This window comes from Fibrobacter sp., from assembly GCF_045131395.1.
GTDB lineage: Bacteria > Fibrobacterota > Fibrobacteria > Fibrobacterales > Fibrobacteraceae > Fibrobacter.
The window spans coordinates 403,700-519,042 of sequence record NZ_JBGUQY010000046.1 but is presented as its reverse complement, the minus strand read 5'-3'; the positions used below and the strand labels follow the sequence as shown (position 1 = coordinate 519,042).

At 51.6% G+C, this 115,343-nt stretch carries 103 protein-coding genes, 2 tRNA genes and 1 pseudogene (2 of these 106 running past the window's edge); 36 read left to right on the top strand and 70 right to left on the bottom strand.

The genetic code is table 11. The features are described from left to right. From ACJMNB_RS13430 to ACJMNB_RS13420, 3 genes are all read left to right on the top strand, one after another. Nucleotides 1-1,038, top strand: partial view of a hypothetical protein gene (locus tag ACJMNB_RS13430; RefSeq protein ID WP_405343331.1) — the 3' portion only. The gene continues 744 nt to the left of window position 1, outside the view; only the last 1,038 of its 1,782 coding nucleotides appear in the window; its start codon lies off the left edge, out of view; its stop codon occupies nt 1,036-1,038. Between the two features lie 86 nt (nt 1,039-1,124). After that, the gene (gene leuB / locus ACJMNB_RS13425; RefSeq protein ID WP_072797651.1) at nt 1,125-2,216 is read left to right on the top strand and encodes a 3-isopropylmalate dehydrogenase; all 1,092 of its coding nucleotides are present in this window, start codon (nt 1,125-1,127) and stop codon (nt 2,214-2,216) included. Nucleotides 2,217-2,384: 168 nt separating this feature from the next. Then, nucleotides 2,385-2,900, top strand: a complete 516-nt coding sequence (locus ACJMNB_RS13420; protein WP_405343329.1) for an NUDIX hydrolase — start codon at nt 2,385-2,387, stop codon at nt 2,898-2,900. Nucleotides 2,901-3,120: 220 nt separating this feature from the next. Here the strand turns inward: ACJMNB_RS13420 and lptE are convergent, their stop codons facing one another. Both lptE and ACJMNB_RS13410 read right to left on the bottom strand, forming a co-directional pair. Beyond that, a complete protein-coding gene (gene lptE / locus ACJMNB_RS13415) occupies nt 3,121-3,633 on the bottom strand; it encodes an LPS assembly lipoprotein LptE (RefSeq protein ID WP_405343327.1) in 513 nt (170 codons plus the stop codon). Between the two features lie 91 nt (nt 3,634-3,724). Next, a complete protein-coding gene (locus ACJMNB_RS13410) occupies nt 3,725-4,834 on the bottom strand; it encodes a DUF6383 domain-containing protein (protein WP_405343325.1) in 1,110 nt (369 codons plus the stop codon). 150 nt (nt 4,835-4,984) lie between these two features. Here ACJMNB_RS13410 and serS point away from each other — a divergent pair, with 150 nt between their 5' ends. The 5 genes from serS (at nt 4,985) to lexA (ending at nt 10,117) form a co-directional block, all read left to right on the top strand. Continuing rightward, on the top strand, nt 4,985-6,271 hold the full coding sequence (gene serS / locus ACJMNB_RS13405; RefSeq protein ID WP_405343323.1) for a serine--tRNA ligase: 1,287 nt from the start codon (nt 4,985-4,987) through the stop codon (nt 6,269-6,271). 164 nt (nt 6,272-6,435) lie between these two features. Beyond that, nucleotides 6,436-7,764: a hypothetical protein gene (locus ACJMNB_RS13400; RefSeq protein ID WP_405343321.1), complete on the top strand. Its 1,329-nt coding sequence runs from the start codon at nt 6,436-6,438 to the stop codon at nt 7,762-7,764. Between the two features lie 15 nt (nt 7,765-7,779). After that, nucleotides 7,780-7,971, top strand: a complete 192-nt coding sequence (locus ACJMNB_RS13395) for a hypothetical protein (RefSeq protein ID WP_405343319.1) — start codon at nt 7,780-7,782, stop codon at nt 7,969-7,971. A gap of 95 nt (nt 7,972-8,066) precedes the next feature. Then, the gene (locus ACJMNB_RS13390; protein WP_405343317.1) at nt 8,067-9,314 is read left to right on the top strand and encodes a nucleoside recognition domain-containing protein; all 1,248 of its coding nucleotides are present in this window, start codon (nt 8,067-8,069) and stop codon (nt 9,312-9,314) included. A 152-nt stretch (nt 9,315-9,466) separates the two neighbouring features. Continuing rightward, entirely contained in the window at nt 9,467-10,117 is a 651-nt protein-coding gene (gene lexA, locus ACJMNB_RS13385) for a transcriptional repressor LexA (protein ID WP_405343315.1), read from the top strand. Between the two features lie 129 nt (nt 10,118-10,246). Here lexA and ACJMNB_RS13380 read toward each other — a convergent pair whose 3' ends face one another. Together ACJMNB_RS13380 and ACJMNB_RS13375 are read right to left on the bottom strand one after the other, a co-directional pair. Next, nucleotides 10,247-11,341: a hypothetical protein gene (locus ACJMNB_RS13380; RefSeq protein ID WP_405343313.1), complete on the bottom strand. Its 1,095-nt coding sequence runs from the start codon at nt 11,339-11,341 to the stop codon at nt 10,247-10,249. 3 nt (nt 11,342-11,344) lie between these two features. Further along, the gene (locus tag ACJMNB_RS13375) at nt 11,345-11,884 is read right to left on the bottom strand and encodes a peptidylprolyl isomerase (RefSeq protein WP_405343311.1); all 540 of its coding nucleotides are present in this window, start codon (nt 11,882-11,884) and stop codon (nt 11,345-11,347) included. A 132-nt stretch (nt 11,885-12,016) separates the two neighbouring features. Here ACJMNB_RS13375 and lepA point away from each other — a divergent pair, with 132 nt between their 5' ends. Both lepA and ACJMNB_RS13365 read left to right on the top strand, forming a co-directional pair. Further along, complete coding sequence (lepA, locus tag ACJMNB_RS13370) at nt 12,017-13,837, top strand: translation elongation factor 4 (RefSeq protein WP_405343309.1); 1,821 nt, start codon at nt 12,017-12,019, stop codon at nt 13,835-13,837. Nucleotides 13,838-13,871: 34 nt separating this feature from the next. After that, nucleotides 13,872-14,990 (top strand): S26 family signal peptidase, encoded by a 1,119-nt coding sequence (locus tag ACJMNB_RS13365; RefSeq protein WP_405343307.1) that lies wholly within the window; start codon nt 13,872-13,874, stop codon nt 14,988-14,990. A gap of 96 nt (nt 14,991-15,086) precedes the next feature. Here the strand turns inward: ACJMNB_RS13365 and ACJMNB_RS13360 are convergent, their stop codons facing one another. Continuing rightward, complete coding sequence (locus ACJMNB_RS13360; protein ID WP_405343340.1) at nt 15,087-16,331, bottom strand: DUF1015 domain-containing protein; 1,245 nt, start codon at nt 16,329-16,331, stop codon at nt 15,087-15,089. Between the two features lie 99 nt (nt 16,332-16,430). Continuing rightward, nucleotides 16,431-16,928 (bottom strand): annotated as a pseudogene (locus ACJMNB_RS13355) (DUF2062 domain-containing protein); the annotation flags it as partial. Nucleotides 16,929-17,008: 80 nt separating this feature from the next. On the opposite strand from ACJMNB_RS13355, the gene greA reads away from it, so the two are divergent. Continuing rightward, nucleotides 17,009-17,476: a transcription elongation factor GreA gene (gene greA / locus ACJMNB_RS13350; protein WP_405343305.1), complete on the top strand. Its 468-nt coding sequence runs from the start codon at nt 17,009-17,011 to the stop codon at nt 17,474-17,476. Continuing rightward, nucleotides 17,476-18,279, top strand: coding sequence for a TatD family hydrolase (locus ACJMNB_RS13345; RefSeq protein WP_405343303.1), 804 nt, complete (start codon nt 17,476-17,478; stop codon nt 18,277-18,279). The genes greA and ACJMNB_RS13345 overlap by 1 nt, the downstream gene beginning before the upstream one ends. On the opposite strand, the gene ACJMNB_RS13340 is transcribed toward ACJMNB_RS13345, so the two are convergent. The 4 genes from ACJMNB_RS13340 to ACJMNB_RS13325 all read right to left on the bottom strand — a co-directional run bounded on the left by ACJMNB_RS13340 (nt 18,267) and on the right by ACJMNB_RS13325 (nt 23,654). Then, entirely contained in the window at nt 18,267-20,312 is a 2,046-nt protein-coding gene (locus ACJMNB_RS13340; protein WP_405343301.1) for a putative bifunctional diguanylate cyclase/phosphodiesterase, read from the bottom strand. The two genes, ACJMNB_RS13345 and ACJMNB_RS13340, sit on opposite strands and share 13 nt — an antisense overlap. A 130-nt stretch (nt 20,313-20,442) precedes the next feature. After that, nucleotides 20,443-20,515: transfer RNA gene (locus ACJMNB_RS13335), tRNA-Glu, on the bottom strand. A gap of 65 nt (nt 20,516-20,580) precedes the next feature. After that, complete coding sequence (locus ACJMNB_RS13330; protein WP_405343299.1) at nt 20,581-22,533, bottom strand: peptidylprolyl isomerase; 1,953 nt, start codon at nt 22,531-22,533, stop codon at nt 20,581-20,583. 128 nt (nt 22,534-22,661) lie between these two features. Beyond that, nucleotides 22,662-23,654: a histidine phosphatase family protein gene (locus tag ACJMNB_RS13325; RefSeq protein ID WP_405343297.1), complete on the bottom strand. Its 993-nt coding sequence runs from the start codon at nt 23,652-23,654 to the stop codon at nt 22,662-22,664. 205 nt (nt 23,655-23,859) lie between these two features. On the opposite strand from ACJMNB_RS13325, the gene nadB reads away from it, so the two are divergent. From nadB to ACJMNB_RS13310, 3 genes are read left to right on the top strand one after another with little or no spacing between them, the layout of a single operon-like run. Then, nucleotides 23,860-25,446, top strand: coding sequence for an L-aspartate oxidase (nadB, locus tag ACJMNB_RS13320; RefSeq protein ID WP_405343295.1), 1,587 nt, complete (start codon nt 23,860-23,862; stop codon nt 25,444-25,446). Nucleotides 25,447-25,448: 2 nt separating this feature from the next. Then, complete coding sequence (locus ACJMNB_RS13315; RefSeq protein ID WP_405343293.1) at nt 25,449-26,513, top strand: serine/threonine protein kinase; 1,065 nt, start codon at nt 25,449-25,451, stop codon at nt 26,511-26,513. Between the two features lie 21 nt (nt 26,514-26,534). Next, on the top strand, nt 26,535-27,200 hold the full coding sequence (locus ACJMNB_RS13310; protein ID WP_405343291.1) for a CvpA family protein: 666 nt from the start codon (nt 26,535-26,537) through the stop codon (nt 27,198-27,200). A gap of 23 nt (nt 27,201-27,223) precedes the next feature. On the opposite strand, the gene ACJMNB_RS13305 is transcribed toward ACJMNB_RS13310, so the two are convergent. Further along, nucleotides 27,224-28,477 carry an amidohydrolase gene (locus ACJMNB_RS13305; protein WP_405343289.1) on the bottom strand — a complete coding sequence of 418 codons (1,254 nt, stop codon included), beginning with the start codon at nt 28,475-28,477 and terminating at the stop codon, nt 27,224-27,226. A gap of 82 nt (nt 28,478-28,559) precedes the next feature. Between ACJMNB_RS13305 and ACJMNB_RS13300 the strand changes: the two genes are divergently transcribed. Further along, nucleotides 28,560-29,558, top strand: a complete 999-nt coding sequence (locus tag ACJMNB_RS13300; RefSeq protein WP_405343287.1) for a GGDEF domain-containing protein — start codon at nt 28,560-28,562, stop codon at nt 29,556-29,558. Nucleotides 29,559-29,628: 70 nt separating this feature from the next. On the opposite strand, the gene hisD is transcribed toward ACJMNB_RS13300, so the two are convergent. The 10 genes from hisD to ACJMNB_RS13250 all read right to left on the bottom strand — a co-directional run bounded on the left by hisD (nt 29,629) and on the right by ACJMNB_RS13250 (nt 43,255). After that, the gene (hisD, locus tag ACJMNB_RS13295) at nt 29,629-30,918 is read right to left on the bottom strand and encodes a histidinol dehydrogenase (RefSeq protein ID WP_405343285.1); all 1,290 of its coding nucleotides are present in this window, start codon (nt 30,916-30,918) and stop codon (nt 29,629-29,631) included. A 3-nt stretch (nt 30,919-30,921) separates the two neighbouring features. Then, a complete protein-coding gene (gene cimA / locus ACJMNB_RS13290; RefSeq protein ID WP_405343283.1) occupies nt 30,922-32,613 on the bottom strand; it encodes a citramalate synthase in 1,692 nt (563 codons plus the stop codon). Nucleotides 32,614-32,622: 9 nt separating this feature from the next. Further along, complete coding sequence (locus tag ACJMNB_RS13285; RefSeq protein WP_405343281.1) at nt 32,623-34,782, bottom strand: polysaccharide biosynthesis tyrosine autokinase; 2,160 nt, start codon at nt 34,780-34,782, stop codon at nt 32,623-32,625. Nucleotides 34,783-34,956: 174 nt separating this feature from the next. After that, the gene (locus ACJMNB_RS13280) at nt 34,957-35,601 is read right to left on the bottom strand and encodes an adenylate kinase family protein (protein ID WP_405343279.1); all 645 of its coding nucleotides are present in this window, start codon (nt 35,599-35,601) and stop codon (nt 34,957-34,959) included. A gap of 58 nt (nt 35,602-35,659) precedes the next feature. Then, complete coding sequence (locus tag ACJMNB_RS13275) at nt 35,660-38,197, bottom strand: ATP-dependent Clp protease ATP-binding subunit (protein WP_405343277.1); 2,538 nt, start codon at nt 38,195-38,197, stop codon at nt 35,660-35,662. A gap of 14 nt (nt 38,198-38,211) precedes the next feature. Beyond that, nucleotides 38,212-38,883 (bottom strand): ABC transporter ATP-binding protein, encoded by a 672-nt coding sequence (locus ACJMNB_RS13270; protein ID WP_405343275.1) that lies wholly within the window; start codon nt 38,881-38,883, stop codon nt 38,212-38,214. Further along, nucleotides 38,876-40,123 carry an FtsX-like permease family protein gene (locus tag ACJMNB_RS13265; protein WP_405343271.1) on the bottom strand — a complete coding sequence of 416 codons (1,248 nt, stop codon included), beginning with the start codon at nt 40,121-40,123 and terminating at the stop codon, nt 38,876-38,878. The genes ACJMNB_RS13270 and ACJMNB_RS13265 overlap by 8 nt, the downstream gene beginning before the upstream one ends. A 6-nt stretch (nt 40,124-40,129) precedes the next feature. Then, nucleotides 40,130-41,635, bottom strand: coding sequence for a lysine--tRNA ligase (gene lysS, locus ACJMNB_RS13260; RefSeq protein WP_405343269.1), 1,506 nt, complete (start codon nt 41,633-41,635; stop codon nt 40,130-40,132). Nucleotides 41,636-41,678: 43 nt separating this feature from the next. Continuing rightward, nucleotides 41,679-42,476 (bottom strand): SprT-like domain-containing protein, encoded by a 798-nt coding sequence (locus tag ACJMNB_RS13255; RefSeq protein WP_405343267.1) that lies wholly within the window; start codon nt 42,474-42,476, stop codon nt 41,679-41,681. A 2-nt stretch (nt 42,477-42,478) separates the two neighbouring features. Continuing rightward, nucleotides 42,479-43,255 carry a YkgJ family cysteine cluster protein gene (locus ACJMNB_RS13250; protein ID WP_405343265.1) on the bottom strand — a complete coding sequence of 259 codons (777 nt, stop codon included), beginning with the start codon at nt 43,253-43,255 and terminating at the stop codon, nt 42,479-42,481. 151 nt (nt 43,256-43,406) lie between these two features. On the opposite strand from ACJMNB_RS13250, the gene ACJMNB_RS13245 reads away from it, so the two are divergent. Both ACJMNB_RS13245 and ACJMNB_RS13240 read left to right on the top strand, forming a co-directional pair. Then, nucleotides 43,407-44,816: a tetratricopeptide repeat protein gene (locus ACJMNB_RS13245; RefSeq protein ID WP_405343263.1), complete on the top strand. Its 1,410-nt coding sequence runs from the start codon at nt 43,407-43,409 to the stop codon at nt 44,814-44,816. Then, nucleotides 44,816-46,063, top strand: a complete 1,248-nt coding sequence (locus ACJMNB_RS13240) for a hypothetical protein (RefSeq protein WP_405343261.1) — start codon at nt 44,816-44,818, stop codon at nt 46,061-46,063. Before ACJMNB_RS13245 ends, ACJMNB_RS13240 begins: the two co-directional genes overlap by 1 nt. Before the next feature lie 83 nt (nt 46,064-46,146). On the opposite strand, the gene ACJMNB_RS13235 is transcribed toward ACJMNB_RS13240, so the two are convergent. The 23 genes from ACJMNB_RS13235 to ACJMNB_RS13125 all read right to left on the bottom strand — a co-directional run bounded on the left by ACJMNB_RS13235 (nt 46,147) and on the right by ACJMNB_RS13125 (nt 67,805). Next, entirely contained in the window at nt 46,147-46,803 is a 657-nt protein-coding gene (locus tag ACJMNB_RS13235) for a hypothetical protein (protein ID WP_405343259.1), read from the bottom strand. Between the two features lie 53 nt (nt 46,804-46,856). After that, nucleotides 46,857-47,492, bottom strand: coding sequence for a flagellar motor protein MotB (locus ACJMNB_RS13230; RefSeq protein ID WP_405343257.1), 636 nt, complete (start codon nt 47,490-47,492; stop codon nt 46,857-46,859). A 2-nt stretch (nt 47,493-47,494) separates the two neighbouring features. Further along, nucleotides 47,495-49,237 carry a fimbrial protein gene (locus tag ACJMNB_RS13225; RefSeq protein WP_405343255.1) on the bottom strand — a complete coding sequence of 581 codons (1,743 nt, stop codon included), beginning with the start codon at nt 49,235-49,237 and terminating at the stop codon, nt 47,495-47,497. Continuing rightward, nucleotides 49,234-50,130: a hypothetical protein gene (locus ACJMNB_RS13220; protein ID WP_405343253.1), complete on the bottom strand. Its 897-nt coding sequence runs from the start codon at nt 50,128-50,130 to the stop codon at nt 49,234-49,236. Before ACJMNB_RS13220 ends, ACJMNB_RS13225 begins: the two co-directional genes overlap by 4 nt. Nucleotides 50,131-50,139: 9 nt before the next feature. Next, nucleotides 50,140-50,787 carry a hypothetical protein gene (locus ACJMNB_RS13215; RefSeq protein WP_405343251.1) on the bottom strand — a complete coding sequence of 216 codons (648 nt, stop codon included), beginning with the start codon at nt 50,785-50,787 and terminating at the stop codon, nt 50,140-50,142. A 74-nt stretch (nt 50,788-50,861) separates the two neighbouring features. Further along, nucleotides 50,862-51,692: a hypothetical protein gene (locus ACJMNB_RS13210; protein WP_405343249.1), complete on the bottom strand. Its 831-nt coding sequence runs from the start codon at nt 51,690-51,692 to the stop codon at nt 50,862-50,864. A 15-nt stretch (nt 51,693-51,707) separates the two neighbouring features. Continuing rightward, nucleotides 51,708-52,202 carry a tRNA adenosine(34) deaminase TadA gene (gene tadA, locus ACJMNB_RS13205; RefSeq protein ID WP_405343247.1) on the bottom strand — a complete coding sequence of 165 codons (495 nt, stop codon included), beginning with the start codon at nt 52,200-52,202 and terminating at the stop codon, nt 51,708-51,710. Beyond that, nucleotides 52,199-53,188 (bottom strand): putative heme d1 biosynthesis radical SAM protein NirJ2, encoded by a 990-nt coding sequence (gene nirJ2, locus ACJMNB_RS13200; RefSeq protein WP_405343245.1) that lies wholly within the window; start codon nt 53,186-53,188, stop codon nt 52,199-52,201. Before nirJ2 ends, tadA begins: the two co-directional genes overlap by 4 nt. Before the next feature lie 62 nt (nt 53,189-53,250). Continuing rightward, nucleotides 53,251-54,537 carry a glutamate-1-semialdehyde 2,1-aminomutase gene (gene hemL, locus ACJMNB_RS13195; protein ID WP_405343243.1) on the bottom strand — a complete coding sequence of 429 codons (1,287 nt, stop codon included), beginning with the start codon at nt 54,535-54,537 and terminating at the stop codon, nt 53,251-53,253. A 66-nt stretch (nt 54,538-54,603) separates the two neighbouring features. Beyond that, complete coding sequence (locus ACJMNB_RS13190) at nt 54,604-54,933, bottom strand: hypothetical protein (protein ID WP_405343241.1); 330 nt, start codon at nt 54,931-54,933, stop codon at nt 54,604-54,606. A 135-nt stretch (nt 54,934-55,068) separates the two neighbouring features. Beyond that, nucleotides 55,069-56,040, bottom strand: coding sequence for a porphobilinogen synthase (hemB, locus tag ACJMNB_RS13185; RefSeq protein ID WP_405343239.1), 972 nt, complete (start codon nt 56,038-56,040; stop codon nt 55,069-55,071). A 79-nt stretch (nt 56,041-56,119) separates the two neighbouring features. Then, nucleotides 56,120-56,953 carry a hypothetical protein gene (locus ACJMNB_RS13180; protein ID WP_405343237.1) on the bottom strand — a complete coding sequence of 278 codons (834 nt, stop codon included), beginning with the start codon at nt 56,951-56,953 and terminating at the stop codon, nt 56,120-56,122. Nucleotides 56,954-57,060: 107 nt separating this feature from the next. After that, nucleotides 57,061-57,945 (bottom strand): NAD(P)-dependent oxidoreductase, encoded by an 885-nt coding sequence (locus tag ACJMNB_RS13175; protein ID WP_405343235.1) that lies wholly within the window; start codon nt 57,943-57,945, stop codon nt 57,061-57,063. Next, on the bottom strand, nt 57,945-59,507 hold the full coding sequence (gene cobA / locus ACJMNB_RS13170; protein ID WP_405343233.1) for a uroporphyrinogen-III C-methyltransferase: 1,563 nt from the start codon (nt 59,505-59,507) through the stop codon (nt 57,945-57,947). The genes ACJMNB_RS13175 and cobA overlap by 1 nt, the downstream gene beginning before the upstream one ends. A 6-nt stretch (nt 59,508-59,513) precedes the next feature. Next, a complete protein-coding gene (locus ACJMNB_RS13165) occupies nt 59,514-60,632 on the bottom strand; it encodes a hypothetical protein (RefSeq protein ID WP_405343231.1) in 1,119 nt (372 codons plus the stop codon). 34 nt (nt 60,633-60,666) lie between these two features. After that, nucleotides 60,667-61,980, bottom strand: a complete 1,314-nt coding sequence (locus ACJMNB_RS13160; RefSeq protein WP_405343229.1) for an MFS transporter — start codon at nt 61,978-61,980, stop codon at nt 60,667-60,669. A 22-nt stretch (nt 61,981-62,002) separates the two neighbouring features. After that, nucleotides 62,003-62,977, bottom strand: coding sequence for a tetratricopeptide repeat protein (locus ACJMNB_RS13155; RefSeq protein ID WP_405343227.1), 975 nt, complete (start codon nt 62,975-62,977; stop codon nt 62,003-62,005). Then, the gene (locus ACJMNB_RS13150; protein ID WP_405343225.1) at nt 62,967-63,608 is read right to left on the bottom strand and encodes a TonB family protein; all 642 of its coding nucleotides are present in this window, start codon (nt 63,606-63,608) and stop codon (nt 62,967-62,969) included. The genes ACJMNB_RS13155 and ACJMNB_RS13150 overlap by 11 nt, the downstream gene beginning before the upstream one ends. 11 nt (nt 63,609-63,619) lie before the next feature. Next, nucleotides 63,620-64,024 (bottom strand): biopolymer transporter ExbD, encoded by a 405-nt coding sequence (locus tag ACJMNB_RS13145; protein ID WP_088657171.1) that lies wholly within the window; start codon nt 64,022-64,024, stop codon nt 63,620-63,622. Continuing rightward, nucleotides 64,024-64,647: a MotA/TolQ/ExbB proton channel family protein gene (locus ACJMNB_RS13140; protein WP_405343223.1), complete on the bottom strand. Its 624-nt coding sequence runs from the start codon at nt 64,645-64,647 to the stop codon at nt 64,024-64,026. The genes ACJMNB_RS13145 and ACJMNB_RS13140 overlap by 1 nt, the downstream gene beginning before the upstream one ends. A gap of 38 nt (nt 64,648-64,685) precedes the next feature. After that, a complete protein-coding gene (locus ACJMNB_RS13135; RefSeq protein ID WP_405343221.1) occupies nt 64,686-66,197 on the bottom strand; it encodes a MotA/TolQ/ExbB proton channel family protein in 1,512 nt (503 codons plus the stop codon). After that, nucleotides 66,198-66,992, bottom strand: a complete 795-nt coding sequence (locus ACJMNB_RS13130; RefSeq protein WP_405343219.1) for a DUF3450 family protein — start codon at nt 66,990-66,992, stop codon at nt 66,198-66,200. A 75-nt stretch (nt 66,993-67,067) separates the two neighbouring features. Next, on the bottom strand, nt 67,068-67,805 hold the full coding sequence (locus tag ACJMNB_RS13125) for an ankyrin repeat domain-containing protein (RefSeq protein WP_405343217.1): 738 nt from the start codon (nt 67,803-67,805) through the stop codon (nt 67,068-67,070). 169 nt (nt 67,806-67,974) lie between these two features. Here ACJMNB_RS13125 and ACJMNB_RS13120 point away from each other — a divergent pair, with 169 nt between their 5' ends. After that, complete coding sequence (locus ACJMNB_RS13120; protein WP_405343215.1) at nt 67,975-68,757, top strand: hypothetical protein; 783 nt, start codon at nt 67,975-67,977, stop codon at nt 68,755-68,757. On the opposite strand, the gene ACJMNB_RS13115 is transcribed toward ACJMNB_RS13120, so the two are convergent. Together ACJMNB_RS13115 and ACJMNB_RS13110 are read right to left on the bottom strand one after the other, a co-directional pair. After that, nucleotides 68,758-70,959, bottom strand: coding sequence for a LysM peptidoglycan-binding domain-containing protein (locus ACJMNB_RS13115; protein WP_405343213.1), 2,202 nt, complete (start codon nt 70,957-70,959; stop codon nt 68,758-68,760). It lies immediately after the preceding gene. A gap of 33 nt (nt 70,960-70,992) precedes the next feature. Continuing rightward, on the bottom strand, nt 70,993-71,151 hold the full coding sequence (locus ACJMNB_RS13110) for a hypothetical protein (RefSeq protein ID WP_405343211.1): 159 nt from the start codon (nt 71,149-71,151) through the stop codon (nt 70,993-70,995). A gap of 98 nt (nt 71,152-71,249) precedes the next feature. Here ACJMNB_RS13110 and ACJMNB_RS13105 point away from each other — a divergent pair, with 98 nt between their 5' ends. Both ACJMNB_RS13105 and ACJMNB_RS13100 read left to right on the top strand, forming a co-directional pair. Further along, nucleotides 71,250-73,388: an OmpA family protein gene (locus tag ACJMNB_RS13105; protein WP_405343209.1), complete on the top strand. Its 2,139-nt coding sequence runs from the start codon at nt 71,250-71,252 to the stop codon at nt 73,386-73,388. A 48-nt stretch (nt 73,389-73,436) separates the two neighbouring features. Then, nucleotides 73,437-74,039, top strand: coding sequence for a peptidylprolyl isomerase (locus tag ACJMNB_RS13100; RefSeq protein ID WP_405343207.1), 603 nt, complete (start codon nt 73,437-73,439; stop codon nt 74,037-74,039). A gap of 75 nt (nt 74,040-74,114) precedes the next feature. Here the strand turns inward: ACJMNB_RS13100 and ACJMNB_RS13095 are convergent, their stop codons facing one another. From ACJMNB_RS13095 to ACJMNB_RS13070, 6 genes are all read right to left on the bottom strand, one after another. Then, nucleotides 74,115-75,281, bottom strand: a complete 1,167-nt coding sequence (locus ACJMNB_RS13095; protein WP_405343205.1) for a hypothetical protein — start codon at nt 75,279-75,281, stop codon at nt 74,115-74,117. Between the two features lie 89 nt (nt 75,282-75,370). Next, the gene (locus ACJMNB_RS13090; protein ID WP_405343203.1) at nt 75,371-76,255 is read right to left on the bottom strand and encodes an NAD(P)H-binding protein; all 885 of its coding nucleotides are present in this window, start codon (nt 76,253-76,255) and stop codon (nt 75,371-75,373) included. Between the two features lie 2 nt (nt 76,256-76,257). Further along, complete coding sequence (locus tag ACJMNB_RS13085) at nt 76,258-77,727, bottom strand: DnaA ATPase domain-containing protein (RefSeq protein WP_405343201.1); 1,470 nt, start codon at nt 77,725-77,727, stop codon at nt 76,258-76,260. Nucleotides 77,728-78,096: 369 nt separating this feature from the next. Then, complete coding sequence (locus ACJMNB_RS13080; RefSeq protein WP_405343199.1) at nt 78,097-78,531, bottom strand: hypothetical protein; 435 nt, start codon at nt 78,529-78,531, stop codon at nt 78,097-78,099. Between the two features lie 38 nt (nt 78,532-78,569). Further along, nucleotides 78,570-79,883 carry a U32 family peptidase C-terminal domain-containing protein gene (locus ACJMNB_RS13075; protein WP_405343197.1) on the bottom strand — a complete coding sequence of 438 codons (1,314 nt, stop codon included), beginning with the start codon at nt 79,881-79,883 and terminating at the stop codon, nt 78,570-78,572. A 2-nt stretch (nt 79,884-79,885) separates the two neighbouring features. Continuing rightward, nucleotides 79,886-81,394, bottom strand: coding sequence for a hypothetical protein (locus ACJMNB_RS13070; RefSeq protein ID WP_405343195.1), 1,509 nt, complete (start codon nt 81,392-81,394; stop codon nt 79,886-79,888). A 292-nt stretch (nt 81,395-81,686) separates the two neighbouring features. On the opposite strand from ACJMNB_RS13070, the gene ACJMNB_RS13065 reads away from it, so the two are divergent. Next, nucleotides 81,687-83,918: a carbohydrate-binding domain-containing protein gene (locus ACJMNB_RS13065; RefSeq protein ID WP_405343193.1), complete on the top strand. Its 2,232-nt coding sequence runs from the start codon at nt 81,687-81,689 to the stop codon at nt 83,916-83,918. 88 nt (nt 83,919-84,006) lie between these two features. Here the strand turns inward: ACJMNB_RS13065 and ACJMNB_RS13060 are convergent, their stop codons facing one another. The 14 genes from ACJMNB_RS13060 to fabF all read right to left on the bottom strand — a co-directional run bounded on the left by ACJMNB_RS13060 (nt 84,007) and on the right by fabF (nt 100,316). Next, nucleotides 84,007-85,125 carry a type IV pilus twitching motility protein PilT gene (locus tag ACJMNB_RS13060; RefSeq protein ID WP_405343191.1) on the bottom strand — a complete coding sequence of 373 codons (1,119 nt, stop codon included), beginning with the start codon at nt 85,123-85,125 and terminating at the stop codon, nt 84,007-84,009. Then, the gene (locus tag ACJMNB_RS13055) at nt 85,125-87,836 is read right to left on the bottom strand and encodes a tetratricopeptide repeat protein (protein WP_405343189.1); all 2,712 of its coding nucleotides are present in this window, start codon (nt 87,834-87,836) and stop codon (nt 85,125-85,127) included. Before ACJMNB_RS13055 ends, ACJMNB_RS13060 begins: the two co-directional genes overlap by 1 nt. Nucleotides 87,837-87,845: 9 nt before the next feature. Next, nucleotides 87,846-88,091 carry a Trm112 family protein gene (locus tag ACJMNB_RS13050; protein ID WP_405343187.1) on the bottom strand — a complete coding sequence of 82 codons (246 nt, stop codon included), beginning with the start codon at nt 88,089-88,091 and terminating at the stop codon, nt 87,846-87,848. Nucleotides 88,092-88,172: 81 nt separating this feature from the next. Beyond that, the gene (locus ACJMNB_RS13045; protein WP_405343185.1) at nt 88,173-89,870 is read right to left on the bottom strand and encodes a glycosyltransferase family 2 protein; all 1,698 of its coding nucleotides are present in this window, start codon (nt 89,868-89,870) and stop codon (nt 88,173-88,175) included. A gap of 26 nt (nt 89,871-89,896) precedes the next feature. Beyond that, complete coding sequence (locus tag ACJMNB_RS13040; protein ID WP_405343183.1) at nt 89,897-90,610, bottom strand: polyprenol monophosphomannose synthase; 714 nt, start codon at nt 90,608-90,610, stop codon at nt 89,897-89,899. A gap of 8 nt (nt 90,611-90,618) precedes the next feature. Beyond that, a complete protein-coding gene (locus tag ACJMNB_RS13035; RefSeq protein WP_405343181.1) occupies nt 90,619-91,554 on the bottom strand; it encodes a glycosyltransferase family 2 protein in 936 nt (311 codons plus the stop codon). A 23-nt stretch (nt 91,555-91,577) separates the two neighbouring features. Then, a complete protein-coding gene (locus ACJMNB_RS13030) occupies nt 91,578-94,646 on the bottom strand; it encodes a DUF2723 domain-containing protein (RefSeq protein WP_405343179.1) in 3,069 nt (1,022 codons plus the stop codon). 19 nt (nt 94,647-94,665) lie between these two features. Next, nucleotides 94,666-95,100, bottom strand: a complete 435-nt coding sequence (gene nusB, locus ACJMNB_RS13025) for a transcription antitermination factor NusB (protein ID WP_405343177.1) — start codon at nt 95,098-95,100, stop codon at nt 94,666-94,668. A 17-nt stretch (nt 95,101-95,117) separates the two neighbouring features. Continuing rightward, nucleotides 95,118-95,582 carry a 6,7-dimethyl-8-ribityllumazine synthase gene (gene ribH / locus ACJMNB_RS13020; RefSeq protein ID WP_405343175.1) on the bottom strand — a complete coding sequence of 155 codons (465 nt, stop codon included), beginning with the start codon at nt 95,580-95,582 and terminating at the stop codon, nt 95,118-95,120. Beyond that, nucleotides 95,583-96,824 carry a bifunctional 3,4-dihydroxy-2-butanone-4-phosphate synthase/GTP cyclohydrolase II gene (locus ACJMNB_RS13015; protein WP_405343173.1) on the bottom strand — a complete coding sequence of 414 codons (1,242 nt, stop codon included), beginning with the start codon at nt 96,822-96,824 and terminating at the stop codon, nt 95,583-95,585. After that, nucleotides 96,811-97,410 (bottom strand): riboflavin synthase, encoded by a 600-nt coding sequence (locus tag ACJMNB_RS13010; RefSeq protein ID WP_072799199.1) that lies wholly within the window; start codon nt 97,408-97,410, stop codon nt 96,811-96,813. Before ACJMNB_RS13010 ends, ACJMNB_RS13015 begins: the two co-directional genes overlap by 14 nt. 111 nt (nt 97,411-97,521) lie before the next feature. Continuing rightward, nucleotides 97,522-98,454: a hypothetical protein gene (locus tag ACJMNB_RS13005; RefSeq protein ID WP_405343171.1), complete on the bottom strand. Its 933-nt coding sequence runs from the start codon at nt 98,452-98,454 to the stop codon at nt 97,522-97,524. A gap of 36 nt (nt 98,455-98,490) precedes the next feature. Continuing rightward, the gene (locus tag ACJMNB_RS13000) at nt 98,491-98,988 is read right to left on the bottom strand and encodes a hypothetical protein (RefSeq protein ID WP_405343169.1); all 498 of its coding nucleotides are present in this window, start codon (nt 98,986-98,988) and stop codon (nt 98,491-98,493) included. A 95-nt stretch (nt 98,989-99,083) separates the two neighbouring features. Continuing rightward, on the bottom strand, nt 99,084-100,316 hold the full coding sequence (fabF, locus tag ACJMNB_RS12995; RefSeq protein ID WP_405343167.1) for a beta-ketoacyl-ACP synthase II: 1,233 nt from the start codon (nt 100,314-100,316) through the stop codon (nt 99,084-99,086). 207 nt (nt 100,317-100,523) lie between these two features. Between fabF and orn the strand changes: the two genes are divergently transcribed. From orn to lgt, 3 genes are read left to right on the top strand one after another with little or no spacing between them, the layout of a single operon-like run. Continuing rightward, a complete protein-coding gene (gene orn / locus ACJMNB_RS12990) occupies nt 100,524-101,078 on the top strand; it encodes an oligoribonuclease (RefSeq protein ID WP_405343165.1) in 555 nt (184 codons plus the stop codon). An 11-nt stretch (nt 101,079-101,089) separates the two neighbouring features. Continuing rightward, nucleotides 101,090-102,451, top strand: coding sequence for a penicillin-binding transpeptidase domain-containing protein (locus ACJMNB_RS12985; protein WP_405343163.1), 1,362 nt, complete (start codon nt 101,090-101,092; stop codon nt 102,449-102,451). 1 nt (nt 102,452) lies between these two features. Further along, nucleotides 102,453-103,349: a prolipoprotein diacylglyceryl transferase gene (lgt, locus tag ACJMNB_RS12980; protein ID WP_405343161.1), complete on the top strand. Its 897-nt coding sequence runs from the start codon at nt 102,453-102,455 to the stop codon at nt 103,347-103,349. A 29-nt stretch (nt 103,350-103,378) separates the two neighbouring features. On the opposite strand, the gene ACJMNB_RS12975 is transcribed toward lgt, so the two are convergent. From ACJMNB_RS12975 to ACJMNB_RS12960, 4 genes are all read right to left on the bottom strand, one after another. After that, the gene (locus tag ACJMNB_RS12975) at nt 103,379-104,707 is read right to left on the bottom strand and encodes a TldD/PmbA family protein (RefSeq protein WP_405343159.1); all 1,329 of its coding nucleotides are present in this window, start codon (nt 104,705-104,707) and stop codon (nt 103,379-103,381) included. 93 nt (nt 104,708-104,800) lie between these two features. Then, nucleotides 104,801-105,034, bottom strand: a complete 234-nt coding sequence (locus tag ACJMNB_RS12970) for a transcriptional regulator (RefSeq protein WP_405343157.1) — start codon at nt 105,032-105,034, stop codon at nt 104,801-104,803. Between the two features lie 11 nt (nt 105,035-105,045). Then, nucleotides 105,046-106,611, bottom strand: a complete 1,566-nt coding sequence (locus ACJMNB_RS12965; RefSeq protein ID WP_405343155.1) for a hypothetical protein — start codon at nt 106,609-106,611, stop codon at nt 105,046-105,048. Between the two features lie 50 nt (nt 106,612-106,661). Then, nucleotides 106,662-106,734: transfer RNA gene (locus tag ACJMNB_RS12960), tRNA-Arg, on the bottom strand. Between the two features lie 553 nt (nt 106,735-107,287). Here ACJMNB_RS12960 and ACJMNB_RS12955 point away from each other — a divergent pair. The 11 genes in view from ACJMNB_RS12955 to ACJMNB_RS12905 are tightly spaced (at most 24 nt apart) and all read left to right on the top strand, a layout consistent with a single transcriptional unit that may run on beyond the window. Next, nucleotides 107,288-107,866 carry a DUF4255 domain-containing protein gene (locus ACJMNB_RS12955; RefSeq protein WP_405343153.1) on the top strand — a complete coding sequence of 193 codons (579 nt, stop codon included), beginning with the start codon at nt 107,288-107,290 and terminating at the stop codon, nt 107,864-107,866. Continuing rightward, complete coding sequence (locus ACJMNB_RS12950; RefSeq protein ID WP_405343151.1) at nt 107,866-108,600, top strand: hypothetical protein; 735 nt, start codon at nt 107,866-107,868, stop codon at nt 108,598-108,600. The genes ACJMNB_RS12955 and ACJMNB_RS12950 overlap by 1 nt, the downstream gene beginning before the upstream one ends. 24 nt (nt 108,601-108,624) lie before the next feature. Further along, entirely contained in the window at nt 108,625-110,067 is a 1,443-nt protein-coding gene (locus ACJMNB_RS12945; protein ID WP_405343149.1) for a phage tail sheath family protein, read from the top strand. 19 nt (nt 110,068-110,086) lie between these two features. Continuing rightward, complete coding sequence (locus ACJMNB_RS12940) at nt 110,087-110,548, top strand: phage tail protein (RefSeq protein ID WP_405343147.1); 462 nt, start codon at nt 110,087-110,089, stop codon at nt 110,546-110,548. Between the two features lie 15 nt (nt 110,549-110,563). After that, nucleotides 110,564-111,013 (top strand): phage tail protein, encoded by a 450-nt coding sequence (locus ACJMNB_RS12935; RefSeq protein WP_405343145.1) that lies wholly within the window; start codon nt 110,564-110,566, stop codon nt 111,011-111,013. A 2-nt stretch (nt 111,014-111,015) separates the two neighbouring features. Further along, nucleotides 111,016-111,165 carry a hypothetical protein gene (locus ACJMNB_RS12930; RefSeq protein WP_405343143.1) on the top strand — a complete coding sequence of 50 codons (150 nt, stop codon included), beginning with the start codon at nt 111,016-111,018 and terminating at the stop codon, nt 111,163-111,165. 2 nt (nt 111,166-111,167) lie between these two features. Further along, nucleotides 111,168-111,842, top strand: coding sequence for a LysM peptidoglycan-binding domain-containing protein (locus ACJMNB_RS12925; RefSeq protein ID WP_405343141.1), 675 nt, complete (start codon nt 111,168-111,170; stop codon nt 111,840-111,842). Between the two features lie 2 nt (nt 111,843-111,844). Next, nucleotides 111,845-113,626 carry a type VI secretion system tip protein VgrG gene (gene vgrG / locus ACJMNB_RS12920; protein WP_405343139.1) on the top strand — a complete coding sequence of 594 codons (1,782 nt, stop codon included), beginning with the start codon at nt 111,845-111,847 and terminating at the stop codon, nt 113,624-113,626. A 9-nt stretch (nt 113,627-113,635) separates the two neighbouring features. Further along, nucleotides 113,636-113,935: a PAAR domain-containing protein gene (locus ACJMNB_RS12915; protein ID WP_405343137.1), complete on the top strand. Its 300-nt coding sequence runs from the start codon at nt 113,636-113,638 to the stop codon at nt 113,933-113,935. After that, on the top strand, nt 113,936-114,340 hold the full coding sequence (locus tag ACJMNB_RS12910) for a GPW/gp25 family protein (protein ID WP_405343135.1): 405 nt from the start codon (nt 113,936-113,938) through the stop codon (nt 114,338-114,340). It begins immediately after the preceding gene. A 9-nt stretch (nt 114,341-114,349) separates the two neighbouring features. Continuing rightward, nucleotides 114,350-115,343 carry the 5' portion of a hypothetical protein gene (locus tag ACJMNB_RS12905; protein WP_405343133.1) on the top strand. The gene runs 2,081 nt beyond the window's last position, so 994 of the gene's 3,075 nt are visible here — the first part of the coding sequence; it begins with the start codon at nt 114,350-114,352; the stop codon falls past the right edge of the window.

Genomic DNA, 115,343 nt, shown 5'->3' with positions numbered 1-115,343 from the left:
AATGACGTACAGACCTGTGCCGAGGACAAGAACTTCAAGGCGACCGTCACCCGCTGCGAAAAGGGCAAGAAAGTAACCGAGAGCTGTAACGGGAAATCCTGCGACCCGCGCGACAACGGTTGCGGCGAGTGCACGAACTACGAACACACCTGCACCAACGATGAAACCGGAAAGGGAACCGTCTACGAATGTGTCGCCGGCGAAGCCAAGAAAGCCATTTCCATATGCGGCAACAAGTCGTGCCGTACCGACAAGGCCATCTGCGGCGAATGCCTGAACGGCGAACTGAGGTGCGACAACGACAACAACAACAATGCCGTCATGTACAGGTGCGTGGACGGGCAATGGGAACGGCTCCATAACAAGTTCGACCCGCTCGACAAGGACAATTACAAATGTCCCGTCGCTTGTAGAGAAGGCACCGATCCACAGATAATGGCGTACGAATGCGACATAAACCAATGTTCTGATTGTGATCCATGCTGGGGTGAGCCAATGGAGGGATCTCCCTCCAATCCAAACCCCTGCTACGATGAGAAACGTTGCAAACAAATTCTCAAGGATGAAGATCCCGACTACCCGCCGTTCAGGAGTTTCGAGACGAAACAGAAATGGAAGGCCCTGATTCCCGAAGAAAAAATGGCCGCAAAAAATGTTCACGGGTACAACTGGAATAATCACAAACCAGTCTCCAATCCTAAAGAACGCGTGGAAGATTTCGAATTTGACCTTACAAACGAGACGCGCCGCGTATCGTGCAACGCCTTGGGAACCTACTTCGGCAAATGCCACAACACCCTGCAGACCTGCATTAACAAGGCTTATCACACTGGGGGATTCATGGTTGTCTGCTCCAACGGAGACCTTGTTGACGCTGTTGATGGTGAAGAACCCAATGGAGACGGAATCGCTTGCAATTGCGAAATAACAACTAACAACGCCGAGGGATGTTGTTACACCAGAAGAACATGTTTCAAGCAAACCAACTGGGCAACGACCAATTGCAAAAAGCCCTCGGGCAACGAAAACGACGATTAATTTCATCGACATTTCAAGCGAAAGGAACCACAAGGTTCCTTTTTTTCTATCTTTGCCTTGGTCAAAATTTAAACCAAGGATTAACAATGAGCAAGAATTACAAGATTGCAGTGCTTCCGGGCGACGGTATCGGCCCCGAAGTGATGAAAGAAGCTGTCCGCGTGCTGGACGTCGTTTCCAAGAAGTTCGGCTTCGACGTGAACGCCGAATGGGCAAACGTCGGTGGTGCCGCCTATGACGAAAGCGGTTCTCCGCTTCCGGAAAGCACCCTCAAGCTCGGTGAAGCTTCTGACTGTATTCTTTTCGGTTCCGTGGGTGGCCCGAAGTGGGAACACCTCCCCCCGAACCTGCAGCCGGAACGCGGTGCCCTTCTGCCGCTCCGTAAGCACTTCAAGCTTTTCTGCAACCTCCGCCCGGCCCGCGTCTATAAGGAACTCGCAGGCGCTTGCCCGCTCCGCGCTGACATCGTTGGCGACGGTTTCAACATCCTCACTGTCCGCGAACTGACGGGTGACGTTTACTTTGGCCAGCCGAAGGGCCGCGAAGGCGTTCCGGGCTCCAAGGAAGAAATCGGCTTTGACACCATGAAGTACAGCCGCTACGAAGTCGAACGCATTGCCCGCTTCGCTTTCGACGCCGCTATGCTCCGCAACAAGAAGGTTGCCTCTATCGACAAGGCCAACGTGCTCACCACGAGCGTTCTCTGGCGCGAAGTCGTGAACGAAGTCATCAAGGACTATCCGGAACTCACTCTCGAACACCTCTACGTGGACAACGCTGCTATGCAGCTCCTCAAGCGCCCGCGTGAATTCGACGTGCTCCTCTGCCCGAACCTCTTCGGCGACATCCTCACCGACGAATGCGCAATGCTCACCGGTTCCATGGGTCTCCTCCCGTCCGCTTCTATCGCCGAAGGTTCCTTCGGTCTCTACGAACCGGCCGGTGGTTCTGCTCCGGACATCGCAGGCAAGGGTATTGCTAACCCGCTCGCCCAGATCCTCTCCGTGGCCCTCATGCTCCGCTACACCTTCAAGGAAGAAGAAGCAGCAAAGGCTATCGAAGCTGCCTGCGAAAAGGTCATTGCTCAGGGCTTCCGCACTGGCGATATCTACCAGGAAGGCTGCACCAAGGTCGGCACGACTGGCATGGGCGACGCTATTATAGCCGCACTTGCCTAAGTGCAACTAGAACCTACGATTGGCAAGTGCTCTCGCCACCACGGCTCGTTAAGACGAGCCGCTTGTGGCTCACGGATTGCCGCACTCGGCTAATCACAAATACGACCGGTTAATACCGGTCGCTTTTTGCTCACACTAATCACTGTCTACTTCCTACTGTCTACTAAAATGCTGAACACAACCCTCTGCTACATCGAACAAGACGGCAAGTACCTGCTGCTCCACCGCGTCAAGAAAAAGAACGATATCAACAAGGACAAGTGGATCGGCATTGGCGGCAAGTTCGAGGAATGGGAATCCCCCGAAGACTGCATCAAGCGCGAAGCGCTGGAAGAAACGGGTCTCACCCTGATTCGCCCCAGGTACCGCGGCATCGTCACTTTCATCAGCGACGGCATGGACCAGACGGAATTCATGCACCTGTTTACCGCCACCGAGTTCACTGGCGACATCAAGGAATGCGACGAAGGCACGCTGGAATGGGTCCCCAAGGAAGACGTGGCAAAGCTCCCCCACTGGGACGGGGACCTGATTTTCCTCGCCCTCTTGGAACGTGGAGAGCCCTTCTTTTCGCTAAAACTGACCTACAGGGGCTCTACCCTGACCGAAGCCCTGTTGAACGAAGAACCGGTCACTGTGAAGAGCGTCACAGAGGGAATTTTTCACCCTTTAAAAACCGGGTAAAAAAGTTACATTTAAGTCCGTAAGAAACACGTAAGTCGTTGTGAAAAAATATTTTACAAGATTTTAGGTGACTTTTTCGGATTAATAAGTTTAATTTATAAGTATCCAAACCAACCCCTAGCACCGCCCGAGATTCTATCGAAGGCGGTGTGTTTTTTTGAGGGGATTAAGCTACCATTTTGCGAGAGCAGCACTGACTATTATCGGCGCTGCGTAGCAGCTACCACTTTGCAAGGGCGTTTGTGATAATCAGGTCTTGGAGCTTTTCGATGGCTCGGGCCTGGCCATGGCGGTCTTCAGTCTCGTTTGCCTGCACATCGTAAGTGCCTTCGGCGCTTAGGGACTTGGATTCGTAAATGATCTTTTCTTTCACGTTATCGTAGAACTTCACGCTCACGCGAATGGTGACGCGGTAGGTTTCCACATCGCTGTTACTGTTATAGTTTTCAGGCTTGTTGGTGTAGCTCAAAAGGCTCATCTCGAAGTCCGCATTGGCTTCGCCAGTCACAAGACGCACGCCGCCCGCATTCTTGCGGAACATCTCGACCACGCCCTCGCGGATGTTGTTCGCCAGCACCGGGTCCAGGGTCTTGTCTTCAACTTCGTGTATCTTGACAGTCTTGATGTGGCTCGGCAAAGTAGACGCCGTAAAGCTATAGCAACCACTCAAGAGCCCCGCAAAAAGGGCAATCGCGACAAAACAAAGTAAACGAGACAAGATCCTAGAAAACATACTGCAAATATAGAACATTTAAAAAGTCCACGGCAATAACTCGCCGTGGACAATGCATCAAACACCTATTTAAGAATCTAACCAGTAACTCTTAAAGCGAGGTCTTGAAAGTCCTTGAACCGACCTTCACGATATACACGCCCTTGGCTCCGGTATAGACCTTCTGTACGTTTCCGGTACCGCGGGTAGTACGGACGATATGGCCGAGACTATTGAACACCATGATAGACTTGCCTTGGGCATTGGAGACCACGATGCTGTTATCAGAGGACTTGTAGACAGAAACCAAGGCCAGGCTAGGATCCATGTGCAAGGCTTCGGTACCCTGACTAGAAGAAGACAGTTCCTGATTTGCAATTTCGGAAGAACTCGAAGATTCTGGTTCAGGTTTTTCGCTAATAAGGCCATTCACGTCCCATTGCTTCAAGAAATTCCAGATGTCCGAAACTTCGTTCTTGGAAGGCATGTGACCACGTCCTTCAAGCTTCATGTGCTTGATATAGACACCGCCATCGCAGGGACCCCAAGTGTACATCGTAGCCTTTTCACCCTGGTGGGGGTAATTGTCCTGAACTTCAGCCTGCGACGGGCACTTGAACTGGTCGCGGTAATTCTTGATAAAGCCTTCGACATCGCTATAATGCAGAACGTCATCGGTCGTTCCATGGGGATGAATGATAGGAACAGGGCGCTGTGCCTTCGATGCACCCATCACATTTGTACCGGAAGTAGGCGCAAAAGCGGCAATCTTGTCGGCAATCTTGCTCATGGCATTATAAGTGAACATACCGCCCATAGAGAAGCCCGAAAGATACACACGTTTCTTATCGATCTTGTAGTCGTTGTACATCTGGTCAATAATTTCGACCATCCATTTGGTATCCTTGTCACCGCTGATATCCCAGGTGCTGTAACTCGTACCACCTCTCGGATAGACAACCACAAAGCCCGCCGTATCGGCTACAGCTTCCCAATGGGTATTGTCTTGCTGGTAAGTGGGGTCCTGGTCCATGCCGTGGCACGAAATGAGCAGCGGACTATTTTCCGGAAGGTTTGACGGAGCGTATACATGGATTTCTCGGCCCGAAACGGACTTTTTCTGGTAATCGCTCAAAGTTTTTTCATTTCCGCCTCCACCCCAACCACCCCACTGGGCAAAGGTAAAAGACGCTGCTGCCAGAATTGGTAACAAATATTTCATTTTTCACTCCCTAAAAGTTTATAATACTTATCCATAATATATACCCCAAAATAGGGAACGCTACAGGCCAAGAACCAATAACGTTGTTGTCACAAACAACAGATAAATTTCTATATTATCAGCCGAAAATTTTCTCAACCGAGGCATAAAATGCTTGACATCAAGAAAATCCGCGAAAATCCGGAATATTATATTGCTGAAACCGAAAAGAAGTATACGACCGTGAGCCTTCGTGACGTACTGGCCGTCGATAACGAACGCCGCCCGCTCCTCACCGAAGTGGAACGCCTCAAGAGCGAACGCAACGCCCAGTCCAAGAAGATTGGCGAACTCAAGAAGAAGGGCGAAAACGCTGACGAAGCCCAGGCCGCTACTCGCGAACTCGGCAACAAGATCGACGAACTCGACAAGAAGCTGAAGGAACTGGACTACAAGCAGACCGAAATGCTCATGCACGTGCCGAACATTGCCCCCCGCTCTCCGGAAGGCAAGGACAGCTCCGACAACGTGGTCGAAAAAGACGGCCCGATTCCCGCCGACTACTACACCAAGAACGACGATTTCGCCCGCGTGGACCACAAGACCTTGGGCGAACGCCTCGGCATTTTTGACTTTGAACGCGGCGCCAAGATTTCCGGTTCCGGCTTCCCGGTTTACCGCGGTCTCGGCTCTCGCCTGGAACGCGCCCTCATCCAGTTCTTCCTTGACGAACACCAGAAGGCCGGCTTCGAAGAATTCACTCCTCCGTACCTGGTGACCCGCAACACCATGCGCGGCACGGGCCAGCTCCCCAAGTTCGAAGAAGATATGTACCGCTGCGACAAGGATGACGACCTGTTCCTCATCCCGACTGCAGAAGTCCCGCTGACCAACCTCTACTCCGGCGAAGTGATTCCGGAATCTGAACTTCCGAAGCGCATTTGCGCCTACTCCGCTTGCTTCCGCCGCGAAGCCGGTTCTTACGGTAAGGACACCCGCGGTCTCCTCCGTCTGCACCAGTTCAACAAGGTAGAAATGGTCTACTTCGCCCACCCGGAAAAGAGCTACGAAGACCACGAAGAGCTCACCCGCTTCGGCGAAATGCTCCTCGAAAAGCTGGGCCTTCCCTACCACCGTCTCGCCCTCTGCAAGGGCGACCTCGGTTTCGGTGCCGCCAAGTGCTACGACCTTGAAGTCTATGCTCCGGTCGAAAAGAAGTGGCTCGAAGTCAGCTCCTGCTCCAACTTCGAAGACTACCAGGCACGTCGCGCCAACATCAAGACCAAGATCAGTGGCAAGAACGTTTACGTTCACACCTTGAACGGTTCTGGCCTCGCCACTCCGCGCGTGATGGTCGGCATCTGCGACAACTACCAGCAGAAAGACGGCTCGCTCAAGATCCCCGAAGTGCTGCGTCCGTACATGGGCGGGCTTGAGATTATTGAACCGAAAAAATAGTTTTACTAAAAAACAAGCTTTATTAAAGTAGTTTTACAAAGTAAAGTTTTTTCAATACAACATATTGAAAATAAAGTACAACATACAAGGTTACGGCTTGAAGTGCCGTAGCCTTTTTGTTATATTGCCCTAAAACCCCCAACCTATCTCGTAAGGAGATTTTAATGAACATTAAGCTTATTTCTGTAATCTCTGCACTTGCAGTATCTGCTGCAGTTGCACAAGATTACGATGACGAATACGAAGATGAATCCTCCCCTGCAGCCGAAAGCACCCAGGAAGAAGCTCCTGCCGCTCCGGCTCCCGCTGCTGAACCGGCTCCTGCCGCTCCGGTCTTTTCTGCTGAAACCGAAGAAGCCGCTGCACCTACTCCTGCAGTTCAGGCTACGGGTCTCAACGTTCTTCACGGCCGCGCTTACAACATCGTCGCCAATGAAGCCGCAGCTTCTACCGTCCGTGGCAACATCGCCGTGCCTTACAAGATGGCTGGCAGCAAGCTTTTCTATGTGGAACCCTCCGACAAGTACGGTGCTCTCTCCCTCACTTCGGGCAGCATGACCTACTTGCTCGCCTTCGACCGTAACGAAGGCGACCTGGGTCTGGTGACTGCAGGTATTGCAACCAAGGCCTTCGGCGTTACTCTCGATGTAGCCCTCGACAAGAAGTGGGGCTCCGCCGAAGTCAAGAGCGACAACGGCAAGGGCGAAGGTGACGTGTCCGTCACGCAGCCGAACGACTACATCGGAGCAACCTTCGCAGCTCCGCTCGGCACCGTCGACCTCACCATCAACGCCTACTGGAACACATACGCCCTTGAAACCGATACCGAAAGCGGCGACATTGAACACGACGAAGACTACTGGGATCTGGGCGGAAAGGTCGCCCTCTCCAACGCACCGTCTGGCAGCACGTTTGCATGGTCCGTAGGTGCAGATGTGGTCCGTCACAAGGACTTCACCAAGGACGTTAACTTCGGTGCCAACGGCGCCAAGGAAACGACCGAAGCCACCGGCCCCACGGCAAACACCCTCATCCAGCCCTTCTTCAACATCGGTTTCCCGGTGCTTTCCAATGCTGAATCCCGCGTTCTTCTCGGTTTGAACTCCAGACTCCCGCTCGTCTTCTTCGACGAACTGGACAACAAGGGTGCCAAGAAGAAGGATAGCTACAGCATCTTCGGTCTGTACACCAGCCCGAACATCTTTGCTGAAATGAACATCTCTGAAAGCTGGATTATCTTCGGTGGTGCAGCATTCAACTGGGAAGTGTTCTCCTATGCTAGCGACGAATACGTGACCAACTACGATACGCCGAACGCAAAGGTGACTACGGACATTTCCATCATGGGAATGAAGACCAACGCTACCATCGCAACAGCCGGCGCTCGTTTCCAGTACAAGAACCTCTCTGTTGAAGCATCTGTTGCTGAAAACCTGAATTCTGAAGCCTGGGCAGGCCTTATCGGTAACTTCAGCGGAACCCTTTCTTTCTAATCGGAGGATAAAAGAATGAATAAGATTATCAAAATTGCATTGATCGCAAGCGTAATCACGCTCATCGGTTGCTCCGCAGAAGGAAACCCGAACGGTCCCCGCATTGCTGACAAGAGCGTCCAGAATCCCGCTGGCAACAATCCCAGCGACGGCATGGAAGAAATGCTCGATGAAATTACCGGTGATCACGGCGATTTGGACTTCTAATCGAAGGCCCACATTCGGTTAATTCTGAAAATGGACTCCTGGAGAAATCCGGGAGCCATTTTTATATATCAAAAACATTTTACTATTTTTCTTACATGGTCTTAAACATCATTTGGCTTGTTTTCTTTTTTGGAGCGTTTGTCGCTTGCATGGTTCAGTGGCTGGCGTTCGGTGACTCGGGAATTTTCAACAAGGCAATCCTCGGTGCCTTTGACATGTCGAAAACCGCCTTCGAAATTGCCATCGGCCTTACGGGCATTCTCTCCCTTTGGCTCGGTATCATGAAGATTGGTGAAAAGGCCGGTGCCGTGCAGATTCTCGCCAAGATCGTTTCGCCCCTGTTCAGCCGCCTGTTCCCCGAGATTCCCAAGAACCACCCGGTCATCGGCACCATGCTCATGAACATAAGCGCCAACATGCTGGGCCTGGACAACGCAGCTACCCCCATGGGGCTACAGGCCATGAAGCAACTGCAGGAAATCAACCCCAACGAAGACAAGTCCGTTGCGAGCAATTCCCAGATTATGTTCCTGGTGCTGAACGCCAGCGGCCTTACGCTGATTCCCGTAAGCATCATGACTTACCGCGCCCAGCTGGGAGCCTCTAACCCCAGCGACGTTTTCTTGCCCCTTTTGCTTTCTACATTCTTCAGCACCCTGGCCGGCATTTTCGCCCTGAGTTTTTTCCAGAAGGTTAAGCTGAAGGACCCCGTCACCGTTGCCTGGCTTGCAGGACTTTCGGCCTGCGTCATTTCTATCATGGTGTACTTCAGCCGCCTTTCTGCCGAAGCAATCGGTACCACCAGCCTCCTGATTAGCGGAATCGCTCTGTTCGGCATTATCGTAGCCTTCATGGGCCTGGCAGTGTACAAGAAGGTTCAGGCCTACGAGGCCTTTGTAGAAGGCGCTAAAGACGGCTTCCATACTGCCGTCATGATTATCCCGAACCTGGTAGCAATCCTTGTAGGCGTGGCCGTATTCCGTGCCAGCGGAGCCATGGACCTGTTGCTGAACGGAGTCTCTTGGGTACTGGGCCTTTGCGGTGTCGGTAACGATATCGTGCCCGCCCTCCCCACCGCCATCATGAAACCCTTGAGCGGAAGCGGAGCCCGCGGCATGATGATCGATGCCATGAAGACCCTTGGCCCCGACAGTTTTGCAGGCCGCCTGAGCTGCATGTTCCAGGGGGCAGCAGATACCACATTCTACATTATCGCCGTTTACTTCGGTTCCGTAGGCGTCAAGAAGACCCGTCACGCCGTCACCTGCGCCCTGATTGCAGACGCCGCCGGTGTCATTGCCGCCATAGCCATCGCCTACCTGTTCTTCCCGCCGGTACACTAATCCGGCTTTACACATTCCTTTGCAAGCCCGCCTAAAGCGGGCTTTTTCATTGTTGTATGTAAAATAATGAAATTTTGTGCAGTGAACCTATTGACATTTGCCCAATTGTGCATTATATTTGTACATAGAATTTATAAAAAGCGAGGTTTACTATGGAAAACAACAGCAAGCGCAAGGAGCTAACCACTCGTCAAGAAGAAATCCTGGAATACATCAAGAAGTACGCCAAGGAAAACCGCATGCCACCTACCGTCCGCGAAATCGGCAACCATTTTGAAATTTCTTCGACGAACGGCGTCCGTTCCATCCTCGCCGCCCTCATCAAGAAGGGCTACATCAACCGCTCCCCCAGACTGAGCCGCGGCATCGAAGTTGTCGACAGCGGCAACAGCGAATCTTCGGAAGCACCGACCAATACCATTGAAATTCCTATCGTGGGCCGCGTAGCCGCCGGTACGCCGATTCTTGCCGTGCAGAACCTCGAAGGCACCGTCACCATCGACCGCGACTTCCTTGCTTGCCGTTCCGATGTCTTTGCTCTCCGTGTCAAGGGCGATTCCATGATCAACGCAGGCATTCTCGACGGCGACCTGATTTTCGCCCGCCAGCAAAAGACTGCCGACCGCGGCGAAATCATCGTGGCCCAGGTCGACAACGAAGCTACGGTCAAGTACTACCACCCCGCTGCAGACCATATCGAACTGCGCCCGGCAAACCCGCGCTACCGCCCGATCATCGTCAAGAAGGACAAGCACTTCTCCATCGCCGGCAAGCTCATCGGCGTCATGCGCAAGGTGAACTAAAGATTGACTGCGCCGCCTACGGCGCATCGTTCCCACAAACTCGCTTATAAAAGAAATCCGCCCTCGGTCGAACCGGGAGCGGATTTTTAAATGTCTTGGCGAACCAGATTCGCCACCTGTCCAAAAGGACTAATCTTCCATATCGGCGAGATCTTCTTCAGCTTCCTTCAGGTCGTCGGCGTCCGGTCCGATAATATCGTCATCTTCTTCATCCAGGGAATCGCCGTCCATGGCACCCAGCTGGTATTCCACCTTGCGGGCTTCCTTGGACTGACCGAGCTTAAGGATGGCGGCACATTCTTCGCAGAAGCCCAGGTGCTTGTCGACCCAGAATTCCGGAGAAACCAGATTGCGGTTGCAGCGCGTGCACATCTGCGTTGCAGCTTCGCGTTCGAACATCTTGTTCTGTTCTTCCAGTTCCTTGAGGATACGTTCCGTCAGTTCTTCCTGGGTTTCTTCAGCAAGGGAGGACTTGTGGCGGATTGCAGACGTCGGCTTCATGTCAAGATTCTTGACGTCGCTGGACATCTTCTTCTTGTTGGAGCGGTCTTCAGATTCGTCCACCTTGATGAACATGATGGTCTTCGAAAGACGCTTCACCCCCTGGAGGAGCACGGCATAGGCGTAGTCAGGAGCGTTCTTGGACTTCTTTTCTACAACCGGAGTTTCTTCTACGGCCGGTTCAACTTCTACGGGCTTTGCAACAGGCTTGGTTTCAACCTTTGCGGGAGCCTTTTCTACGGGCTTTTCCACAGGCTTTTTTGCAGGAGCGGCCTTCGGTTCAGGCTTTGCAACAACCTTGGGAGCAGCAACCTTGGCGGGAGCCTTTGCAACAGGCTTTGCAGCCGGAGCAGCCTTGGCAGGCTTAGCGGCAACAGGAGCAGCCTTCTTTGCAGGCTTGGCAGCAGCCTTAGGAGCAACGGCCTTGGCGGCCGGCTTAGCGGCAACCTTGGCAACAGCTTTCTTAGAGTCCTTAGCCTTCGGGGCAGCGGCGGGCTTGGCAGCTTTTGCCGGAGCCTTGACTGCGGGCTTTGCAGCAGGCTTTTTCGCAGGAGCAGCCTTGGCAGGCTTTGCAGGTGCGGCCTTCTTGGCGGGCTTGGCAACAGGTTTCTTTGCCGGAGCCTTGGCTGCAGGTTTAGCAGGAGCGGTCTTCTTTGCAGGCTTAGCTGCGGGTTTCTTTGCCGGAGCCTTGGCTGCCTTGGACGATGCTTTTTTAGAACTCATAGATTACTTCTTTTCCACGATAGAGATGTTAATAATTTTATCATCTTGTTCAATACGGCAAACCACATCTTCGCCTTCAAGAACCTTGCCGAAAACCGTATGCTTGCCATCTAGGTGGTGCTGCGGAGTCTGCGTGATGAAAAACTGCGAGCCGTTCGTATTCGGGCCACGATTAGCCATGGAAATAACCCCGGCTTCGTGCTTTAAAGAGCTGATTTCGTCGTCGATGGAATAACCGGGACCACCCCTGCCATTGCCCTCGGGATCACCACCCTGGATCATAAAGCCCGGAATGACGCGGTGAAAGGTTAAACCATTGTAAAAGCCCTTGTTCGCAAGGTCCACAAAATTGGCAACCGTATTCGGGGCGGCCTTGAAATCAAGCTCCAACAGGATCTTGCCTTCGTGGGTTTCGATGGTGGCTTCAATTGACTTAATACCGGAGTAATCCTTGTTGAACACTTTTCCTTCGGCAAATCCAAAACTGAAGAAGCCAAGAACAAGAGCGGAAACAAGGGCGACAAGAACTAAAGGTCTTTTCATATCAACCATGATTGATGGTGCACTTCTTTATTTTATATCGCAAATATAGCTTTTTTTGTCAAAGCCTACATGCGCATTTTCTATATTTAGCCCGAAAAAAAGCAGGATTCACCCGATAATCTTATCGCACTTATGCCGCAAAACGACAACATCAGAAATTTCAGCATTATCGCCCACATTGACCACGGCAAATCTACTCTTGCCGACCGCATGATCGAACTGACGAAGACCGTCTCTAAAAACGAGATGATGAACCAGCTCTTGGACGACATGGACCTGGAACGCGAAAGGGGCATCACCATCAAGGCCCACGCCATCCGCATGGTCTATGAAAAAGACGGCAAAGAATATATCTTGAACATGATCGACACTCCGGGGCACGTGGACTTTACCTACGAAGTCAGCCGTTCCCTGGCCGCTTGCGAAGGCGCAATCCTGGTGGTGGACGCCAGCCAGGGTATCGAAGCCCAGACACTTTCGAACCTCTACCTGGCCCTGGAAAACGATTTGGAAATCATCCCGGTACTGAACAAGGTAGACCTTCCGGGCGCGCAGCCCGATCACATCGCACAGCTGGTGGGTGACCTCCTGGGTTACGACCCCGACAAGATTCCCCGCATTTCTGCAAAGACGGGCCTGAATGTTGAACAGGTGCTGGACAAGATCGTGGACGAAATTCCCGCCCCCAAGGGTGACAGCGGTAAGCCCCTGAAGGCCCTCATCTTTGACTCCGTTTACGACTCCTACCGCGGCGTGATCAACTACATCCGCATTGTGGAAGGTACCCTCAAGGCCGGCATGAAGATCAAGATGATGAAGACCGGCGGCGAATACATGGTGACCGAAGTCGGAACCTTCAGCATGCGCCGTGACCCGCGCCCCGAACTTTCGGAAGGCATGGTAGGTTACGTGCTTGCAAACGTGAAGACCATCAGCGACGTGAAAATCGGCGACACATTGACCGATTCCGCCAACCCTGCCGCAGAACCGCTCCCGGGTTACAAGGATATCTTGCCGATGATCTATTCCGGCATCTACCCCATCAATCCGGAAGACTACAAGGACTTGCGCGAAGCATTGGAAAAGCTCCGCCTGAACGATTCCGCCTTGAGCTGGGAACCTGAAACTTCCGAAGCCCTGGGCTTCGGCTTCCGCACCGGCTTCCTCGGACTTCTTCACATGGAAATCGTACAGGAACGCCTGGACCGCGAATTCAACGTGGACATCATTACCACGGTACCCAACGTGGAATACCACGTGTACATGAGTGACGGCACCATGGTGAAAATCGAAAGCCCCTCCAAGCTTCCGGACGCCAGCCGCTACGACCACATTGAAGAACCTTACGTGAAGGCTCAGATCTTTACGCCCAAGGAATTCGTGGGTGCCCTCATGACGCTGTGCGAAGAAAAGCGCGGCGAATTCGAGACCATGGAATACCTGGACGAAGAAAAGGTGATTCTCAAGTACCACTTGCCGCTGGCCGAAATCATGTTCGACTTCTACGACCGACTGAAGTCCGTGAGCCGCGGCTACGCAGGCCTCGACTACGCCCCCAGCGAATACCGCCGCAACAACCTGGTGAAGCTGGACATTCTCTTAAACGGTGATCCGGTGGACGCCTTCTCGGTGATTATCCACAAGGACAAGGCACACACCTACGCCAACGCCATCTGCGTCAAGCTTAAAGACCTCATTCCGCGCCAGCAGTTCGACGTGGCCATCCAGGGTGCCATCGGCGGGAAGATTATCAGCCGCTCTACGGTGAAGGCCGTGCGTAAGGACGTGCTCGCCAAGTGCTACGGCGGCGACATTACCCGTAAGCGCAAGCTCCTCGAAAAGCAGAAGGAAGGTAAGAAGCGCATGAAGAGCATCGGCTCTGTGGAAGTGCCGCAGAAGGCCTTCCTCGCCGTGCTTTCCCTGAGTGATAATTCTACCAGCAACGGAGATTAATTTGTTCATGTCAGGACTTTCCAGAAAGGTTAAAATGCTTCAGCGAAAAAATTCGCGGAGCCATATCTTTCTGTTGTTCCTGTTTTTGCTGATTGTGCTCGGCGTCTCTTTTGTCGGACGTATCTACGCGTTTGCACCGGTAAAAATCATGGACGCCTCCATGACGCCCAAGTTCAAGGAGCAGTCCACCCACTGGATGTGCAAACTCCCCCAATGCCTGGCCCAGGTAAAAGACCAGGACGTCGTCTGGCTTACGCTGAAAAGCGGCGAGACCATGGTCCGCAGGGTTCTTGCCATGCCAGGCGATTCCATCGAAATCACCGACAAGGGACGAGTCCGTACCCCCCATCGCAATTTCACGTGGAAGGGTGAAGATGCGTTTATCCAAAGCAAGACCATCTACATTCCCAAGGCCGGAGATACCCTCTATTTTGACAAATTAAACGAAGTGGAGCAGGACTACATCCTCACCTACTTGCACACCCATGGTGAAAAAATCGCAGTCAAGTCTAGCCTCTGGCAAGGGGACCGCGAAATCAACATTGACCGCGTGGGTGCCACCAAAATTGCAAACCGCCAGGTGAGCCTCAAGGAAGTCGATTTCTTGCCCTGGCAAGACCGCTACCTGATCGAACTCCAGATCCGCCAGGCCGAACCGGGCAACGCCCCAATCAAGATCAAGCGAGAACTGTTCCGCCTAAAGCCGGCCAAATTGGAACTCTCTCCCCCGCCTTCCGCAATGGACACCACCGCCGAAGACAAGGATACAGTCAAAGTCGATTCTTCGAAAGCAGCAAAAGCCGATTCTACCCAAAAGGATTCCGTAGCCGCAAAGCCCGCCGAGCCCGAACCGGAACAATACCTGGACGAGCCCTTGAACATGATCGTCATCGAAGAGGACTGCTACTACATGACCTGCCTGAAGGGTTCCAGCTGTTCGGATTCTCGCGAAATGGGTTACTTCACTCATAAGGATATTATTGGGCTTTATATGGAATGGCCAGACCGATTCAAGGCAAAGGTCATCAACCCCATTCTCCACTACACCAACCTGGCAATCGATTACGCACTTGCGCTTTTAGCTCCGGAAGAGGAGCCCAACAAAGAAGAAAGCAAAGAAGTTCCAAACAACAACGCCACAAGCAACGAATAAAAATCTTCAATCAATTTCAAAGAAAAAAAGAAAGCGCCTCACACAAAGTGAAGCGCCTTTAATTTTTGTTGGCTAGAAACTAGCCCGTTCGGTCTCTTAATCCAGAGAGTGAACCAGCAGACCGTCGCGGAGCTTGGGTTCAAACCAGGTGCTCTTCGGCGGCATGATTTCGCCAGCATCGGCGATGTTCATGAGCTGATCAAGAGTCGTCGGATACATAGCGAAGGCGCAAGCGCATTCACCGCTATCCACACGCTTCACGAGTTCGCCGAGACCGCGGATGCCACCGACAAAGTCGATGCGCTTGGAAGTGCGCGGGTCGTCGATATCGAAGAGCGGCTTGAGGATAAGTTTCTGGAGGAGAGCCACGTCGAGGCTGTCCACCGGGCCGAGGTTCTTGAGGTATTCGGCCTTGAAGGTGCAAGCATACCACTTGCCGCCCATGTAGAAGTTCACCTGGTTCTGCTTGGCCGGGCTCTGCATCTTGTCGAGTTCGGCAATATCGAACACCTTCTTCATTTCGTCCATGAGCTGTTCCGGAGTACGGCCGTTCAAGTCCTTGAGAACGCGGTTGTAGTCAAGAATCTTGAGCTGGGTGCTCGGGAAGAGGATGGCGAGGTAACGATTGTATTCTTCGTCACCGGTGTTGTTCGGGTTCTGTTCAGCGCGGAAGCTAGCGGCGCGAGCACCGGCAGCACTGCGGTGGTGACCGTCGGCAATGTAGCTCACCGGAACGGCTTCGAAAGACTTGCGGATAGCTTCGATTTCGGCATCGTCGTCGATGACCCAAACCGTGTGGCCGAAACCGTCGCCCTTGCTCACGAAGTCGTAAACGGGCTTACGCTTGGTCACGGCACCGAACACGTCGAACTGGCCCTGATCGCGGTAAGTCAGGAACACCGGACCGGTGTTGGCGTTGGTGGCGAGCACGTGGCGCAGACGGTCTTCTTCCTTATCGGCGCGGGTCAGTTCGTGCTTCTTGATAATGCCGTTGAAGTAGTCAGCAGCGGGCACGCAGCAAACGAGGCCGTACTGTTCGCGACCGTTCATGGTCTGGCGGTAAACATAGAGGCAAGGCTTCTTGTCGTAAGCAATCACGCCGTCGGCAATCATCTTGTCCAGGTTTTCGCGGGCATGGGCGTAAACCTTGGGATCGTAAGCGTCGAGTTCATCCGGCAATTCCAATTCGGCGCGAGTCACGCGCAAGTAGGAATGCGGAAGCCCTTCGGCCATGGCCTTCGCTTCGGCGCGGTTCATCACGTCGTACGGGAGGGCAGAAATCGTTTCGGCTTCGGCCGGGTTCACCGGACGCAGCGCCTTGAACGGATAAATATGCATCATAGGGTGTTTTCCTTTGTGTGCTGCTTTAATTAAAGCTTCGTCTTCTGCAATCAAGCTCTGGATGTAGCTTGTCTTTGCATCCAGCCACTTTTTTTTGCGATAATTTACAATAAAATAGGCCAAGAAAAAGAATATGGCACCGCCAATAGCCGCCACAATGGTAATTCCCAGCATGAAGGCTGCCAAGTGGCCAGCGGCATCGTGCCACAAGTGCGAAATGACCGAAATACAGTTCTTGAAGGAGAGTCCTTCAAATTCCGAAAGGAAGTCAAAATTGATCTTTTCAGGGTTCAGGATCTTGCAACCGATGGCATAACCCGAGGGGTAAAAGAAACCGAACTGGGTCAGTGGGTTTGCAACGAAAGAAGAAACAATCCCAGGCACCTTCGGAAGCCTGAACAAGGCGCAAAAGGCAACCGTCAAAATAATCGCAACACCGATAGTGGGCCAAATACCGATAAAGACGCCTGCGGCAACCGACCATGCCACCTTGAGCGCATCCTGACGCTTGGGGAACATGCGGTTATAGTAAATACGACTCAGTCTCTTGTACTTGGACTCGGACTTGTCGATAGGCTTATGTTTAAAACGAATCATCGGGCGCAAATTTAGAAAAAGTTACAAGCACTCTGCAATCATAGGACCTAAAAGATGTGATAAATTCTAAATTTAGGGTGATGAAACACTTGATTTCGAAAGAAGGTTTTGAAAAATTCAAGGCGGAATGGGAACACCTGAAATACGTGGAACGCCCCGCCATGATTAACCAGGTCCAGGCCGCCGCTGCCGAAGGTGACCGCAGCGAAAATGCCGCCTATACCTACGGCCGCATGCGCGTACGCGAAATCGACCGCAGGCTCCGCGAACTGGACCGCATCCTAGATGGCGCACAGGTAGTCGAATCCCAAGCATCCGATGACGGGACCGTTCGATTTGGCGCTACAGTCAAGATGAAAGACATCAAGACCAAACGGGAACGCACCTACAGCATCGTAGGCGAAAAGGAAATTGACCCGCTGCAGGGCCGCATCAGCATGAAATCTCCCGTTGGCGAAGCCCTGATGGGTAAAAAGAAGGGCGACCAGGTGCAAGTGCAGGCCCCCAAGGGGTTGATCACTTATGAAATTGTGGAAGTAAGCTACTAGTGTTCATCGATACCCACTGCCATATTGATTCTTACGAGCGACATGCCGGCGAAAATTTCGATGCGCTTCTGGCAAGGCTCCCCCACGACCCCGACGAAAATGTAAAATTGCCCGAGGCCTTTATCCATGTAGCCTGCGACCCCGCAGACTTTGAACAGGCCAAGGAACTTTCCGAAAAATACCCGAACGTGTACGCCGCCTACGGCATCCACCCGGAATACGTGGAAACCGAAACCGCCGAAGACGAAGCAAGGCTCGTTGAATTTCTAAAGCACCCCAAGTGCGTGGCCTGCGGTGAATTCGGACTGGATTACCATTACGGTGCCGAAACAAAAGCACAACAAGTCAAGCTTTTCGAGCGCCACCTGGAGCTCGGCCTCGCCTCTAAAAAGCCGCTGGTCTTGCACCTGCGCGAAGCCGATGACGACGCACTCGCCGTACTTCGCAACGCCAACTTAAGCGGCACCAACATCCATGTCCACTGCTTTACAGGCTCGCCCGAATTCTGCGCCCAAATGCTCGATCTCGGCACCCAAGGTGCCAACATCTTCGTGGGCTTCACGGGAATCGTGACCTTCAAGAACGCCCAGAACGTCCGCGACGCGGCAGCCCTCGTGCCGCTGGACCAGATGCTCCTGGAGACCGATGCCCCTTACATGGCGCCCGTCCCCTACCGCGGAAAGCCCTGCCACTCCGGCTACATTCCCTACATCGCTAAGGCCCTGGCCCAAGTAAAGCTATGCCCCGTAGAGGAACTCTACAGGGCCTGTCGAGAAAATACCTGTCGTTGTTACATGATATAATTATTCGTTCCCATCGTGCTTCTTTCGATCACGGGAATGTCATTTGCGGATGAATCCGCAACGGGAAGGTCCTTCGTGGCAATATAGTGCTGCTGCAAGTATTCGCGAGCATTTTCAGCCGAAAGAGGCTTGCTGAAAAAGAAGCCTTGAATGAGCTTACAGCCTTCGGCCTTCAAGAATTCAAGCTGGCTTTCCGTTTCAACGCCTTCAGCAATCAAATCCAGATTCATGGACTTTGCAATGCCAATCACCATGCGGGCAAAGGAGGCATCTTCTTCGTCGTCTGTCACATGGTCAATAAAGGACTTGTCCATCTTGAGGGTATGAATGGGGAAACGCTTGAGGTACGAAAGGCTGCTATAACCGGTACCGAAGTCATCAATGGAAATCTGGATACCCATGCTCGAAAGGGCGTTCATGAGCTTCACCGTCTTTTCGGCTTCGCACACGGCGGTATATTCGGTGATTTCCAGCTTCAGGTTTTTCGGATTCAAGTGGGTTTCTAAAAGTACCTGCTTGATATCGTCAATCATGTTGTCCAGGGCGAACTGCTTGGCCGAGAAGTTCACCGCCACCTGAATGTCGGTAAATCCCTGATCCACCCAGGATTTCGCCTGCGTGCAGGCCATTTTCAAGATCTGGGCACCCAGCGGAATAATAAGGCCCGTTTCTTCGGCAATGGGGATAAATTCAGCCGGCGAAATAAACTTGCTCTTGGACTGGTTCCAGCGCACAAGGGCCTCGAATGCCACAATGCGGTTGCCGTTGGTAATATCCACGATCGGCTGGTAGAACAGCACGAATTCCTGGGCCTGAATAGCCTTGCGGATATCGAATTCCAGCTTATAGAGCCTCATGGCCTTTTCACGGATACCGCCGCTAAAGAACTGGATTCCACCGTGGTTCACGCTCTTCTTCATTTCACGAAGGCTGGAGGTCACGTTGGCCATAATGTCTTCAACGCAGTCCACTTCGCGGTTCAGGGCCACCGCCATGGATACGCCAATGTAAAGTTCACGGCCTTCCAGCTGAATAGGCTGTTTCACCGCACTGTGAATACGGCGCACAATGGACTTCACATCGCTATCGTCATTCTTCTGGATGTCGTGGAGTACAATGGCAAATACGTCGGGGCCAATACGGGCAATGGTATCGCCTACGCGGCACTGGGCCTTGATACGGTCTGCCACCACGCGCAAGACGTTGTCGCCCACGTTAATGGAATAAGAGGTATTGATCGCCCCAAAGCGGTCAATATCCAAAAGCGCCACAGCGAACAGGTAATCCGGTCGCTGAAGCGCCATGTCCACATCAACTTTGAGCTTTTCCAAGAAGAACTTGCGGTTATACACACCCGTAAGGGCATCCTGGTATACGTAGTAGTAATTCTGCTTTTCCTGGGCCTGCTTGTCGGAATTTTCGTCCAGGGCACCCACGATACGGATGGGGTGACCGTCCTCGTTCAGCTGCACGTGGCCCGAAACCTGAAGCTTGGAATCTACGGCACCGTCCAGCAAAGATACGGTCAAGTTGAACTTTTCGCCGGTTTCCAGGGCCAGCTTCAGTTCGTCCTTAAAACGGAGCCAGTCGCTTTCTACAATACGTTCCTTGAGCAGGTCAAAGGAATCCTGGATGGGGCTGGACTGGGCCTGCAAAAGCTTAATGGCGCGTTTTGACCAGTAAACCTTGCCCGTAATGACGTCAAAAGTCCAGAATCCGTTGGAAGACACGTCCACCATCATCTGGAATAGCTCATCGCGCTCCATCAGGTCTTTCTTGAAGTCCCGAATAGGGGTGGGTGCAGGAGTCGGCGACGTAATTTCTACATCATCCCGCATGCGCTTACGGTTTCCGATGACCGGGAATCGGTACAGCACCGCAACAGTCACCAAGAAGAAATCCGCTAGGATATAGGGAACTGCCCAGATTAAATGCTCCCTCGTCGACAGAATTTCTGGAATAAAGGCAGCAAAAAAGACGCTTGCCAACACTAGCAAGAGTCTTAAAAATACTTTCTCATCAAATAATCTCATTTACCCACCCGTATGCGCCATAATATATAAATAAATTTTAACACTGTAACTAAAATTTTTATGTTTTTTTTGATAGGTGATGACTACAAAACAACAAAAAACGGATCCATTGGATCCGTTTTGCTTTTTATAGTGCCAAAGGGACTCGAACCCTTGTTACCGGCGTGAGAGGCCAGTGTCCTGGACCACTAGACGATGGCACCGAATTTCGCCATATTCAGCGAGCTTTTAAAGCGTCGCCAAATATAGCAAAGCGTCCAATTTCTGTCTAGTCTCTGTAGTAGAGGTCCAGATTGCTTTCCACGGCGGTGGAATTTTCGAGGTTGTTCACGAAATCGTTGAACAAGCTCATGGCAACGTAGCTGGAAGCATTGGCAATTTCGGTCTTGACAGCTGCGTTCACGGCTTCTTCTTCCGGAGCCTTCTTGGAAACAACCTTCACCATCACGGCACCGTTATCGGTGGCGACAGCAGAGGTCCATTCGCCCACCTTGGCACCTTCGAGGGCCTTGGCGAGGTGAGAGCTACCGTAACCGAAGCCCGGCACATAGCCATCCACCGAGGCGGTAACGGTTTCGATGTTCACCTTTTCAATCTTGTTGGCGGCAACAGCGGCAGAATCGGCAGCGCTATCAGCCGGAGCCCAAGCCTTCACCTTTTCGGCAACGGAGTTCAGGTAAACTTCGGCAGCGGTGGCAGCCTTGCTACGGAGCAGGGCGCTCTTGATGCTGTTGAAGTAGAGATCCAGGCTACGTTCGCCGGCCTTGAGGTCCTTCACCTTTTCAGCAACCACGACCCACTTGTTGTTCTTCATGATGGGAGAAACCTTGCTGATTTCGTCCGGCAGGTTTTCGTTGGGCCAAGCGTAAGCGGCAAGCCCCTTGAGGTAGCCGACGCCTTCGATGTTTTCGCCACGAGAAATCCAGTTAGAAGTATGGGTATCCAGGTTCTGTTCCTTGGCTGCTTCGGCAAAGGTCTTGCCAGCGTCCACAGAAGCCTTGACCTTGTTGAGGATGCCTTCGAGGCTATCGATGGTTTCAGAAGAAGCGTTCACGATCAAGAGGATGTGACCCACCTTGACGAGGTCAGCACCGGTAGAATCCTTGGACTTGCCGTAGCTCTTGATGATGTGGTAGCCAAAGCGGGTACGAACCGGTTCAGAAACGGCACCGGAATCGAGGCCGAAGGCCACGTCTTCAAATTCCTTCACATATACACCGCGACCCACATAGTCGTCGCTCAAGACGCCACCCTTTTCGGCAGTGGACTGATCTTCAGAAGAAATGCGAGCCATGTCTTCGAACGTGGTGGTCGAAGAGGAGTCGGTCAGCTGGTAGTAAAGAGTCATGGCGTATTCGCGAATGCGAGCATCGTCACCGGCAGTAGCTTCAACCGGGAGGTAGGCAAATTCAAACTGGGCCATGTCCTTCTTGACAAAGAAGCTGTCGCGATGGGCATTGTAGTAGCCGGCCACCATCACGCTATCGACGGCGCTATCTTCAATCTTGAAGTCTGCGTTAGAGGCAACTGCCACCTGCAGTTCGTAGTCAGTGAGACGGCGATTAACAGACCAGCCGGCTTCCAGGGAAGTCGGGTGAACAGAAGCGCCGACCAGCGCCTGCAGTTGGCGCATAGGAATGGTGTTGGTCTTCAGGTCTTCTTCGAACTGAAGCATCACGCCCCAGCGGAAAGCTTCGGGAGTCTTCAGCCATGCATCGTATTCATCCTTGTTGAAGGTAGAATCGGTGAGGAACTTCGGGAGACCGGCAATGTAGGCCTGGGTGCGCTGCATCAGGTCTTCCTGGCTGGTAGCCTGCTGCTGAATCAAGTACAGGCGACGCTGGGCTTCCTGCACCAAGCGGGCACGGACGGCATCCGGATTGCGGCTGAATTCAGATTCCAGTTCAGCGACCGAGGCGCTCAGTTCGGCATTTTCGAACTGTTCGTTCAAGAGAATCTGGCGAACAAAGCTGCGGAACACTTCGCTACGCAACTGGTTGTACTGTTCGTCTTCGAGGTGCTGACCCTGGTACTGGTTCTGCACAATATTCTTGATGCGGGAATCAAATTCGGCGTAAGTGATCTTCTTGTCGTTTACCACGCCCACCGGGTAGCTGTGTCCCTGATTCGGCACACGGTCCATGGCCAGAAGGCCCACCACGATACCCGCGGCAAAGATAACGATAATCCACTTGGCTTTTTCATTAATCCACGTTAACATAGAGAAGACTCCATTAAAATTTTGTCCGGCAAAATGTAGCAATAAAAAAGCAATGCCGGTCTAAAAAAAAAGAATTTGGGCGTAATTTAGCCCAAATCCCGTAACGATTTAAATTTTTTTATCAGAAATTACTCAATAGCGGAATCGAGACCCTTGATACCGATATAGCGGACCTCGTTTTTGCTATTCACGATGATGGCAACACCCACCAGGTAGTTTACCCACCATCTGCCCGGATTCTTATAGCGAATGACAGCCTGCTTCTGGGTACCATAGGCTGCAAGCGGCACGACAAATTCGTCGTGGCTGATAACCACCTTCACCTTGGGCATTTCGGCATAGTCCTTGATCAGGTAGGTATCGACAACTTCCTTGCCTCGGGCGTCCAGATCGTAGAACGCATCGGCATACATGTCGTCATAAAGCCACAAAGCCAGAATGGCGCTTGTATTGGTATCCTTCCCGGTAGCATCGACATAGGAATCGCGAAGGTCGGAATCCTTTACGAACCAGCCACCAGTCAGTTCAGCAATCGTATCGGAGACAAAGCTTTCATCGCAAACTTGAACCTGGCCACGGCCAAGGGCAATATTGCAAGCCGTTTCCTTGGTGCGCACATAAGCCGTGTGGGCGTATACGACATCGTCAGTGCTAGCAAGCTTCTGGCCCACCATCTGTGCCTGCAACCTGCCGTTATCGGTCAAGGGAGATTCTTTACCGACGCCAGATTCACGTTCAGCATGTCTCAGCACAAAGACCACCTTTTCGTCAGGGGCCACGGTGTGGTAAGCATTTGCAATATCGGCAAAACCAATGCTATCGAGAACCAGTTCTTCCGGGACAAAAGGAACATCGTTGTTTGCTTCTGCAGAACTGGTCGGTTCCGGTTCTTCCGAAGCCGAAGACAGCGTAGGATCAGACGAACCCTGGTTCGGGTCTTTCTGATTACCGGGAGCCTGGCCGTTGTTTGCAGGGTCCGTATTATCAACAGATGCCGTAGAAGACGACGAAAGTTCAGTGTTAGGAGCGGGGGTCGGATCCGGAGCCGAAGAGCTGTCCGAGGAGCAAGCCACCCAGAAGAAAGAAGGGATAGCAAGGAGAGTCAATAATTTCTTTTTCATAGAGGTAATTATATATTATTTGACCCATTTCTGCTACTCCCCTCAAAGCAAGATTTTATTTACAAAATTGTAATAAAGTCCGGTGTGCGATAGAACACGTAGCGGCAATAACAGATGGAGCTAAGCCAAATAAAAGTAGTCGGAAGGACTCATTTTTTCTATCTATTAAGCGTTCAAAAACAATGTTTAGCAACGGAGCTCCGTCATGTACGATATTTTGGTCCTTGGTGCAGGCATTTCCGGTTTGAGCGCGGCAATCCACGCAGCGGAAAAAGGCCTTTCGGTAGTCATTCTCACTAAGGGAGCAAAACCGGACGGATCATCAAACTACGCACAGGGCGGCATCGCCACCGTTACCGAAAAGACAGACAAGTTCAAGTTCCATATCGACGACACCCTGGAAGCAGGCGCCGGCCTCTGCAAAAAGGAACCGGTGAACATCTTGACCAAGAGCGGCCCGGCTACTATCCAGCAGCTGGTCAAATGGGGCGTGCAGTTCACCCCCTCCCCCGCCGACAAGACACAGTTCGACTTGCACCTGGAAGGCGGCCACAGCCACCACCGCATTTTGCACGCAGCAGACCTTACGGGTAAAGAAATCATGCGTGCACTCCTTTGCGAACTGCACAAGCACAAGAATATTCACTACATCGAAAACTGCTACATCAAGGATTTGATTTGCAAGGGCGAAGGCAAGAGCAAGCGCTGCGTCGGTGCAAAGATTATCCATCAAAAGACAGGCCTCGTAGAAAACCTGTACGCCAAAGCATCGATCCTTTCTACCGGTGGCGCAGGCCGTATTTGGCAGTACACCGTTTGTCCCCACGACAGCTGTGGCGACGGCATGGCAATCGCAGCACGTGCTGGTGCCGCCCTGCAGGATATCGAATTCATGCAGTTCCACCCCACAAGCCTCTATGCTCCGAGCCTCAAGAAGCCTTTCCTGATTTCGGAAGCGGTGCGCGGCTTCGGCGGAATCTTGAAAAACGACAAGGGAGAAGAATTCATGAACCAGGTGCACCCGCTGCACTCCCTGGCCCCCCGCGATATCGTGGCCCGCGCCATCCACAGCGAAATGCAGCGCTTGGGCAAGCCCAACATGTTCATTGACCTTTCGGGCCGCACGCCGAAAGACATCAAGAGCCACTTCCCCAACATTTACGCCAAGTGCCTCGAAGCAGGCATCGACATCACCAAGCAATGGATTCCGGTGGTGCCCGCCGCACATTACATGTGCGGAGGCGTACTGGTCGACACTTGGTCCAGGACCGAAATCAAGGGCCTGTACGCCTGCGGCGAAGTCGCCGCTACGGGCGTCCACGGCGCAAACCGCCTGGCATCGAACTCCCTTCTGGAAAGCGTCGTTTACGCCATTCGCGCCGTCGACAACATTTGCGAAAGCGGACTGACCAAGGAAAAAATCACCGTTTCTAAATCCAGCAAGACCGAAAAGGTCTCCTTCGCCAAGGCCGCCTACTGGCGCAAGCGCAAGAAGATTCTGCAAGACATGATGTGGACTCACTGCGGTATCGTACGTACCGTGGCAGGCCTGAACCAGGGCCTGAAAGTCATCGAAGACTTGGAAAAGGATATCGATGCTGCCATCAAGAACAAGGAAACAGAAAACCTGCATTACCTTGAATTCTTGAACGCCCTTCAGGTATCCAAGATGATTCTGATTGCAGCGCTGCACCGCAAGGAATCCCGCGGACTGCACTACATTCTGGACTACCCCAATCTGGATCCGAAGACGAAGCACCACACGATTTACTTGGACGGAATGAATAAGTAAGAATGTCCGAAGCGAAGAATACAAAGCCCACAAAGATAGGCGGATACACGCCGACGCAGGAACTGGGTTCCGGCGCCATGGGCCAGCTGTGGCTCTGCCACGACAAGTCCCTGGACCGCATGGTGGTGGTCAAGCAAATGCAGCAGGATATCGAAGACAGCGATACCAACGTCCGCCGCTTTATGCAAGAGGGCAACATTCTCGCCCACTTGAACCATCCGGCCATTACCAAGCCCTACGCCCTGTGGAAAGAAAAGGACGGCAAGCTTTCACTGTCCATGGAATTCGTCCATGGACTTACGCTCCGACAGATTCTCGACAAGGTTCCGCAGCCCCCTCTCTGGGTGGTATTGAACATCCTTCACGAGATTCTTTGCGCCCTGGGAGAAGCTCACCGCAAAGGAATCGTACATCGCGACCTGAAACCCGCCAATATCATGGTGGACAACGACGGCCGCGTACACCTGCTGGACTTCGGCATCGCCCATACCGAGAACCCGCTCAAGTTCAACAAGGGCGAAGACGCCGAACGTTTGACACAGACGGGAGCCATTCTCGGCACCATTACCTACATGAGCCCCGAACAAACCGTAGGCGAAGAAGCAACTCCCGCTTCGGACTTGTTCGCCATCGGCATTATCGCCAGCGAAATGCTCATGGGGCAAAACATTTTCCGCGGAACCAGCTTTAGCGACACCCTTCAAAGAATCCAGAAGCTCCGCGTGACAGAGAAGGCCTTCTCCAAGGAACTCCCCCGCCGCCTGAGAAAGCTGATTGAAAAGATGCTCCAGAAGGATCCCCGCAAACGGCCCCTCACCGCATTCGACGCCGCCGAACAGATTTCCCTAGTCATGCGGAACTACCCCCGCGATATGGTTCCTTACATGGCCATGTGGATTTTTGCCATCAAGGATTCTATCAAGCAAAAGACTGAATCCATCGACGAAACGCTTTATACCGAGCCCCCGGTCTACCCGACTCATACCAAGTTCCTTCTATTCAAGGGATTTTGCATGGGCGCCTTGGCCGGATCCTTAATTTGTTTTTTGATTACACGATTTACCTAAAACCAGATTAAAACAAATTCTATGAACGCAATTGATATAGTCTGCCTCGTAATCATCCTTCTCTTAATGCTGCTTGGACTGTGGCACGGTTTTTTCCGTGGAATCTTTCGCTTGATTGCCTGGGCGGCAGGCATTGCCGGAGCCTATTTTGCATGCGGCCTGTTAGCAGATTTTATTTCCGGCTTATTACAAACTAGCGCATTCTCTACAAAGTTAATCTGCATGTGCATCGGCTTCCTCGTTCCTTTCTTGCTCTTCCTGTTCATCGGGCATTTTCTGCAGCACATTACTGCAGGCACCACCGTGGGCAAGGCAGACCGAGTCCTGGGAGGAATTTTCGGAGTCATCAAGGCCCTGCTCATCTGCTTTGTACTGCTGACGATTTTGCACCTGTTCCCCTTCGGCGGTATTATTCCCGAAACCCGGGACAACGCCTTCGCATACTCCGCCTACAAGGCATCCATCGAAATGATGGGCTATTCTTCGGAACCAGTAGATATTCTTGACGTTGCCGAAAAGAAGGCCAGTGAAGTTGTCAAGAACGCTACGGACAAGGCTGCAGAAAAGGCCTCCGAAGCGGCAAAGGAAGCCGCCGACAAGGCAGTCGATGCCGCTAAGGGCGCTGCCAAGAATGCGGCCCAAAAAGCAGTCAAGGAAGCGGCTGACAAGATTTCTGAAAGCAAATAAATTCGGAACGGAAAAACTTTGGCTTAGCGAGAAGCTATTTCAAGGGCGCAGGCGTTCGCTTCTTTCACGATATCTTCTTCGCCATCCACATGGCGGTTACGCATCACGAATTTTCCATTACAGATAACCGAATGAATGGCGCTACTGTCGGCAGCGTACACCCAGTTACTTTCCAGGTTATGCAACGGATTGAGCCTTTCGTTCTTTAAGTCTAGCAACAAGGCATCCGCCAAGAAGCCTTCGCTGATAACGCCCGCAGGAACATTAAAGGCCATCGCTACGTGGGCAGTCGCCATATTCAACACTTCGCCGGCAGGCAACGCATCGGCGCGACCGTTCGCCTTCGCTAGTAGCGATACCAGCTTCATGTCCTCATGCATGTCGAGGTTGTTGTTGGAAGATGCACCGTCGGTACCGATACCGAGCAAGATGCCGGCATCCATCATCTGGTTAATCTTCGGAACGCCACTGCCCAGTTTCAAGTTCGAACAAGGATTCAGAATAGCAGCGGAACCAGCATCAGCCATGAGCGACATATCGTTCTGTGTCAAATGGACACAGTGAGCTGCTACCAGGTTGTCATCCAGAACTCCATAGCGGTCCAAAAGTTCCACAGGCGTACAACCATATTGCTTTTTGCAGTCACGAACTTCCTTGATCGTTTCGGACAAATGCGTATGCAAGACCAACCCTTCTTCGTGAGCAACCTTGGCACAACGTTTAAAGAGTTTCTCGCCCACCAAATAAATGGAGTGCGGCATTACCACAAGCTTCACGCGTTCCGATTCATGGCAATGATTACGGATAAACTTCATGTTCTCTTCGATACGACCCGAAGTGCCCAAGTTTTCGGCAATAGTCACACCAATGGAAGCACGAATACCCATTTCTTCAACCACCTTCATGGTGTGTTCGCGATGCCAGTACATATCGGCAAAAAACACCGTGCCCGACTTAATCATCTCAAGCACCGCTAGGCGAGAGCCAATTTCAATATCCTTTGCCGTAAGTTTCGCTTCAAAAGGCCAGATATATTCCGTAAGCCATTGCTGCAGCGGCATGTCGTCGGCATAGCCTCGCAAAAGGGTCATGGCGGCATGAGTATGTCCATTGTAAAACGGAGGAACAATCGCCAATCCATCGCAATTTACCACCTCGGCCTTGTCCCAATCACGTTCCGTAAGGGGGCGTCCAACCTTGGCAAATTTTTTTCCAGAAATCAAAATATCTTGTTTTTTACCCTGAAATAGTACAGATTGGAGTATCAACTTAGCCATAAAAACCCGCTTTTTTCAATTTTTCGCCTAAAAATATAATTTATAAAAAACTATTTGACCTTTTTTTGTATATAATTATGGTATGAGCAACTGTGAATTGGAAACATTGCCCATATCCAGGGCAGAATTTCAGCGACAGGAAATCTTCAAGAATGTCGCTTTTGAAAGCTTGGCAGGATACCTGTTGGGCTGTAAAACGGTTTACCCGACACCGGGCTCTCTGCTTATTGACCCAGACCAACCCCAAAGACGTCTCTACGTTCTTTTGGAAGGCCTGATGGAGGTTCAAGTAGAATCTCAAGGCGGCACCTTCAAGAGCGACATTCATCCGGGACACTGTGCCGGTGAAATGTCCATTTTCGAAAACGTGAAGCCCAGCGCCAAGGTTTACGCAAAAGAAAACTGCAAGGTCCTGATTATCGAGGCAGACACCGCACTGGCCATGCTCAACGCCTCTCACGATTTGTGCCTAAACTTCTTGCAGATCTTAAGCCACCGTATACGCAACAGTAACAAGGTGGTCTGCGAAGAAGAATACCACATCCGCTGTATCGAAGAAAACGCAAAGGTGGACGCCCTCACGGGCCTGCATAACCGTCGCTGGCTCGAAGAAATGTACACGCGTGAGCTGAACCGTAGCAATGCAGGCGACCTGCACCTTTCGGCGTTCATGCTGGATATCGACCACTTTAAGAATATCAACGATACCTACGGTCACTTAGTTGGTGACCAAGTGCTCATCGCTGTAGCCAAGGCAATACTCAAGTGCCTGCGCCCAACCGATATGCCCGTGCGCTACGGCGGCGAAGAATTCACCATATTCTTGCCGGGAACAAGCGTAGAAAATGCAAAGATTGTGGGCGAAAGAATTCGCGCATGCATCGAGGCCATGAAAATCCCGGTTCACAAGAGTAAAGACACCCTATCTGTTACCATAAGCGTCGGCTTTACCGAACGCAAGAAAGAAGACACCGTCGAAGCGATTATCAAACGTGCCGACGATGCTCTTTACCACGCCAAGCAATCAGGCCGAAATCGAGTATGCCTGAACCTTGGCGACGGCTCTATGTTTTTGTTTTAAATAGCCCGATAGGCTAGCAATAAAAAAGGCTCCTCGAACGAGGAACCTTTCGTTTTAAATGTAACTACGATTACAGGCGCTTCAGCACCGCGGCTGCGTGGTGGATAAAGCCTTCTTCGGTAGCCACGGCAGCGATTGCCTTCGCATTCTTCTTGATGGCCTTTTCGCTGTAGCGGATGATGCTCATGCGCTTGAGGAAGTCATAAACACCGAGGGGGCTGAAGAAGCGACCCGTACCGTTCGTGGGGAGCACGTGGTTCGGGCCTGCAAAGTAGTCGCCCACCGGTTCGCTAGACCACGGACCGATAAAGACGGCACCAGCGTTTTCGATCTGAACAGCCATGGATTCGGCTTCGGCAGTCATCACTTCCAAGTGTTCCGGAGCAATGCGGTTGGCGATTTCTACACCGTCGAACCAGTCCTTCACCACCAAGATGCGACCGAAGTTGTCCAGCACCTTCTGGAGCAGTTCGCGCTTCGGGGAATTTTCGACCTGCACGTCAACGCAAGCAGAAATCATCTGGGCGGTTTCCATGTTGTCTGTAATGCAGATAGCAGCTTCAAAACCGGAACCGTGTTCGGCCTGACTCAAGAGGTCTGCTGCCACAAAGTCCGGATCGCAGGTATTGTCAGCCATTACCAGCACTTCGCTGGGGCCAGCCACCATGTCGATATCGACGATGCCGAAGACTTCCTTCTTGGCGATTGCGGCAAACACGTTACCCGGGCCCACAATCTTGTCGACGCGTTCCACGACCGTCTTGCCCTTGGCGTCCTTGGCACCATAAGCAAGCAGGCCGATAGCCTGAGCGCCACCGATATGGTAAACTTCATCGATACCGAGTTCCTGCAGCACGAAGGCCACGGCACGGTTGATTTCGCCCTTAATCGGGGTCACCACTACGATATCCTGAACACCAGCCACCAGAGCCGGAACAGCATTCATAATCACGGTGCTCGGGTAAATGCCTGCACCACCCGGCACGTAGAGACCCACGCGCTTCATGGGGCGGATGCGCTGCCCCAGCACGACGCCATCGGCACCTTCCATGAGCCAAGATTCTTCCATCTGGTTCTTGTGGAAGTCGCGAACGTTCTTGATAGCCTGCTTCAGGGCCTTCTGGAGATCCTTGGGGCACTTGGCAGCGGACTTTGCAATGGCAGACGACGGCACGCGAATGTTCTTAGCCTTCAGGCCATCAAACTTCTGGGCGTATTCGGTAGCCTTGGCGATACCGCCCTTCTTGATGTCGGCAAGGATCTGCATCACCTTGTCATGGATTTCTCTGGACGGAGCGACTTCGCGGCCGCAGATGCGTTCAATTTCAGCAGATTTCGGAGTAACTTTTACGATTTGCATAGACTAAATTCCTGCGGCACGCTTCACTTGTCGCTTGGTTAATTTCTTAGGCTTGGCAGGAGCAGATTCTTCTTTTGCCTTGGCCGGTTCAACCGGTTTCACGTCCAGATGTTTGTAGGCTCCTTCAATGACCTTGTTGTCCACCAGAATCTTGTAGGTCAGGCCGTCAACGAAAGCCATCCAGGAGGCCTCGATGATGTTGCTCGAAACGCCGACCACATTCCAGTAGCCCTTTTCGTCGCCGAAAGTCGTCCACACGCGAACGGTTGCGTCAGAGGCCACCTTGGAACCCAGCACGCGAACCTTATAGTCGTCCAGCTTCACCTTCGCCATGTTCGGGAAGAACGGCAAGAGAGCCTTGCGGAGTGCGGCATCCAAAGCGTTCACCGGGCCGTCACCTTCGCTCACCTGATGGCTGATCTTGTCGCCAATCTGGAGCTTGACAGTCGCCTGGGAAACAGAAACTCCCTGCGGAGTCTTGTCTTCGATGACGCGGTAATTCAGCACCTTGAACGGTTCCTTGACCATGCCCAAGTGACGGTACACGAGCATCTTGAAGCTTGCTTCGGCACTGTCGAAATGCCAGCCCGCGTTCTCGCGTTCCTTGATCAAAGAAAGCAGGCTCGCCACCACCGGGTCCTTCTTGTCGATGCCCGGCTTGATAGCCTTCAGCTTTTCCACCACGAGAGAGCCACCGGCCTGGTCGCTGGTCACAAACACACGGTCATTACCCACGGCATGGGGGTCGACATGTTCAAAACTACGAGAGACCTTCATGACGCCATCGATGTGAGCGCCACCCTTGTGTGCAAAGGCAGCATCGCCAACGTAAGGGGCGTGAGCATCGCTGGGAAGGTTCACAATCTGGTCCACATTGCTGCTCAACTGACGGAGGCGAGCAATCTTTTTAGCGGCAAAGAACTTGGCACCCATTTTGAAATGGAGGTCGGCGGCAATGGTCGTAAGGTTTGCGTTACCGCAACGTTCGCCGTAACCATTCACCACACCCTGAACCATGGTTGCACCGCTCTTCACGGCGTAAATGCTGTTGCACACGCCAAGACCGGCATCGTTATGTACATGGATACCGATAGGCGTAGACACGTGCTTCTTCACGTCCTTCACGATTTCTTCCAGTTCCCAAGGCATGGTGCCGCCATTGGTATCGCAAAGCACGATAAAATCGGCATGGCCCAGTTCTGCAGCCCTCAGGGTTTCCAGGGCATACTGGGGGTTGGCCTTGTAGCCGTCAAAGAAATGTTCCGCATCGTAAATCACCTCTTCGGAATGTTCCTTGAGGTATGCCACAGAAGACTCGATCATGTCGAGGTTTTCTTCGAGAGTCGTGCGGATAACGTCGGTGACGTGCAGGTCCCAGCTCTTGCCGAAAATCGTCTTCACCGGTGCACCGGACTTTACAAGAGCCTGCAACAGCGGGTCCTTCTCGGGGAGCACCTTGGGGCGACGGGTAGAACCGAAGGCCGCAATCTTCGCATGCTTCAGCTTGACATCCTTAATCTTCTGGAAGAATTCTTCGTCGGTAGGGTTGCTGGGGTTCGGCCAGCCGCCTTCGATGTAGTCAAAGCCGAAATGGTCCAGAATGCGCGCAATCTGCAACTTGTCTGCAAGAGAAAGGCTGATTTTACGGTCCTGGTTACCGTCGCGGAGAGTCGTGTCGTACAAAAAAACTTTCATGAGTTCTATTTATTTTCTTTTTTTGTCTTTACCGTAATAGCTGTACTTGCCGTAGCCATAGCTGCCGTAACCGTAGCCATGACCATCGGATTCGCAATGGTTCATTACGAATGCGCGAGACTTGCCTTCGCAGCAACGATCAAGCTTCATCATGGATTCCTTGATCTGGTCCATAGAATGCTTGCCGTAGTGGAGAACAAACAGGGCGAAGTCCACAATCGGGTAAATGAGTTCAGAATCGGTTACAAGTTCCAGAGGAGGCGTATCCACGATAACGATATCGAACTTGGACTTGGCTTCTTCCAGAAGGTTCTTGAAGGTTTCACCACGGAGAAGTTCACTGGGAGAAACGTCGGTCTTTCCTGCACCAAGCACATACAGGTTCTTGGTAATGGAATCGGCCACGGCGTTATCCAAAGAGCACTTGCCTTCCAGCACATCGCCCAGGCCCTGCTTGCGGTGGCTATACACCACGCCGCGGCGCATGTCGGCGTCAATGAGCAACGTCTTCTTGCCGGAACCGGCAAAAAGGGCGGAAACGTTCTTAGAAACAAAGGACTTACCCACGCCAGGAATCATACCCGTCACCATCATGACGCGCAAATCGGTGGTGGCAAATTCAATAGCCGTATAAAGGGAACGGAGCGCTTCGCTGGATGGCGAATCGGGATCGTCTTCCACCAGGGGCTTCGTGTTCTTGCCCTTATTGCGCTTCAGGAGAATTGCATTTTCAGCCTTCGGAATCTTGGCGTAAACACTGATACCCGTTTCGCGTTCAATTTCAAGAGAGCTACGAACACCGCGCTTGGTCATCTGCAACAGGTAAATCAACAAGGCTCCCAAAAGGAATGCGCCACCGACGCAACCGGCAAACACAACCTTCTTGTTGGGCTTAGAGGGTTTGCGTTCAATCTGGGCGTAGTCCACGATACGCACGTTACCCACTTCACCGGCACGCACCACGCGGAGCTGCTGGATGTTGTTAAGCATGGCCGTATACTGGGCATTGTTCACAGCCACTTCTTCTTGCAAGCTCATCACGTCTTGCTGGGTACGCGGCATATTTTCGGCGGACTTCTTGAGTCGGGAAAGTTCCGAACGCAGACGGCTCTGCTGTTGCATAATCGTCTGAACAGCCGGGTGTTCTTCCTTGAACAAGCGGGTCGCTTCTTGACGCTGCTGTTCCAATTCCAAAACCTGTTTTTCCAATTCCGTGACCTTTTCCAGGTGAACCTTGGTTTCGCCCGTCATGTCCACAGAACCGATTTTCAGGCGGTAATCAGCCAACTTCTTTTCGGCAGAATCCAACTTGGCCTTCACGCCCGGGAGCTGTTCTTCCAGGAATTCCAAAGTCTTTTCTGCTTCGGCGCTGCGCATTTCCACGTTCTGGCGCAAGTAGATGTTCGCAATGGTGTTCAAGACAGATGCGGCCTTGTCAGCATAGCGGTTGGTGTAAGACACACCGATGATACCCGTCTGCTTACCCTTTTCTGCAACATCGAGCTGTTTGACCAAGCCTCGGACCGCATCCAGCGGTTCGGACTGAGCAAGAACAAACATCTGCCCAGGCCTTGCGAGCAAGTGCTTCACGTGGATTCTGAGAGTGTCGCCACCATACGGAGCAGAGAGAGATTCCCCCACCTTGCCCTGCAAAAGTTTGACACCTTCGGGAGTGTAAACGGCAATTTCGTCTTCGCCCACAACCTCGGCCATCCACTTTTCGATACGGGCAATTTCAGGAATATAGAGGTCTTCCAAATCCATGCGGCCTTCCTTATGGAGCAGGCGGTCGATGGCACCCTTCGGATAGGCGTTAAAGCATAGACGTTCCTGTTCAACCACATAGGTCAGCACCATGCGGCTCTTGAGGAGTTCAATTTCAGCTTCGGCAGGAGAAGCCACATCCAAGAGGGCACCCATTTCGCCCATGGCTTTACCAGCCTTGTTACCCTTCACATCAATCTGCAAAAGAGCATCGCTCGTGTACTGCGGGCGCATCCAGTTGGATGCCAAAAAGCCCAAGGCACAGCCGACAACGATACAACAGGCTAAAAAGAACTTATGCTTCAGCAACAAACTCAAGACTTCGAGGATATCAATCTCATCGTCGTCTTTACCCCTAGATGTAGAGTTTGTTCCTGTAGAATTATACTGGTTATTCGGTTCCATTTTCTTCCTTTCTAGATTTTATGGACTAAAAATAGAAAAACCAAAAAAGACCGCGGATTTATCCACGGTCTCTTTAAGCTTTTTGGCTTAACAAAGATTAGTTGCGCTACTTCGTAGCGCAAGCCAATCGGCTCGGTCATGTCGGCAAGCAAGCTTGTCGCCGCGACACTCGCCTTACTTGGCTTTCTTAGCCGGAGCCTTCTTCTTAGCAACAGGCTTCTTAGCAGAAGCCTTGCAGAACTTCACGTAGGCAGCGAGAGTGTCGCAGAACACTTCGTCCGGAGTGTTGTCGCCGTTGATGCGGCTGATGATGGACTTGCTGTACTTGCCGAGAACCTTGGCGGTGGATTCCTTGTACACCTTGAGGCGGTTCTTGATCACGGCTTCGTCGGCGTCATCCTTACGGCCTTCGATCTTGGCGCGGTTCAGGAGGCGAGCAACGATGGTCTTTTCGTCCTTGATGTCGAGCACGAAGATGTGCTTCACGTCGACCACAGATTCAATGAGCTTGACCTGGGCAACCGTGCGAGGAATACCATCGAGGAGGAGGGTATCCTTGTCCGGGTTCACCTTATTGGTGTTCACGAGACCTTCGATGAAACGGCCGAAAATTTCGACAGTGGCTTCATCCGGAACCAAGAGGCCCTTGCTGGAGTAAGAAGCAAGGAGCTTGCCGGATTCGCTGGACGGAGCGATACCGCGGAAGATATCACCCGTAGAAATGTGCTTGAGAGAAGTGGTAGCAGCGAGCTTTGCACCGACGGTACCCTTGCCGGAACCGGGAGCGCCAAAGATAAGAACTGCAGGAATTTTAGCCATTGTATAACCTCTTGGGTTTGATTGTTGAAAATTTTTTCGGGCTGAAATATAAAAAAGTTTAACTCGGTAAAGCCTCGGATGTGAACTTCAACTTACCATTTTCCACATCAATGGAAATAGTCGAGAAGTCCTTGTAGATTCCAAGCAACAGGCCTTCGGCAATTTCGTCTTCCACCAGATTCTGGATAGAGCGGCGAATGGGGCGCGCACCCAGTGCAGAATCGTAATTGTGGGACACGATGAATTCCTTGGCCGCTTCGGAAACTTCCAAAAGGATTCCGCGTTCAGACAAATTCTTCTGCAAGAAGGTCAGCTGGATATCCACCACAGAAGTCAATTCCTTCTTGGTAAGGGCGCGGAACACGATCTGTTCATCAACACGGTTCAAGAATTCCGGAGAGAACACGCGCTTGACTTCTTCGCGAATGGCGGTTTCCATACGTTCGTAGTCGTCGGTCTCCCCCATCTTGGTAAAGCCCATGCCAGAGCTGTGACGCACTTCGCGGGCGCCTGCGTTACTAGTCATGATGATGATGGTGTTCTTGAAGTTGATCTTGCGGCCATAGCTATCCGTAAGGATACCGTCATCGAGAATCTGCAAAAGCAAATTGTAGATATCCGGGTGGGCCTTTTCGATTTCGTCGAGAAGAACCACGCAATAGGGGCGTTTGCGCACCTTTTCGCTGAGCTGTCCACCGCTATCTTCGAAGCCCACGTATCCCGGAGGCGCACCGATCAAACGGCTTACGCTATGCTTTTCCATGTATTCGCTCATGTCAACGCGAATCATGGATTCTTCGCTACCGAAAAGAGTCTGGGAAAGCACCTTGGCAAGTTCCGTCTTACCCACACCCGTGGGCCCCAAGAACAAGAAACTGCCCATGGGGCGCTTCGCACTACGAATACCTGCGCGGGTACGGCGAATGGCCTTCACCACGGCATCTACCGCCTGATCCTGGCCAATAATACGTTCCTTGATTTCGTCACCCAGCTTCAAGAGCTTCTGGGTTTCTTCGCCAGCAAGGCGACTCACGGGAATACCCGTCATCTTGCTGATGCAATCGCGGATTTCGTTTTCGTCTACCACCGGGAAGTCCGCAGAATCTTCCTTGTTCAAGGCTTCGCGGCGTTCCGCAATGCGGCTGGTCAAATCTTCAATCTTGTCGCGGAGGGTTGCAGCCGTTTCGTACTGTTGGTCTGCAATGGCCTCTTCCTTCTTGAGCATGGTAGCGGCAAGTTCGTCTTCCATTTCCTTCAGGTCTTGCGGCGTACGGATAGAATTCAAGCGCACGCGGGCACCGGCTTCGTCCAGCACGTCAATGGCCTTATCGGGCAGGAACCGGTCGCTAATATAGCGTTCGGCAAGGGTGACCGCAGCACGAATGGCTTCGGGCGTATAACGCACCTTGTGATGCTGCTCGTACTTCGGGCGGAGTCCTTCCAGAATCTGGATAGAATCTTCGGAGTTAGGCGGATTCACCACGATGGTCTGGAAGCGGCGTTCCAGAGCGGCATCCTTTTCGATGTACTTGCGGTATTCATCGATAGTCGTCGCGCCAATGCACTGGAGCTCACCACGGGCAAGGGCCGGCTTAAAGATATTGCTGGCATCCAGGCTGCCTTCGGAACCGCCCGCACCTACGATGGTATGGAGTTCGTCGATAAAGAGAATCACCGAATTGTCCACGCGCTGGAGTTCCATAATCAGGCCCTTCACGCGTTCTTCGAACTGGCCGCGATACTTGGTACCGGCCACCATGGCGGCCACGTCAAGGGTCACCACGCGCTTGTTCATCAAGAGTTCCGGAATCTTCTTCTGGACAATCTTCTGAGCAAGGCCTTCGATAATGGCGGTCTTACCCACACCCGGTTCACCGATAAGGGCCGGGTTGTTCTTTTTGCGACGACAAAGAATCTGGATCAGGCGTTCAATTTCACGGCTACGACCGATAATCGGGTCCAGCTTGCCCTGCTTGGCAAGCGCCGTCAAGTCGCGACCGAAGTGATCGAGAATGGGCGTCTTGGAACGGCTCTGGGCACGCACCTGCTGACGGGTGTCACCGCGCCCCTGGTTCACATAGCGCTCATCGTCTTCGGCGTTTTCGCCATCTTCGCCGGAGGGCTGGCCGTTCATGGCCTCGCGCTTGATCTGCTGCAAGGTATTTTCAAAATTTTCGTAAGTCACCCCGAAGGTAGACAGAGTACCCGCCGCCGGAGATTCCGCCTGCTGCAAAATCGCAAGCATCAAGTGTTCGGGGCCAATGTACTGGTCCCCTTCTTCCTTGGCAATCTTGGCCGCGTTAAAGAGGGCCGCCTTACAGCGCGTAGTAAAAGAAAGCAAAGCACCATGGGCATCGCCCACAGTCATAATGCCACCGTTAGACGAAAGAGAACGCTGAACGTTTTCGCCCAACTCATTCAAATTGATCTTGAGAGCGCGCAGGGTTTCGGCGGCAAAGCCGGAATCTTCACGAACAAGACCCAACAACAAGTGTTCGGTCGTTACGCTATCGCTACCCAGGTTGCGGGCCGCAATACGTGCCGCCTGCAATACCGCTTTCGCTTTTTTCGAAAAAATACCGTTGATATCGGACATATTTTCTCCTTAAGCTATTGAATGACTCCACCGTGCATCACCACACGGCGTTTTGCAAAACTAGCCAATTTTTCGTCGTGAGTCACAATCAAGAAAGCCTGATTAAACTTTTCGTTGAGTTCACCAATCAATTCATTCAGCATCGCAGAATTGGCCTCGTCCAAGTTACCGCTGGGTTCATCAGCCAGCACCAAATCCGGATGGTTCATGAGGGCGCGGGCAATGGCCACACGCTGGCGTTCACCGCCGGAGAGTTCTCGCGGCAAATGCTTCAAGCGATCCTTCAGACCCACCGTTTCCAGAAGCATGGCGGCACGTTCCCTGCATTCCTTCTCAGAAGTTCCAAGAACGCGGCCCGGCACGCAAACGTTCTCGATGGCAGTAAATTCGCTCAGCAAGTGATGGAACTGAAACACGAAACCCACCTGCACGCGGTGGTAGCGGTCCCGTTCCGCATCGTTGAACTTGGAAAGGGCCTTGCCCTTGAAAAGAATTTCACCAGAGGTCGGCGTATCCAGCATGCCCACCAGATTCAAGAAAGTGGACTTGCCCGAACCCGAAGATCCCGTGAGGGCAACCAACTCCCCTTCTTCCATGGAGAAGTTCACGCCCTTCAGGATTTCAAGCTTTTCTCCCGTCTCGGAGAATTCACGACGGAGGTCAACCGTTTCAAGCAAACTACTCATGTCTAATGGCCCCCACCGGATCGAGACGGCTAGCCTTCCATGCCGGCAACAGGGTCGCCAAGACACAAAGCGCAATGCCGATTACAAAAATCAAAACTACATCAAGAATGTGCACCGAAATCGGGAAGTACGGAATCACGTAGACATCGCCCGGCAGCTTGATAAAGTGGTAAGCCTCTTGCAGCTTGCAAAGTACAAGGCCGATGGTTCCACCCACGATGGTTCCACCCACGCCAATAAAGCTACCCATGAGCATAAAGACGCGCATGACGCCCGCCTTGCTAAAGCCCATGCTGCGCAAAATTCCGATTTCCTTGGTCTTGTCAATGACCACCATGATCAGGGAGCTGATGATGTTGAATGCAGCCACAAGGATGATCAGGCAAATCACAGCCGCCACGATGAACTTTTCGTAGTTCATCCACTTGAGAAGCGTGATATTTTTCGTCTTCCAGTCCATGGCATAGTACGGGTAACTCAGCCAGGAGGCCAAGCTATCCACCGCTTCACCGGCGAGCCAATGGTTGTTCAGGCGGAACTGGATTCCAGTCACCACATCGTCTAAGCCAAGCAGTTTCTGCAATTCAGGAATGCCCACATAAGCCAGGTTTCCGTCGTATTCGTAGGTACCCGTTTCAAAGATGCCGCTCACCACGCACATCATCATTTTCGGGCCACCGCTTGTAACCATGGCGTCAGGGCTCTGGAAGGTCTGCAGCACCAGCTTATCGCCGACCACCACACGAAGCCTATTGGCAAGACCCGAGCCCAGAATGATTCCTGGGCGCAAGGTTCCGCTCAAATCTTCGAGGCTATCGACCGAGTAGTTACCCCACTTGATGTACTTGTGGATATCGGTCACGCCCTTTGCGGTTTCGGCGTCAATGCCGTAAATGACAATGCCGTCGTTAACCTTCTTGGAACTGACTCCCACCTTGTAAATAATAAACGGAGACGAGGCTACCACCCGGTAATCGTGGTCGCGGACTTCTTTAATGAGGCTATCGTAAGGCGCAATAAAATCGCCATTGTAAGCCATCACTTCGAAGTGGGCGTCTTTACCAATCATCTGCGCAGTGACTTCTTCTTCGAAACCATTTACCGCAGCAAGCGCCACAACCAGCGCAAACACGCCGATAGAAACGCCAAGCATACTGAAGATGCCGATAAGCGAAACGAAGAGACTCTTACGTTGAGCCCCTAGGTAACGCCAGGCAATGAGCCATTCCAATTTATTCATCGATAATTAGGTCTCCGGCTTCATGAGCGGGAAGAGCTGCACGTCGCGGATGGTCTGCTGGTTGGTGAGCAGCATGACCATACGGTCGATACCGAAGCCCACACCACCGGTAGGCGGCAAGCCGGATTCGATGGCGTGCATGAAGTTTTCGTCCATGGGGTGGGTTTCGCCTTCGCCACCGCGGCCGCGGCGCACCTGGTCTTCCAGGAGCTCACGCTGACGGATGGGGTCATTAAGTTCGGTATAGGCGTTGCCCAGTTCCCAGCCGTTAGCGTAGGGCTCGAACTGTTCGATAAGGCCTTCGATGGTACGGTGCTTCTTGCAGAGCGGAGTACTTTCGGTCGGCATATCCTTGATGAAGGTCGGCTGGATGAGCTTGTCTTCCACGGTGAGCTCGAACAGTTCGAGGATACCGCGGCCGCGGCTGAATTCGCCGTCCAGGTGGCCACCCAGTTCTTCCATCTTGGCCTTGATTTCGTCGTCGCTCATTTCATTGACCTTGAGGCCGCCGAACTTTTCGATGGCTTCGATCATGCTGTAGCGGGGCCACGGAGCCTTGAAGTCGATTTCCTTGCCCTGGTATTCAATCTTGGTGGTGCCGTTGGCGGCCACGCAGGCGCGTTCGTAAATGTTTTCGAAGTGGACCATCATGTCGTTGTAGTCGGCATAGGCTTCGTAGAATTCGAGACCGGTGAATTCCGGGCTATGGGTGCGGTCCATACCTTCGTTACGGAAGTTCTTCGAGAATTCGAACACCTTTTCCATGCCACCCACGATGCAGCGTTTCAGGTAAAGTTCTGGAGCCACGCGCAGGTAGAGCGTCATGTCGCAAGCGTTGTGGTGCGTGGTGAACGGACGGGCGTTGGCACCGCCGTAAATCGGCTGGAGCGTCGGGGTTTCGACTTCGATGAAACCCTTTTCGATGAGGTATTCACGGATAGCCTGCATAATCTTGGAACGCTTGATGAAGACTTCCTTCACGTCGTCGTTCAAGGCCATGTCGATATAACGCTGGCGGTAACGGGTATCCACGTCGGCAAATTCGTTGAACACCACCTTGTTGCCGTTTTCGTCAACCTTTTCCTTGGCCACCGGAAGCGGACGCACAGCCTTAGAAAGCATGGTCACCTTCTTCACGTGCACGGAGTATTCACCCGTCTGGGTTTCGAACATGGTACCGTTCACACCGATAAAGTCACCCAGGTCGGTCATCTTCACGACTTCGTAGTTTTCTTCGCCCACTTCGTCGCGGGCCACCACCACCTGCAAGCGACCGTAACGGTCCTTCAGGTGCATGAAGCACATTTTACCCTTGCGGTTAAAGCGAACCACACGGCCGGCGAAAGCGATTTCTTCGCCAGAGGCCATCAAGGCAGCCTTGTTTTCTTTCAAAACCTTGGAATCATGCGTACGGTTGAACTTGTGCGGATAAGCCTCCACACCCATTTCCTTAAACTTGTCAAGCTTCGCGAGGCGAGCCTGAACCTGGTCATTCATGTCTTGCATTGCCATAATTTGGTCCTTGTTAATTTTTACGAGGACAAATGTAGAAAAATCAAAGTTCGCCGTGGCGGCGCATCTTGCGGATATTCTGGGGCAAGACCTGATTATGCCACTGGATCCATTCGTCGTAATAGATGTACTGGCGTTCGCGACGCCTAAAGTTGCGCCCGTGCACCACCCGCCTACCGTTCTTGACTTCTACGGGAATGGCAATATGCAGGCATTCGTGATACACCACTCCGGCCACGGCATATTCCGGGCAATTGGCTGCATCGTAACCCTTGCTAATGCTGATCAGGTGGAATTCCTCGCCGGTCACGGGATCTTGGCGAACCGAATGGAAACTGAGTCCACCCACGCGATTACTCCACGTGATGCGGCAAGTTAATTTATCTTCAAAATAGGTGCTATTGATAGCGGCAAGCACATCGTTCAAGTTATGGTACTTGCCCTGGGGCTTAATGGGCGGAAGCCTCCCCTTACTCGAAAGGGATTCATCTCCACGGTCCGAGAGAATCTGTTCCACCAGCGTCCAAAAGCGCGAAACTAGGTCCTTGATAACGGCCTTGTTCTTTGCCGTCTTGCGGCGTATGGCATGTTCGGCCCACTCGGCCGCCAGTTCGCGAGCCTGGGCAAACTCGGGCTCCTTCATGTAGGCAGGCAAAATTACCTCGGGGTGACCAAACAGCACTCCCCCCTTGCAACGGATGCTCTTCTTTAACTGGGAATTGTACTTGAAATGCACCAGGCCATTCTGGGATACCGAAGCCGGCACTTTCGGCTTTGCCGGTTTCTCGGGAGCATCGGAATTATTCCCGAACAGGTCCAGTTGCATTCCAAACAAATTCATTCTCAGTTACCGCCAATCAGGCCTTCGAAACGGTTCACCGCCAAAAGTCCGCCAAAGTAGCTTTCCGGCAAATCCAAAAGGGCATAATGTTCCGAAATTCCGTATACAGCATCTTCGATACTGTCGGGCAGATACACAATATAGCTATCGTTTTCGGGAGTCTGCAAATGCTCCGGCGTACAGAACTTGGGGTCCGTCTCGCTAAAATACATGCGGCAAGACACCGGGCGCAACGGATACACCGTGCAATCCCCCTTCTTGTCAGAGAAGGGGCAAGGGTTCCAGGCGCTAAAGTAATCGTGCAGAGCCTTGTCTTCGGCGTAATCGTCCATATCCATCTGGTCGGGGGCAGCCCCTTCGGCCCGTCTCGCCTCAAAAAACTTGCTGAAAAGCGACGACCTTACCTGACAGGCTTCCATAATATCCAACAGGTCATTCCGCCCCCGGAGGTCGCAATACAAAGTCAGCAGTTCAAAGGGTTCCACCGACATGGGATAATGGTGGCAACAATTTCCGCAGGCGGGCCTACACTGGATCGGGCGCGGCTGTTGAGGAAGAACCGCATCCAAATATTGAGAAAACAGCTTGTGATATTCCCGGGTAAACTCCATGATTTTCGGGAGTTCCTGCAGCAAGTTATCCGATCCTATCGCGGATTCACGTCCTAAAGACGCAGCAATGGCGTCCAAACGATCCCTTTCCGCCCTCAAAAGGGTAGCAAGACGCATTTCGGCCAAGCGAAATGCCTTCGTCGGAAAATACTCTCGATAAGATTCCATACCACAAAGATAGATATTTTAACAACATCCAAAAAAAGGCTCCAAAAAAGCCACAAAAAACGAAAGATTTACAAAAAACTACGCAAAAAACAGATTGAAGAATTCTTTTTGTAAGAATAATGTTATCTTTTAGGAAAATGGGAATAGTGTAATGAAAAACGTACTTAAATCCAAGTTTTTGTGGGCTTCGGCACTCATGCTTACATTAGGCATTGCCGGGTGCAACATTTTCAACCCCACCGAAAGCGTCAACATCAAGGACGACGATGCCGACGCCCTCACCTACGAAGGCTACATCAAATTCCGCAATAACGAGTATAGCGAAGCCGAAGAATACTTCAAAAAAGCCATCGATGCAGACTCGGCTCACTCCGAAGCATGGCTCGGCCTCATGAAATCCGTGCTCAACCGCAAGCTGAACACCAGTAGAGAAACAAACGTATTCACATTGCTCAAGTACGTGAATACAAATCGCGATTCCGACAATACAACCGTCCCATTTGCCAACCTGCCCGATTCAATCGCTATTCCCCTTAAAGAAGCTGTCGATTCGGTAAGCATCATTGCCGCACAGTTTATCGAACTGGACAAGAACAATAAAACCGACGGAAAAATTACCTACAAGTACATCGCAGACGGCTACATGGTTATCCAAATGATGAAGACCATGCTTGTTCTCAAGAAAAAGATGCCCACGGAATGCGCCGACAAGAACTCTACCGCAGCGGTCAACGGTGACTGTAGCATGAAGACAATTCTTAACGATTTCAAAAAAGACCCCGTCGAAACAGTCGAAGCATTCCACGAAGTATTTAACACCTGTGAAGAAAACCCGGAAAGCATGTCCTCCTTATTCGAAGACTACTTGCAGGGTTTCGAAGGTGGCGACTACTTGACCAAGGATGCCAAAAACGATGCAGTCAAGGGTATGTGTTCCGCCCTTTCTCAAGAAACTACCATTGAAAACAATGATGGCGACAAGCAAACCAAGACAATGAACATCATTATCGGCCAACTGGGCTACAGCGACATCCTTGACGATGACGGAGACGGTTGCATTGACGAAGAACTCTACGATGGCGAAGACAACGACGGCGATGGCGAAATCGACGAAGACATAAACGACAAGACCAACGCAATCCAGTATGACGATGTCATCATCATGAAGAACATCAAGCTCAAGAAAACGAGCGTCAAGGATATTCGTGTCATCAAGTCTGCCGGTCCCAACGAAAAATACAAGACCATCGATATCGACATGAACGGTGTTACCGTAGCCGACGACCCCGACGAACAAGACCGCGAATGGGGATTCATCTACAAGAACTACGCGGACCGCGTTGCGAACGGCAACCACAAGCTGAACTTCACCAAGGACATTTACTGGAACACGGAAGGCGGAGTCGAAGGCTTGAAGGAAAGAAAGCGCAAAATTGCCGCAGATACGGACTACAACAACCTGACATATTCCTTGGAAGACCGCAAGCAGATGGTGGGTGGCTGTTGGCTCAATTACACCGAAGATTCGTTCAAGAAATGGTTTGAAGGGAGGAACAAGTAATGAAAAAGCTTCTTGTCCTTTTGACGCTTACTTTTGTAGCAACCTCTTTTGCGGCTAAAGCGCCGACGCACCGCTCTATACGTGCCGAAGCTATGGGTAATGCCCACGTAGCCCTTGTAGACGACAAGGAAGCCATCTACTTCAACTATGCCGGTTTGAACCAGATTAACCGACTGGGCAATTACGATATGCGCCCCGAACAGGGTTACTATCCCCGTAACCTGGGCGATATGCGCTTGAACCTTGGCGGAGCAGGCCCCTTCGAGACCTACTTTTCGACCTACAACGTCGCAAAGGATGTTCAGAAAATCTATAACCGCGCAAGCAAGGTCGCAAAGGAAAATGGCCTAAAAGAATCCAATGTTCTCCTGGACTCCCTCGCAAGCCATCCCGAACTCATCCATAAGATGAACAGCTACGACCACAAGTACCTTACCATGAAAGTCAAGATGGACGCCGAAATGGCATTTCACAACTTCGGTGGCGCTATCTGGATCGACGGAAACGTGGCTCCCTATATGGACGCAGGATTGATTGTTCCCCAGATCGTCATCGACACCTTCTATATCGACGGTGTGGCTCAGCTGGGTACCGCCTACGGATTCACCGATGAATTCTCTGCAGGTATCGGCATCAAGTTCGCCAAGCGCCATAAGGTAGAAAGCGTCCAGATCAACATGGCCAATTATGACAACATCCAGGATACCCTGGAAGACCGCTACCATGATGCAGCAGACGAAATCTTCGACTTCGACGAAGTCTCTGCAGGTATCGACCTGGGCGTCCTTTACCAACTCACCCGCGAACTTCGTCTCGGTATGTCGCTTCGCGATATCTACTTCAAGGAACTGGCCGGTGACAAGATTACGCCGAACCTTACCGCTGGTATAAACTACAGCCCCCGTTTCTTCAACAGAAACATGGGCTTTGGCAGAAAGTTCAATATCGCCCTAGACTACGCAGACGCATTCAACGGGCAAAACAACTACAAGCCCTTCTCCCACTTGAACATGGGTCTTGAAGTGGAACAGACCCTATTGGCATGGCCCGGCTACAGCACCGCCTTCCGAGCACTAGCACTGCGCCTTTCGGGCGGTTTCAAGGGCGGCTACCCCGCTGCCGGTTTCGCTATCGAAGCCCTGCGCTTCATTACAGTTGAATTCGCCACCTGGGCCGAAGAACTGGGTTACTACACCGGCCAAGACGAAGAACGAATCTACATGGGCCAGCTGAGTATCGGTTTCTAAATTGCCCGATAATAAAATTTAAAAGAACTCCTTCGGGAGTTCTTTTTTTAGATCCTTCGACAAGCTCAGGATGACACTACGTGTCACTTTTTGTCTTGAGGAACGAGGCGTTCCACCACACGGAACAAGTCGTTGTAAATTTCGAGGAAGTCTTCAATCCAAATCGGGTCGCGCTCGCCCACCACATGGAAGGTCTCTTCTAGGGTGTGCAGGGCATTATAGGGGCCCACCAGGCTCCCTGCCGGCACCGATGCCGTTCCTCGATAAAGGTCCGTTGCCACCAGGCGCGCACGGAAACTACGCCTCAATCGGGCAATGAGGGCGGTACGGAGGGCCAAAAGTTCATCGTGGGCCTGCAACAGTTTCCCTTCACGAATCCAATCTTCTACAAGGGTCAACCGACGGAGAGTAGAATCCCTTTCCGTAGCAGGAACCAATTGGCGCTTTTCTACAAGGGTCTGCTTCAACTTGGCAGACATGGACAAAAGCAAGTCCCCGTTCCAGAACACCATGGGATTTTCAGAGAACCTGTCGGACTTGTCTGTACGCGGCGTATGGGTCTTGATCCAGCGTTCCAGCTTATCGGCCACGCGGCTTGCTTCCGGGAGCCTGTCCACTGCTACGTATTCGCCTGCGCGATTCAGCAGGTTTTCGGCATAGACCATACGCCAATGAGAAAGCTTTCCGCTCTTGCGGATAGCATCAATGTTCTGGCGAATGGTATCTAGGCGTTCTTGCATACTTAATCAATAAACTTCTAAAATAGACGGGTTCGCTACGCTCATGACAAGCGCTACTGTTTTTCCACCTTCTGGAGCGGGGTCACACCGATTTCTACGCGGCGGTTCAGGCGGCGGTGTTCTTCGCTGTCGTTAGGATACTTGGGCATGTGTTCGCCAAAGCCTGCGGCAAAGAGCCTGTCAGGCGGGAAACCCTGTGCAATCAGGGTCTTGACCACGTTTACGGCGCGTTCGGTAGAAAGGTTCCAGTTGGTGTAAGTCTTGGACTTCACCGGAGTATCGTCGGTGAAACCGCTCACCATGATTACGTCGGTAGAATCAAGAGCTTCCAAAAGGCCCTTGCTGATTCCACGAATCACGCCCTCGCCTTCCTTGGTAAGGTCGGCACCGTTAATCGGGAAAAGAAAGCTAGCCTGAATCTGGATCTTGCCATCTTCTAGGGCGATAAGGCCCGCTTCAATAGAGGTCTGCAAGCTCTTGGACAAAAGCGCGTTGCGTTCGGCCGCAATCTTACGCATCTGTTCCTGACAGCTCAGGACTTCTTCTTCGGTACGGGTCAGGTCTTCGGCCTTCTGTTCCTTAAGGGTAGCCATGGCCACAAACGCAAGGATGAACAACGAAACCAGGGCAACACCCAAGTCCGTGTACGCCATCCAAGGATTGCTGTTTTCGTCTTTCTTGAAGCGCATGCTTAGCCCTCGACCTTAGGCTGCTGAACAGCAGAGCGTTGAGTCTGTTCCAAGACTTCCAGCAAGATTTCCTGCGTCTTGACGGCGTTTTCCATAAGCACTTCGCTGGCGCGTTCGTGGAAGGCTTCCAGAGACTGGTTGAGGTGTTCCACAAAGCTTTCTTCGTCGTCGCGTTCGGCAGTATCGCCAGAGAGCTTTTCGAGAATGGTTTCGAGGCCGGCGCGGAGCATTTCCAGGTTCGCGCTGAGTTCGGACTGGTTCACGCGCATGAGTTCTGCGGTTTCCACAATGTTTCCGCCCAGAGCGTCGGTAGCTTCCTTTTCTTTGACGACGCGGTTGTCGATGCTTTCGGTGAGAGCCTTCTGGGCTTCAAGCAGCACGGCAGAAGTTTCGGAGAGCTTCTGGAAGGCGCCGAGAATATCGGTAGATAGTGCCGAGAGCTTTTCGGCCACAGAATTGCTGAGTTCTGCAGAACCGGCCTGAGCCTTTTCGGCCACCTGGAGCGCCACGTTCTTGAGGGTTTCGAGGCCTTCTTTCTGGCTGTCCACATTGGCGCTGGTTTCGGCGGAGAGACGTTCCATGAAGGCATTCCACTGTTCGCCGGACTGCTTGACCTGATCGGCCACGGCGGCAGCCACATTCTTCGTAGAATCGTTCATTGCGGATTCCGTAGCAGAGGCGACGCCATCCAGGCCAGCCTTCACGTCGGAAGCCACCTTGGAAAGTGCGGTTTCCACATTGTTGGAAACACCTTCAAGAGAAGCCTTGAGAGTCGTAGAAATGCCGTTCAGCTTTTCGTCCAGCTTTGACGGAATCGATTCCACAGAAGCAGAAAGAGTCTTGATGTTCTGTTCCATGGGAGTAAAGGCTCCGGCCAGAGAATCCTTGACCGAGGGGCCCAAGTTTTCCACAGCCTTGTTCATGTTCGTCGAGACATTGGCCAGGGAATCATTGAGCTTGGCGGTAACGGCGGAAAGTTCATCGCCCACCATGGCGACAACGCCGGAGAGGCCATCCTTCACGGAGGAGGTGACTACAGACAAATTCTTTTCGACGGAGTCGAAGAGGCGTTCCAGTTCATTCTTGTTTTCTTCGACAGCATCGCAGCCTTCTTCATAATCGCCCTGCAGCTTCAGGGTGTAGAAATCAAGCCTGGAGACAAAACGTTCGCGTTCATTGATAATGATCGAGCGGGAAGCATTGAGCACGAGAGCGGCAAACAAGCCACAAAGGCTGGTACCGAAAATGCCCTTCATTCCCTGGAACAACATCTGGATCGTATCGAGGGTGCCCTGAGTCGTGGAGTTATCGATAGCACCGCCGGCCGTTGCCACGGAATACATAAGGCCAAAGAAGGTACCCATCAAGCCCAGAAGAATCACCGTACCGCCGGCACTCTTGGGAACCGTGACGGCAACGCTGTTGGAAAGCACTTCGTAGGCCATCGGAGAATCGAGACGGATCTTGCAGCCGAGCAAGTGATAAGCCAGAGCCATGCGCTTGCCCACAACACCTTCGCCACCGAGACTAGCCCATTCGCTGGGCGGATTTTCCAAGATGAAATTTTCTTTTTGAATCAGCTTTAAAGTCTTGATGGCACTGAGTTGTTCAATGATAAATACGGCAAAGATAGCCGCCATAATGACCCAGCCAAAGAGCGGCGCGCCGAAATAGAAGGCGGCAATCACCAGGGCCAAAAGTCCCACAATGGTAAGAGCTAAAATGACATGGAACGAGTTTTTCATGTTTTCACCTCAAATAGATTCAATTGACCGCGGGAGAACCCGCGCAAGAATAACGCCCACTTGCTCTGGTACCATTCAATCACCTGAAGGGTAAGGCCACGGGCGTAATCACAAAAGTCATCAGTAAATGCCAGGAAGCCGTTTTCGTAAGCGTAGTGCGGATTCCAGTAGCGGCCCACATTGCGGGCACAAGAGGCTGCCGAACTGTAGTAATGGGCCGGGTTCTTGGTGTTGAAGGCTGCGGCAAAGCGTTTCTTCGCCAAGGCGTTCAGAGAGCTACGGAGCGAAACCACCAGAGCGTTTTCCTTATCGCGGAGCGACGCTTCCAAACTGGGGAGCAGTTTGGAAACCGCATCCACGGCGCTTTCGGAGTGCCAGTACTTGCAGAGCTTTTCTTGCAACTGCATCACGCGGCCGTGCATGCGGACGAACAACGGTTCGGCATCGCTCACCAGCAGGTGAATGGTCGCCGAGTAGAAGGCGTTAATGTCTTGCTTGTTGTTCTTGACTGTCAGCGCCCAGCCCTTCTCCTCGTCGTGATGCAAGAAGTCGCCGCCTTCCAGCAGCAGGCGCATCACTTCGTCAGTAGAAAAACGCTGCATCCACTTGGTGCGGAATTCGTCATAGAGCTTATTGGCGTCAGCTATAATCTGGGGGAAACTGGAATCAGCCAACTTCCAGGCGGTTTCGCTGAAAGAAATCAGTTCCGTAGTTCCCACGTTTACCGCAGGATCGTTCAGCATGGCATCCAAATGCTCGTGCAGCACAATCGACCATGTCACCATCATGGACTGGGAAAGAGTCGCCATCATGGTGGAACGGTTCGGGCGCACCGAAAGACGGACACTGCTGTCCGTCATCTTGCGAATGGATCTGCGAAAAGCCTCTTGCACTAAAGCTCCCTAGAAAGCCGTTTCGATACGGTGCCAGATGTTCCTGTTCACGCGCTTGCCCTGAGCAGCAAGTTCTTCGGCTTCGTTGCGCACATCGGCTTCAAGGTTATCCTTGATCAAAGCCATGTCGCCATCGAACTTTCCACCCGGTTCCAGGTAAAGGCCGTAAACGTTATCGTTGATCTTTGTATCGGCAGCAACCACCTGTCCTGCACGAATGGAAAGGGCGAAACGGTTGCGCAAGAATTCGCAACGGGCCAGGAATACTTCGGGCACGTCGTCGATCCAGAGACCGTAGTAGTTGTTCACGAACTTCACGTTTTCAAAAATGCCCTTGGAACGGAACACCGTATTGCGGAAGGCGTTTTCGATAATCAAGTTCTTGATTTCAAAGGGACGGTTGGCAGACACGAAGTGCACGCCGTTCCAGCTTTTGACGGAATCGGCACTCTTAAAGACCACAGGAGCCGCTTCGGTACCGATAATCTTCACAGAGCCGCGGAACATCAGCTTCGCATACTCACCCATGAGCACAGTGACACCCGGTTCAATTTCCAAAGTGTCCTTCGCCGAAAAAACGGCACCCTGTTCCAACAAATAAGGGCTATCCGCCACTACCAGTTTCACCTTGCCGTTTTCGATAGAAGGGAAAGGCATCTCCCCCGCAACGGCAGCATATGCAAACAGGAGCGTCGTTAAGGCTAACCCCGACCATTTCTTAAAGCCTAGAATCAAAATTCACTCCTCAGTTTAATTTTTTGGATCACATGCATGTCAGGAATCACGTTGTCGGCAACGATGTCATTTACACTCAGGTCGCCGGTCACTTCCATCTTCACGCTAGAAATCACACCATTGGTCATATCGAACAGAATCGTTCCCGTGCCCACGATAAAGCCCTTGCTTTCCATACGCAGGTCAGAGGTCGAATCCGCCACTTCCTTGTACTTCAGGTTCATGCCGATCTTGGCCATCTGGATTCCGTCATGAACGTAATGGTCTTCCAGGGTAAAGGACTTGTACACCATGGTCTTGCCCGAATTGCCCGGAATTTCCACAGGACGTTCCCAAGTTTCACCCAGCTTGACCGGCTTGCCCGGCAAAAGGGGCTGCACCTTGAGGAAAAGACGGATAAGGTCCAAGGCCTCGGTCCCAAGCATCACGGAATCTTCGATAACCGCATCGCGGATGGCACCGTCTTTACCCATCTTGAACTGGAAATGCTCCGTGGACATGTAGCGTTCCATGCTGCTGAACTCTTCCACCGTACGCTTATCGGACTTGTAGTCCACGGAATCGATTTTCAGCTGGAACTTGGCCGAACCGTCATCGTATGCCGTCAAAAGCGAATTGGTGGCGCGAACTTCCAAATGAGTGTTCATGGCTTCAGGCGTTGCGGATACGGAATCCATTGCCGGAAGAATGGCATTCAGGGAAGATTCGAGGAAATAGGTCTGCTGAGGAGCATTTTGAGTGTTGAACGAGAGTGTAAATTCATTCCCGTCGCAAGCACAAAGAGCGAACAGGGCGATAGAGCCCGTAAAAAACTTAAATAAATTCATGTTTAGAATATAGTATTAACTAATTCCCTTATTTCCAGAATCACCCTTTTCAAGGCGCATTTTCTGGAAAAAAGCCTTTAAAATACCCAGACATTCGTCGGCCAGGAGACCTCCCACCACTTCGACTTCACGCTTGAGCGCGTTATTCGAAATCACGTCGATAGTGGTACCACAACCGCCAAAACGGGTATCCGGGGAACCGTAGACCACACGGGAAATACGGCTATTGAGAATGGCTCCCGCACACATGGGGCAAGGTTCCAGCGTTACATACAAAGTACAACCATCCAAGCGCCAGTTTTCGAGGCTGCTGGCAGCGGTCCCGATAGACAAAATTTCGGCATGGGCGGTGGCATCCTTGAGCATTTCAATCTGGTTATGGCCCTTACCGATAACCACCCCATCTTTCACGATGACGCAACCAATGGGGATTTCCTTTTCATCAAAAGCCTTCTCCGCTTCGCGAAGCGCCATGCGCATGAATTTTTCGTCTTCGGCGGTAAAACTCACAGGCCTCTCCCGTAAGCGCAATAAGAGTCTTCTTGCATGTAGTCGCCGTCGTGGTAATAGGCGGCACGGGCACGGCAACCGCCGCAGCGGTCATTGAACTTGCACTTGCCGCAAGCACCGGCGTAGGCCTTGGTGCGGAGCTTCTTGAAGATTTCGGCGTTCGCCCAAATTTCGTCGAAAGGCGTGTCGTGCACATCGCCCGCTTCTTCCATCATGTAGGCGCAGGGGCGCACCTTGCCGATGGGGCTGATGATGCAGTAATCGAGGCCAGCGAGGCAGCCACGACTGTAGCGGGTCTTGATATCCAACTGGTCGGCGATGCGCAAGAACTGGGGCGCGCAAGTGGGCTTCACGGGAATGCCCAACGTACGGCTCTTTTCCATAATCTTGCGGAGCAAGCCTTCGTATTCGGCGACGCGGAGAGCATGGCCTTCAATTTCCTTGCCACGACCCACAGGAATCAGGAAGAATATCTGGTGGTTGACGGCACCGATTTCCTTGACCCAGTCCATGATGTCAAAAATTTCATTCTGGTTCCAGTCCATGATAGTCGTATGAATCTGGAACGGGAGTCCTGCGGCCTTGCAGTTTTCGATACCCATCATGGTGAGTTCAAATGCATTCGGAAGGCCGCGAAATTCGTTATGGCGGTCATGGTCGATGCTATCGATGCTGATGCCCATGGCCATGGCACCGGCCTTCTTGAGTTCGAAAGCCAAATCATGGGTAATAAGGGTACCGTTGGTGCCAAACACCGGGCGCAGTCCCTTGCTAGAGGCATGAGCCACCAATTCCACGATGTCCGGGCGGGTCATGGGTTCGCCACCACTGAAAATCATGATCTTGAATCCCGCCTTCGCGATTTCGTCAATCAGCTTCAGGGCTTCGGCGGTCGTGAGTTCGGCTGACTTGTTCTCGCCCGCATCCTGATAGCAATGCTTGCAAGTCAAGTTACACTTGTTGGTGGTCATCCAAGATACAATCATTTAATCCTCTTTAAAACAGCGACCTCCCTTCGGGAGTCGTCATGTGTTTTCAAAAATAGAAATTACAGGGACTTGAAAACCTTGCGGGCGGCTTCAACGGTTCGGTCAATATCCGCTTCGGTATGGGCCGCACTCACGAAAATCGCCTCAAACTGGCTGGGTGCCAGGTAAATGCCTTCGTCCAGCATGCCGAGGAAGTAGCGACGGAACAGTTCCAAGTCGGACTTTTGCACATCGGCAAAGCATTCCACGGGACCTTCGGTAAAGAAGATACAGCCCATGGAACCCACCTGGTTGGTAGAAATCGTCTTCCCTGCCGCAGCTGCCGCGTCCTTCAGACCCGCGAGCAAGCGCGTGGTCATCGCTTCGGCGTGCTTGTAGTATTCAGGGTGAGCCTTCAGTTCGCGCATGGTGGCAAGGCCCGAGGCCATAGCCACTGGGTTACCCGACAGCGTTCCAGCCTGGTAAATTCCGCCGAGGGGAGCAATCTGCTGCATCACATCCAGGCGGCCGCCATAAGCGCCTACCGGCATACCGCCGCCGATAATCTTGCCGAAGGTGGTCAGGTCCGGCTTGATTCCGTACAAGCCCTGCGCGCAATGGATGCCTACGCGGAAACCCGTCATGACTTCATCGACAATGAGCAAAGCGCCATGCTTCTTGGTTTCTTCGGAAAGAGCCTTCAAGAATTCCGGCTTTGCGGGCACCACACCCATATTGCCGGCCACGGGTTCTACAATGACGCCCGCAATTTCGTCGCCAATCTTATCGAACAATTCATGAACGCCGGCCACGTCATTGTACGAGAGCGTCAGCGTGTATTTAGCAAGGTCCGCCGGCACGCCTTTGCTGCTCGGCTTACCGGTGGTAAGCATCCCCGAGCCCGCCTTGATCAACAAGCTATCGCTATGGCCGTGGTAGCAACCTTCAAACTTGACAATCTTGTCGCGGCCCGTGAAACCACGCGCCGCACGGATTGCACTCATGGTGGCTTCGGTACCGCTATTCACCATGCGAATCATCTCGACGCTGGGAACCAAGTCCATGACCAGCTTCGCCAACTCCGATTCCAAGCCGCAGGGAGCGCCAAAACTTAGACCATTCTTTGCGGTTTCTGCGACAGCATTAATCACGGCATCGTGAGCATGGCCCAAAAGCATAGGACCCCAGCTGCCCACGTAGTCGATGTAATCGTTACCATCCACATCGTAAATGTGGCTGCCCTTGGCTCGCTTGATAAACGGAGGGGTAGCCCCCACATTGCTATAGGCACGCACCGGGCTATTCACGCCGCCCGGCATCAGGCCCTTGGCTTCGGCAAAAAGTTTTTCGCTCAGAGAATGATTCATGGCCCAAAAATAGAAAATCCGGCCCGAAGGTCGGATTCTCTAAAATCGAATTCGTTTAAGAAACGATTATTCTGCCGGAATAGCGTCCGGATTGTTCATTGCATCGCACTGAGCCTGAGCAGTAGCCTTCAAGGTTTCAATAGTCGTATCACCCTTAGGCAGGGTAGACGTTGCTTCACCATTTTCCGGAGCCGGATCCATAGTGACAACAACGTTGTCACCATCGATTTTCCAAACAGTCTTACCGGTCACACCAGCAAAGGTCCAATCCTGAGTTACAGAGGTTTCATCGCTGGAAACAGTGCAACCGTCAGACGGCGAAGAGGAAGAGTCATCACCGCAAGCAGTGAAGAGAGCAGCAGTACCGAGAGCGGCAAGGATCATAAGCTTTTTCATTTTATTCTCCATAATGTGATTTATGTGTGTCATTATTGACACAGTGAAATATAACTCTTTTTTACGCAAAAAGCACAAAAAAATTAATTTATTATCACAAAAGTGTGTAAAAGTATTTTTTACATTACAAACAAGTTAGGAAACCAGTCCCTTTTCCAGGGCTTCCTTGGCATGGTAGGTGATAATAATATCGGCTCCAGAGCGCTTAAATGCCAACAAATTTTCGCGGATAATGGCATTTTCATCGATCCAACCCGCCATTGCGGCTGCCTTTACCATGGAATATTCGCCACTAACATTGTAGACCGCCACGGGAACATTGCTTATTTCGGCAGTATGGCATAGAACATCCAAGAAGGCAAGTCCAGGCTTCACCATTACAATATCGGCCCCTTCTTCAATGTCCAGTTCAACTTCACGCAAGGCTTCGCGGCCGTTGCGGACATCCATCTGGTAACTCTTGCGGTTGCCGAAGTGCGGTGCCGAATCAGCCGCATCACGGAAAGGACCATAATAGGCGCTTGCAAACTTGGCGCTATAGGCCATAATCGGCAGGTTCTGGTACCCGTTCTCATCCAATTTTTCACGAATGGCGGCAACGCGGCCATCCATCATATCGGAAGGAGCCACCATATCGGCACCGGCTTCCGCATGGGACAGAGCGGTCTTTGCCAACAGTTCCAGCGTCGGGTCATTATCCACATCACCGTCTTCCTTGACAATGCCGCAGTGACCGTGGCTCATGTATTCGCAAAGACACACGTCGGTTATCACGTATAAATCCGGGAATTTCGCCTTGATGGAGCGTACCGCACGCTGCACGATTCCGTCATCGTCATAAGCGGAAGACGCCATTTCATCCTTGTAACTGGGAATGCCGAAAAGCAAAACGGACTTGAGTCCCAATGCAACGCAGCTTTCCAATTCCTTCAAGATTTCGTCAATAGAAAAACGGAACTGTCCCGGCATCGAGGGAATCGGTTCTTTGACACATTCCCCTTCTACCACGAACATGGGGTAAACGAGGGTGTCGGGATTGACGGCAGTTTCTGCCACCATATTGCGAATGGTTTCATTCTTGCGTAAACGACGCGGACGGATAATCATATTTTCACCTCCATTCTTAATTATAACAAAAATCCAGCCCAAAAGCTGGATTTTCTGTAAACATTTTTAATTTAAAAAACTAGTTCTCGGAATTCATTAGGTCGCAAATCTCATTGCCCGACTGTATCAATTCATCCATGGTAATCAGGAATGGAACATCCACCGGTTCAAAATCTTCAGCTCCAAATCCTTCAGCGGTTATTCTGTACCCATCATCCATAAGAGAATAGACAGTAGTAGTGGTATAACCCGCTATGGATGTTATCACTTTCACCGAATTATCGCTAGTAACAACCCTGCAAGAGGTAGAAGAACTTTCCGATCCATAATGATCTTCATAGTCATTATCAGAATCATTGGTCTTCGAAGATTTCGTGCTGGCGTCACCCTTTTCGACAATTTCACCGGCTTCGGTCGGTGTCGGCACCGTAGAAGACTGCAACTTGAAGGTCACGGAGCTATCCCCTTCGGGAGAAATCGTCATGGAACCATTTGCAACCTCAATAGGCCATGTAACCTCTATACCATCTATATCGAAAGTAATCGTGAATGATCCGTTTGCGAAATCGTCCATGGAACCAGACCATGTACCTACAGCGGCAACTTCATTCGAAAACGTCTTGGCGTTATTCGACGACTTCACTTTCAGACTGCTTTCGGTAGCAATAAAGGAGCCATCCTTGAACAGATAAACAGCTTCCACTTCCGTCTCTGTTATTCCACCGTCACTGGTAGTCTCCACATCAGATGCATACCAAGCCACGACATCTTCGGTCTTGTAGCCTGTCGGAAAGAATGCCTTAACCGATTCTTGAGAGAATAGCACTCCCGTTGGAGAGCCGGAAGAATCGTCGCCACAACCAATCATTAAAGCCATAGAGATTGCCATGGCTAGGATTATTAACTTCTTCATATTACGATCCTTGTTAATTTTTGTACAAAATAGCTTTTTTAAACAAATTCATATTCCTGTTTGGAATAAAATCTGTTTATCAGTAATCTATTTTAGGAGAAAACGGCTTATTTGTTGAAACTTTGCTCAATCTGTTCAAGGCCTTCGGCCCATTCGGTCTGGATTTTCTGCTTAAGCTTTTTGGCGAGCGAGGGGGCGCGGCCCTGCGTGGAGACCGTTACGGCAATATTTTCACCGAAATCCATGCGGGCGGGCACAATGAAATCGCCATCCAAGTAATCGCAGGCATTGTTCACCAGAATGCGGCGGGCTCGGGCATCGTTTGAAACCTGGGCATTAACGGCCGGCTTATCGGTGCATATGAAGACCATAAAGACACCGCGCAAATCGTCGGTGGCGTATGGCCGAGGAAGCAAGATGACCGACGGCGAAGCAAACTTCTGGAATTCCGGATCGAACTGCGGAGCCACAACGGTAATGCGAGCACCCGTAGGCAATAGAGTTTTCACCTTGCGTAGGGCAATTCGGCCACCGCCCACCACCAGCACGTTACGGCCATCGAGATTGAGTTCGATGGAGAACAGGGAATGATTTTGCGAGGTAGCCGATTTCGTTACGCTGGCATTGGCATTTTCACTTTGGTTCTGAGCCGAGCGAAGGCCAGAAACAACCATGTTCGAAAAAGCCTTCCAGTCGCCAAGACAAGGCAACAAGGTAATCGGAATCTGCGGGAATTCGGCCTGGAGTTTCGCCACCACGCGGGGGACATCGTTCTTGGCATGCTGACCATTCAACAGCAAGAACGGCAAGAGGGTTACCGATTCCACATCTTCGCGGAGCAAAGTGCGCAGGTCATTTTCCAAATCCAAGAGGCTGGTGCTTGCCACGCGAGTTCCCGGCAAGTCGTGATGCAACTTATCCAAGATTTCTTCGAAGCCTTTGTAGGCTCCGGGCAAAATGCAATGGTGCGCAATGATGAGGATAGCTTTCATTATGCGCGCTCCCATGCCGAGTAATATTCCACAATTTTCTTCGCCAGCGAATCCATGGTGGTTTCATCGGAAGTGACGGTTTCAAAGCCGTGATTCTTGGCTGCAGATTCTGTCATGCGGCCAATGCAGAACGACAGATGCGGAACAGAGGCTACCTTGACATAATTCTCGACGGCGCTGGTACTGGCAAAGACTACCGCATCGGCTCCTTCAACTGCTTCGCGTTTCCAATCGGGCAATTCCGCCACCGGGAGCGTCTCGTAAACAACCCAACGCACCGCCTTCGGCAGGAGTTTCAAGAGGGTATCGTCTGCGAGATTCCCCTGCAGCAGCAAGATGCGGGATTCTTCCAGTTCGCCGACAGCGCATTTTTCAGCAAGAAGCTTTCCGAGGCCTTCACCGGTGTGGTCTTCGGGCACATAGTCGCAGCGGATGCCGTATTCCAGCAACTTCTTTTCGGTAATCTTGCCGACGCTCGCAATCTTTTTGCCAGCGAGTTCACGAATGTCGCGGCCAGAGGCCAGCAACTGCTTGAAGAAACTTTCGACGCCATTGGTGCTGGTGAAAGCGAGAAGATTGAAGTTTTTCAAATCGTTGAAATCTACTGAAGTGGATTGCTTCGCACCATCGGTGCTCGCAATGACGTCTCGAGTTTCAATCATCGGAGTCTCGATGACTTCGGCACCGAGGGCTGTGAGGCGGGCGGTAATTCCGCTGGCCTGCTTGGCAGCGCGAGTCACCACCAGGCGCTTGCCCGACAGCGGCAAATTCTTTTTCCAAGCGAGAGTCTTGCCGAGTTCCACAACGCCGCCCATAATCGTAATCGCGGGCGCCGTCACGTTTTCGCGGACAATGGTCTCCCCTGCCGTTTCAAGCGTCGCCATAACGGTACGCTGGTACGGCGTGGTTCCTTTTTCGATAAAAGCCAAAGGAGTCTTCGGATCCTTGCCGCATTCCATGAGGCGCTTGGCAATAAAATCCATGTTGGCAATGCCCATCAAGAAAATGAGGGTACCGGGACAATGCGCGAGGGCAGAAAAATCTAAACCAACAGGTTCCTGCTGGGAATGTATGGATTCCGTCGCCTGCGGCTCCAGAATGACATTTCGTTCGTGGCCAGTGATAATATGGAAGCTGGTAGCGATTCCACGATGGCTCACGGGAATGCCCGCGTAAGCAGGCACCGAGATTGCCGAGGTAATGCCCGGAACCACTTCGAATTCCACGCCGGCATCTACAAGTTCCAAAGCTTCTTCGCCGCCGCGACCGAACACGAACGGGTCGCCACCCTTCAAGCGTGCAATAACGCCCGCCGGATTTTCTTTGGCAAACTGCACTAAGAGCTTGTTGATTTCGGATTGTTTCACCTTATGGTGCGTCGGCATTTTGCCTACGTCCACCATCTTTGCCTTCGGATTGCACATCCCGAGAATGGCCGGCGAAACCAGGCGGTCATACACCACCACGTCGGCGCATTCCAGAATTTCTTTACCGCGAAGGGTCAAGAGTCCAGGGTCGCCGGGACCTGCGCCAATCAAATACACCTTAGCCGAAACCGCCATCAAAATCTAGTCCTTGTCGTCAAATGCCTGGGCATCTTCCGGTTCTTCCACAATCCAGTCGCGAATGTGGTCGGCAAGAGCCTTCTGGCCGTCCTTTTCGATGGCGTCAGCAAATTCAGTCAATTCTTCGGCATCGAGGGTCGTCAAATCCTTCTCGTAGCGATCTACGTAGCCCGAAAGCTGTTCGTAACGCTTCATGCCGGCGAGCAACTGCATAAATTCCAAGTTGGCGGTATTGCCGTTACGGAACTGTTCATGTTCCTTGAGGGCACGGTCTGCTTCGGCTTCTGGCAAGAATGCCACCAAACGCCCGAGGTTAATGACCTTCGGGAAGGTTTCATACAGGGTGCGTGCAATCTTGAGGCAATCGGACTTGCGGCCTTCCTTGTCGGCAATGGCTGCCTGCAAATCCAAGTAAGCCTCTTCGTCTTCGGAACCGGGGTTGCGTACATCGCCGAGCCACTGCTTGGCCAGTTCGATGTTGCCTGCCATAAACTGGGCGTTGGCAATGTCAATGAGCGTTGCGTTGCTCTTGTCCGGGTCCTTGAGGAGAGCAGCCTTCGCAAAGTTTGCGGCATCCTTGATGGAATCTGCCATATCGCAAATGGCATCCAGAATATCTTCGCGGTTGCCCTGGTCCACTTCGGTGACCTTGTTGATCAATTCTTCAAGCAAGGCCTGAGCACGTTCCTTGGGCAGGAATTCTTCGATGCTCAAGAACACCACGGAACGGCCCTCGCCGCCCACATGACGCATGGCCAAATCGTGTACCAAGTCAGCCACGTAATTCTTGTCGTCGTACTGCGTTGCAAGTTCTACAAAGAAGGTGCCAGCATCATAGAACAGGTTGTCCCAATATTCCTTTTCTTCGTCGGTATCGGCCTTGAAGGAAATAAAGTCGGCACGCAAGGTCCAAGCCAAAAGTTCCAGCTGGTCCTTCGGGTTCTTGAAGTTTTCAATATCGTCAATGCCGTTTGCAATGGCCTCGTACAAGTCTTCGGGGCGATTTAAAAGTCTGCTCTGTCCACTCACAATCTGCGTGAGGGTATCGCGGAGCTTGTCTTCTTTACTGCGCATGGCCTGTGCCATGGCCGGAGATTTCCAAATCTTTTTCTTCTTTGCCATGGCGGTAAATTTAGAAAAAAGACGTCGGCCGTATTTAATGCCGGTCCAGCTTCCGTTTGATTCGCGCTTGTTTCAGCTTGTTTTTACGGCGTTCGCGACGGCGCTCCTTACGGAGCTTGCGGCGAAGTTCCGCCATCGCCTCTACCTGATGCAAAACATCCCTGATTCGTTCGGCGGCAAAAGCATTCTTCCACTTTTTGCGGGTTACATAATCAAGCAAAAATACGCAAAGCAGCAGGCAGCCCACAAACAAGGCCAAGGCCACCGGCCACACAATCACGGAGAGCTTACTTGCCACAATTCCAAAAGTCGGCGGCATCAAGACAGAGCCCACATAAGAGCCCGCCATTTGAATGCTGATGGCGCGCCCTGAAAGTTCTTCGCCAAAGCGTGCAGGCGTTGCATGAATCAAGGACGGATACACCGGCGCACAACCAAGCCCCAGCAGGCAAATACAAACCGGCGTAAACCAAAGCGGGAGCGGCAACACCAGCACAAAGCAACCCAACACCACAATGAAAATGCCCGCATGCACCAAGCGCATGTCCGTAAACTTGATGGCGAAAAATCCACTCAGAATGCGGCCCACCATCACGCTCGCAAACATCAGCGAAACCGCCAGCGCCCCAATTTCAGGCTCGAAGCCGCGGGCCACCAAGTAAGTACCGCACCAGAGGCTGGTGGAAATTTCAAGGGAAGAATAAAAGAAGAACACCCAGAATGAAAGTTTCATTCCCGGCACCCGCAAGGCGTCCCTCAGCGAAATCTCTTTGGGTGCAGCCACCTGATTCGATATTCCCTGGCGTTCCATCTTTTTCCAGACCGGAAATGTCACCAGCGTCATGACCGCAATAATCAACAGCAGCAAGGCCACCATATCGTAAGCGCCACGCCACCCCACACCCGTAAACACAGAAAGCGAAAACAGCGCCGGGCCCAGGCATGCGCCCACACCCCAACTGGCATGCAGCCAGCTGGTATGTTTAGATTCCAAATGAATGGCCGCAAAATTATTCAGCGACACATCGATGGCGCCCGCCCCGATTCCCATGGGAATGGCAAACAGGCACATCATCCAAAACGCGGTAGAAAAGCCGTAACCGAAAGAAGCCACAGCCGTAAGGGCAATGCTCACGAACACCAGCTTACCCGTTCCCATGAGGCGAAGCAGCGTAGGCGTCCAGAGACTCGAAATGATGGTACCGATGCTTACGATAATCGACAAGAATCCCGCCGCCGAAAGGGGCGCATTCAAGTCCAGCTGCATCAAGGGCCAAGCCGCCCCCAGCACAGTATCTGGGAGGCCTAAGCCGATAAAAGCCGCATATATGACAACAAGTAAAAGCAAGCGCTACACCACTGAGAACATTCTATTTTTTCTCGCGAATGCGCTTGTACAGGCTTTCCGCTTTTTCGGTATCGCCTGCATTGGAGAACACATGGCCCACGTTCTCGGCACCGATGCGCCCTTGGGAATTCCCAGCTACCCACGCCTTCATGTAGCAGTCAAAAGCTTCATCGTAGCGTTTCTGGGTAAAGTAAATTTGTCCTAAATCCAGGTTCAAGTCCGCCTTGCCCTTATTGTGGCGCAAGCCTTCTTCCAGAGTGAAAATTGCCATCCACGGCGAATTATTCTGCACATACATCTGGGCCAGATAACGACGGGCAGAAACGTTTTCCGGATCCATCAAGATGCCGTTTTCCATTTCGTTCAAGGACTGCCTCGTAGAATCCATGCTGCGGTAATAGTAAGCCATGGTAAAATGCACATCGGCGCCGGCAGTAGCCGTCATCTGGAGCGCATTCTGGAGCGTCTTGATGGCATACTCGTAATCGCCCAGCTTTTCGTAGACTTCAGCAAGGCCGTACCACGCATCCATACGGTCTGGGTTCAGTTGCAGGGCTCGTTCAAAATTCTTCTGAGCAAGGGTCCAGTCGCGCCCCTTCAAATAGCATTCCGCCAGCGCAAAATGCACGTGGTCCGATTCCACGCCCAGTTCAATGGCGCGATTGTAAGCAGCAATGGCCTCGCCCACATCGCCACCCAAGTAGTAAAGGTCGCCTAGGAGCATCCAGGCTTTTTCAAAGGTGGGCAAAAGTTCCACCGTACGCTTGTAAGCCACCATGGCCACCTGCTTACGATCCAGCTGCACCATGGCATTGCCCAAGTTGAACCAGGCAAAAGGTTCGTAACGGCCTTCATCAATCGCCGCACGGTACAGCGGCACGGCCTCTTTAAACTTTCCCTGGTCGTAAAGCTCGTTGGCCTTGAAGAAATAATCTTCAGCAGCCTGCGAAACAACGGCCAAAAGCAACAATAAGACAAAAGAGATTCTAGTTAACAAAACGGAACTCCTTTGTGGCCTTTTGTGCCACGGGGAAACCGCCCAACTGAGCCGGGCTAAACTTCCACTGCCTTACAGCTTTTAGAGCTTCGTTATCAAATCCATAGCCTGGCGGATCCTGCGTCAACACTTGCGCCTGGGCCACATCGCCATACACGTCAATCACGATCAAGACTTTCACATAACCCGAAACACCCATGCGTTTCGCCTTTTCGGGGAACTTGGGCTGGATTTCGCGCAACACCTGCGCCTGTTCATCCACTTCGCCCGCTTCGTACACCACGTTTTCCATGGAGCCGGTGCCTACGGCCACGCCATCGCCAGCGGCACCGCGGGCAAGGGACAAATCCATCTGGAAATTCTGGCTACGGGACACGCCCATATTGGAAGAAATCTTGAAGGGGTTCGGGTTCACAATGGTACGAATCACCTTCTGCTTGACTTCGGGCTTCTTTTCGCTCACCAAGACTTCCACTTCGGTAACCGCCTCCAATTCCTTCTGTCCTTTAACGCCCTTATCAGACATCAAAGCATTGATGACAGGAATCGCAAGGAAAAATACCGCGCTCAACACAAAGGAAAGCACCAGTGCAATCGGGTAACGGAGATATTTTCCAACAAAATCAAGCATATTCGCGAGGGCTATTCTTCTTTATTTGCAGAAATGGAGACTTTGCGGACTTTGGCGAGGTTGCATTCGTCAAGAATGTCCACCACCACGCCGTTAGGGGCATCGCGGTCGCTCACGATAATCACCGGGCGATCCGGGGCTTCGGCCATCATCTGGCGAAGTACCGTATTCAATGTCGAAAGATTCACCTGGGTTTCGTTAATGTGAATCGTGCCCTGGCGCGTCACGCCAATCAAAATGCTTTCCTTGGCCAAGTCCTTTGCAGAACTGGCCTTGGGCTTTGTAACATCTACACCGGTTTCGCGGGTGAAAGTCGATGTCACAATAAAGAAGATAAGCAGGATAAAGACGCAGTCGAGCATCGGCGACACGTCTATCTTTCCTGTATCATGGACTCGTTTACGAATAAAACTCATTATTTGACCTCAAACTTTCCTTCTTTAAAAACATAGCTTTCGAACTTCAGCGCTTCGCTCCAAGCCAGTTCTTCAATTTTTTCGACGCGACCCGCCAAGAAGTTATAGGCAAGCATCAGCGGGAAGGACATCAAGAGCCCCGCCTGGGTCGTAAGCAAGGCTTCGGAAATGCCGTCGGCAAAAAGCACCGGATTGCCAAAGCCAAAAAGCTTGATGTTTTCAAATGTATGGACCATGCCCGAAACCGTGCCCAAGAGCCCAAGCATCGGAGAAAGGGCTGCGCAAGTCGAAATCGTCTTCAGCGACCGGGACAGATTCAACGAGATGCGGTGACGGGTTTCTTCCATGGCGTTGCGAACGGCGACAGGCCCCTGATCGCGATAAGCACGGACATCACGGGCTAGCGCATAGAAGTATCCGAAACGATGGCGCGAAAGTTTTTCAAAGGCAAAGTCTTCGCCCTTCTTTTCGAGATTCTTCCAGAATCCGCCATCGACACCGTTTACGGTACCGCCCCTCAGCATAAAGTAGTAGGCGTAGCGTTCGATCATCAAAAACCAACCGAACCACCCCAACACAAAAATCGGGGCAAGCACCCAGCCACCTCTAAAGAGGATAGCCATTGCGGCTTCGAGTACGGAATTTTGATCTACCGGCGGCACTACTTTTCCTTAATCCAAAGGGCGTTCAATACGGCAAGGCCAGCCTTTTCCATACGACCGCGCAGGGCTTCGGAACGGTTGACCAGGAACGTGTGAATCAGCTGCAAGGGAATGGCCACAATCAAGCCCGATTCCGTCGTGACAAGGGCAATGGAAATACCGCCAGCCAAAAGCTTCGGGTCAGAAGTACCGTGCATGGTAATCACATCGAAAAGTTCGATCATACCCATCACCGTACCCAAAAGGCCCAGCAAAGGAGCAACGGCAGCAAATACGGAAATCCAGTTCAGGCCAAAGTCCAGCTTGGGAACTTCGGCAGAGAAGAGTTCTTCGAGAGCGCGTTCTGCACTTTCGCGGTCATTGTAATTCTTGGTAAGCACCGTCTTCAGCACCTTCCCGACTTCACCGTGAGTTTTCACAGCCAACTTGCGGGCGCCTTCGATATCGCCAGCCTTCAGGGCCTTGATGACACGACGGGCCGAAAGACGGCCAAAGCCCTTAATCGAAAGCCATATAAAGCGCCACAAGGCAATCAAGAGACCAAGCGCAAAGAGCACCGTCAGCGGATACATCAGCAAGCCGCCGTTCTTGAAGAATTCCCTCAGGTCGTCCTTCCAGGTGGTTTCCTGGTGGTTCGCCATTTCAGAAGAAAGTTCCGTACTCAAGAGCACATCCACAGGGACCATCACGCAGGCGGAATCTATCGCTTCAGCAAAGGCCTTGCTGATTTCAGACTTCGTATCGGGAGTCAGGTTCTCTTGCCAGCTGTACACACGCTTCTTTTCACCAGCCACCGGGAGCATCAAGGCAGCCGGATGATACCCGTTGATATCGACTGCATTTGCCATCTGCATGGCAAAGAGGCCACCCAGGCGCATGCGATCACCCTGAGCGACAGACTTTCCGAACACAAGTTCAGCCTTCTCTACACCGCTTTCGCGGGTAAATTCCATTTCTGCACGAGCCGCATGCAAAATGGACTGGGCAATGCGCACGGGATCGTCCCTGTAAAGGCCCATTTCTTTCTTGACCTTGTTCAGGCCTTCGATACGTTCAGAAATCTTGAACGGGATACCCTGTTCCTGGAATTTCGAAAGCGTTTCAAGACGTTCGGGGCCAGCGGCCAGCGACAAGTATTCGGCACGGGCCTTTTCAGCCTGAAGTTTCACCTGGGCCAAGTCTTCGCGGGCAACGCGCACGTCTTCGAAAAGGCGGGCTCGTTCCGACATCAGGGCGTCCACCTTTTCCTTGCTTTCGTTATACTTTTCGTTAAAGAGTTCGCGTTCCTGGTTGGCTGTTTCGCGGTCCTTCCAGCGGGCGGCTACAGCCATGTCGCGCTTTTTGCGAGCTTCTTCAAGATCGGCCTTGGCGCTATTCAATGCAGCACGCTGCTTGACAGCATCCACATCGGCATTCTGCTGAGCAAACGAAGCCGGGGCAAAAGTAGCAAGAGCAACAATCAAGAGGAATGCACCCATTTTACATTCCACATTCCACATTCCACATCTCATTTACTTGCCCTCCTTCGGAATCGTCACAGGAATGGTGACAAGTCTCGGGGCAGTCTTGCCTTCGGCCACCTTCATCACGTCCTTGAGCACGGTACGCATGGTCAAGTTGTCAGACACGTTTTTCCAGGCATAACCGCCATCGGCAGTCCGTGCAAGCCACAGAACGTCGTTACCATCGTTGCTTACGAAAACGGAGGCGACTGCACCATAGCGCAAATAAGTTCCGGGAACGCTGCGGGCATCCACCTGCAAAAAGCCCTTGTAGACTTCGGTGGTGTAACCCAGACGAATGCGGTCATAGAAAACTTCCAGTACACGGTTCAAGCCGTCATCGGCTTCAATCAAGCCCTTATGGAGCTGGCTTGCAATTTCTTGAACGCTCTTGATGGTTTCTTCGTTGCGGTACGGGAAATCCGATTCAAATACGGGAACCAGGGAATCGATGACCAAGGCCAGGGATTCACCATACTTTGCCTTACGGTTTTCAAAGTACTTGATGGTGCCCAAGGACTTCTGGCGAACACTGGCCAGATTCTGGAGTTCCGCCTTCAGGGAATCGATTTCCGCCTTCAAGGTCTTGTTCTGAGTCGCAAGGGCCTGCACCTTCTTGCGGCCCACTTCCACAAATTCTGCATGGCGCTTTTTCTCGGCATCATGGAGCGACTTTTCACGGGCAGTTTCAGCCTCCACCGCCTTAATCTGGCGACGAACACTTTCCACCGTTTCCTGCGCCTGCGAAACAACGCCCGCAAGGCTCAAGCAAAGGAATATCTTGGTCAGTAAATGAAATTTCATATGCGAAAAATACAAAGAACCGCGGCCATCAAACCACGGTTTCTTTTGAAAAATGCGTATTTTCCGCCAAAAAGATTACTTCTTGGAATCCTTGAAGTACTGCGGAGTATTCTTGGCACCGGCCTTCTTCAAAGCCTTGATCAAACGGGTATAGCCTTCGTTGGTTGCCCAGTCCAGCACAGAGTAGCCCTGACCGCACTTGGCGTTCACATCGACACCCTTGTTGATGAGGAACATCATGGCGTCATAGTTACCGTTCTTTACGGTCCAGTGAATCGGGAGGTAACCGTCAGCGCTACGGGAATCCAGCGGTGCGCCAGCTTCGGCGAGCACTTCGAGCATGTCGACCTTGCCGGTCTTGGCGGCGAGGAGAACTGCGGTACCGAGAGTCTGGGGTTCAGCACCTTCGGCCTTGAGCTGGGTCAGGAGGCGGTTCACCACTTCCTTGTTGCCCATCATCACGGCGTTGTCCAGCACGGCTTCGCCGTTGCCGTTCTTCACATCGGCCTTGGCACCGTGATCGAACAAGTAGTTAAGCACAACCATGTTGCCCTTGTTGGCAGCGATAGCCACGGCGTTGTTGCCGTTGTCAGCCGGAGCGTCAATTTCGAAAGAAGCCTGCAAGAAGAGAGTCATCTTGGCAGTATCGCCATTCACGGCGTAAGAAACAAACTGGTTCGGGGTAAAGGCAATCTGCTGTTTGGTCAGGTACTTGCGCACGGACTGCGGATCGTTCGGGTCCATCTTATCGTTACAACCGGTAACGGAAACCATCAATGCGGCGGCGCAAAGGGCCAACAACTGCTTTTTCATAAAATTCTGCTCCAAATGAGGTTTTTCTTAATTTTGGTCTAAAAAATAATCAATTTTTGGGCAATAAACACAAAAAAACTCTATTTAGAACTTTTTTTTACCAAAATATCACCCGCGCCTCCACAGCCCCATTTTCCGCCTCCGGACAATCCTTTATATATTTTACACCATGAGAAAGAGAATTTTTACAATTATTTTGCTTTTTAGCACCCTCACATTCGCCGACAGAATTGTCATTGACACCTCCATGGCGACCTCCACCGAAAGCGACTACAAGAATTTCGAAGACCGGGGATCTTTCGGACCTTACGTTGAATTCAGCAACATCAAAATGAAGAACGTGGAGTATTCCTACAAAGTCAGCGGCATCAAAGAAGACATCAACATCGACAACACCTACATTTACGGCGCCTCGGGAAGCCTACCCCTTACAGAATGGTTCGACATCTACCTGATGGCAGGCTACCAATACCTGGGAATAAGCCACAAGCCCCGCAACAGGGATAAAGCCTACAAGCTATTGGCCGAGGAATTGGAATTCGCAGACGATTTTTTCGAAGCCAAGTTTGATTCCAGCGACATCGAAGGCCGCCACGAAATCCACACCGCCCTTTTCCAGCTGGGTTTCGACCTAGCCCTCCCCCTGGTAATGAACTACAGGCACCAATTCATGATCAAGCTTTACGCCTTCGGTGGCGCGGTATTCGGCAAGACATTCTTTGGTGACGACACCCAATTCACCTCCCCCGCCACTTACGGTTACGCCTACGGCGCAGGCGTCCGTATGGCCTGGCACGGATTCTTCCTCTCTTCGGGCTTCAGGAACAGCCACGAATACTTCCACACTTATTTCGAACGGAAAACAGGAACCGACCGCGAAGACGACGAATTCATGCTTGATTTCGACACGTATTTCCAGCCCTACGTAAGCCTCGGAATTACGCTGTTCTAATTACTGCTTGATTTTCAGCTTTTCACCGACCTTGATCTTGGTGTCCGTCAGGTCGTTCCACTTTACGATTTCTTCGATGGTCACCTTATATTGGCGAGCGATGTCCCAGAGACCCTCGCCTTTTTTGACGGTGTGAACCTTGACTCCAGAATCCTGAGGAGTACCGGCCACTTTCAGCTTCTGACCAACGTTCAAGTTGGTAGAGTTCCCCATGTTGTTCAGTTCCTGGATTTTTGCCACAGTGGTTCCAAACTTGCGGGCAATACTGGTCAAGTTATCCCCGGACTGAACCGTATAAACAGAGGTCTTTTCGTTAGAAGATTTCGGCTTGGAAGCTGTCTTCGATTCGGACTTGGCTGGTTTCTTGTCGGCCTTCTTGCGCACATATTCGGGAATCTCCAAGGAATCACCCACCGAAAGACGGCGGCTAAAGCCCTGGTTTGCCTGCATGAGCATCACCACCGGCACATCGAAAGTCTTGGCAATGGCAGCAAAGGTATCCCCTTCACGAACAACATACTTTTCGCCCTTGGCCATTTTCGGACGGTTATTTTCAACCTGGGGCTTCGGTTCGGGTTTAGAAACTACCAAGGTATCCCCTTCTTTAATGAAGGAAGCGGCATCCAGGGAATTCCAGGAGCGGACGGAATCCTGGGAAATACCGAACTTGCGGGCCACGGAGGCAATATTGTCGGAAAGCTGTACAATGTAGGTGCGGACCTTTTCAGGCTTTTTGCCGCGATTGGCCTTGGGCTTGGGAGTCACCTTGATGGGTATCAACAGGGACTGTCCCGCACGAATGCGGGTATTCTTCATGTCGTTGGCCTGCTGAAGTTCGGACACCTTGATGCCGTACTGGCGAGCGATCATTCCCAAGTTTTCGCCCTTGCGGACCTTGTGGTGATGCCAGCTGGAAAAATTGTTCTTTTCCATCTTGTCATAGCCGTCCACAAAGGCGGCACGGGTACCCACCGGCAAGCGCAACAGGTAGGATTCCTTGTTCGGCGGCGTACACCATTTGACCAGTTCCATGTTCAAGGTGCGCAAGGTATCTTCGGTGACCTTCAAGAGCTTTGCCACTTCTTCCAGCGGGAAGGAATCATACACCGTCACCGTGTCAAAGTCCGGCTGGTAAGTTTTTTCCACCGTCATCTCGTACTGTTCGGGATAATGGCCAATCACCATGGCCGCCAAGATACGGGGCACATAGCGCATGGTTTCCTTGGGAAGTTCCAGGTCCCAATAGGTAACGGCAAGAGTCGTATCGCGGGTAGAATCCTGTTGCATTTCGCGGACGAGCCTGCGCACACGACCTTCGCCGCAGTTGTACGCAGCCATGGCCAACAGCCAGTCCCCAAATTCATCGTGTAGGCGGTTCAAGTACTTGAGGGCCGCCATGGTCGCCTTTTCCGGATTGCGACGCATATCCACCCAATAATCCACTTCCAGGCCATAGCGTTTGCCCGTTTCGGGAATAAACTGCCACATGCCCGAAGCCTTGGCGCGGCTATAGGCCTTGACCTTGAAACCCGATTCCACCAGAGCCAGGTAAATCAGGTCACGAGGCATTTTTGCCCCATCAAGCTGGGCATAAATCAAGGAATCGTAGGCCGTTTTCCGGTTCAAGGAGCCTTCCATGAAGGAGCGGGCCGTCGTCGTCATGTAGTAGATTTCCTGCTGCACGCGGTCATTAAAACTCACGGGAAGCGTAAACTGGGCCACATCCAGGGTATCCAGGAAGCTTTCAATCACCTGGAGGGCAGCACTGTCGGCCTCGTTTTCGTCCAAAGCGTCGATACCTTCGATGGACACCTCGTTTCGCGTATAGTTGTCGGCACTCTGGCCCATTTCCGCCACATTGGGGTACACTTCATCTAAAGCACGCACAATACGCAGGGGCATCTTGACCCGGTAAGCGGAATCTTCGGCGGCAGAGACATTCTTGTAGGTCGAATCGAATTTTTCGGACACCAGTTGTCTTAAGGATTCGTCCAGATAATGCCTTGCCAGGAGCCATTCCTGGTTATCCATGGCCTGCAAAGCATACTGGTAATAGGTCCAAGAGGGGCGAATGGCCAGGGAATCCGAAATTTTTTCCTTGAGGGCCCTTTCCGAAAAAGATTCCGTATCGGGAGGATTAGCAGTCTCCACTTTAGGAGTCATATCGGGCTTACTTGCGCAACCCGCCATTACCAAAAGCAATAAAGAGAATATACCCGAAACGAAATAATTCATCTAATTTCCAGTTACTTTTTCTACACCGAACCAGATGACACCAGCCAAGACAAAGGCCGCCACCATTTGCAAGACAATAATGATACGATTAATTCGGTAAGCCTTTTGAGACTTACGGTGCCAAGAAGGCAGTTCCTGTTTTTCTTCAATATCCTTCATTACGCCCCCAAATATAACAAATAGCAATTTCATCATTCGCTAATTCCAAAATTTGAATTCCTTATTCCGAATTAAATTTCTATGTTATACATCGAGTTATGAAAAAGCTGTTTGCCGCACTATGCCTATTGACGATTCCGGCCCTTGCACAGGTCGGCATCGTAAAGTCTACGAGCGGCATCCACGTCACCTCGGCAAAGAACAATCCTCAAGGCAACCTGTATATTTCGGGAGCCTTCGAAATGGCCAGCGACGGAAAAACGCTGAGTCTAAGCGATGGCTACACCGATTCCAAAGGAAAGTTCGTCCCTCTGGACAACAACACGCCTTCTAACGATGAAACCTTTTTTATGAGCTTTGCCGTCCTGGACAACCTGGAACTGGGATTTTCCCTACCGTTCCACTACGAAGGCTACATTAACAATACGGACCTGGACGGAATCGGTCTCGGAGACCTGCAGTTGTCCGCCAAAGGCTCCATTCCCGTAAACGAGTGGTTTTATTTGGGTGGAAGCGCAGAAATCCTGATCCCTACAGGGTCTACTGAAAAGGGATTCCGCCCGAGACACCGCTGGTATGTCAAAAAAGACAACAACGCTTACGCATTCACCGCCAACAACGGAGCCACCGACATTGTCCTCCATTATACCTTCGACCTGAAGCAGTACTTGGTTTTCAATGGCTACACCGGCATTTTGAACGATTTCCAGACCAAGGATAAATATTTGCTCTGGGGCCTGGGCGTCAACATTTTCCCCGAGAAAACGGCCACCCTCATTTTTGAAGCATCCGGCGAAACCCCCATGCGTTCCACCCACTGGGGAAGGCATTTCTTGAACAGTCCCTTCAAGCTCACCCCGGGTCTGCGCATCAACCTGCCCAGCCAAACCTACCTCACCCTTTCAGGAGATATCGGGTTCCACTACTTCAACAAGCTGGACGACGAAGACGCCTTGCAAGTCAACCTGAAATCTGGAGGCGAGAACCTTTACTACCCCATGGCCGGTTCTCCGGAACTGAGTATCGCCATTTCTTTGAGCAAGGTATTTGACTTCAGCTGGGGCGATGACGACCACGATGGCGTTATCGACCGCAAGGACATGTGCCCCAACACCTTCAAGGGACAAGCGGTAAACAACCGCGGATGCCCCGTGGACGAAGACCTTGATGGCGTTTTGAACATCGTTGACCTGTGTCCTGCCACCCCCATGGGTCTAGAAGTCGACTACAACGGCTGTCCCCTGGACCACGACAATGACGGCGTGGCCGATTACCTCGACAGGTGCCCCAATACCGCCGAAGGCTTTGCCGTAGATTCTGCGGGTTGTATGCAGGATACCGATGGCGACGGCATTGACGACAACAGCGACAAATGCAACGAGACTCCCCTCGGCGAACCCGTCGGAAAAGACGGCTGCCCCCTGGACCAAGACCACGACGGCATTACCAACGATCTGGACCAATGCCCCGACACCCCCGAAGGAATCTCCATTGACAAACGGGGCTGCCCCCTGGACTTTGACGGCGACGGCGTGCCCGACGATTTAGACAAGTGCCCCAACAGTAAGTTGGGAGAAAGTGTAGGCGAATCGGGCTGCCCCCTGGATTCCGACAAGGACGGCGTGCCCGACACGAAAGACGAATGCGCCGACACTCCCGAAGGCGTAACGGTCAACATTGACGGATGCCGCATCGACCAGGACGGCGACGGCATTTTCGATGAAGAAGACAAATGCCCCGGAACTCCCGAAGGCGCCCCCATCGACAGTCTGGGATGCCCCCTGGATTCTGACGACGACGGCGTGGCGGATTGGGCGGACCAGTGCCCAGGCACCCAGGCAGGAGCATTCATCGACATTTCGGGCTGCCCCACCAACCCCAGGCAGAACTTCAACATATTCGCCAAACAGATTCGATTTAAGGGCCAGGACACCGTCCTGTACAATTCCAGCTATACCGCCCTGAACGACATCGTTTACCACATGCGTCAATACCCCGTAAACCTGGAAATCCAGTGTTCCGCAAGCGACGCCTCCGGTGAAAACGCCACCCGCGTTTCCAGCGAAAGGGCAGAATTCATTTACAACTACCTAGTAAAGAAAGGCATCAGCAAGGACCGTCTCAAGTTCCAGGGATTCGGCAAAAAACTCCCGCCTACCCTGACCCAAAAAAACGACAGTACCGACGCAGTCAGGCTTATCCCCAGCCGACAGCTGGAAATCGACAAGAAACAGTAGCCTGTTTTTACTATATTTGGGCATCCCCAAAACAAAAAAGGATTTTCTATGAAGATTGCCGACAAGACAGTTGTCCAGATGCACTACACCCTGACCTCCGACGAAGGCAAGGTCATCGACTCCTCCGAAGGCCGCGAACCGCTGCAGTACATTCAGGGCGCCCACATGATCGTTGTGGGTCTTGAAAAGGCCATGGTGGGCCACGATGTGGGCGACAAGTTCGACGTCAAAGTGATTCCCTCCGAAGGCTACGGCGAATATAACGAAGAAATGACCCAGGAAGTCCCGCTGGACGTTTTTCAGGGTGTAGACAAGGTGGTGGAAGGCATGATGTTCTATGCCCAGACTCCCGCAGGCCCCATGCCCATCCGCGTGAAGTCCGTTTCCGAAAAGACCGCCGTCATCGACGCCAACCACGAACTGGCCGGCCAGAACCTGAACTTCGCCATCGAAGTCGTTTCTGTTCGCGAAGCTACCGAAGAAGAACTGAACCCCCAGGGTCACCACTGCTGCTGTGGCGGCAAGGGCGATGGCGAATGCGAGTGCGGCGAAGGCCACGAATGCGAATGTGGCGGCGAAGGCCACAAGGAAAACTGCGACGGCAACGGCGGCTGCGGCTGCCCCAACCACGACAAGCACCACGGTAAATAACCGAATTTTTCGTTGTTTACAACACAAAAAAGCAGGCGAAACCACCTGCCTTTTTTATTCATTTAAAATTGCCTGTTACTCGTATTCCGGGAGAGCCCATTCCTTAGGCATCGAACCGGGATCGTCATGATTATAGGTGAAGCCCTTTTCGGGGTCAAGCTTTTCTACAGAACCCTTTACCGCAGAGGCACAAGTCCTTCCGCTTTCCTTGTTGATGGAGCAGCTGGTGTTTTTCATCAGCAACTGATCGCCATACACATCCCAGGTACCGGCTCTCTTTTCTTGCTGGGCCTTTTTCAAAGTCACTTCCACATTATGGTTGCCCAGGCTATCCAGTTTGAGAGACCACTTGTAATTATCTTCGTAGGCAACCCAGTTACCCACAAGCTTGCTGCGGTCGACATCCTTATACTTGAGCGTGGACTTGGAGCAAGTCATTTCGTCACCGGCCACGATGGACATGTTAAAACTTCCATCAAGTTCGGCAGAAACCAGAGAGTAGACGGATTTGTCAAAGAACACCGGAAGCATCAGCAGGTAGCCGCGATGAATATCGTAGTAACCGGCAGACCAGCTGGCCGAATCGCCATTCGTTTCTTCAACAACGTAGCGATCCTTGAAGAAGGAGTAAACCTGTTTCAGAGAGCCGCTCTTGCAAGAAAGCTTGACGCCCTTCAAATCGGCGGCATTCGTAATGATTTTTGCATCCTTTTCCAAGCTGACCGGTTCCACATCCTGGAACTTGCCGCCATTGATAGACACCTGCAACTGGTCATCTTCATTTACGATAAACTTGAGTTTGCCCGAATCCTCGAAGAACTTCTGCATCTTGTCGGCAGTCTTGGATTCAACGCCCATAAAGGAGCCGTTTTCGACTCCAAATTCAATGATGCCGTCCTTGAATTCCGAACGGACAGCAATCCAAGCCGGTTCATCGATCCATAAAGAGAACACGCCCTGCTTGGCTCCTGCAGCAAGGTACAAGTCCGTACCGAACATTTCGCCGAGAGACATGTTCTTTTCCAAGTCTTCCAACGTGGCCGCACGGGTTCCCTTGGGACCGGATTCCTTGGAAGAAGAAGAGGGCTTTTCAGTCGATGAGGAAGACTCTTCTACACTGGAAGAGGAATCGTCATCACCGCGTTCCACATTAGATGAGTTATCATCGCTGCCACAAGCGGCAAGCATCAAAGACATTGCAAAGGCGGAAGAAACCAGCGCCGAACATGCTTTAAAATTCATAAATACCTCGTTTTCTGCATAGAATATACACAAAAAATGGGGCAATGTAAATAATTGTCGATTTTTTGTGATAAAAAACGCTTTTTGACTCAAATTTCTAAGGGAGAACCGGGATTGTAGCCCAAATCGGCCTTGGCATTCTCGATATCGGGCGCGGCGTCATACAGGAACCCAGCAAGGGCCTGCTCCGCCGTAACGGGCCTTCCGCCAATCCAGCTCTTCAAAACCGCCAGTTTTTTTGCGACCCACCAGGGGACCGGCACCATGAAATGACGTTTTGAGGCCAATTTCAAGATGGCTTTCGCCATATCCGCCATGGAAAGGACTTTTTCGCCAGCCAGGGCGTAGGTCTTATTCACCGCTTTTTCAGAAAGACCCGCCAAGGCAATTCCCTTGACCAAGTCGATGCTCTTGACAGGGCGCTTGAGGCACTTGCCGCCGCCGGGCAAGAAATACAGCGGGAAACGACGCACATAGTTAGCGTACATGTTGAACTCGATTCCGCCGCCATACCCCACGGGTTCCCCGATTACCAGCGTCGGGCGCACGATGGTCCATTCCAAGCCAGAATCCTTGACGCAGGTCTCCCCCGCCAATTTGCTTTTGCCATATTCCGTAAGTACCGGATACGTCACCGAAATGCTGGACACGTAAAGGAGGCGCTTGACACCGGCCGCCTGGGCGGCGGCAACCACATTGCGCGTCCCGCCGGCATTGATGCGCTCAAAGGCGCCCGGTTTTGTAGAAAGGAGGATAGCTGCCAGATGGTAGACCAAGTCTACGCCATCAAAGGCCTTGCGGATAGATTCGTAATCCGACACGTCCCCATAAAAGACCTCCACCCCCTGGGGTAAAAACCCAGCCTGGGTATCGCCCGGGAGCACAAGCACGCGAACACACACATCACGGGCAAGAAGTTCCCGACAGAGCGCCTTCCCTACGACGCCTGCGCCACCCGTCACCAAAGCAATCATTGCTAGGCTTCCAGCAAATAGCGGATATCCTTGACCTTGCGGGCAAGGTCTTCGTCTTTATCCATCTGCTTTACCAGTGAACGGATAGCGGCGATAACAGAAGAGTAATCCCTGTTAAAGAATTCGCCGATATTTACGAGCGATGTATTGGTCATTTCGCGGCAAAGGTACATGGCCACCTTCCGCGGAAGGGCGACGCCTGCATCTTGGCGCTTGCTTGCAAGGGCCGTGAGATCGCAGCCAAATTCCATAGCCACCGTCTCGGAGATTCCCTTCACCGAAAGTTCCTCGACGCCGGAGGTTCCCGGAGCAGCCACCAAGCGCTTGACGGCGCCCAGGTCCAGGTTCTCTTCGCAGAATTCGTTCATGGCTTTAAGGCCGTTCAGCATGCCCTCGATGACGCGGAAGTTTTCGCGCGGCGGGAGCGACAGGAACCGGCAAATTTCTTCGCGGTCCTTGTCTACGAACGGAATACTCATGGACTTCTTCTGGATAAGCTTCATGCGGGTAGAAAGGTCCGGAACATCCAGGCCCACGGCCACGCAGGATTCCAGCGGAGCAAGGAGCTTGGCCGAAATGCTCGGGATTTCGGAATGGCCCTTGGGGCGGGCTTCACCTTCGTGAAGGGGCTTGAACTGGGACGGATGCCTATCGCAAGAAAGCACCACCTGCTTGCCCTGGGAACGCAAGTGCTTGATCAAGATAGCGAGGCGTTCCTGGGTGCTGACGCCGTATTCCAAAAGCTGGACGTCATCCAATAGCAACACGTCGCAGTTTTCGTACTTTTCCTGGAAGGCTTCCGCAAGTTCGCGGACATTGCCCAGCTTGGCCTTCAAAGCCTTGCTCATGGCGGTAGCGTCGCGGAGGAATTCGTAGGCATGGCAATAGACCACGCGAATCTGGGAATTGCTCTTGATCATCTGACCGGCAATGGACTGCAAAAGGTGCGTTTTGCCGAGGCCGGACTTGCCATATACAAAAAGCGGATTCAGGGCCGGATCGCCCGGCTTTTCGGCCACGGACTTGCAGGCTTCGCAGGCGGTAAAGTTACAATCGCCCTCGATAAAGTTCTCGAAGGTGTAGCCGGCATACAACGAAAGCTTGGGGCGCGGGGCGCGCTTCTTGGCGGCCACACGGACAGGGCGCACGGGAGGAAGCTTAGGAGCCGCCGGGGTCGACATCACCTGCACGCTTTTTTCGGTAGCGGCAATAGAAATCTTGAAATCAACAAAGGACTGTCCAAGGACTTCGGAAAAAGCCTTGCGCATAATGTCCGCATAATGGGCCTTCACCCAATTTTCGCGCAATTCGTCAGGGACAGAAAGCTGGACAACACCATCAAAAACGCCATCGAAGCCCACCGTATCCAAAATGGCCAGGCCGAAATAATCATTGCATTCTTCGCGCAAACGGTCCAGAGTCAACTGCCAGACCGAAGATTCAGAATTTAAAAGAGCAACAGAGTTTGTCACGTTCTACCAATCATCTAAAAAAGCATGAAAAAATTAAATAAAGCATACAACAAAATGACAAGGACCCACATTTTTTTTTGAAAAGTGGCGATTTTGAGCTAAAAACGGGAAAAAAATATTTATTCCCAATATTGCCCCCATTGTTGCAAACAAATCACGCTTTTAATCACTCCGCAGTCAAGACAGAACCCCTATGTTTGGAACAACTTATCAACAGAAAAATTTTGAACTATGCCTTGACAAGAAAAAGTATAATTTTAATGCACAAAATAGCACTATTTCATAAAGCATATAAAAAAATAACTGCCCATTTTCACTCAAAAAAGGCAGTTTTTCGTAGAAGATATTGAATATCAAGGATTTAGCGTTCTATTTATTTTCGTCCATTTTCGACTGGAGATTTTCGAGACGCTGTTCCAGCATTTTCTGCACTTCGGGCAAAAGTTTATCCTTGATTCGGTCCAGGTAAAGGCACTGCAACTGAATCATGCGGTTACGATGCCTACCGGCATGTTCCTGGATCCAGCGGCTCACAGCTACCTGACGATCCTGCATACGTTCCTGCAAAACCTGCTTAATATACGTTGTCTGTACAGACATATAACGTTGCATGTTGAAGGGAAGCTTGTATGTACGGATAAATTGCTTGAGCAATTCCAGAAGCGACAAGTTCTGAGCCCTGCGTTCTTGAATGAATTGTTTCAATTCTTCGCAGTGGCATTCAAAGAAAGGCATAATGGCTTTATCATCGATCTGATAAAGTTCCAACTCGTCTTGTTTCTTTGTCGCTTCGTCGACAGCCATGCTATAAATTTATAAAAAAATTCAATTTTTCCGTAAAATTACGTGATTTTACGCACAAAAAATGAGTAAGGCACATTAAAAGAAAGCAATTCAACACAATCTTGTAAGAAAACGACTCCCTCGGTTCCCGGGTGCAGACGATCCACGTCTCCCCCCTTGAAATCCTTCATCGCTTCAATCTTACAAGGAGCCATTCCCGACGGCGTCATCAGTTCCAAGGAATCGTCAATGGAGAACGGAGTCTTGACATTGACCCTGCAGGAATGCGTATTTGAATCGTAGGACAACACCTGGGCCGCAACGCAACCACCAGGAGCCTCTTCATGAGTAGATTCGTAATTCTGGGGCAAGGGGCCACGCAGGAATCCCGGCATAAACCCGCGGCCATCCACAAAGGAAATGGCCCGGCGACTTTCGTCGGAAACCTTCACCGATTCAGGCGCCACGCCCTGCTGGAATTGGGCGGCACAGGAATCGATAGCCATGCGGTAAGCTCGCACTACCTGGCTCAAGTAATACACCGACTTGGTACGGCCTTCGATCTTGAAAGAATCCAAACCGGCAGCCATCAGTTCGGGAATTACATCGATGGCGCAAATATCGCGGCTGCTCATGAAATAAGTTCCCCAGGTATCTTCGTCCAAGGCGATGGGGGGGAGTTCCGGGCGGTCGGTGCGTTGCAGGCTGAACTTGCCTTCATGTTCTTGGTAATTTTCGCACTGGGGTTCCGGATTTGCATACAAACGATAAGGCATGCGGCAGCTGTTATCGCAGGCCCCCTGATTCGCATCGCGGCGAGTCACCCAGTTACTGAGCATACAACGTCCAGACATCGACATACACACGGCGCCGTGCACAAAGACTTCCAGTTCCAAATCCGGCAGACGGTTCTTGATTTCCAGAATTTCAGACAAGCGAAGTTCACGGCTCAGAATCACGCGACTCACGCCAAGGTCATGCCAGAACTTGGCCGCCAGATAATTGGTGGTATTCGCCTGCACAGACAAATGAATTTCGACCTCGGGGCGCACTTCGCGAAGCCAGCCCACAAAACCGGGGTCAGCCACAATCAAGGCATCCGGTTTCAAGTCAATGGCAGCGAGCAAAGCGTTCTGGAAAGCCTCCACCTTCACGTTACGGGGAATTACGTTACTGGTGAGATAAAACTTTTTACCCAAGCGGTGGGCATATTCAATACCTTCGGCCAGGTCATCCAGGTTCTTGAATCCGTTTTCGCGGGCACGGAGCGAAAAGGCCGGTTGCCCGGCATATACGGCATCGGCACCATACGCAAAAGCGTATTTCATGCGAGTCAAGTCGCCTGCAGGAGCAAGAAGTTCGGGTTTACGCATAACTACCACTTGAATCCAGTTCTCAAATAAACCTTTTCGTCGTTGAACAGCGTGATTTCACCCAGGAAGAACACGTACTGGCCTTCGTAGCTGACAGAGGGCGTCAGGGAATATTCCATTTTCGCACCCTTCAGGAAACGCTTATGAATCTTCATGTGGTCGTGACGGGGAGTCGTGTCGTTCACGGCGCTGCCATGGTCCGTTCCCTTCCAGAACCAGGTGTTACGGAGCGAGGCAAAGATGTGATGGTCCAGGCGACCATAAGCAGTAAAGTCAATGGTCTGGCTATTGGGACCGGCCTGGTTTCCCAGGGGGCGGCCCAAATGGGCCATCTGCGCAGTGTTCGCATAGAAATGGGAATACACGTAAGGTTCTACGCGGGCATATTCTGCAATAAAGCCCGATTCCAAAAGATGGGCATTAATCTTGAAATCGTGGGCGCCATGCATACCGGCCATCCAAGCCCACTTGGCTTCGATGTTGTCGTTTTTCACGAGGCTCACCGGGCTTTCCATGTCATCCAGGAAGAATTCGCTGTAGACACGGAGCGAACGGAACAGGCGGTAGTTGAAGTCGAAGGAAAGGGAACCGTTATTGCTGTCTTCGGAATAGTTGCCCTTTTCCATGAACAGGGGAACCGTCGGAACAAACAGCCAAGGTTTCAGGTTGTCATACTGGATCTGGAGTTCGCTAATACCGAAGGTAGCATTGCCCACGGCCAGTTCGTAGCGGTGACCAAAAATGTTACGGGTCTCATCGATATTCTTCTTGTCGAAGCTGTGATAAATTCTCAAATCCCCGTAGAACGAAAGCACGCGCAAGGGGCCAAACTGAAGATCCAGCGAAAGCATGTTGTAGGGCAACGCAAACTGGTTCAAGCTCAAGTTGTTGTAGTAGCCCGGGCCCCAGTGCATCACGTCGCGGCCAAAGTCAAGGCGCAACCAATCGTAGTTCAAAGCGATATGCGTACGGTAGCGGGCATAACTGATATATTCAAGTCCCGAGTTGTTTTCTTCTCTCTGGTATTCAAGGAATTCACCGTCAAAAGACTTCGGGTAATTATTCGTTTCCCTTTCCGTAGCCAAATGGCCTTCATCATAAATACGGGCATCCAACACGAAGTCAATGGAATCCGCATAACCGCGCAAGTAGATACCGCCGTCAATTCCCGGCCAGATGGTATCGTTCAGCGCTTCGCCGCCGCGATAATCCAAGCCTCCCACTAGAGACATTGCCATAGCCATGCGGGGAGCCTTATTTTCAAAAGATCCGTGCCCCGCAACCGCAGCGCCGTTCTCGTTATCAAAATACAGCAGCGCATTTTTTTCGCTAGCCACAAAATTCTTGCGGAAAGTCGTATCGCGGTGCGGGTATGCAAAGAACTGACGCCCCTCCCCCGTGGTAACGCGATGCAAGTCGAACAGCATGGGAGAATTTTCCAACAGGCGCAGGTTGCGGACATTTTCGGGACCGACCACAGGCGATGCTGCAAATGCTGGCATAGAAAGCATAGTTGCCAACAATAAGGCAAACGGCTTAGAATTTCTTTTCATAACGTCTCGATTTTTCAAGAATCTTAACAAGAATTTTAAAGGCGTGATATTCTGCCAAAAGATAGCTTTTTATTCCCTGTATACACCGTCAATCAAGTATTTTGGAGCTTTTTGTTCCGAACGGGGCAATTTGTACCGTTTTTCATTTTCTGTTTTTTTTATTAAGCGTCATTTTGATAAGAAAACGGACTTTACGCAATGTATCTTTGCAAAAAAACACAAGCACCCCCCACCTTTAAACGAGGATAAAATGCTTACAAGGAAATGTTTGGGAATCACGTCTCTTGTATCGTTTGGCCTTATCGCAGGTTGTTCGAGCGACAGCTCCACCACACCGAAAGACGATCTCGCAGACATTACAGAAAACATCACAAATCCTTGCGTCTATGACGGATACACCGCCATGCAGGGCGCTAACGGCGAAACAATGTGTCTTGATGCCGAAGGGACACTCGCCTTCTGGATCAATGACGACGGATCTTACGGATTCCCCGAAGCATCACAGGGTTCCGACTCCACGGATGGCACCTCCTCCAACGAAGAGGAAGGTTCTTCTACCCCCAATGAATCTGAAACAAGTACGCCCGCCGAAACCTCCACGACCTGTACCACTGAAAAAGCCCTTTATACGGTCAACGGCATTTCTTACTACAAGAATGATGACGGAAGCCTCTATTACTTTGATGCAGACTGCAACAAGGCTTCCCTAACGGCAGCAACACCGGCGAGTAGCTCATCGATTTCAGAAGATTCTGAAACGGCAGCAAGTAGCGCATCTCAGACGGGCAGCTCTTCTGAATCGGCAACAGCCAACAGCAGTGCCGCAACGGCGCCAAGCACATCGAACGGGAACGTGCCTTCCATCACCTACGCAACAAGTGGAGCCACTGTCGAAAACAACAACAGCTGCGTCACGGTTACCGGCGGCGAAGTCGTAATCACCTGCGCTGGTGACTATGACTTTAGCGGTTCCTATAGCGGTGCCGACGCCCAAATTCGCGTATATTCTCCCAAGAGCGATTCCGGCGTTTACCTGAACTTGCGCGGACTCACCCTCACCAATACGGCGGACGCTCCCATTTACTCGCAGATGTCCAGCAAGACTTTCGTGGTTCCGAAAAACGGCACCACCAACACGCTGAGCGACGGAAGTACCCGCACCAAGTCTTACACCTACGTAAATTCCAACAACGAAACGAAGGTGGATACCACCGGCGCCTGCATTTACGCCAAGGACGACTTGACCATTAAAGGCGAAGGCACCCTGATTGTAAAGGGCAACTACAACAACGGCATTCACACCAGCAACGACTTGAGAGTCAAAAACGGTATCGTTACGGTAACCGCCAAGAACAACGGCCTCAAGGGTAAAGAATCCGTGAGCATCAGCGGCGGCACCCTCAACATTACCACCAGCAATGGCGATGGCATCAAGAGCGACGCCGATGACGCGACCGATTTGGCGGCCGGCAAGGGCTCCATCGAAATCACCGGCGGTGAAATCACCATCAATTCCAAGTACGACGGCATTACCGCAAACAACGCTATCGTCGTCGCAGAAGGCGAATCCACAACGCCAACCATCAAGGTGACTTCTGGCGGCGGCCAAACTTGCCTGAGCCAAAGCTCTAGTGGCAACGGTGGCGGCATGGGCGGAGGTTTCGGTGGCGGATTCGGCATGGGCGGATCCAGCTGCTCCCCCGATTCCAGCATGAAGGGTTTCAAGGCCGATTCCAGCATTGCCATTAGCGGCGGCGTTATCGAAATCAACAGCCGCGATGACGGCATCCACAGCGACGGAAACATCACATTGAGCGGCGGCAAGATGACCATCAAGTCTGACGATGACGGCGTGCATGCCGAAAAGGCCCTCTATGTGAAGGACAACGCCAACGTCAGCGTGACCATGGCCTACGAAGGCATGGAATCGCCGGACATGAACTTTGAAGGCGGCATCACCAGCGTGATTACCACCGACGATGGCTGGAATGCCGCTGGCGGCACCAGCACCACTACGGGTGGGAACACCGGTAGGGGTGGCCCCGGTGGCGGCTGGGGCATGGGCGGCGGAAGCACTGGCAAGCTCACGGTTACGGGCGGCTACCACTACATCTATGTGGGTACCGGCGATACCGACGGTGTGGACAGCAATGGCGACATCAACATTAGCGGTGGCGTGATTATCGTGGAATGCCGCATGAACGGCGGTATGGGCGGCATGGTGGACTCCGACGGTTCTACCAGCATCAAGAATGCAAAACTCCTGGGCTTTGGCACCAACAATTCCGAAGAAGGAACCCAGTACAGCGTCAACTTCACCACCGAAAACTACTACGGCACTTCTGAAATCGCCTTCAAGCCCAGCTTCAGCGGAAGCAAGATGGTTTCTAGCGTCGGCCAGCCAGGTGTCGTGAACAGCGTAAGCGGCATGAACAAGACTTGCTTCGGCGACGACGAAAGCCGTTGTGTTTATACTAAATAAGACCGCTCGCGAAAAAAAATTTCCTCCTAACAAAAGAAGTCCTCCGCGAAAGCGGAGGGCTTTTTGCAAATTCTGCTTGGAATGCAGACTACATCCAGCTGCGTTCGGAGGTGCCCGAAATACCGCGAATCTTAAGATCAAAGTCATCGGGGTTCGTGGCAGCGTTCATAGCCGTTTCAAGGGAAATCTTTTCTTCTTCGTAGAGTTTCAGGAGCGCCTGGTCGAAGGTCTGGCTGCGGTACTGCATGTGGCCTTCAGCGATGGCCTGTTCAATCAAGTCGTTCTTGTCCTTGTCTTCGATGTATTCCTTGATGGCGGCCGTATTCACGAGAATTTCGGCAGCAGGCACTCGCCCATTGCCATCCTTGGTCGGCAACAAGCGCAGCGAAATGATACCGGCGAGCACTTCGGAAAGCAGCAAGCGGATTTCGTCGTGCTGGTGCGGCGGATACATGGAAAGCACACGGTGAATGGTTTCGGTGGCGTTGGTGGTATGGATGGTTGCAAACACCATGTGGCCCGTATCGGCAGCCGTCATGGCAATTTGCATGGTTTCCAAGTCACGAATTTCGCCCACCAGAAGCACATCCGGGTCCTGACGGAGGGCGGCGCGCAAGGCGTTCGCATAAGACATGGTGTCCACGCCGATTTCACGCTGCGAAATAATCGCCTTTTCATCGCGGTAAAGGTATTCAATCGGGTCTTCGACCGTAATGATGTTCACCGCTTCGTTCTGGTTGATGTAATCCAGCATGGCGGCCAAGGTCGTAGACTTACCCGAGCCCGTCGTACCTGTAACCAGCACGAGACCGCGCTTGGTCAAGGACATGTCGCGAATAACTTCAGGAAGGTGCAAATCTTCGAATGCAGGAATCTTTGCCTTAATGTGACGAATCACCACGGCAATCGTTCCACGCTGACGGAATACATTCACACGGAAACGGCCCATGTCGCGGGCACCCACGGCAAAGTCGCATTCCTTGTTGGCTTCAAAGCGCTGTTTCTGGTCGCGATTCATGATGTCATCCAGGAAGGAATCCATCAACATGGAATCGACCTTTACATCAAAAATACGCTGCAAGGAACCGTTAATACGGTAGACCGGCGGAACGCCAACGCGCAAATGCAAGTCAGATGCACCGCGGTTCACCATTTCGCGCAGCAGTTTTTCAATACGGAGTTGCGGCTGCTGTTGCTGTTCTGCCATTAGGCGTTACCTCCAAACTTTTCGTTGTAGAGTTTTTCAACTTCAGAAAGACGAGCCGCGATGTCTTCGTTTTCAGGTTCTTTCTGGGCCAAGTCCTTGTAGATTTCCAGAGCCTTGCCGTACAAGCCCTGGTCAAAATAAATTTCGGCCAAGGTGCGGGTATTCAGGCTATCGTCCAAATCCTGGGCGCCACGGTCCAGCGGAGCATCCGGGTCATTAATCAGACCGGCAGAAATCTCGTCGTCGGAATCGCCAGACATCAAGAAATCGACACCCTTGTTGGAAGGCTTGGATTCTTCGGTCAAGGCGTCATCGTCCATATCGAACAAGCCCTTGAAGGCACCGGAAACTTCAGATTCCAGTGAATCCAGATCCTGAGCAGCGGGTTCGGCAGCCGGGGCTTCCTGAACGGGTTCAGCAACTTCGGCAGGTGCAGCCGGGGCGGTTTCAGCCTCGGCAGGAGCGACATTTTCTTCTGTCGGCAAGTCGTCGTCTTTTCCGAACAAATTATCGAAGGACTTGTCGATATCGCTTTCCAGAGCTTCTTCGGCAATGTCGGCAGACTTTGCAAAGCCTTCTTCAATGGGTGCGCCCGTCAGTTCCTGTTCGTTGGATTCAGCCTGGGGTGCAGCCGGTTCGGGCAAGTCAAGATCATCATCCGTGTTGCCGAACATGGAGGCAAAGGCACCACCCATTTCCTGAGCCAAGTCAGAGGATTCGGCCTTCACCTCGGGCATTTCAAGTTCAGCTTCGGCCTGGTTCACCTGTTCTTCAAGCGACACCTTCTCTTCAAGTGTGGGCTGAGCATCTGCAGGTGCAGCTGCTTCGGCCGGCTTTTCTTCGGGCAGGTCATCGTCTGCGCCAAAAATCGAATCAAAGGCACTGTCTACGCTAAAGGAGCTATCCGATGCGGGCTGGGCCACTACGGGAGTTTCTTCCACAGCAGGTGCTTCTATAGCAGGTTCTTCAGCAGCCGGAACTTCGGCAACCGGTTCCTCGATAGCAGCAGGCTCTTCTGCAACAGGCGCTTCTTCGGCAGCGGGTTCCGCTGCGGCAGGAGCATCATCAGCAAAGAGATTGTCGATGGGAGATTCCAAAACAGGAGCGTCATCCGCCATCGTCAGTTCTTCTTCGACTGCAGGTTTGTCGTCGCCAAAGAGATTATCAATGGGAGATTCGAGATTCAGGGAATCTTCAGCAGGCTTCTCTTCGGGGAGTTCATCGTCACCGAAGATGGAATCGAAAGCGTTATCAATCGTCGTCGGAGCGTCATCGGCCGGCTTTTCTTCTGCAACAGGAGCTGCCGGTTCTTCGGCAAGACCGCTATCGCCCGTCAGGTTCATGTCGGCAGAGGCGGACTTTTCGAACAGGCCACCTTCATCGTCAGAGAGGCTTTCTTCGGCAAGCGATCCAGGCAATTCAAGAGATTCTTCAGCAGCAGGTTCTGCGGCTTCGGCCTGCGGTTTTTCTTCGGGAAGTTCGTCTTCACCAAAGATATCACCGAAAGCGTCATCGATGCTCTGGGGTTTGTCCTCGACCGGAGCAGAAACTTCGGCGGACTTTTCAAACAGGGATTCGCCTTCCCCATCCTGGTCTTCAATACCTTCGTTCAGCGGCGATTCAGCAAGGTCTTCGATGGAACCGAAAGAAGATTCCTTCTGCGGTTCAGCCTGTTCCTGAGGCTTTTCTTCGGGAAGTTCATCTTCACCGAAAATGTCACCGAAGGCATCGTCGATGCTCTGGGGCTTGTCTTCTGCCGCGGGCGTATCAAAGACAGAGGCCGCATTGGAAAGGGCATTGTCATCGATGGTAGCAGGGATTTCCGAACCGGAAGCGGCAGCACTTGCAAAGGGACTGGCGCTGGAGGTTTCTTCAGGTTCCAGATCGTCGTCCAGACCGAACATGTCGGACAGGGCCGACGAAACATCGGAGCCGGAAATATTTTCTTCCGTGCCGAATTCTTCGGCAAGGGTTTCGGACTCGTCGGTCTTGATGGAATCCATGGCCGATTCCAGCGAGGCAGACAGGTCTTCCATCGTAGAATCTTCGGCAGCATCGCCATTGGGCAGCATGGCCGCAAGAGATGCAAAGGGGTCGTCCGATTCAGCCGCCGGAGAATCAATGGAGTCTTCGGTTGCAGGCATTTCAAAGGATTCCGTACCGGCATCCTCGGTCGAAGGTTCAGCGCCGTCATCAAAGGACATATCCAGCGAGGACACGTCATCGGTAGAGGCCTGACCGACATCCTGAGTGCTGTCGGACATGACAAATTCGGAATCCGCGGCGGCACCAACCGCAGCAGCGGCTGCCGTACTTTCCAGTACGACATCGTATTCTTCTTTCCAGAAGTTGTTCAGCGGATCCATGTCGTGCAAACGACGGTAACAGACGTTACGTTCGGCCAGCATGCCCAACTTGTCATAGGCGTCGCCCATGATTCGCTGTGCTGCCAGGTTGAACGGATCCATCACGATGATGCGTTCACATTCTTCAACGCAAGGCTCGTAGGCTTCAAGCTGAATAAGAATCTTCGCACGAACCAGCCTTGCCGAAATATCGTTCGGGTACAGCGTGAGGCCGCCATCGACTCTCTGCAGAGCCTTGTCCAGCTCGCCCGCTACGCGTTCGAGATCTGCAAGCCATGCAAACACCATGGAGTTGGAGTTTTTCTTGCCTACAGACTTTCTAAGTGATTCCAACGTTACCGCCATAAACACCTCTTAGAGCAAAATTGCTTCATCCGCCAAAAGAACAGGAATTCCTTCGCGAACCGGATACACCCTGGAATTGTCTTCGGTTATGAGAGCCTCGGTCAAAGGTTCCGTCACCTTTTCACCGGCAACGTTCTTCAACGTACCGGCAGAAATAGATTGATTCACTGCGGCCAAACATTCGTCAGACGCCAATTTCAGCTTACCCCTGGTTTCGGGGCAGCAAAGAATATCTAAAAGATTTGTATCGAACATAAAACCTTAACAATCAAATACTTACACAAAAAATAACTCATTTTTGTGCAACGTGTAAAGAAAATGTAGGAATTTTGGGTTTTAATGCAGATATTTGAGGTTTACAAGGGCATAATTGCCCTCTTTTCCGTTCCCGATCAGCAAAAATACGCGCAAACCCAGGCTATCCAGCCACTGGATGTCAAAATCTTCGCGGTAACCGGAGAAATTGGACACCACCAGAAGTTCGCGGCAGCCGGTGCGGTTACAGACCGATTCCATTTCGGAAAGGGTTCCCAAAAGGTGCTGGCGGTTCTCTTCGCTGATTTTTTCAGGTTCGGAACTGACGCAACCCAGGATTTCGATTCCGGGAATCACATTGTAGCTATCGAACCAGTTGCTGAGAGAATCTTCACGACCGCCAAGCAAAATGGAGCGGTGGCGCTTCTTTGCAAAGATGCGATAGAAATAGTTTATCCAAAATGCCACGCGACGCCATACAAAAAGCGCAAAGGGAATCACCAGGCAGGTCGAAACCACAATGGCAATCCAGCTGTAATCGTAAGGCAAGAAGCTGATTTCGTCATTGACAACGGGAGTCTGGGTAAAGTAGCGGAAGGCTGCGTAGCCGCCCACCGTAAGCAAGTTCAGGGGTATCAGGTACCTCAGGAACTTTTCACCCTTCAGGCTAGAAACCGTGTATTCTCCACGGAAAATAAGGAACACCATGTTCACGACGGCAACGAGGCACACAAGCCACCAGTCTTCGAACTGGGACACGCTCAGTATGGAATGCTTGACAACCACGGAGTAGTCAATACAGTTGGACGCGGCATCGCCGCTGAGTCCCATCTTGGCGCAGGAGCGGGCAATGGAATCGCCACGTCCCAAGAACACGAACGCCCAAATGGCAATGACACCCAAGTCCAGGAACATCTTCCAGAACTTCGGAATGAGCCTGGAGAACATGCCCACAAAGGCCGCAAACAAGATACCGAAAGACACCAGGAAATTCGGAACAAAATAAAGGTCCTTGTGCTTTTTCACAAAGATGAGCATGGCCTTGTAGAAGTCCACATAGGAACCCCAACGGCGCGTACGGCAGCTCTGGCCCTTAAAATGCAGAATGTTGGTAGAGGGCGTGTAATAGTTCTTGCGCCCCGCCGCCTTTGTCCTAAAGCAAAGATCCAGGTCTTCGCCGTACATGAAGAAATCTTCATCAAAGCCATTCAATTCTTCGTACAGGTCCCGCTTGATACAGAAGAAAGAACCGCTAATGGCATCCACTTCGGTCACCGCATCGGGAGCGGCATAAGTCATGTTGTAGCTGGCCAGCAGTTTGCTCTTGGGGAACAAGGCGGCAAGGCCGATGGTCTTGGCGATAGCCGAAATAATGGTGGGGAAAGAACGACGGCAAGCCCACTGGAGAGAACCGTCTTCGTTCAAGATGCGGCAACCCACCGTACCCGATTCCGGGTGTTCTTCCATGAAATCCAGCACCTTGACAAAGGAATCGCGGGACACCACCGTATCGGGGTTGATAAAGAACAAATAGGGTTTCGTGGCCTGCTTTTCGGCAAGGTTACAACCCTTGCCAAAGCCAAGGTTTTCCTTGGAATCAATCCAAAGGACCTCGGGGAAATAAGCCTTGATTTCGGGCAGAATCGGCGATTCGGAACCGTTATCCAGAACAATAATCTGCGCATCCATGTTTTCACACGCATCGCGCACGGACTTTAAGCAAGCCGGGATAAAGTCACAGGAATTATATGCGATGATAATAATGGAGCAAGAATACATGATAATTCAGAATTCGGATTTCGGAGTTAAGCGAGACCAAGACGCAGCTTGAGAACCAGGAAGAATGCTTCGGAGATAATGCCGCCACTCATCTTGGAGGTACCGCGGGTGCGGTCCGTAAAGATAATGGGGATTTCCTTGACGCGGAGACCCTTCTTCCAAATCTTGAAGGTGGTCTCGATCTGGAAGCAGTAACCGTCACTCTTCATCTTGTCCAGGTTCAATGCCTGCAGGGCTTCGCGACGGAAGCACTTAAAGCCGCCCGTAGCATCGCTGATCGGGAGCCCCGTCACCATGCGGGTATAGACGTTTGCGCCGTAGCTAAGGATCAGGCGACGCAAATCCCAGTTCACCACGCTAATGCGGTGATTCTGGTAGCGGCTGCCCAGCACCAGGTCGGCGTCTTCGGCGGTTTCCAGGAAACGGTTCAAATCCGTCGGAGCATGGCTAAAGTCGGCGTCCATTTCGAACACACGTTCGTAATCCCGTTCAAGGGCCCACTTGAAGCCCGTCACGTAGGCGGAACCGAGGCCCATCTTGCCCTTACGGCGAATCAGGTGGACGCGGGGGTTCTTCTTGGTTTCTTCTTCGACCATGTCGCCCGTTCCGTCGGGGCTGCCATCGTCCACCACCAAGATTTCCAAACATTCGTTCTGTTCAAGAATCGCCGACATAATGAGCAGGATGTTTTCCTTCTCGTTGTACGTAGGCACAATCACTAAGCTTTTCGGGTACGCCATATCAACTCCTAACTTAAATCTACAATTTCACGAATGCTTTCAGCCACAGGATAAGTCTGTTTTTTGCTCCCGTTCATCATTTCACCCAGGAGTCCAAGAGAAATGAACTGAACGCCCATCACCAGCGAGAACCCGCCAGCCAAAAGGAGGGGGCGAACGTGGAGAGCACCGGTCTGCAGCCATTCGTAACCAAAGTAGCCCGAAATGCCAAAACCAATCATCATGAAGATAAGTCCCAGAAGTCCAAAGAAATGGAGCGGCTTCGAAGAGAAGCTACGCATGAACATGAGGGACACCAAATCCAGGAATCCCGACACCAGGCGGGACACGCCGTACTTGGAAACACCGTGGACACGGGCGCGGTGGGCCACCGGCATTTCGGTAATGCGGAAGCCCTGCCACTTGGCCATCACCGGAATAAAGCGGTGATAGTCGCCGTAGAGGTGAATAAAGCGCACCACGGAACTACGGTAGGCCTTGATGCCGCAGTTAAAGTCGTGCAGGCGCTGGCCGCAGACAATGGACACCGTCAAGTTGAAAAGCTTGGAGGGCCAAGTCTTGTGCCAGGGATCCAGACGGCGAATCTTCCAACCCGAAACCAGGTCGTAACCGTCGTCCAGAATCTTGATCATCTTCGGGATTTCCAGCGGATCGTCTTGCAGGTCGCCATCCAACGTGGCCACGTACTTGCCGCGAGCCTTGGAAAAACCGAAAGCGAGACCGGCCGCCTTGCCGCAGTTAAACTGGAAGCGGAATGCACGGATAAAAGAATACTCCTTGGACAAAGACTCCACCACTTCCCAGGTATTGTCCCGGCTACCGTCATCGATGACGATGACTTCGTAAGTAAAGCCGGTGGGCTCGATGGCCGCAACAATTTCCTTAAAAAGTTCGGGAAGATTCTCGCTTTCTTCCTTGACCGGAATAACAAGACTCAAATCCATTCGTATCCTCTTATGGCAAAAAATTACTTGGCAGCTACTACAGCAGGTTCCTTGGCAGAATCCTTTTCGGCAGAATCGGCAGGTTCAGCCGGAGCGGGCTCTTCGACCTTCAGGGGTTCTTCAGACATCTGTTCAATCTGGCGACCACTCATCAGGAGGCGAGCGCGTCCGCCTTCTTCGTAGGCAGGAACATTTTCAAGACCGCGGTTCAGCACTTCCTGAGCCTGGGCCTTCTGGCCGGCGGCTTCGTACACGAAGGCGGCAGCCCAGTAATTACGCCATTCCGTGGGGAACTGCTTCATGCCCATTTCCAGATACTTGGAAGCGGCGGCAGCGAGGCTATCCACGCGGGCCTTCTTTTCGGCCGTAAAGGGATGGTCGTTGCGGAGCTTGGAAATCTGGTCGCGTGCATCGAAGGAAATCTGCAGATACAGGGACACATAGCCCGAAAGCAGACGCTGGGTTTCTTCGTTAATGTAGGCCGTACCGTCGCCGAGACCGCGGAACTTGAACACGGAATCGATGAGGTTTGCCGTATAGGCGGCGTCAAAGGCATTGCGCTTGGGGTTCAAGTCACCCTTCACGAAGTTGTAGACCATGCCTTCTTGCACCATGTACTTTTCAAGACCCATGAAGTTGGAAGTACCGACAGTCGTCGAAATTTCGATGGGCTTGTCCATATTCTGGAGAGCAAGGTCAATCACCAGCTTGTGCTGGGTAAGCATCATGCCGCTACGGGTACGGGCAGCCCATTCCGTAAAGGCATCCCACACCTGGTAATGCACCTTGAACTGCATGAGCTTGGCTGAGTCAGCGGCAGAAAGCTGCTGGCCTTCCATGGCGTCGATACGGTTCTTGAGCTGCGGCATCAGGCGCTGTGCGTTCTTGACCCAAGTAGAGACCTGATGGTTCGGGTTAGAGGCAGAGCTGTTGTCCAGCACCATGTCGCGGTCAATAGCAGCCTTGTCGTAGCTGAGCTTCAGAATCGGCTCGTTGTCGAGCATCTGCTTGATGTACCAGTCGGTGTTACCGAGGGAAAGGTTCACCACGCGCACATCCTTACGGACACCGGCCACTTCCTGAGCAAACCACAGGGGGAAGGTATCGTTGTCACCATTGGTAAAGAGAATGGCGTTGGGGCGGCAGCTGTTCAACAGGTTGAAGGCATAATCCCAAGGAACCCAGAGGCCAGAACGGTCATGTTCCTTGTAGTTGGAAACGCAGGGAACCAGGAAGGAAACGGCAACCAGGAGAGCGGCCACCGGATTCGCAAAAGTTGCAAAGCTGGACGTTGCCACCAGGAATACCAGGATACCGGCACCGATACCATAAATCATGCTCATGAAAATGAAGGCCGGAGTGTAGAAGTAATCACGTTCGCGGACTTCCAAATGCACTGCATCGGGGAACGGGGCGCGGCTACCCACCTGGGCAAAGCCGCTTTCAATCTTCTGCCAGTTCTGCCAAATAGCAGAATTGGTATAGCCATCGAGTTCACGCTGGAGGTCGGCCAGGCGAGCGTCATTGGCACCGCGGGCCTTCAAGGTTTCCATGCGGATCTTGGTGTACTCGATATTCTGGCGCATGTCGATGAGTTCGTTCGGGTCCGGCAACGCCGTAATACCCATACCGCGACTGTTCAAATCAGACACATTGCGGTTCATGATCGACACCCAGTAATCGTGATCGCGCTGTTCCATGCGGGTGCCATCGGCGAAGTTGATGTAGAACAACAGGCCGAGAGAGCACAGGGCATAAAGCACGGACATGAACACGCCCACATTGCGGTTGCGCTTCCAGACGAACACGCAAACCATCACCAGGAGGCCGTTAAAGAGCAGGAACATCATGAACTGCGGGAGCGTTGCGTCACCCATGAAGCTCATCTGAGTCGGGAACTTGATGCCGAAACGTTCCACCGGCTGGTTGTCGGCAGCGTCGAAGGTGTAGACACCGTTGGCATAGTTCACGTCACCCACCTTGTAAGGCAGGTACTGGGCCATCTGGTATCCACCGTAACCCATATGCGGGAAGGAGAGGAACTGGTGGCTGATGCGAGAACGGCGATAGAAAGCACGGCTAATCATGCTTTCGGAGCCATACTGCTTACGTTCAATGAAGTTGTTGAAGGCAACCCAGTTTTCATCCTTGAAGAGGTTACCCAGCTGGAGGTTACCCTGTTCGTCGCGGATGTTGATTTCGGGGTCGTTTTCGTCGATAATCGGGTTCAGTTCCGAACGGATCGGAATGTACAAATGCGTGCTGTAGCCGATCAGTGCGAAGAAAGCAAAGGCCAAGGAAAGGCGCATGCTTCGCTGCACACCCTTGCTCTTGAAGGGCTTTGCAAGGCAAAGAATCGAAAGGGCGATCAAGCAGATGAACGAAATTTCGATAAAAGCAGACACCATGTAGATCACGGAGCAAAGGAGCGTACCCGTAATCCAGATAGGAATGCGTTCCACGATCTTCTTGGGTTCGGCCACCAGCATCAAGGCGAACACGGCCGGAACCGTGAGCATGGTGTAAAGGTGAGCGCCCACGCCCAGGAAGGCGATATAGCAGATGAAGATGAGGATGCGGTCGCTGTAGTCTTCGTTACGCTTGTTATACCAAACGAGGCCGAGGTAAGAGACGAGCATCAAGATCAACATGGCAATGCCGTAAACTTCGGCTTCCACAGCGTTGAACCAGAAGGTGTCAGAGAAGGTCAGCAGGAAGCCTGCCACGAGAGCAGCGGTTCCAAGCACGGCCGTGCGAACCTTGCCGGTAATCTTTTCGGCCAGGGCGTCGGTCTTGAGCACGGTAGCCAAGAGTTCCCAGGCAAAGAGGGCCGTCACGTAGACCGTTGCCGCAGAGCTCACCACAGAAATGTAGTTCACGCGCTTGGCGATTTCACCCACGAAGGGGAGCAGCACGATAACTGCACGGGCAAGGAACACGAAGAAGGGGGTTCCAGGAGGATGCGGAATACCCAAGGTATTGGCGCAAGCGACAAATTCGCCGCAGTCCCAGAAGCTTACCGTAGGTGCCATTGTCAGCACATACACAATCAGTGCAATAAATGCCGCAATGCCAGCGAAGATATGTTTCATCCATTTTTCCTTGAGCATTTTACTTTTCCTTGGGTTCGGTGACAACCATGCCACGGTTACGCATAAAGCCAGTCAAAAGGCCATTGACAAAGGAATCCGAATTGTCGGTGCTGTACTTGGCGGCAATCTGCACCGCTTCGGTAATGGCGACCTTCATGGGGATTTCAGGCACGTAAGAAAGTTCCACCATGGCGATACGCAGAACAATACGGTCAAGGCTTGCCATACGGTCAAGTTCCCAGTGGGCGGCAGCGGCCTTGATGTTTTCGTCCAGTTCTTCGCGGTGGGCCTGTACCAGGTCAACCAGTTTCATTCCATACTTTTTCTGTTCCGCATGAAGAGGCTGGGATTCCAGAATACCCGGAAGGGCCTCGCCTGCAGTCTGTCCCGTCAATTCCATGGCATACAGAAGCTGCATGGCAAATACGCGGGCCGGTCTATAACTTACTTTCATAATCTTGTCGCCAATAATTAGATGCTTTTATAAAGGTTTGCCATTTCAACGGCGGTAGAAGCCCAGCTGGAGCCGAGGTTACCGGCCTTGAGGCCAGCACGGTTCATGGCCTGGTCCACAGTATCGGTGGTGAGGATACCAAGAATCACAGGGAGCTTGCCTTCGGCTGCGATGTTAGCGATACCGCCAGTAGAGGCATTCACAACCACATCGTAGTGGCTGGTTTCGCCACGGATCACCGCACCAAGCGCCATGACGGCACTGTACTTGCCGGAATCGGCAAGGCGGCGGCAGGCACCCGGGAGTTCGAATGCACCCGGCACGCGCACGACAGTAATGTCCTTGTCGGCAACACCGAGAAGTTCGAGCTGACGGACAGCCCCTTCCAAAAGTTTGTCGGTCACGACCTCGTTAAAACGGGCTACGGCGATTGCCACCTTGAGGCCCTTTCCGTTCAGGGAATTTTTGATTTCGTTCACCATTTATTTTTCCTCTTTCAAATTTTCTTCGGGCAGCGAGCCGTCCACATGCAACTGGTGGCCCATCTTCTTCTGCTTCGTGAGCAGGTAGAACAAGTTTTCCTTGTTGGGCTTGATTTCGATAGGCACGCGTTCCACGATCTTGAGACCATAGGCCGTAATACCGGAAATCTTGCTGGGGTTGTTCGTGAGGAGGCGCATTTCGCGCACACCCAAGTCAGCCAAAATCTGGGCACCGGTGCCGTACTGGCGCAGGTCCGACTTGAACCCAAGGTGCAAGTTCGCTTCCACCGTGTCCATGCCCTTTTCTTGCAGTTCGTAGGCACGGAGCTTGTTGCAAAGACCGATTCCACGGCCTTCCTGACCGCGCATGTAAAGGAACACGCCGCCGTGCTCGCCAATGAACTTCATGGCGGCGGCCAGCTGTTCGCCACAGTCGCAGCGCATGCTACCAAAGATATCGCCCGTGAGGCATTCGCTATGCACGCGCACGTACACCGGCTTGCTAAAGTCGGGGTTGCCGGCAACCCAGGCCACATGTTCTACGCCGTCGGTCTTGCTCTTGTAAGCGTAGGCGGTAAAGTCACCGTACTTGGTGGACACATGGGGGGCAGCTACGCGCTGCACCAGCTTTTCGTTCTTCAGGCGGTAGTCGATCAAGTCGCGAATCGAGATAATCTTGATTCCGAACTTCTTCGCCACTTCCTGGAGCTGCGGCATGCGAGCCATGGTGCCGTCTTCGTTCATGATTTCAATCAAGGCGGCCGCCGGGCGCAGGCCCGCCAGCTTTGCCAAATCCACCGCGGCCTCGGTATGGCCTGCGCGACGGAGTACGCCCTCTTCCTGGGCGTACAGGGGCGAAATATGCCCCGGCCGCCCAAAGTCGCTGGGCTTGGAATTCGGATCCGAAAGAGCGAGAATCGTTGCCGCACGGTCGTGGGCAGACACACCCGTGGTACAGCCTTCGATTTTATCCACCATGATGGTGAACGGCGTGCCCAGAATGGAGGTGTTTTCAGCGGTCTGCCGCGTGAGGTTCAATTCATGACAACGGTTGATCGGAAGCGGAGCGCAAAGCACTCCCCTACCTTCGTGAAGCATGAAGTTCACTTTTTCAGGAGTAATCTTTTCGGCAGCGATTACAAAGTCGCCTTCGTTTTCGCGGTCTTCGTCATCGACCACGATCAAAAACTTGCCGTTCTTAAAATCTTCTATGGCCTCTTCAATAGTATTAAGCAAGGTCACGTTCCTTCAGATAATTTTCAATATACTTGCCGAGCATGTCGACTTCCACATTCACGATCGTACCCGGAACCCAGTTGCGCAGGTTCGTGCGGGCTAGCGTTTCAGGGATAATACATACGCGAATGGAATCTTCGAACTTTTCGGCCACCGTGAGGCTGATACCGTTCAGCGAAATGGAACCGCGGCGAATCACGTAGCGACGCAAATCGGCAGGGAGCTTCAAGTCCACTTCCACGCCCGTTTCGCGGGGAGTCACCTTGATGACTTCGGTAATGCAGTCCACATGGCCCATCACGAAGTGACCGCCCATAAAGCTGTCTGCACGACACGGAAGTTCCAGATTCACCAACTTACCGACAGCAGCCTGCTTAAAGCCCGTATTTTCCACCGTCTGGTGCATCAGGCAAAAAGTGGCTTCGTCATCGGTACAAGATTCAATGGAAAGACATACACCATCGTTAGCGACACTGTCGCCCAACTTACAATTTTTAAAGAAACCCGGTGACTTAAGGCGCATGGTAAGCGCATCGCCCCTACTTTCGATAGAAACGATTTCACCGGTAGATTGAATGATACCCGTAAACATACGGGGTCAAATATAGCAAAAGGCGAGTACCGCGCCAACACAAGTATTGCGTTGGCATGGCCAAGCCGTACTATATGCACTCCGAAGGAGTGCCATATAGAAATTTAGGTATTAAAATTTAATCGGGTACAGCAAATACCAATGGAATTCGGGATAAACTTGCACGGTGGGAGCCGGCAGCTTAAAGTAATTCAGGTACTTGATAATGGTGCGGGCCATGCGGCTCTGGGGGCGGAACGCTTCCAAGTCGTAATCCAGGGCGATATAAACTTCGCGGTGCGGCGTCACGTCTTTATCGTGCAGGAACACGCCTTCGTCAATGCTAAGGCCCGCCGCAATCGCAAGCCAGCTGGGATAATACGGGCGAGCAGCCTTGGGCAACAGGCGGTGAATCTTGAAGGATGCCCAGAAGGTTTGATTGCAGTAATCGTCCGTAAACACGCCTGTATTACTTTGTCTGTAATACGCCTTGGTATTGATCCAGTAGCTCCACTTCAGGTCCACATACTTGAACACGGGAATGTAGCGTTCCGCCATGGGCAAAAAGCCACCCAAGGTGCCCGACAGTACATCAAAAATGCTAAACCCCCATTCCGGCGAAAAGCCGTCCTTCACGTCAATGGCAATGTGAGTCGCCATGGCCGAAAAACCGGCAAACAAGTAGGACTTGAACTCCGAAACGCCCGCCCAGCGATAGCCTTCGTAAAAGCTCTCGCCCATGATGACGCCCGATGCAAAGTGGCCGAACTTGTCCAGGTTCAACGCATAATCAAAATCGTTTTCGAAATGGAAATCATTCCCCTGCTCATCCCACCAGCCTTTCTGGAATACCAGCCAGTAGGCCGCGCCGTAAGCAATCAGAACCGTAGAGGCAACGCCCACGCCCTTGACCACCGACAGCTGCGTCGTATCGCCAGGATCTTCGCTGCGGTAATCCCAGGTAGAATCGCGCCATGTAAGCGGATCATAAGGAGCAGCATGCAAGGACACCCCTGCAAAAACGAGCAGCACGATAGAGATTGTAAAAGACTTCAAAAAATTCACGAGCGCAAAAATAGAAAAAAGAAGACCGTTTATCATCTATAGCTTATAAAAAGCATCCATACATCCCGAATGATAAACCTTATGGCTTTTTTGTTTCAAATCAAAATCAAGAATTACATTAGACGTTGAATCATCTTTGGTCAAAACCATTTTTAAATGGGTTTCGTCGCCATAAAACCTTTTATTGATAAATAAACCAACCCCTAAAACAGTGTTCCTAATCTCAATATTCGAAGAATCCACTTTTTCTACTACAGATCCCTTATTTATAAAGGCTTCTACTTTTCTAGGCCACTTTTTTCCATAATTGACACTATCAAGATAAATATTAATTTGATCGGAATACTGCTCGGTAATCCAGTCATGATTTAAATCGTAGGTCCAACTAGAGAAATAAACTTTTTTTACAAAGAGTTTGTCATAACCAACTATTTTGGATTCCTTCGAAATAACAGGATAATCGTCCCCTTTATTTTTACAAATTGAACATTGGCAAAGGACTAAACCCATAAATACTATAATCAGTTTTTTCATTTCACCTTATTTTTTACAAAAAAAAGCTCTGGAGAACGAACTCCAAGAGCTTTTAAATATTGAGGTGCGATGCGGCGCAAGCCGCTCACATCGACTTAGTTGCGACCGAGGAGCAGCACGCTGTTCTGGCCACCGAAGCCGAAGCTGTCGGACATGGCGTAGTTGAACGAGTGGCTGGTGTTCTTGTTGGCGCAAACATCCAGGTGGATGCGTTCGTCCTGGTTGAACACGTTGGTGGTCGCATGAATCATCTGATTCTGCAAGGACTTCACGGTGATAATGGCTTCGAGAGCACCGGCAGCGCCGAGAGCGTGGCCAATCATGCACTTGGAGGAGTTCACCTTGAGGTTGTCAACAGCACCGGCAAAAACCTTTTCGAGGGCGGAGCATTCAGCAACGTCGCCGAGCGGAGTGGAGGTACCGTGGGTGTTCACGTAGCCCACATCCTTCGGGGAGATACCGGCTTCGCGGAGAGCCATTTCGATAGCGAGGCGGACACCTTCACCGTCTTCACGAGGAGCGGACATGTGGTGAGCGTCGGCGCTCATGCCGATACCGGCTACGCGAGCGAGGATGTTGGCACCACGCTTCTTGGCGTGAGAAAGGCTTTCGAGAACCAGGATACCGGAACCTTCACCGATCACGAAGCCGTCGCGGTCCTTATCGAAGGGGCGAGAAGCCGTGGTCGGATCGTCGTTACGCTTGCTCAAGGCCTTCATGGAGGTAAAGCCAGCGAGGGCGACATTGTTCACGGTTTCGTCGGTACCACCGGCGAGCATGATGTCGGCGCGGCCAAGACGGATCTGGTCGTAGGCGGCGGCGATAGAGTGGTTAGAGGTTGCGCAAGCGGAAACCACTGCGTAGCAGGGGCCCATCCAGCCAGTACGGTTGGAAACTTCGCCAGCGGGCATATTCACGATAGACATCGGAATGAAGAACGGAGACACGCGGCTCGGGCCACGATTTGCGAGGGCCACCACGGAGTCGCTATAAATCTGCATACCACCGATACCGGAACCGATAATCACGCCAGAGCGGGTCGGATCTTCGTTTTCGGGGGAAATACCGGCGTTCTTAAGAGCCTGGAAAGAGGCATACACAGCGTACTGGATGCACCTGGACAGACGGGACGAATCGCGCGGGGTAATGTATTCGGAACCATCGAATTCCTTGACGGCGGCAGCTATCTTGATGGGATAGTTGGTCACGTCGAAGCGATCGATCGTTGCGAGTCCGGATTTACCTTCCAGCAGGTTGTTCCAAAGCAGTTCCGGCGTATTGCCGAGGGCGGAAACGCACCCCATACCAGTGATTACGACTTCTTCCATAATGGCGGCAAATATAGAAAAAAAGCGTCAACCTCAGGAGGTATTTTGTCCTCAATTTTTAGAAATTTGATATTATTTACATACAATAATATTACACTGTATGATTTAAGACAAAAAAGGCAACATCTTCGCATTACCCCAATTGCATCAACAACTATTCTACGGTCTATTTTTCGCATTTTAAATTTTTTCTAAATTGTCCGCGTTATGGCTAGAATTAAAAGCGCACCGAACCTTGTCTGGATGGACCTGGAAATGTCCGGGTTGGAACCAGAAAGGGACGTTATTCTTGAAATTGCAACGATTGTTACTGATGCCAATCTGAACATTTTGGCCGAAGGCCCCGTTCTGGCGATTCACCAGACCGAAAACGTATTCGAAGGCATGGACGACTGGAACAAGCGTCACCACACCCAAAGCGGACTGGTGGAACGCTGCCGCAAGTCGACCCTCACCATGGCCGACGCCGACAAGATGACCCTAGACTTTATCAAGCCCTTCACCATTGAACGCGGAAACGTGCTGTGCGGCAATTCCATTACCCAGGACAGGCGTTTTTTGTACAAGTACATGCCGCAGATTACGGGCTGGCTCAACTACAGAAACATCGACGTGAGCTCCATCAAGGAACTGACCTTCCGCTGGTACCCCACCCTGCCGGAATTCCAGAAAATGGAAAAGCACCAGGCCTTGGACGATATCCGCGAAAGCATTGCCGAACTACAGTACTACCGCAAGACGATTTTTAAGCAAAGTTTATAAGCAACTTTAAGATGGACTATAATAACTATCTTCCGAAAAAAAGACTCCCCTACGCCGTAAGGATTCGAAACAGGATTATTGTTTTTGCCGTTTTCATGGGCATTTGCGCCCTGATGGGCACCTGCATTTTCGGCGAAAAGCAAGAACAGGCAAATCCGGCCGATGAAGAAGAAATCGTAGAAGAAACCGCCGAAAACACCACGGAACAAAATACCGACGAGCAAGCTTCGGCTACCGTAATCCGCGAAGACGGACTCTTCCCGAAGGCCGATTCCGAAGACCTGGTAAATACGCAGACAACTGTTGCCGCCGCCGTGGTTCCCGAAACGCCCGCCGAAGCAGACGTTATCGACAGCACCCACATCAAGGCCCAGAAAGACGTGTTCCTGGCAGAAAAGATCGACAACCTGCTGCGCCGATTCCGCCCGGAATACGCTGTTATCTTGATGGTGGAACCCAGGAGCAACGAAATCATTGCCTGGGGCGAACGCCGCAACAACCACGTGCAGGAAAAGCCTGACTACTTTATCAAGAACACCTTCCCGGCAGCATCCCTCGCAAAGACCATCACTATTTCGGCGGCCATGGAATCTAACCGTTACTCCCTTACATCCCAGATTCCCATGATCGGTTCCAGCACCAAGCTCTACAAGAGCCAGCTGCGAGTCAAGGAAGGTTACAAAGGTCCCTTTATTGAGCTGCAAGATGCCTACGCCAGGTCCGCAAATCCGCCCATGGCCATTGTCGGCATGAACGTGGGTGCCGACCGCCTGCGCAGCGCCGCCAAGAAGCTGGGCTACAACACCAACTTCCCGGGAGCACTCCCCCCGCGTTCCAACTACGCTCCGCCCGATACCGGCTACGGCCTCGCCGAAGTCAGCAGCGGCTTCACGGATGCCACCACCCTGACTCCGCTCCTTGCCGCCGCACAAGTCCGCGCCATTCTCATGAAAAAGCCGCTGGAAATTCCCTGGGCCGCCAACCTGGACGGTTACGCCCCCAAGAGCCGCATCGCCCTCGACGTGGGCAAGTTCAGCGACAACACCTATTACGGCCTCCGCGAAGCCATGATCCGCACGGTGACCCACGGCACCGCCCGCAAGAATATTTCGACCCGCCACATGGCCCGCAAGAACTACGAAGCCCTGAACATCGGTGGAAAGACCGGATCCCTTGACGGAAAGGACCCTTACGGCCGCTACGAATGGTTCATGGGTTTTGCCCAATCTAAAGAAGACCCCAGCAAGGCAGTGGTACTCGTAATTATGCAGGTACACGACTTGCAGGGCATGCGCTCGCAGCCGGCAACCCAAGTCGCCGGAATGTTGTTCAACTATTGGGCGCACCAGAATTTACCTAAAAAAGGAAAGTAACATGGAACTCTCTTGGTGGAACCTGATTCCGACTTATTTTGACGGCACCGCCTTTACGCTGGGTAGTTTCCCGGTACGCTGGTACGGCATCATGTACATTTTTGCCTTTGTCACGGGCTACCTCACGCTGATGCACGTGAACAAGAAAGAAAAGCTGGGCTACACCAAGGACCAGTTCGACAGCCTGTTCACCTGGATTATCGCGGGCATCATCATCGGTGCACGCCTGGGCTACGTGTTCTTCTACAAGCCGGGTTACTACCTGGCAAACCCCACCGAAATCATTCTCCCCATGACCCACGACGCCCTGGGCTACCACTTTGCCGGAATCTCCGGCATGAGCTACCACGGCGGTATGATTCTCGGAACCATCTTTACCTACATCGGCCTGAAGCGCAACAAAATGAAGGTCTGGGAAGGCCTGAACCTTTGCTTTATGCTGGCACCCCTCGCCTACACCTGGGGCCGCTGGGGCAACTTCATTAACGGAGAACTCTTTGGCGAAGTCACCACAAGCCCCATTGGCATGTACTTCCCGCTGGCCCACGACAGTCCCCTGACAAACCCGATCCTGCACCACCCCAGCCAGCTTTACGAAATGCTCTTCGAAGGCGTTATCTTGTTTGCAGTTTTGTACAACTTAAGACGCATTCCCCTGCTCCGCGACAAGATGCCCTGCCTGTACCTGATGGGTTACGGCCTCTTTAGATTCTTTATCGAATTCTTCCGCAGGCCCGACGCACACTTGGGCCGCGTAGACCTGTTCGGCATGAGCCGCGGACAGACACTCTGCAGCGTCATGTTCCTGACCGGTTTGATCTGGCTGATTGTGTTAATATATCGTCAAAAGAAAAATCGTCATTGCGAGGAGAGCAACGACGAAGCAATCCATTCTTAAGACAAAAGTCCCCGAACGGGGACTTTTTTTTAACAGCTGACTGCGAGTTCACTGACAGCTAGAGCTGGAACCTTGACACTAGAGAAGGGGTCAAGGTATTCGTTACCCACACCGACTACATTCTGGATGATGTCGAAGAAATTGCCGCTCAAGGTCACGCCATCCACCGGATGCTGGATGACACCGTTTTCGCACCAGAATCCGTGAGCGCCAAGACTGAGTTCGCCCGAAACGGAGCTGCAGCCGGAGCCGCCTTCGAGACGCACCACCAAGAGACACTTGGGGAACAGCTTCAGCAAATCGGCAGTAGCATGCTCACCGGCAGGCACGTACATGTTCCAGAAGGCCGTAGACATCTTGGAGCCGAAACCGCGGGCACCGTTGCCCGTTGTCTTGCAGCCGTCTTTTGCGGCGGTTTCCAAATTGTAGAGAGCCTCGTTGAAGACACCGTCTTTCACCACGTCTACCCGACGCGTGAGGGAGCCTTCGGAATCGAAATACATCTTGTGGCTAAAGTTTTCACCCAGCGGATCACTCATGAGAGAGAACTTGTCGGAAGCAATCTTGGTGCCCAGCTTTCCAGCAAGGCGTGAAGTTCCCTTCTGCATGGATTCCGCAATGAAGGGCGATGCGTACATGCCCATGATTCTGCCCGAAACGCGTTCCGAGAAGACCACGGGAATCTTGCCGCCTTCAATCTTTTTTGCACCGAAAAGTTCTGTCGCGTAGGTTGCAGCCTTGGTGGCGATTTCGTCCATGGAAATCTCGGCCCAATTGCGACTGCTCTTGACAAAGTTACCCAGCTTGGTAACACCATCTCGTGCGGCCACAGCGCCCGCGCCCACCGACACGGAATTACCTTTGTCGGTATAAAGAAGGCCCGTGTGGTTTGCCACAATGGAAAAGTCGCTGTTCAGGTCTGCACCCAAGTACGGGATGTTCACGATTTCCTTGGAGCGGGCAAAAGTCTGCTTTTCAAGCTCGATGCAAAAATCCTTCACATCTGCAAGAGTCAGCTTTTCAAGCTCCGGATTGTAATTGGGATTGTCATCCGGAATTTTCGCAGCAGTCGGGAGGGTAATATCGACAGCCTCGGTCCACTGGGTATGGCAAAGGGCGTCTTTAATCGTCTGCGCAATCGCTTCCTTGGTCAAACGTTCCGTATGGGCATAACCTGGACGACCATCCTTAATCACGCGGATACCAAGCCCGACAGAATCCGAAATTTCGGTATTCTGCACCTGCCCCTGAAAAACGGACAGGCCCTCGGAATGGGAATTGGATGCAATAATGTCGAACTGCTCCGCCTCGCCCTTGGCAAGGTCGCACATACAAGAAACAGCGTCAATAATATTCATAATAGATCCTTCGACTTCACTTTGTTTCTACCCAAAGGGCATAACTCAACTTTGGCAACAAGTTGCCTAGTTTCGTATAGCTCAGGATGACACTTAAACTCGCTTGGCTTTACTGGCGAGCATGCGCCAGTAGGCGGCAGGGCTACCCGTCACGGACTCCAGGGCTTCGGCGTGTTCGCGGGTCATTTCGACCGTTCCCGCAATCAGGCCTTCCAGCGTTTCCATCGTTACTCCAAGGCGGCGGGCAAATTCAGCCTTGTCCATCTTGAGCCATTCAATGCCTTCGAGTATCGCCTGTCCCGGCGTCGGTGTACCATGTCTTGCCATATCAAAAATCCTTAAAACTCAACTGTTTTCCAGCCTTCGGCTCCGAATCGCAGGTCGCGTTCCACAAATTCCCAAATCAGGAGCTTTTTGCCTTTAAGCACCCCGGCCTTGCGGGCCAGCTTTTCGCGAACCAGCGTAGAAGCGCCGCCATCGCTGACAATGGATGCCACCGGGCGGTTCATGTTCTTTGCAAAATGGGCAATCCACCCAGCATTCACCGGAGCATCCGTCTGGTAAATGCGGCTAAAGCTATCGCCCAGAATCAAAATCTTGGACTTGCGGAAATCATCCTTGAAAGGCGTTTTCGTCGTGTCGGCAACAACCGTTGAATCCGAAAGGGAGTCTGCCGGCGGTTCGGTATGTTCAGAAATTTCCTGTTGGTAAACCACATGGCCAGTGACCTGTTGTACCTTGAACACATCATGCTTATTGAGCCCGCTCATTTCGCCGATATCGCCCATGCGATCTGCAAGGGAATCACTGCCCCCGTAACTGACGGAAGCTTCGCCAATATCAATTGCACCCGACTCCACCATGGAGTTCACTTTTTTGGCGATCTCCGCTGCCGCAAGTTCCGCACCGCGCGGAGTCCAGTGGGTGTCGTCATCAAGATACAGGGCACCGCGGCTAGAATCGTCTTTTTTGGCAGCCAGGAGCGGTGTATAAAGGTCCACCGTATTCAACCCGAGCTTCGTCAGGGAATCGAGAATCGCCTTGCCGTGAGAAGCAATCGGCTTTTCGCCGGAATCTCCCGTCAAGCGCTCCGGATAGATGCTGGGCTTGCCAGGCGTGACAACCACAAGGAGTTCTACCCCCTTCTTCTTCAACTGGTCCCGGAACTTGAGAATGGCCTCGACCGGATTATCCAGCTTTGCGCTGCGCACGTCCAAGGGAGACGGTTGCACCAGGAATTCCACGTCTTGCCTGTAAAAGAGCCAACGGCCTTCGCCCGCCCCCAAGACCACCTTTTCACCTGGATCTTTAAAAAGATTCCATACCGCCAGCTGGTACTGGGGCCTGAACTTCAGCACCAGAACATTCTCGTCTTCCACCTTCTTTTCGAAGGCACGCAGGTAGCGGCTGGTCCATACACCGTAATGCTTGACGCCCAAGAAAGCACGCCAGAGCGAGATTTGCCCGAATTCGGCCACCACCGCCTTCACCGAAGAGTCCACCGACTTGAAGTTTTCAGGTTCGTCTTCCAAGGTCGCCAGCAAGGTATCGGCCTGTTTCAGCAACTTGTAGTCCGCTTCGGCAGTGTCCAACTCCGCATAGCTGTTCACCGAAAGCACCACTGCTTCCAGGTCAGAAAGAGCACCGATGACCGGTTCCAGGGCCTCGCCCACTTCGCTACCCCCTGCCATGGATTCCCGAGCCGCAAACCAGGCTTCGTTCAGCTTGGCAGCAGAAGCAGTCATTTTCGATTCACGAGCGAAAGGTGTATAGACCACGTCTTTAAAGATATCAAGGCTTACAAAACGCTTTTCACCACGGACATCCGCAATCGTCTGCGCCGAAAAAGGGAGCAGCAGCAAGACCGCAAACACAACAATAAAGGCTATATAAAGTTTCTTCACATGGGAAAAATAACAAAAAAAAGAGCTGGCCGCCGAAGCAGCCAGCAAAATACCCGGATCGCGATTCGAACGCGAGTCTGATCCTTAGGAGGGACCCGTTCTATCCAACTGAACTATCCAGGCATTAACGATGGGCCAAAATTAGATTAAAAACAAGGGCTTGTCAACCACCAAACAGGCGTCATCATGGCCTTCTGAATTCACAAAACAAATAATTATAAAGGCAAAAATCGGCTGTTCAGGCAAAAATGTAGGGTTAAAATGAAAAATGTCCGTATAATGACGCTCCGTACATAAAATCCAACTCGCAGTGCCGGACTTTCTTACACAAGCAACATTTTAACACATTTTGCAACACAATATAATACAAAGTAATACACACAAACTAATATTATTAAGTACAAATTATTTATATATATTTTCAAAACAACGAATCCTAGTAAAACAAAATTTACACATAGACGTTAGTGTAAAATATCACCCACTTCACACTTTTTAGAATAGATACGTAACCATATATTACGCATTATTTTAAACAACATATTTCAATTAATTAATTCATAATTTTTTAATTTATTTCACTATTTGCAAATAAAGTGTTACACAAAGAGCATACAAATTAAATCATTAATTTATCACAAATTAGTTAGATTTCCATCATCAAAAGAGAAGGTTAATGATAAACGCGTCCCTACATTTTTTAGCAACACAGCTAAATCAATATTTATGCAGAAAAAATTCTACTCAAGAAAATCTTGTTGTCGTATCCAAAATTATGGACAACGATGGACGCGAACCAGAACTTGCAACAAATAAATTGGTCTTGTTTTTAGTCAATGTTGAAAAAGATTATATGACAAGCACTAATTCAAAACCAGACTACGATGGTTTTCGAAACATAGTACACTCGAAGCCCGTCTTTCTGAACCTACATGTAGTTCTTGCGGCCAATTTCAAGGCCAGCCATTACGAAGAATCTCTAAGATATCTTTCTAAGGCAGTAGGATTCTTTCAGGATCACAGCGTTTTTGACCGACCATCTTTTCCCGATCTCGCCACGGGTCTAGAAAAACTAATCATCGATATTGAAAACCTGAATTTTCAGGAAATGAGCAACTTATGGAGTCTCGTCGGATGCAAGTACGTGCCATCGGTCTTGTACAAGGTACGCACCGTTGCACTCGGCAGCGGCTACTCTTATTACCGCCCATACGTTATTCATGTTCCAGAAGACGCAACCCTGGGAGCCTTCTAATGAATTACAGGGGCTGGGCAAACATCCTCGTAAATCACGAGTACTTTGGTGGCAAATGCAGCTATTTCAGGTTTATGCCGGACAACGCATCTAAAGAAATTATGAAACGTGAAGGATTCCTAATGAACGAAAGTTCAGAAGGATTCTACTTAATTGCGCAAGATTCTGCTTTTGCCGAAGATATAAGTCTCGTCTTTTGGGCAACCCCGACGCGGCAAGACCTTTGGAGCGTCACGTTGTTCAACGACATTCCCAAAGAAAGCATTCCTTTTGCAAAAGCAAACGGAAATTCGCTGCAATGGGAATCCATTGATAAAGATTCTATTCCCAAAGAAATGCAACTCCCTACACCGATGTTCGGGATAGAAATCAGCCGAACAAGCGACATTTCTGATTCAAAAATCACCCTTTCTTTAAGCACAAAAAAAATGAAATGGCGTTACAACATTTCAGGACTATCCGAATTCAACGATCCTGAAGTTGCAGGAATTAAAAACTATAAGGAAAGCGCCTATTTCGATGTTTTTACGGATGCTTCCGGGAATAGAGTTTTCACATCAGCGCAAGAAATTCCACTGAGTTTCGGTGCTGCCCCGCGCTTTCAGCTACGCGAAAAGAACTCGACCAAGGCAATTATCAAGTGCCTCCCCAATATGGACGCAAGGTCAATCGCCACGGCAGTTCTTGAGGGCGGCAAACAAGAAATAATCGCAGAGACTTTTATTAACACATAAACCCCATAGGAGAAAAAGGAAAAAATGTCAGCATCCTATAAAACCCCTGGCGTCTATCTCGTCGAGAAAAACGCTTTTCCCAGTTCTGTAGTGGAAGTCGCTACGGCCGTTCCCATGTTCATCGGCTATACCGAAAAAGCCGAATACAAGGGACAATCCGTATTCAACAAGCCATTCCGAATTTCATCTTTTGCAGAATACAGGGCCGTCTTCGGCGAAAGCGCACTGATGCGTTTCACGCTGGAAGAAGGCGGCAAGGTGACGCCCCCTAAGGTTCGCTTCCGCCTGTTCGACGCCATTCGCATGTTCTACCAGAACGGCGGTGCATCCTGCTACATTATGTCCGTAGGCCCCTATGGCGAAGAAATCTCGGAAAAGGCCTTGACCGAAGCGATTATTCCGTTCGAAAAGGAACAGGAACCGACCTTGGTCGTGATTCCCGAAGCAGTTTCGCTTGAATCGGCAGACGCATGCGCCAATGTGCAGAACGCAATGCTCGCCCACTGCGCCAAGATGCAGAACCGCTTTGCCATTCTTGACGTTTTCGACGGCTACAAGGAACCGCGCGAATGCATTTCGGACTTCCGCGAAAAGGTAACCAACTTCTTGAACTACGGTGCCGTTTACTATCCGTGGCTCAACACCAGCGTTGTGCAGTCGAACGAAGTGACCTTTGCAAATGTCGAAAACCTTGACGTTCTTACAAAGATGCTTACCGACGCCGTTCCGGCAGAGCCCGCCACCAAGGCTGAACAGATCAAGGCCGAAATCGACAAGATGGCCGCAGCCGATGTAAAGGACGACGCCCAGGTGCAAACGATTCACCGCACCCTTTCGGTGATTTGCCCGAACTACGCCACTATCATGAACTTGGTTCGCGAACAGCTGAACCTGATGCCCCCCGCAGGAGCCATCGCAGGCATCTACACCATGGTCGACAATTCCATTGGCGTGTGGAAGGCCCCGGCAAACGTGGGTGTAAACGGAGTCATTACTCCGGCAATTAATCTCACCAACGAAGAACAGGAAGACTTGAACGTTCCTATCAATGGTAAGGCCGTTAACGCCATCCGTACATTCATTGGTGACGGCAACAAGGTATGGGGCGCACGTACGCTCGATGGCAACAGCCTCGATTGGCGCTATGTAAACGTCCGCCGCACCATGATTATGCTTGAAGAATCGATCAAACTCGCCTCTAAGGCATTTGTTTTCGATCCCAACACGGCAAACACTTGGATTACCATGAAGGGCATGATCAGCAACTTCTTGACTAGCGTCTGGAAGCGCGGCGGTCTCGCAGGTTCTAGCCCTGAAGATGCATTTGAAGTGTATGTGGGACTTGGCGAAACCATGACTTCCGAAGACATTCTCGAAGGTATTTTGCGCGTTACAATCAAGGTTGCCTTGATTCGCCCGGCAGAATTCATTGAACTCACATTCCAACAGCAACAGCAGAAGTCCTAATCGATAGGAGGTAATTAAAATGGCAGAAGATGGTTCTACCCAACACGCAACCCTATGGCCGATGCCCAAATTCCACTTTGAAGTAAAGTGGGGTAACGATGTAATGTCTTTCCAGGAAGTAACTAACCTGGACGCACAATCCGAAGAAATCAAGTACCGTGCCGGCGACAGCAAGATTTTCTCTGTTGTTAAGATGCCTGGTCTCATCAAGTACAGCAATGTCACGATGAAGAAGGGTATTTTCAAGGGCGATAACAAGTTCTGGGCTTGGTTCAGCCAGATTAAGCAGAATACAATCAAGAGAATCGATATCACGATTAGCCTGCTGGATGAAACCAACGCCCCGACAATGGTTTGGACGCTCAAGAACGCATGGCCCACCAAGATTTCGGGATACGAACTCAAGGCCGATGGCAACGATGTCGCTATCGAAAGCATTGAAATCGTTCACGAAGGCATGACTATTGAGAACAAGGCTTAACAGCTAAGAGGCAACATGCCCGATGTCGAATGGCCGCTTCCCGTTGTATTCCACTTTTCTGTAAAGTTGGGTAATTCGGAGATTTCGTTCAGCGAAGTATCCGGTTTAGAAACCTCTATAGAAACAAAGGAAGTTCACAGCGGGGGCGACAATTCGACTGTTTATTATTTACCGGATAAAATCAAATACACAGAGCTTGTTCTAAAGCGAGCCGTACTCAAAAAAAGCGATTCATTTTTCACATGGTGCCTAGACTGCATGAACTCCATGACAAACGCATTCATGATTACTCCTAAGCCTATCGAGGTCTCATTGCTCAACGCAGAAAACGAGCCCCTAGCCACTTGGACTTTCAATAATGCGTATCCAGTCAAGTGGTCATTTAGCACACTTGATGCCATGAAAGGAGAAGTCATGATAGAGACTCTATCGTTCAAGTATCAAAATATGAAAAGGACAAAATAATCATGTCGCTCGAAATCAAGAATCTTTGCATCAATGTAAAAATTGAATCCGATGAGAAAAATCAAGAATTTCCAGAAACTCTTAAAGAAAATGTTTTAAGAGAATGCAGGCGTCTAATTGAAGATTCTATGCGCCAAAATCAGGAGCGATAGCTGTGGATAAGCCAAAAAAAATGACATTCGAAGCAAATCGCGAAAACAACGGAAAGCTTTCGCCAATAGGCGATCGAAAGCCTTTCACAGTCATGTTAAACCCTGATAGTTTGACAATTGAATCTGGAATTGATTACAAAACTAGCCGAAGAAAGTTTTTGACCTACACATCGAGACAAAGTCCCAAAATTACACTACCGATACTTTATTTCGATGTCACAGGAGTGATTCCGAAAGACGAATGGCCACAAGGATGCACAACCATCAAGCAGATGGTCGACAATCTCAAAAAAGTTGTTTACGACCCCGATGGAGAATCTCACCAACCTCCGGTTGTGAAAATATATTGGGGTGAATTCACCTACGCTGTTCGAACAACAAAACTGGATATCAAGTATACGCTATTCGATCCATTTGGCATACCGGTTCGTGCAGAAATCACCATAGGTGCAGACTTTTTCTATCAGGAATGGCCATTTGACCATACTCAAGAAAAAAAATCCCCCGACTTGACACACCTTGTAGAAGTCAAAGCCGGGGATACATTACCACTAATGTGTGAACGCGTTTACAACGACCCTTCATATTATCTCCAGATTGCAAAAATCAACGGGCTTACCAATTTCAGGCAACTTAAGCCTGGAACCATGTTAGAATTTCCACCGATTAGGGAGTAAACATGCCAGAATCTCCATTAAAAAACACCGGTGGCATCGTAGAATGCGCAATTTTTTGCAAAGGCAAGGCGTTAGCATCAACAGCGCAAGTCATCTCTGCCGATGTAGAATACCGCATCAACAGTATTCCTAAAGCGACTGTTACAATCGCAGACGGTGACATGCCTACGGGCAAATTCGAACTCTGCGAAGGAGACCAGCTAAAACCCGGCACTGAAGTGGAAATCAAGGCTGGTTATTCCACAGACCTTGATTCCGTCTTTAAAGGCGTAATCACTCGCCTTGGAATTTCAGTCTTAAAAGATGGAACAAGTTGCACCAAAATTGAGTGTCGTCACAAAGCCATCGCACTCACTGAATCAAGACACAACGCGAATTACCAAGACAAAAGCGACGACGATATCATCGGAGCTCTAGCTTCAAAATATGGAATCAATTCTTCTATAGGGGGTGGTCCCCATAAAGAACTGATGCAATACTATTGCACCGACTGGGATTTTATCATGACCCGCGCCGAGGCCAACGCCTGTTGGCTTTTGGCAGATCAAGATGGAATGTCGATAGAACCCATTAGTTCAAAAGGCAACTCGGAACTTTCACTTACTTGGGGAACCGACATCATCGAATTCAACGCCTCCGTCAATTCGGAACATCAAGTAAAAAATGTTGAAGCACGAGCTTGGGATGTGACGAAGCAAGAAATTATATCAAGTAAACAAGGCGCACAGTCTGTTCAAACTCAAGGAAACCTGAGTTCGGACGATCTTGCTAAGGCACTTTCAATCCCAAACCAGATACTGCAAATAAATTCTCAAGTCGATAAAGGAATTTTAGATACCTGGGCCAAGGCCGAACAAATGAAGAATGAGCTTTCACGCATTAGCGGGCATGCCACATGCATCGGCAATTTGAAGGCTACTTTGGGCAAAATGATGAAATTGGATTACTTGGGAGCGCGATTTAACGGGAACGCCCTCGTATCCGGAATTCATCACCACATGGAAATCGGCTCCTGGACAACGACGCTTTCGTTCGGGATGAAAAAAGAATGGTTTGTCGAAAAATTCAATACCATGGCACCAGTCGCATCGGGCTACAACTGCGGAATTACAGGACTTTTGACTGGTATTGTATTGCAAATACACGATGACCCCGAGAAACTAAATCGCGTCAAGGTCAAAATTCCGGTAATGCAAAACGAACAAGAAGGTGTATGGGCTCGCCTTGGCACCCCCTACGCATCTAACGGCGTCGGCGGCCTCTTTTTCCCGGAAGTCAATGATGAAGTCATCCTCGGCTTTTTCAATGGAGACCCTTCCAGTCCCGTCATTCTGGGGAGTTTGTACAGTTCCAAGCAACAAGTCCCACAAAAGTTGGAACAAAAGAACAACACCAAGCAACTGCTAACCCGCGAAAAATTGAGCGTCACTTTCGACGAAGAAAAAAAATCAATTACCGTCACGACTCCCGGAAATAGGAAAATCGTCATGGACGACGACGGCAAAAAAATCACGCTCGAGGATCCCTGCGGAAACAAGGTCGAAATGTCCGATAGCGGGATCAAGCTCGATGCCACAAAGGACATCGCCGTCAGCACCAAGGGAAAGTTCAATGTCGATGCCAAGGGCGGCATAATACTCAAATCGGCAGCCGATTTAAAGGCTGAAGGGCTGAACGTGGAACTCAAGGCCAAGGTGGGATTCAAGGCGCAAGGATCCGCCACGGCCGAAATTTCGGCATCGGGACAAACCACCGTGAAAGGCGCCATGGTCATGATCAACTAAAGGAAGAAAATGCCTCCAGCAGCAAGACTCACAGATATGCACACCTGCCCCATGCAAACTCCCGGAACGCCGCCCATCCCGCACGTGGGCGGACCGGTCGTCGGTCCCGGCGTCCCGACGGTTTTAATCGGGGGCATGCCCGCAGCTGTCATGGGTGACAGCTGCGTATGCGTGGGGCCGCCCGATACGATTATCAAGGGCTCCGCCACGGTCATGATCAACAAGAAGCCGGCCGCACGCATGGGCGATTCTACCGCCCACGGCGGCACAATCGCCCTGGGATGCCCCACGGTGCAAATAGGAGGCTAAGTGAGTTCGCTGACGTTTCTTGGACGCGGATGGAAATTTCCGCTAAAGTTCGAAAATGGAGCTATCGCCATGTCCGAAGCCGAAGAAGATGTCGACGAAAGCCTGCGCATTTTACTCGGAACATACCCCGGCGAACGTCTAATGCGCCCCGACTATGGCTGCCGACTCCGCGATTACTGCTTTCGCAACTACGAAGAAAGCACTATTGTGCAACTCGACGAAGAAATAAGAAACGCCATCGACAATTTTGAACCAAGAGTTACTGTAGAAAACACCGACTATAAAATGGATGAAGTGAACGACGTTTTGCAAATCATTGTCGACTACAAAGTCATTGCGACTAATAGCCGCCGCAATTTAGTGTACCCCTTCTACATAAACGAAGGCACCGATATAAGCATCTAAGGAATTATTGTGGAAAATCGTATTTTTGTCAGCGAAGGTTTAAGCCAACAGGCTCGCAAGTTCAAGGAACTCGCGAAGGCTTTTGTCGCTGTCAACAACATGACTCTGCAACAATTGCTCGAAGAAATCTGCAAATACGAAAAACAGCACGATTGCCCGCTTGTCATCAATGAAAACGACATTCCAAAGCTTGCAAAAGCAATTGAATCTGATTCTGACGGCAACACGGAACCTGCGGCAGCCCTTTATACCGTTTTTGCAAAGCTTCTAAATCGAGTTCAAGAACGATTAAATGATTTACCTAGCCAGCGAATCGATTTTTATTTCCGAAAAATACTAGGAGAGCGTCCCAATAAGGCCCATGGTGACCATGCCCACGTCATTTTTCCCATTGAACTAAGAGGTTTCAAGTACAAACTTCCGAAGGGAACAAGGTTTATCGCTGGGACAAACGAAGATGGCGAAACAATTGAATTTGAATCCGTAAGCAAAGCCGAACTGAACGATATTCAGGTCGAAAAAATCTACACCCTCGCCGTTCCTGAAAAAGGCGTTTCTACGGTATCCGAAATTCCAGTCTATAAGCCAAGTCAGGCCATTGAAATCAAAGACATGGTTCCGTATCCATTATTTGGCATGACCCGCTCCGGAGACCGTGCCGCCAACTCGGAATTTACCCGACTCGGACTCGCCATTTCGTCTCGCCTACTATACCTGAACGACGGTATCCGGCAAATCAAGGTCAAGCTTATATATGAAGCAGAAAGCGTCAAAGGAACACTTTTAGAATGTGGACAAGCTCCCGAATTATTCCTTAAAGTATTTGCAAACGCCTTTCGCATTTCACTTAGCACAGCAGATGGCTGGTACGATGTAGACGGATACCAACTGGAATCCCACATTCTGGATGCGCATTGCGAAGAAAATTGCATCGGGCTAACCTTACAACTTTCAGACATGGCTCCAGCCATTGTCAATTGCGACCCAACCATACACGGAGCTG

Bases quoted from the DNA above. Each gene is read 5' to 3' on its own strand.
- leuB (WP_072797651.1), top strand. From the start codon at position 1,125: ATGAGCAAGAATTACAAGATTGCAGTGCTTCCGGGCGACGGTATCGGC.
- ACJMNB_RS13420 (WP_405343329.1), top strand. From the start codon at position 2,385: ATGCTGAACACAACCCTCTGCTACATCGAACAAGACGGCAAGTACCTG.
- lptE (WP_405343327.1), bottom strand. From the start codon at position 3,633: ATGTTTTCTAGGATCTTGTCTCGTTTACTTTGTTTTGTCGCGATTGCC.
- ACJMNB_RS13410 (WP_405343325.1), bottom strand. From the start codon at position 4,834: ATGAAATATTTGTTACCAATTCTGGCAGCAGCGTCTTTTACCTTTGCC.
- serS (WP_405343323.1), top strand. From the start codon at position 4,985: ATGCTTGACATCAAGAAAATCCGCGAAAATCCGGAATATTATATTGCT.
- ACJMNB_RS13400 (WP_405343321.1), top strand. From the start codon at position 6,436: ATGAACATTAAGCTTATTTCTGTAATCTCTGCACTTGCAGTATCTGCT.
- ACJMNB_RS13395 (WP_405343319.1), top strand. From the start codon at position 7,780: ATGAATAAGATTATCAAAATTGCATTGATCGCAAGCGTAATCACGCTC.
- ACJMNB_RS13390 (WP_405343317.1), top strand. From the start codon at position 8,067: ATGGTCTTAAACATCATTTGGCTTGTTTTCTTTTTTGGAGCGTTTGTC.
- lexA (WP_405343315.1), top strand. From the start codon at position 9,467: ATGGAAAACAACAGCAAGCGCAAGGAGCTAACCACTCGTCAAGAAGAA.
- ACJMNB_RS13380 (WP_405343313.1), bottom strand. From the start codon at position 11,341: ATGAGTTCTAAAAAAGCATCGTCCAAGGCAGCCAAGGCTCCGGCAAAG.
- ACJMNB_RS13375 (WP_405343311.1), bottom strand. From the start codon at position 11,884: ATGAAAAGACCTTTAGTTCTTGTCGCCCTTGTTTCCGCTCTTGTTCTT.
- lepA (WP_405343309.1), top strand. From the start codon at position 12,017: ATGCCGCAAAACGACAACATCAGAAATTTCAGCATTATCGCCCACATT.
- ACJMNB_RS13365 (WP_405343307.1), top strand. From the start codon at position 13,872: ATGCTTCAGCGAAAAAATTCGCGGAGCCATATCTTTCTGTTGTTCCTG.
- ACJMNB_RS13360 (WP_405343340.1), bottom strand. From the start codon at position 16,331: ATGATGCATATTTATCCGTTCAAGGCGCTGCGTCCGGTGAACCCGGCC.
- greA (WP_405343305.1), top strand. From the start codon at position 17,009: ATGAAACACTTGATTTCGAAAGAAGGTTTTGAAAAATTCAAGGCGGAA.
- ACJMNB_RS13340 (WP_405343301.1), bottom strand. From the start codon at position 20,312: ATGAGATTATTTGATGAGAAAGTATTTTTAAGACTCTTGCTAGTGTTG.
- ACJMNB_RS13330 (WP_405343299.1), bottom strand. From the start codon at position 22,533: ATGTTAACGTGGATTAATGAAAAAGCCAAGTGGATTATCGTTATCTTT.
- ACJMNB_RS13325 (WP_405343297.1), bottom strand. From the start codon at position 23,654: ATGAAAAAGAAATTATTGACTCTCCTTGCTATCCCTTCTTTCTTCTGG.
- nadB (WP_405343295.1), top strand. From the start codon at position 23,860: ATGTACGATATTTTGGTCCTTGGTGCAGGCATTTCCGGTTTGAGCGCG.
- ACJMNB_RS13315 (WP_405343293.1), top strand. From the start codon at position 25,449: ATGTCCGAAGCGAAGAATACAAAGCCCACAAAGATAGGCGGATACACG.
- ACJMNB_RS13310 (WP_405343291.1), top strand. From the start codon at position 26,535: ATGAACGCAATTGATATAGTCTGCCTCGTAATCATCCTTCTCTTAATG.
- ACJMNB_RS13305 (WP_405343289.1), bottom strand. From the start codon at position 28,477: ATGGCTAAGTTGATACTCCAATCTGTACTATTTCAGGGTAAAAAACAA.
- ACJMNB_RS13300 (WP_405343287.1), top strand. From the start codon at position 28,560: ATGAGCAACTGTGAATTGGAAACATTGCCCATATCCAGGGCAGAATTT.
- hisD (WP_405343285.1), bottom strand. From the start codon at position 30,918: ATGCAAATCGTAAAAGTTACTCCGAAATCTGCTGAAATTGAACGCATC.
- cimA (WP_405343283.1), bottom strand. From the start codon at position 32,613: ATGAAAGTTTTTTTGTACGACACGACTCTCCGCGACGGTAACCAGGAC.
- ACJMNB_RS13285 (WP_405343281.1), bottom strand. From the start codon at position 34,782: ATGGAACCGAATAACCAGTATAATTCTACAGGAACAAACTCTACATCT.
- ACJMNB_RS13280 (WP_405343279.1), bottom strand. From the start codon at position 35,601: ATGGCTAAAATTCCTGCAGTTCTTATCTTTGGCGCTCCCGGTTCCGGC.
- ACJMNB_RS13275 (WP_405343277.1), bottom strand. From the start codon at position 38,197: ATGTCCGATATCAACGGTATTTTTTCGAAAAAAGCGAAAGCGGTATTG.
- ACJMNB_RS13270 (WP_405343275.1), bottom strand. From the start codon at position 38,883: ATGAGTAGTTTGCTTGAAACGGTTGACCTCCGTCGTGAATTCTCCGAG.
- ACJMNB_RS13265 (WP_405343271.1), bottom strand. From the start codon at position 40,123: ATGAATAAATTGGAATGGCTCATTGCCTGGCGTTACCTAGGGGCTCAA.
- lysS (WP_405343269.1), bottom strand. From the start codon at position 41,635: ATGGCAATGCAAGACATGAATGACCAGGTTCAGGCTCGCCTCGCGAAG.
- ACJMNB_RS13255 (WP_405343267.1), bottom strand. From the start codon at position 42,476: ATGAATTTGTTTGGAATGCAACTGGACCTGTTCGGGAATAATTCCGAT.
- ACJMNB_RS13250 (WP_405343265.1), bottom strand. From the start codon at position 43,255: ATGGAATCTTATCGAGAGTATTTTCCGACGAAGGCATTTCGCTTGGCC.
- ACJMNB_RS13245 (WP_405343263.1), top strand. From the start codon at position 43,407: ATGAAAAACGTACTTAAATCCAAGTTTTTGTGGGCTTCGGCACTCATG.
- ACJMNB_RS13240 (WP_405343261.1), top strand. From the start codon at position 44,816: ATGAAAAAGCTTCTTGTCCTTTTGACGCTTACTTTTGTAGCAACCTCT.
- ACJMNB_RS13235 (WP_405343259.1), bottom strand. From the start codon at position 46,803: ATGCAAGAACGCCTAGATACCATTCGCCAGAACATTGATGCTATCCGC.
- ACJMNB_RS13230 (WP_405343257.1), bottom strand. From the start codon at position 47,492: ATGCGCTTCAAGAAAGACGAAAACAGCAATCCTTGGATGGCGTACACG.
- ACJMNB_RS13225 (WP_405343255.1), bottom strand. From the start codon at position 49,237: ATGAAAAACTCGTTCCATGTCATTTTAGCTCTTACCATTGTGGGACTT.
- ACJMNB_RS13215 (WP_405343251.1), bottom strand. From the start codon at position 50,787: ATGCCTTTCCCTTCTATCGAAAACGGCAAGGTGAAACTGGTAGTGGCG.
- ACJMNB_RS13210 (WP_405343249.1), bottom strand. From the start codon at position 51,692: ATGAATTTATTTAAGTTTTTTACGGGCTCTATCGCCCTGTTCGCTCTT.
- nirJ2 (WP_405343245.1), bottom strand. From the start codon at position 53,188: ATGATTGTATCTTGGATGACCACCAACAAGTGTAACTTGACTTGCAAG.
- hemL (WP_405343243.1), bottom strand. From the start codon at position 54,537: ATGAATCATTCTCTGAGCGAAAAACTTTTTGCCGAAGCCAAGGGCCTG.
- ACJMNB_RS13190 (WP_405343241.1), bottom strand. From the start codon at position 54,933: ATGAAAAAGCTTATGATCCTTGCCGCTCTCGGTACTGCTGCTCTCTTC.
- hemB (WP_405343239.1), bottom strand. From the start codon at position 56,040: ATGATTATCCGTCCGCGTCGTTTACGCAAGAATGAAACCATTCGCAAT.
- ACJMNB_RS13180 (WP_405343237.1), bottom strand. From the start codon at position 56,953: ATGAAGAAGTTAATAATCCTAGCCATGGCAATCTCTATGGCTTTAATG.
- ACJMNB_RS13175 (WP_405343235.1), bottom strand. From the start codon at position 57,945: ATGAAAGCTATCCTCATCATTGCGCACCATTGCATTTTGCCCGGAGCC.
- cobA (WP_405343233.1), bottom strand. From the start codon at position 59,507: ATGGCGGTTTCGGCTAAGGTGTATTTGATTGGCGCAGGTCCCGGCGAC.
- ACJMNB_RS13165 (WP_405343231.1), bottom strand. From the start codon at position 60,632: ATGGCAAAGAAGAAAAAGATTTGGAAATCTCCGGCCATGGCACAGGCC.
- ACJMNB_RS13150 (WP_405343225.1), bottom strand. From the start codon at position 63,608: ATGCTTGATTTTGTTGGAAAATATCTCCGTTACCCGATTGCACTGGTG.
- ACJMNB_RS13145 (WP_088657171.1), bottom strand. From the start codon at position 64,024: ATGAGTTTTATTCGTAAACGAGTCCATGATACAGGAAAGATAGACGTG.
- ACJMNB_RS13140 (WP_405343223.1), bottom strand. From the start codon at position 64,647: ATGGCTATCCTCTTTAGAGGTGGCTGGGTGCTTGCCCCGATTTTTGTG.
- ACJMNB_RS13135 (WP_405343221.1), bottom strand. From the start codon at position 66,197: ATGAGATGTGGAATGTGGAATGTGGAATGTAAAATGGGTGCATTCCTC.
- ACJMNB_RS13130 (WP_405343219.1), bottom strand. From the start codon at position 66,992: ATGAAATTTCATTTACTGACCAAGATATTCCTTTGCTTGAGCCTTGCG.
- ACJMNB_RS13125 (WP_405343217.1), bottom strand. From the start codon at position 67,805: ATGAAAAAGCAGTTGTTGGCCCTTTGCGCCGCCGCATTGATGGTTTCC.
- ACJMNB_RS13120 (WP_405343215.1), top strand. From the start codon at position 67,975: ATGAGAAAGAGAATTTTTACAATTATTTTGCTTTTTAGCACCCTCACA.
- ACJMNB_RS13110 (WP_405343211.1), bottom strand. From the start codon at position 71,151: ATGAAGGATATTGAAGAAAAACAGGAACTGCCTTCTTGGCACCGTAAG.
- ACJMNB_RS13105 (WP_405343209.1), top strand. From the start codon at position 71,250: ATGAAAAAGCTGTTTGCCGCACTATGCCTATTGACGATTCCGGCCCTT.
- ACJMNB_RS13100 (WP_405343207.1), top strand. From the start codon at position 73,437: ATGAAGATTGCCGACAAGACAGTTGTCCAGATGCACTACACCCTGACC.
- ACJMNB_RS13095 (WP_405343205.1), bottom strand. From the start codon at position 75,281: ATGAATTTTAAAGCATGTTCGGCGCTGGTTTCTTCCGCCTTTGCAATG.
- ACJMNB_RS13090 (WP_405343203.1), bottom strand. From the start codon at position 76,255: ATGATTGCTTTGGTGACGGGTGGCGCAGGCGTCGTAGGGAAGGCGCTC.
- ACJMNB_RS13080 (WP_405343199.1), bottom strand. From the start codon at position 78,531: ATGGCTGTCGACGAAGCGACAAAGAAACAAGACGAGTTGGAACTTTAT.
- ACJMNB_RS13075 (WP_405343197.1), bottom strand. From the start codon at position 79,883: ATGCGTAAACCCGAACTTCTTGCTCCTGCAGGCGACTTGACTCGCATG.
- ACJMNB_RS13070 (WP_405343195.1), bottom strand. From the start codon at position 81,394: ATGCTTTCTATGCCAGCATTTGCAGCATCGCCTGTGGTCGGTCCCGAA.
- ACJMNB_RS13065 (WP_405343193.1), top strand. From the start codon at position 81,687: ATGCTTACAAGGAAATGTTTGGGAATCACGTCTCTTGTATCGTTTGGC.
- ACJMNB_RS13060 (WP_405343191.1), bottom strand. From the start codon at position 85,125: ATGGCAGAACAGCAACAGCAGCCGCAACTCCGTATTGAAAAACTGCTG.
- ACJMNB_RS13055 (WP_405343189.1), bottom strand. From the start codon at position 87,836: ATGGCGGTAACGTTGGAATCACTTAGAAAGTCTGTAGGCAAGAAAAAC.
- ACJMNB_RS13050 (WP_405343187.1), bottom strand. From the start codon at position 88,091: ATGTTCGATACAAATCTTTTAGATATTCTTTGCTGCCCCGAAACCAGG.
- ACJMNB_RS13045 (WP_405343185.1), bottom strand. From the start codon at position 89,870: ATGTATTCTTGCTCCATTATTATCATCGCATATAATTCCTGTGACTTT.
- ACJMNB_RS13040 (WP_405343183.1), bottom strand. From the start codon at position 90,610: ATGGCGTACCCGAAAAGCTTAGTGATTGTGCCTACGTACAACGAGAAG.
- ACJMNB_RS13035 (WP_405343181.1), bottom strand. From the start codon at position 91,554: ATGGATTTGAGTCTTGTTATTCCGGTCAAGGAAGAAAGCGAGAATCTT.
- ACJMNB_RS13030 (WP_405343179.1), bottom strand. From the start codon at position 94,646: ATGAAACATATCTTCGCTGGCATTGCGGCATTTATTGCACTGATTGTG.
- nusB (WP_405343177.1), bottom strand. From the start codon at position 95,100: ATGAAAGTAAGTTATAGACCGGCCCGCGTATTTGCCATGCAGCTTCTG.
- ribH (WP_405343175.1), bottom strand. From the start codon at position 95,582: ATGGTGAACGAAATCAAAAATTCCCTGAACGGAAAGGGCCTCAAGGTG.
- ACJMNB_RS13010 (WP_072799199.1), bottom strand. From the start codon at position 97,410: ATGTTTACGGGTATCATTCAATCTACCGGTGAAATCGTTTCTATCGAA.
- ACJMNB_RS13000 (WP_405343169.1), bottom strand. From the start codon at position 98,988: ATGAAAAAACTGATTATAGTATTTATGGGTTTAGTCCTTTGCCAATGT.
- fabF (WP_405343167.1), bottom strand. From the start codon at position 100,316: ATGGAAGAAGTCGTAATCACTGGTATGGGGTGCGTTTCCGCCCTCGGC.
- orn (WP_405343165.1), top strand. From the start codon at position 100,524: ATGGCTAGAATTAAAAGCGCACCGAACCTTGTCTGGATGGACCTGGAA.
- ACJMNB_RS12985 (WP_405343163.1), top strand. From the start codon at position 101,090: ATGGACTATAATAACTATCTTCCGAAAAAAAGACTCCCCTACGCCGTA.
- lgt (WP_405343161.1), top strand. From the start codon at position 102,453: ATGGAACTCTCTTGGTGGAACCTGATTCCGACTTATTTTGACGGCACC.
- ACJMNB_RS12975 (WP_405343159.1), bottom strand. From the start codon at position 104,707: ATGAATATTATTGACGCTGTTTCTTGTATGTGCGACCTTGCCAAGGGC.
- ACJMNB_RS12970 (WP_405343157.1), bottom strand. From the start codon at position 105,034: ATGGCAAGACATGGTACACCGACGCCGGGACAGGCGATACTCGAAGGC.
- ACJMNB_RS12955 (WP_405343153.1), top strand. From the start codon at position 107,288: ATGATAAACGCGTCCCTACATTTTTTAGCAACACAGCTAAATCAATAT.
- ACJMNB_RS12950 (WP_405343151.1), top strand. From the start codon at position 107,866: ATGAATTACAGGGGCTGGGCAAACATCCTCGTAAATCACGAGTACTTT.
- ACJMNB_RS12945 (WP_405343149.1), top strand. From the start codon at position 108,625: ATGTCAGCATCCTATAAAACCCCTGGCGTCTATCTCGTCGAGAAAAAC.
- ACJMNB_RS12940 (WP_405343147.1), top strand. From the start codon at position 110,087: ATGGCAGAAGATGGTTCTACCCAACACGCAACCCTATGGCCGATGCCC.
- ACJMNB_RS12935 (WP_405343145.1), top strand. From the start codon at position 110,564: ATGCCCGATGTCGAATGGCCGCTTCCCGTTGTATTCCACTTTTCTGTA.
- ACJMNB_RS12930 (WP_405343143.1), top strand. From the start codon at position 111,016: ATGTCGCTCGAAATCAAGAATCTTTGCATCAATGTAAAAATTGAATCC.
- vgrG (WP_405343139.1), top strand. From the start codon at position 111,845: ATGCCAGAATCTCCATTAAAAAACACCGGTGGCATCGTAGAATGCGCA.
- ACJMNB_RS12915 (WP_405343137.1), top strand. From the start codon at position 113,636: ATGCCTCCAGCAGCAAGACTCACAGATATGCACACCTGCCCCATGCAA.